The organism is Delftia sp. 60 (genome assembly GCF_002754395.1).
GTDB classification, from domain to species: Bacteria; Pseudomonadota; Gammaproteobacteria; order Burkholderiales; family Burkholderiaceae_C; genus Comamonas; species Comamonas acidovorans.
Genome location: NZ_PEFD01000001.1, coordinates 1,884,510 through 1,996,852, shown reverse-complemented (window position 1 = coordinate 1,996,852; position 112,343 = coordinate 1,884,510). Strand labels below are relative to the sequence as shown.

Below are 112,343 nucleotides of genomic sequence, written 5' to 3'. Positions count from 1 at the left end.
TGGGTCCCAGCGGCAGCATCGGCGGCAGCATCAACGTGGTGACCAAGCGCGCGGGCGATGTGCCGCTGAACCGCCTGACCGCCACCTACATGGGCAAGGCCCAGTTCGGCACCCACCTGGACGTGGGCCGCCGCTTTGGCGAAGACAACCAGTGGGGCGTGCGCGTGAATGGCGTGTGGCGCAACGGCGAAGGCAACATCGACGGCGGCCGCCAGCGCCTGGGCCTGGCCTCGGTGGGCCTGGACTACGAAGGCCAGGGCCTGCGCTGGTCGCTGGACGCGCTGACCACCAGCGGCAAGACCACGGAATTCCGCCCGCAAAGCGCCTTCCTGGCCGGCATCACCCAGGTGCCCGCCGTGCCCGACAGCCGCACCAACTTCAACCCGGGCACGGAGCTGCTGGACAAGGCCAAGACCGTGATCTCGCGCGTGGAATACGACATCAACGCCAACACCTCCGTCTACGGCGGCGTGGGCTACAGCGATGTGTCCAGCGACCAGAGCTTCCCCACGGCCGTGCAGCGCATCGACTCGCTGGGCAACTTCACGGTGCGCAACGGCTTCTACGACGAGTTCAACAAGACCACCTCGGCCGACGTGGGCCTGCGCACGCGCTTCAAGACCGGCGCCATCGGCCACACCGTGGTGGCCGCGGCCAACTACATGGACCGCGAGAGCGGCTACTTCTACCAGCTGACCACCAAAGCCGTCCCCTCCAACATCTACAACCCCTCGCCCCTGCCGGCCATCGACTTCGTGCGCGGCGCGCCCACCAAGAACGCCGAGCTGACGCAGCACAGCCTGGCGCTGGCCGACACCATGGCGCTGTTCAGCGACCGCGTGCTGGTGACCGTGGGCCTGCGCGACCAGACCATCGACCAGAAGAACGCCAGCGGCACCACGCTGTACAAGGCCAGCGCCGTGACGCCGCTGGCCGGCGTGGTGTTCAAGCCGCAGAACAATGTCTCGGTCTACGCCAACTACACGGCGGGCCTGTCGGCAGGCGGCACGGCCGGGCCCAACACGGCCAATGCCGGCCAGGTGTTCGCGCCGCAGAAGTCCAAGCAGTACGAAGTGGGCGTGAAGGTGGACTGGGGCCGCATGACCACGCAGGCCGCGCTCTACCAGATCCAGCGCCCGGGCTCCATGACCGACCCGGTGACCAATGTCTACAGCTTCGGCGGCGAGACGCGCAACCGCGGCCTGGAGCTGACCGCCTACGGCGAGATCCACAAGGGCCTGCGCCTGCTGGCCAGCGCGGCCTTCAACAACGCCAAGCTCTCGCGCACGGCAGGCGGCGTGAACCAGGGCAACGATGCCAACGGCGTGCCCGAGCGCACCTTCAACCTGGGCCTGGACTGGGATACGCCCTGGGTGGAGGGTCTGAGCCTGAACGGTCGCGTGATCCACACCTCGTCCATGTACTACGACGCGGCCAACATCCTGCGCATGCCCGGCTGGACACGCCTGGACCTGGGTGCACGCCTGCGCACCCACGTGGCCGGCAAGCCGGTGGTGCTGCGCGCCAGCCTGGAGAACGTCAGCAACAAGAGCTACTGGGTGACTGCCGCCGGCTACACCACCACGGGCGCGCCGCGCACGCTGATGCTGTCGGCACAAGTGGACTTCTAAGCCCCCGGCCACCGGCAACCGCCCCGCCCCCGGCATGGCGCCGGGGGCGCGGTGATGGCGGGGGCCGCAGGCCCCCTTCTGTCAGAGAAAAAAACACCCCATGCAAAGCCACACGATCAAAACCTGGGCCTGGTTGCACAAATGGAGCAGCCTGGTCTGCACCGTCTTCATGCTGCTGCTGTGCCTGACCGGCCTTCCGCTGATCTTCCACCACGAAATCGGCCACCTGCTGGGCACCGAGGTGGAGGCCCCGCCCATGCCCCAGGGCACGCCCCATGCCAGCCTGGACAAGGTGCTGGAGGTGGCCCGCGCCCAGCACCCGGACCGCGTGGTGCAGTTCGTCTCCAAGTCCGACGACACCGACGACCTCTGGTTCGTCACCATGACGCCCACGCCGGCGCCCACGGACGATTTCCGCTCCGTGGTGGTCGATGCGCGCACGGCCGAACTGCTGGCCCAGCCGCGCTTCGACCAGGGCTTCATGTGGGTCATGTTCAAGCTGCACGTGGACCTGTTCGCGGGGCTGCCGGGCAAGCTGTTCCTGGGCTTCATGGGGCTGCTGCTGCTGATCGCCATCGTCAGCGGCGTGGTGCTGTACGCGCCCTTCATGCGCAAGCTCGATTTCGGCACCGTGCGCCGCACGCGCCAGCCGCGCCTGAAGTGGCTGGACCTGCACAACCTGCTGGGCATCGTCACCCTGGTGTGGCTGTTCGTGGTGGGCGCCACCGGCATGATCAATACCTGGGCCGACCTGCTGATCAAGTATTGGCAGCATGACCAGCTCAGCAGCGTGCTGGCGCCCTACCAGGGCCAGGACACGGTCCCGGTGGCGGAGCGCGCCTCGCTGCAGCAATCGCTGCAGGCCGCCCAGCAGCAGGTGCCAGGCACCAAGCTGTACTTCATCGCCTTCCCCGGCACCACGTTCTCCAGCCCGCACCACCACACCTTCTTCCTGCGCGGCAACGAGCCCCTGACCTCGCGCCTGTTCCTGCCCGTGCTGGTGGACGCCAAGACCGCCCAGGTCACGGCCGCGCCCGCCCTGCCCTGGTATCTGACGGCGCTGCTGGTGTCCCAGCCGCTGCACTTCGGCGACTACGGCGGGCGGGCCATGCAGATCCTCTGGGCGCTGCTGGACATCGCCAGCATCATCGTGCTGGGCACGGGCCTGTACCTGTGGGTCAAAAAAGGCAAGAGCGTGCCGGCCCCGCAACCCGCGCCGCGCGGCAAGGAGATCACGGCATGAGCGGCGCGCAACACCGGGGCTTTCTCGCCCTCTGGGGCTGGCCCATCGCACTGGGCGTGCTGACGGCCATCGGCCTGGTCTCGGCCCTGTTCAGCGACGGCGGCTTTGGCGACATGCTGGCCGGCGTCTGCCTGGCCATTCCCACGGCGGCGGGAATCTGGCACGGCTGGGTGCGGCGCAGCCCGCCGCAATGACGGCGGGATGGCGCAATGGCGGGCGCGGTGTCAGCCGCGCCGGGGCCGCTGGCCCGCGCCGTCCAGCATTCCCAGCAGGGCCGCGCCCAGTTGCCGCCAGGCATCGGTGGCGCCCGCCCAGTCGCTGGCCAGGCAGGCCTGCTCCAGCGTCTGCGCCAGGCCGCTGGCCTGCTCGTGCCCCAGCAGGCGCAGCACGCTTTTGAGGTTGTGCGCCAGCCGGCGCAGCGCCGCGGCATCACGCGCGGCAAGCAGGTTTTCGCCCAGCGCCACATCGTCGGGCAACTGCGCAAGACAGCTGGCGCGGTAGCTGTGGAACAGGGCGGCATCGCCGCCGAAGTAGCTGGAGACGGCGGCCGGGCCGCCATCCGCCGGCATATCCGCAGGCACATCCGCCTGCATATCCACCTGCATATCCACCGGCACATCCGCACCGGCAGCCTGCACGCTGGCTGGCGCGGGCGAGCCGGCCGGTTGCGCCGCCAGCACCGATTCCACGCAGTCCACCAGTTGCGCCACCGACACGGGCTTGCGCAGCACGCCCCAGACCTGCAGTTGCTCCAGCCGCAGCGCCACGTCGGCCCGCACGCCGGCGCTGAAGACCACGGCGCTGCAGCCTGCCTGCGGAGAGCTGCGCAGCCATTCGATGAGCTCGACCCCGGAGGCGCCGGGCAGCATCAGGTCGGTGATCAGCAGGGCAAAGGGCTGGCTCTGCAGCAGGCTCTGCGCCTGCTCCGCACTCGCGCAGGACACCAGGTTGAGGGGCATGCCCTCCAGCGCCAGCGTGACGAATCGCGCAATCGAGGCATCGTCCTCCACCAGCAGGACCGCAGGATGGGCCGGATTCACGCTGCCTGCCTGCCCAGCAGTTCGCCCAGCGCCTCGGGCAGCTCCTGCACGAGCTGGGGTTTGTGGATCACGCGCGCGCCGCCCAGCGCAAAGGCGTAGGCCTCGCGCTCTGCCGCATCCAGCGAGGTGACCACCAAAAGCTTGCAGCGCGCGAACTGCTCATGCGTGCGCAAGGTGGTGATGAGGGCGGCGCCGTCGATGTCGGGCAGCAGGATGTCCACCAGCAGCACGTCGGGCTGGATCTGCCCGTACAGCGCCATGCCGGTGATCCCGTCGTGCGCCACGTGCAGCTGCACGTCGGGAAAGTGGCGCTGCACCAGCAGGCGCACCAGGTTCTGGAAGTGCACGGAGTCCTCGATCAGCAGCACGCGCGGGCCCGTGCCGGCCTGCGCGGGAGCGGGCGCCGGGGCCGCCGCTGGCGCCCCGGACGTGGTGGCCGCATCGCCCTGCCTGCCGCGCCAGCGCTCCACGGAGGCGCGCGTGATGCGCCGGTGCCCCCGGGGGTTTTCCAGGCCTCCAGATCGCCGCGATCAACCATGAGCTGAACCGACCGCACCGCCATGCCCAGCAGCTTGGCCACCTCAGCGGTCGTGTAGTGCGGAATTTGGCCTGGTGGGGTGCTGTTCTCGGACATGGCAGCAATTTTGCATCAAATACGATTAAAAAATTCAATACAAATTTGATGAATTTGATATTTATGATTGAATCCAACGCAGAACCCTTCAACTGCGTTGCGAAAGGCCCGCCATGAAGAAGATACTGATCGCCGAAGACCAAGCCGACATCCGCAAGCTGTTGCGCATGACGCTGGAGTCCAGCGCATACGAAGTCATGGAGGCGCCGACCGGTGACGAAGCCTGGGCCCTGGCCCAGCGCAGCCAGCCCGATGTCGTGCTGCTGGACATGATGATGCCGGGGACGCTGGACGGCCTGGAGGTGTGCTGCCGCATCAAGACCTCCTACGACCTGCGGCACACGCGGGTGATCCTGCTGACGGCCCGGGGCAGTGCGCAGGACCGCGAGGCGGGCTTCAATGCCGGTGCCGACGAATACCTGCTCAAGCCCTTCAGCCCGAACCGGCTGCTGGAGACCCTGGCCAGTCTTTACAGGAGCGACTGATGACGATGCACACGCAGGCCGCCGCGGGCCGATGGCAGATACCGTCCGGGAACGCCGCGCGCCTGTCCGCGCTGGTGCGGGCCGTTGTGCTGCCCGCTGTGCTGCCCGTTGTACAGGCGCTGCTGCTGGCACTGGTGCCGGTCTGGGTGGCGGTGCTGGCCATGGGGCCTGGCACAGCACGGGCCGGCGAGGTGCTGGACCGCGTGGCCAGCAGCCACACGCTGAAGGTCTGCATCTGGCCCGACTACTACGGCATCACCTACCGTGACGCACGCACGGGCAGGCTCACGGGCATCGACGCGGAGCTCTCGGCAGAGCTGGCCAAGGACCTTGGCGCGCGGCTGCAGCATGTGGACTCGTCCTTCTCGCGGCTGGTGCCCGACCTGCTGGAGTCGCGCTGCGACGTGGCCATGTTCGCCGTCGGCATCCTGCCGCAGCGCCAGCAGCAGCTGCGCTTCACCCAGCCCTACCTGAGCAGCGATATCTACGGCATCACCACCAAGAGCAACCCCGCCGTGCGCAGCTGGGCCGACATCGACCAGCCCGGCGTGCAGGTGGCCGTGCAGCGCGGCACCTTCATGGAGCCGGTCATGCGCGAGTCGCTCAGGCATGCGCACCTGGTGCTGGTGGAGCCGCCGCAAACCCGCGAAAAGGAACTCATGGCCGGGCGCGTGGACGTGTTCATGACCGACTACCCGTACAGCCGCAAGCTGCTGGACAGCTCGGACTGGGTGCAGCTGATCGCGCCGCCCCAGCCCTTCCATGTGCTGCCCTACGGCTATGCGGCCAGCCCTGCCGACGCCCAGTGGCTGGCGCGCCTGAACCAGTTCGTCTCGGACATCAAGCGCGACGGCCGCCTGGCCAGGGCCGCGCGCCACAACGGCCTGACCGCCATCGTCGCGCCCTGAAACTTCCGATGGAGCACCTTCATCATGTCTGAACGAGCTGCCGCGCATCATTTTCTCGGAGCCCGGCGCAGTGCCCACATCAAGGCGCTGGTGCTGACCTTTGCACTGTGCGTGCTCGCCGGACTGGTGCTCTTCGTCTGGAGCCAGCTGCATGCCGATGCGGACCAGAGCAAGTCCCAGGCCTCGCTGCTGGCCCGCGTGCTGGAGGACCAGACGGCCAAGACCTTCGAGAACACCGAAATGGCCCTGGCCAGCCTGGCGCACAACCCGGCCATCGTGGCCGCAGGCAGTGGGCGCGGCACGCGCGAGGCCGCCATGGCCCTGCTGATCGCCCAGTTGCCCTACCTGCGCAGCATGGCGCTGATCGACGACAAGGGCCTCATCCTGGCCAGCACCCAGGCCGGGGAGGCCGGCCAGCAGATCAACACGCAGGATCTGCTGCACGACAAGGCGGCCGTCCTCGTCCCCGGCAAGCCCCAGCTGGGCCGGCTGGTGCCCGGCCGCAGCCTGTCGTCGCTGGCGCCACGGGCGCATCCGACGCCGCGCGGCGTGTCCTTCCTGCCGCAGTTGCTGGCCTTCCACCAGGACAACGGCATGCCCGCCGTGCTGGTGGCCCTGATCAATCCCGACGCCGTGGCCAACTTCTACCAGTCCACGCTGGAGACCCTCAGCTACGAGGCCGTGCTGCTGACCTATGACGGCCGGCCCCTGGCCAGCACCAATGAGGGCACGGGCGTGCAGGCGGCCGCCGCGCTGCAGACGCCGCTGTTCCAGGAATGGCTGCCGCACAGCGAATTCGGCTCCTACATCGGCGCGGGCATGCTGGGGCGCCACCAGATCGTGTCGTTCCGCACCGTGCGCAACTGGCCGCTACTGCTGGTGGTGGAGGAGCCCTACGCGGCCATGGTGGCGCGCTGGCGGGACAACGCCTTTGCCTTCTTCGTGGCCGGCGTGGCCCTGCTGGCCCTGGTGCTGGGACTGAGCTGGTCGGTGCTCAAGACCCGCAGGGTCCAGAAGTCGGCACTGCAGGCCATGGAGCAGGCACAGGCGCGCCTGGCGCGCAGCGAGCATGAGATGGCCGTGCTCATGCGCAGCGTGCAGGAGCTGATCTTTCGCACCGACAGCCAGGGACTGCTGACCTTCGTGAACGCGCGCTGGGAGCAGCTGACCGGCCAGCCCAGCGCCGAGGCCGTGGGCCAGCCGCTGGAGAACATCGTGGACGGCTCGTACCTGGCGCAGATCCAGGCCCTGCTCGATCCACTGGCCCGGCTGGCACCGCGCAACTGCCAGGCCATGTTCCGCCTGCCGGGCAACCGGGAGATGCTCTGCGACATCGCCGTGGTTCCCCTGCTGCGCGACGGCCGGCTGGTGGGCTTTGCCGGCAGCGCCGTGGACGTGACCGCCCGCTGGAAGGCCCAGCAGGAACTGCAGACCCAGCTGGCCTTCCAGCATCTGCTGTTCGAGACCACGCCCCTGCCCATGCTGGTCACCGACGCGGACCAGCGCGTGGCCCTGGTCAACAAGGCCTGGGAGGACTTCTTCGGCCGGGGCCGCTACGCCGTGCTCGGCCACGAGATCAAGGGCCTGCACGCACGCGACGATGCCCTGCTGCAGATGCGCAGCAACCAGGTCGTGATGCGCTCGGGCCAGCGCATGATGGTGGAGGCTCGGCTGCCCCATGTGGACGGCAGCTACCGCGATGTGCAGATCTCCAAGGCAGCCGTCAAGAATGCCCAGGGCCAGATCACCGGCGTGCTCAGCATTTTTGTGGACGTGAGCGAATTCCGCGCAGCCGAGCATGCCACCCGCGAAGCCCGCGACGCGGCCGAAGAGGCCTTCCGCGTGAAATCGGAATTCGTGGCCAACATGAGCCATGAGCTGCGCACCCCGCTGCAGTCCATCATGGGCTTTGCCGAGCTGGGCGGCCTGCGCTCGCGCGGCAATCCCGCCATGGCCGACATGTTCAACGACATCCACGAGGCGGGCATACGCATGCTGGCCCTGGTCAACGACCTGCTGGACGTGGCCAAGCTGGAAAGCGCCGTGGGAACCATCCACGTGGAGCGCACCGACCTCAGGAGCCTGATCCGGCCCGTGGTGCGCGAGCTGGAGCCGCAGCAGCAGCAAAAGCTGATCGACCTGCGGCTGGAGCTCGACGACACGCCGCTGATCGCCAAGGCCGACCCCGTGCGCTTCCAGCAGGTGGTGCGCAATGTGCTGGCCAATGCCATCAAGTTCTCACCCATCGGCGGGCGCATCGATGTGCAGGGCCGCATCGATGAGCAGGGCGATATCTGCATCGCCGTCTCCGACCAGGGGCCGGGCATTCCGCCGCAGGAACTGGACAAGATCTTCCAGCCCTTCGTGCAGTCCAGCAAAACCCGCAACGGCTCGGGCGGCACCGGCCTGGGCCTGGCCATCTGCCGCAAGATCATCGACGCCATGGACGGCACCATCGCCGCCAGCAACCGCTCCGAAGGCGGGTCGCTGTTTCGCATCACCCTGCCCTGCCGCACCGGCGCATCGGAGACGCGGCCGGCGGAATTGCTGTAGCGGAGCCAGACAGGGCAGAGCGCGCGTGGGCACTCGGCAACAAATGAGAAAAAGTCTCATTTAGAATGCCGCAACCCTGCTCCCTGAACCTGCCGGTCGGCACGCCCGGCCTCCATTCCCGTTCGTATGACACGCCATCCGACTCCCGCAGCCTGGCTGGGCCTGGACCTGCGCTGGGCCTACGGCAGCCTGCTGCCCGCCATCTGGCGCAGCACGCGCTGCATCCACCGTGCGCAGGATGTGCTGCATGACGCCTTCGTGCGCTACGCCCTCAGCGGCAGGCATGAAGGCATCGCCCAGCCGCACGCCTATCTGCGCGTGGTGGCGCGTACCGTGCTCGCGGACCAGATGGCGCATGAACGCCGCTTCGTGCCCCTGCCCGACCTGGCAGGCGAGCCGGACTCCACGGCCCCCGGCAGGCGCGCGGACGCCATCGCCGTGCAGGAAGCATTCACCGCGCCTTCCGCCGAGGTGCTGGCCGATCTGCAGCAGCGCCTGGCCGCTGCGCAGCGGGTCATCGAAGGGCTTCCCCCGCGCTGCCGCGAGGTGTTCTGGCTGTGCAAGGTGGAAGGCCATTCCCAGCCCAGGATTGCTGCCACGCTGGGCATCAGCCTGAACATGGTGGAGCGCCACCTGATGCGCGCCCTGCTGGACCTGCGCGCCGCGCGCGAGCTGCTCGCGCCATGACCACGCCGCGCGAAGAGGCCGCGCGCTGGTTCATACGCATGCACCGGGATGCGGGAGCGCAGCCCGGCGCCGCCGACGCCGCCGCCTGGCGCACCTGGATGGACGCCGACCCGCGCCACGCCGCCGAATACGCCGCCTTCGAGGCGCTGTGGCAGGACTTCGACTCCACGCCCCGCACCGAGGCCCTGGCCACGGCCGTGAACACCGCCGCACGCCAGCGCCGCAACACACGCAGCAACACGCGCCGCGCAGCCATCACCCGCGGCGTGCTGGGCGTTGCCGGCCTGGGCACGGCGGGCCTGCTGGCATGGCGCGGCTGGCTTGAATGGCAGGACGCCACCGTGTTCGCCCTGGCCCGCGACAGTGCGATTGGCGAACGCATCGTGCTGAACCTGCCCGACGCCAGCGTGCTGACCCTGGGACCGGCCAGCCGCATCGCCACGCGCTACACGCGCCGCCAGCGCGCCGTGGTGCTGGAGCAGGGCGAGGCCCTGTTCGACGTGGCCAGGGATGCAGACCGCCACTTCACCATCGACGCAGGCCAGGCGCGCATCACCGTGCTGGGCACGCGCTTCACCGTCAACCGGCTGCTGGGCCTGGTGCGGGTGAGCGTGGAGCATGGCACGGTGCGTTTGGCGGTGAAAGGTGCTGACGGAGCACCGTCCTTGCTGCTGCAGGCTGGCGAAGTAGGGGAACTGCCGGACGAAAGCGCCGGTGCCGCCCCCGGTGCCGCACCCGGTGCCGCCCCCGGTGCCGATGGCGCCCACGCCAGCACCCTCCCCCGCCGCGTGCAGCGTGATGCGCGCGACAGCTTCTCGTCCATCGAACGCGGCCTCATCGTCTTCGACAGCGCCGGGCTGGGCGAGATCGCCGCCACGCTGTCGCGCTGGCGCCGCCAGCCCGTGCGTGCGGCCGTAGCCGACGGCACGGGCGGGCCGCGCATCACGGCCGCCGTGCAGCGCGCCGATGTGGAGAGTTTCCTGGACGCGCTGCCGCGCATCGCCGCCGTGCGCGTGCAGGAGCGCGACGGCGCCACCTGGCTGGCCCCGCGCAGCACGGCGCCGGAAAAAATCCGGAAAAACTGAAAAAAAGCGGCCAACACACATCAGGGATCCGGCGGGCTGCCCCGTCATACAGGCGAGCACAACCGATTTCCAGGAGAACGTTCCCGCCATGCCCGCCCGCCCTCTTTCCTCCCGCCCGGCACGCGCCTGCCTGTCCCTGCTCGCCTGCGCGGCGGCACTGGCCTGCACGCCAGCCCTGGCCGCCCCTGCCGACATCGACCTGCCGGCCCAGCCGCTGTCCGACGCCATCAAGGCCCTGGCGCGCGCCACCGGCACCAGCATCGCGGCCGACAGCGCCCTGCTGGCAGGCAAGACCGCGCCCGCCGTCCAGGGCCGCCTGGAGCCGGCCGAGGCACTGCAGCGCCTGCTGGCCGGCAGCGGCCTGCAAGCCTCTGCCCAGCCCCAGGGCGGCTGGCTGCTGCGCCCCGCCCCGGCGCGCCCGCAGACCGCGCTGGACGAAGTGCGGGTGACGGCCACGGCCCTGCGCGACGGCCGCACGGAAGGCACGGGCAGCTACCGGGCGCCCTATGCCAGCGCGGCCACCAAGATCGAGCTGACGGCGCGGGAGACGCCGCAGTCCGTGTCCGTGATCTCGCGCGCGCAGCTCGATGACCAGAACTTCGTGGAGCTCACCGAAGCCGCCAAGGTGGTGCCCGGCATCGTCGTGCGCCGGCAAAGCAGCACGGGCGGGCGCAGCGACATCCTCTCGCGCGGCTACCAGTCCTCCACCTACCAGTTGGACGGTCTCACCGTCAGCGGCAACCCGGCCACCCAGGAAACGCTGGACCTGGCCCTGTTCGACCGGGTCGAGGCCCTGCGCGGGCCGGCCGGGCTGTTCTCGGGCGCGGGCGAGCCCAGCGTCATGCTCAACCTGGTGCGCAAGCGCGCCCTGCCGGACTACCAGGGCCAGGGCGCCATCGGCCTGGGCTCGCGGGGCCGCAAGCGGGCCGAGGTGGATGTCACCGGCCCGCTGTCCGAAGATGGCCGCCTGCGTGGCCGGGTGGTGGCGCTGCACGAGAACTTCGGCAGCCCCGTGATGGCCATGGACGGCCACAAGCAGGCCCTGTACGGCACGGTGGAGCTGGACATCACTTCCCAGAGCACGGTCTCGGTGGGCGCCACCTGGCAGCGCGGCCGGGGCAACTACGACACCGGCCTGCCCGCCCACGCCGACGGCAGGCTGGCCCCCATTCCGCGCGACGTGGCCATTGCCGCCGACTGGGGCCGCGCCGCGCCCGAATCGCTGGCCGGCTTCATCGAGTCGGAGACGCGGCTCGACGGCGGCGGCCTGTTCAAGGTGGCCGCCCGCCGCGTGCTGCGCCAGCAGCGCGACAAGTACATCAACGGCTACTCGGCCGTCTCGGACACCGGCATCAGCCGGTTCACCCAGGCCCAGACCGTGGACCGCGACTACGCCGACACCACGGCCGACATCTACTACAGCACGCCCTGGCAATGGGCCGGGCAGACGCACCATTTCATCGCGGGCGCGGACTACCGCAGCTCCAACATGCACCTGCGCATGCTGCGCGGCGCCATGAACACGCCGGCCGACCTGTTCCACTACGACCCCTCCTCCATCCCCGAGCCCAGCTTCAAGCCCTTCGCCGACGACATCACGCGCACCAGCCTGCGCGGCGTCTACGGCCAGTTGCGCATCAAGCCCACGCAGGCCCTCACCCTGGTGGCGGGCGCGCGCAAGAGCTGGTGGAAGACAGAAACCTCGGATCGGCTGCAGAACACGCGCTCGGGCTACGAGGTCGATGGCCAGTTCACGCCCTTCGGCGCCGTGCTCCTCGATCTGAACGACAGCTGGACGCTCTACGCCAGCCAGTCGCGCATCTTCCAGCCGCAAAGCGGGCGCCTGGCCGGCGGCGGCCAGATCGCCCCGCGCGAGGGCCGGCAGGTGGAGGCCGGCATCAAGGGCAGCCTGCTGGACGGACGCCTGAACGCCACCGCCGCCGTCTACCGCATGCGGGACACCAACCGCGCGCTGGCCGACCCTGGCGATGCCGCCTTCGTCATCCCCGCAGGCAAGGTGCGCTCCGAAGGCTTCGAGGCCGAAGTGGTCGGCTCGCTGTCGCCGCGCTGGGACGTGGCGGCCAGCTACGCCTACATGCGCTCCAAATACCTGCAGGGCACCGTCACGCAGACGGGCACCGACTTCAGCACCATGTCGCCGCGCCACAGCGTGAACCTGTGGGCGCGCTACCGCGTGGCCGGCCCCGTGGCCCAGGGGCTGGAGCTGGGCGCGGGCGTGCGCGCCGTCAGCGAGTTCTACGACACCCTGGGCACCGTGCGCTGGCGCGCGGGCGGCTACGGCGTCTGGTCCGTCTATGCCGCCTACCCGCTCACGCCCAAGGTCAAGCTGGCCGTGAACATCGACAACCTCTTCGACCGCGTCTACTGGGAGCGCGTGGGCACGGCCACGCGCAGCAACTACTACGGCCTGCCGCGCAGCATCATGGTCACGCTGCGCAGCAGTTTCTGAAGGTTCCCAGCCGCGCGCCGAGCCACCCTGTCAGCCCGCCATGCAGCCCAAGCCTCGCGGCAAGGAGGTGGCAACATGGGCGTCACGCGGCACCAGAGCCTCCTGCCCACCTGGGGCTGGCCATCGCCCGGGGCATTTCCATGGTGGCAGACATCTGGTACAGAAGGCTAGGGCGCGGACACCGAGCTCGCCGAGTGCCTGCCTCTGGCACCATAGGCTGGTCCGGACATCGGGCCGCAACCTGAGGCAGGCAGGCCATGCACGATGCGACGGGTGGTATTCATCGGCACATCGCTGCGTGCGGCATTGCCGGTAGCCACCTGGTATCCGGTGATGGCCGTGTGCAGTTCACCGCCGGGCTGGCACGATGGCAAGCCCACGCTGTCACAAAAGCCGGCCACGGTTTCGGGAATAGGCTCTCCGCGCAAGAAGGGCAGATTGGGCCTGGCGGCGAAACGATTGAGCGCCTGCGTGATATCTATCCAGCGATACAGCAACTTGACTTGCTCGATGCGCTCATACGCCTCCTTGTCCAAGGGTGCCAGGCCATCGATGAAATGCTGGGCCAACAGCGTGCCGGAAGCAGCGATGCGGCCCGTGAACTTTTCATCTGCCGGCGTTTCCCCGGGAACGACACTGACACCGCGCAGCCATGCGGCGGCTCCGGGCTCAAGCGCCTCGAATGCTGCATCGACCTGCTCTCTCAGGCCATGGGCATCGGCAAGCCGCGCTGCTCGCGCCAACGGCCAGTTCCAATAGCGCCCTGAACTCACGTCGACCAGGCTGCCGGCCGCCTTTGTCAGCGCCAACTGGACCTCTCGTATGGCCCGCCCTCTACGGCCCTGCGGTGAATTGCGCAAGGTATCCCACGATGCAAGCTCCTTTTCGCTGAACGCGTGCTTTGCCAGAACCGGGAGCATTTCGCGCACGGCTACCGAATAGGGCTCCGGCGGCAGATCGGAATATGCTTCGCCTGTCATCCAGCGCAGGACTTCCGTGCTTGCCGCAACCATTGCTGGCGCAGCTTGCTGGGGAAACTTCCGATCCAGTGCAGTGCAGCGATCCAGCAGCAGTACACGGCGCGCATTGTCGTGGGCCATCAACCAGAGATCTACACCGTACGCCATGTTTTCCCGCATGGCAGCCGAGCCATCCAGGCCATGGGGAACCTGAACGGACAGTGCCTGGGCCTGCGCTGGACTCGCTGCCACCAGGCAAGAAAGCAGCGGCACAATGGCCGCTGCATACAGGGATGCACACGCGGTGTGCAAGCTGCGCATGCCGAATGTGGAGCGCTTTGTATTTTGCATTCCTGCATTCTCGGCCAATTGCACGTGCCCTCCGTCCACATCATCGCTTGGCTTCCTGCGTTGCGGCCTCTTCTTCACGATCCGGTGCGTGGCATACCGATGCCGCTTCACTTGATCATCTGGCAAGCCACTGCCGAATTGAAGCGGATGCTCTTTCCTGAATTGCTGATGTGCAATTCATCGGCCGAGCCCACCATCAAGGTGGTCTTCTTGCTGGTCTCCTTGAAATAGGAAGCCTCTTCCGTGCTCGCGAATTCATTGATCTTGCTCACGCCCAGTTTTTTGGCCATCTGCTTGCCGGATTGCCTTTTCAGATAGACCGAGATCTTTTTCTCGCCATCGGAATCCGTCACATCGGCCGCCAGCACTTCATCGCCGAATCATCGCGCCAGACTGCACACTGCATCACCGCAATTCATCCGCTCCTGCATTGGCTGCAGGGTCAGGCGGGTTTGCCGCTGTCTGCTGCCTCCCCTGGCGCAAGCGCTCCAGTGCAGCCTGCCACATCCCACCGGCCCGGCAGCATCTAGAGTGACGGCACACCGTCGGCACGACGGATTGCCGCACGCACTCAATTCATCGATTTCATCGAACAATTCCTGGAAAATAATTCACTGGAACAGTGCAATACATGCCACTACGCTTGTGGCATGCAAGACCGTTTCCTGATCGAGCGCATCGAGGCGCGGATCCTCGACATTCCCACCATCCGTCCGCACAAGCTGTCGTTCGGCTCCATCAGCCGGCAAAGCCCGGTGATCGTGCAGCTGTGGCTGCGCAATGGCGCCACGGGCTTTGGCGAGGCCGCCACCATCGGCGGCCCGTCGTGGAACGAGGAATCGCCCGAGAGCATCCACCACGCCATCACCAACCACCTGGCGCCCAGCCTGATCGGCCAGGACGGCGCGCGCTTCGAGGCCTGCCTCTCGCGCATGGACCTGGCCTGCAAGGGCAATGCCTTTGCCAAGAGCGCCGTCGAGATCGCGCTGCTGGACGCCGTGGCCCGCAGCCTGCAGTTGCCCGTGTGGCAGTTGCTGGGCGGCAAGCAGCGCGACAGCCTGCCCCTGGCCTGGACGCTGGCCAGCGGCGACATCGAGCGCGACCTGGCCGAGGCCCATCTGCGCCTGGAACAAAAACGCCACCGCATCTTCAAGATGAAGATCGGCGCGCGCACGCCCGAGGCCGACGTGGCCCATGTGAGCGAGATCGCGCGCGGCCTGCAGGGCCGCGCCACGCTGACCGTGGACGTCAACCAGGCCTGGGACGGCGCCACGGCGCGGCGCTTTCTGCCGCAATTGATCGATGCCGGCGTGACCCTGATCGAGCAGCCCGTGGCCGGCTGGAACGTGCCCGCGCTGCGCGAGCTGACGGCCACGCTGCAGGGCGCCCTGGTCATGGCCGACGAGAGCGTGTGCACTCCCTACGACGCCATGCGCCTGGCGCGCGAGCAGGCCAGCCATGTGTTTTCGCTCAAGGTGGCCAAGCACGGCGGCCTGCTGCGCACGCGCAAGGTGGCGGCCATTGCCCAGGCGGCCGACATCGGCTGGTACGGCGGCACCATGCTGGAGACCTCGATCGGCTCGGCCGCCTCGGCCCATGTCTTTGCCACGCTGGGCGGGCAGCACTACAACTGCGAGCTGTTCGGCCCCCAGCTGCTGGTGGACGACATCGTCACCGAGCGCATGGCCATCCGCGACTTCGAGCTGCAACTGCCCGACGGGCCCGGCCTGGGCTTGGAGATCGACCTGCAGCAGCTGGACCGCTTCGACCGCGCGCTGGCCGGCAGCCAGCCGCAGCACTTCGACATGGGGCAGGCCCGGACTGGGGCTGCGACCTGAATTCCTTTCATTCCTCCTGGAGACAAACATGCTTTATCTGGTCCGCATGGACGTGAAGATTCCCCACGACCTGCCCGCCGACGTGGCAGCCGAGATCAAGGCCCGCGAGAAGGCCTATTCCCAGCAGCTGCAGCACGACGGCCGCTGGCCCCACATCTGGCGCGTGGTCGGCGAGTACGCCAACTACAGCGTGTTCGACGTGGCTTCCAACGACGAGCTGCACGAGCTGCTGCAGGGCCTGCCGCTGTTCCCCTACATGGACATCCAGGTCACGCCGCTGGCAAGGCATCCCTCGGCCATCGCCTGAGCACAGCCCAAACCAAGACCAAATTTTTCGGAGACAACTGAAGTGAATGTGAAACGCCGTTTTCTGACCGCCGCAGCCGCAGGCCTGTGCCTGTCCGCCGTGATGCCCGCCGCCCATGCGCAGGCACCCGAGGCCAACTGGCCCAGCAAGCCCATCCGCTGGATCGTGCCCTTCCCGCCGGGCGGCGCCATGGACGCCATTGCGCGCACCCTGGGCGAGAAGGCCGGCCGCACGCTGGGCCAGCCCTTCGTGATCGAGAACCGTCCCGGCGCCGGCGGCAACATCGGCGCCGACTTCGTGGCCAAGCAGCCCGGCGACGGCTACACGCTGATGATCACCTCCATCGGCATGGCCACCAACAAGCCGCTGTACCGCAAGCTCAGCTACGACCCGATCAAGGACTTCGCCCCCGTGGGCGTGCTGGCCGTGGTGCCCAACATCCTGGTCACCAACTCCACCCAGCCCAACGTCAAGAGCGTGGCCGACGTGGTGGCCGCCGCCAAGGCCTCGCCCGGCAAGCTGACCTATGCCTCGGCCGGCAACGGCACCTCCATCCACCTGGCGGGCGAAGTGTTCAACTCACTGGCCGGCGTGGACATCCTGCACATCCCCTACAAGGGATCGGGCCCGGCCGTGTCCGACCTGCTGGGCGGACAGGTCAACTACATGTTCGACTCCATCACCTCGGCGCGCCCGCACATCCAGTCGGGCAAGCTGCGCGCCCTGGCCGTGACCACGGCCAAGCGCTCGTCCAGCATGCCCGACGTGCCCACCATGGAAGAGGCCGGCATCAAGGGCTACGAGGTCTCGCCCTGGTTCGCCGTCTTCATGCCCGCCAGCACGCCGCCGGCCATCGTCAAGAAGCTCAACCAGGTCTTCGTGGCCGAGATGAAGCAGCCCGACGTGCTCGAACGCTTCAAGGCCATTGGCGCCGAGGTCGTGGGCTCCACGCCCGAGGAAGCGGCCAAGCACCTGCAGGCCGAGTCCGTGCGCTGGACCAAGGTGATCACGGAGCGCAACATCAGCATGGACTGAGCGCTTCTCTTTTCCAGGACATCCCATAAAACCACGAGGAGACAAACATGTCCGAACTGTCCCAGGACCAGCTGCTGAATCTGGTCAACAGCAAGCAGATCGCCCCTGGCAGCGACCGCGTGCGGGCGCTGACCCAGCGCATCGTCAGCGATCTGTTCCACACCATCGACGAGATGGATGTCACGCCCGACGAGTTCTGGGCCGCCGTGGACTGGCTGGGCCGCCTTGGGAGCAGCGGCCAGCTGGGCCTGATCACGGCAGGTCTGGGCTTCGACCGGCTGCTGGACATCCGCAGCGACGAGGCCGATGCGCGTGCCGGCCGTGCGGGCGGCACGCCGCGCGCCATCGAAGGCCCGCTGTTCGTGGCCGGCGCACCGCTGTCGCAAGCGGAGGCGCGCCTGGACGAGGGCGAGCCCCAGGGCGAGGTCTTCGTGATGGAAGGACGGGTGCTGGATCTTGACGGCCGGCCTTTGCCGCATGCGCTCATCGATGTCTGGCATGCCAATGTCCAGGGCGGCTACTCGCACTTCTTCCCGGGCATGAAGCCCTACGAGCTGCGCCGCCGCATAGAAACCGACGACCAGGGCCGCTACCGCTTTCGCAGCTATGTGCCGCCCGGCTACTCCATACCGCCGAACAGCCCCACCTCGGAACTGTTCGACGCGCTGGGACGCCACGGCCATCGTCCCGCCCACATCCACTTTCTCGTGGTTGCACCCGGCATGCGCACGCTGACCACCCAGGTCAACCTGCCCGGCGATACCTACCTGGACGACGACTTCGCCTTCGCCACGCGTGACGGCCTGATCGTCGAGCTGGAGCGCGGCGTGGCGCCGGCCGGCTATGAGTCGCTGGGCGTGAACGCGCCTTTCGTCCGCACGCGCTTCGACTTTGTGCTGCAGCCCGCAGTCAGCGAAGGCGAGTCCTTGCCGCTGACACGCATGGAGCGTGTGCGCGCCTGAGGCTCCGCCACCTTCCGGGGCCTTCCGGGGCCTTCCGGCCTGCCATTTTTTCGATTCTTCCGTTCCACAGCAGGCCGCCCCTTGGAGTGCGGCCTGCTTCACCGTACCCGCTTCCCGCACCATGACCAGCCTGCATCGCATCGCCGCAACCCTGCTGACCGCCACCGTGGCCCTCGTGCCCGCCCTGGGACACGCCCAGGCTCCGGCAGCCTTTCCTTCCAAGCCGGTGAACATCGTCGTGCCCTACGCGGCCGGCGGCCCCGTGGACAACCTGGCACGCGCGCTGGCCACGCGCCTGAACAAGGTCTGGTCCCAACCCGTGGTCATCCTCAACCGCACAGGCGCCAACGAGATCATCGGGGCCGAGTACGTGGCCAAGAGCGCACCCGACGGCTACACGCTGTTCGCCGCGACCGAAGCGTCGCTGACCATGAACCCGCACCTGTACAGGAAGCTGCCCTACAACCCGCAAAAGGACTTCGCCCCCATCTCCCGCCTGATCAGCGTGCCCATGGTCTTCTTCGTGCCCCAGAGCTCCAAGGCCGGCACGCTGCAGGAGTTCATCGCTCAGGCACGCCAGGCAGGCAAGACCAAACCGCTGACCTATGGCTCATCGGGCGCGGGCGGCATCGTGCACCTGCCGCTGGCCATGTTCGCCAAGCAGGAAGGGCTGGAGATGGTGCACGTGCCCTACAAGGGCGCTGCACCGCTGATCCCCGAAGTCATCGCCGGCCAGATCGACGCAGCGGTGCTGGGCGTGTCGGTGATCGAGCAGCACATCAAGTCGGGCAAGCTCAAGGCCCTGGCAGTGTCCTCGGAGACACGCAGCATCGCCCTGCCGGATGTGCCCACCTTCAAGGAAGCCGGCGTGCGCGACATCCAGGCTGTCTTCAACATCGGCCTGCTGGCACCGGCTGGAACGCCGGCGCCCCTGGTGGAGAAGATCGCCGCCGATGTGCGCCGCGTGCTGCTGGAGCCCGAATTCCGCAAGACCCAGGTGGACGCGTTCTCCTACGTGGCCGTGGCCTCCAGCCCCGCCGAATACCGCGACTTCCTGGCGCGCGACTACCAGGTGCAGGGCGAGCGCGTGCGCACCTCGGGCGCCTCGCTGGATTGAACCGGACGGAGTCCGTTCAGCTCTGGACTGCGGTGCGCTTGGCAACCACGTGCACCGCAGCCGCAGGCCTGCGCCCCCAGTTCATCAGCGCCGTGCCGGCCACGGCCATGCCGCCGCCCAGAACGATGCTGGCATCGATGCTCTCGCCCAGCCACAGCGCCGACAGCGCCACGCCGATCACGGGCACCAGGGTGATGTAGCCAGAGGCCGCACCCGCACCCAGCGCCTTGACGCCGTCGAAGTACCAGGCATAGGCAAGCGCCGTGGCGCCGAAGGCCAGGAAGGCCAGCGCGCCCCAGGCAGTGCCGTTGCCAAGCACGGCAGCCTGCAGGCCGGCCGGCCCTTCCACCACCAGACTGGCCACCAGCAGCATGGCCGCGCCCATGGTCGAGGTCACGGCCGTGGCCGACAGCGCATCGACACCCGTGAGCAGCCAGCGGCCGATCAGGGTGTAGGTCACCCAGCACACCACGCAGCCCAGGATCAGCAGCTCGCCCGCGCCCACCGATCCCTGCAGCAGCGCCAGCGGCTGGCCATGCGAGATCACCACCACGGCGCCGCAGGCCGCCAGCGCCATGCCCAGGACAATGGTGCGGTTGAGCCGCTCGCCGAACAGCCAGACCGCCAGCGCCAGCGTGAGCACCGGGTTGAGCGTGATCACCAGGGCCGCCTTGCCGGCCGGCACATGCTGCAGCCCCATGAGGAAAAAGGCCGCATAGCCGAACACGCCCGTGGCGCCAGCGGCCGCCATGCCCAGCCAGCGCTTGGCGCTCCAGTGCCTGAGACCGGCCATGCCACCGGCCCAGTACAGCCAGGGCAGCAGCACGGCGGCGGCCAGCAGGAAGCGCAGGCTGGCGGCTGCCAGCGGCGGCATGTTCTGTGCCACCACGCGGCCCGCAGGCCAGGAAGCGCCCCACAGCAGGGCCATGCCGACAAGCCGCAGGTGGGGACCGAAGAAGCGTTGAAAATTCATGGCGCGTACTATGTGCTCATATCGATTCATAGACAAATGAGCGAATGCTCATGACCTGGACACCGTGATCCCATGACCTTCACCCAGCTCGAAGTGTTCGCGGCGCTGGCCCGCGCCGGCAGTTTCTCGCGCGCAGCCGCGCTGCTGGGCATTACCCAGAGCGCCGTCAGCCATGCCCTGCGCGCGCTGGAAGGCGAGCTGCAGGTGCAGTTGGTGCGGCGCGAAGGCCCCCACTCCCCGCTGACCGACGCAGGCACGCGGCTGCTGCAGCGCGCCAACGACATCCTCCAGCAAAAGGAGGCCTTGCGGCAGGAGGCCGATGCCGAACGCGGCATGGCGCGCGGCACGCTGCGCGTGGCCTCGTTCGGCGCCACCTCTTCGCTGCGTCTGCTGCCACCGCTGATCACCGAATACCGCCGCCGCCAGCCCGCCGTGCTGGTGCAGATCGACGAGCAAAACGACGACACCGTGGTCAAGTGGCTGCTGGAGCGGCGGGTGGAGATCGGCTTCGTCGTGCTGCCCGATGAGCGCTTCGAGACCGTGCCCCTGGTGGAAGACGAACTGGTGGCGCTGCTGCCCGCATCGCACCGGCTGGCGGCCCAGCGCAGCATCCGCGCAGCCGATCTGCAGGGCGAGGCCTTTGTACGCACCTCGGCCGGGTCGGGCGCGCACATCGACCGCTTCCTGGCCGAGGCAGGCGCCCAGCCTGCGGCCATCTACCACTTCGAGCAGATGTCCTCCATGCAGGGCTTCGTGGCCCAGGGTCACGCCATTGCGATTGCCGCACGCCTGGCCGTGCCCGAGCAGGCGCCTGAAGGCATGGTCTACCGCAGCCTCGCGCCCCGCCAGCGCCGCGTCACCGGCCTGGCCGTACGCAGCATGGAACGGCTGTCGCCGGCCGCTGCCGGCTTTGTGGAGCTGGCGCGGGAGATGGCGAAGAAGAAGCAGTTTGGCTAAGCCTGCGCCGCCGACGGCAAGGTCAGCGGATGCAGCACCAGCGCCTCGCGCACGATGGGCTTGAGCGCCTGGGCCTCGTCGGGGCTGGCCAGCACGCGGGCCAGTTCGGCGCGCATGCGGGGCTCCCAGAATTTGCGGATGTGTTCGGCAATGCCCTGCAGGGCCTCTTCGCGCTCGGGCATGGCCTCGAAGAACTCGCCGATGCGGTTGGCCATGCGGACCAGGTTGGCGCTGTCCATCACTTGCCTCCCGCCACGGCCATGCTGCCTGCCTGCGCGGCTTGCAACAGGCCGATCTGCTCTTCGTGCATGCGCGCAAAGCCGCGCTGCCAGTCGGACGGCTGGGCGTGCTGGGGGACCGGCAGCACCTGCACGGCCGTGACCTTGTATTCGGGGCAGTTGGTGGCCCAGTCGGAGCTGTCGGTGGTGATGACGTTGGCGCCCGATTCGGGAAAGTGGAAGGTGGTGTAGACCACGCCGGGCTGTATGCGCTCGGTGACGGTGGCGCGCAGCACGGTCTCGCCCGCGCGGCTGGCGATGCCGACCCAGTCGCCGTCGCGTATGCCGCGGTCCTCGGCGTCATGCGGATGGATTTCCAGCCGGTCCTCGCTGTGCCAGTGGCTGTTGTGCGTGCGCCGGGTCTGGGCGCCCACGTTGTACTGCGACAGGATGCGCCCCGTGGTCAGCAGCAGCGGAAAGCGCTGGGTGACCTTCTCGTCGGTGGCCACGTACTGGGTGATGATGAAGCGGCCCTTGCCGCGCACGAAGCGGTCCCTGTGCATGATGGAAGTGCCGGCCTCTTCGGTGCTGTCATTGCAGGGCCATTGCACGCTGCCCAGCCGGTCGATCTTGTCGTAGTTCACGCCCGCGAAGCTGGGCGTGAGCGCGGCGATCTCGGCCATGATTTCGCTCGGGTGCGTGTAGTGCATGGCGTAGCCCAGCGCATTGGCCAGGAGCTGGGTGACCTCCCAATCGGCATAGCCGGCCAGCGGCGCCATGACCTTGCGCACGCGCGAGATGCGGCGCTCGGCATTGGTGAAGGTGCCGTCCTTTTCGAGGAAGGATGCACCCGGCAGGAAGACATGGGCGTACTTGGCGGTTTCGTTGAGGAAGATGTCCTGCACCACCACGCATTCCATGGCCGAGAGCGCGGCCGTCACATGCTGGGTGTTGGGGTCGGACTGCACGATGTCCTCGCCCTCGCAGTACAGGCCCATGAAGCTGCCGGCCAGGGCCGCCTCGAACATGTTGGGAATGCGCAGGCCGGGCTCGGGACTGAGCGCCACGCCCCAGGCCCCCTCGAACTCGGCGCGCACCGTGCTGTCCGAGATGTGGCGGTAGCCGGGCAGCTCATGCGGGAAGGAACCCATGTCGCAGGAGCCCTGCACATTGTTCTGGCCACGCAGCGGGTTCACGCCCACGCCTTCACGGCCCACGTTGCCCGTGGCCATGGCCAGGTTGGCAATGCCCATGACCATGGTCGAGCCCTGCGCATGCTCGGTCACGCCCAGGCCGTAGTAGATGGCCGCGTTGACGGGAGTGCCCGCCGCGTGGTCCTCGGCACCCAGCGCATACAGGCGCGCGGCGCCGCGCACGAGTTCGGGAGCGACCCCGGTGACCTCGGCCATGGCCTCGGGCGAGTTCTCGGGCCGGGCCACGAATTCCTTCCACTGCGCGAAGGACTTGGCATCGCAGCGCTCGGCGATGTAGTCCTCGGCCAGCCAGCCTTCGGTGACGATGACATGGGCCAGCGAGGTGATCATGGCCACGTTGGTGCCGGGCCGCAGTTGCAGGTGGTAGTCGGCGCGGATGTGGGGCGACTTGACGAGCTCGATCTCGCGTGGGTCGATGACGATGAGCTTGGCGCCCGCACGCCGGCCGTCGCCGCGCAGGCGCTTTTTCATGCGCGAGCCGAACACCGGGTGCGCGGCCGTGGGATTGGCGCCGATGACCATGACCACGTCCGTGTGCTCGATGGACTTGAAGGTCTGCGTGCCGGCCGAGGTGCCATAGGTCTGGCCCAGGCCATAGCCCGTGGGCGAATGGCACACGCGCGCGCAGGTATCGACGTTGTTGTTGCCGAAGGCCGTGCGCACCAGCTTTTGCACCAGGTAGGCCTCTTCGTTGGTGCAGCGCGAGGAGGTGATGCCGCCAATCGAGTCCTTGCCGTGCTTCGCCTGGATGCGGCGGAACTCGCTGGCCGTGTGGGCAATGGCCTCTTCCCAGCTGACCTCGCGCCAGGGGTCGGTGATCTTCGCGCGGACCATGGGCCGGGTGATGCGGTCCTTGTGCGTGGCATAGCCCCAGGCAAAGCGGCCCTTGACGCAGGCATGGCCCTCGTTGGCCTGGCCGTCCTTCCAGGGCACCATGCGCACGACCTGCTCGCCCTTCATCTCGGCCTTGAAGCCGCAGCCCACGCCGCAGTAGGCGCAGGTGGTGATGGCGCTGTGCCCGGCCTGGCCCAGCTCGGTCACGGTCTTTTCCTGCAGCGTGGCCGTGGGGCAGGCCTGCACGCAGGCGCCGCAGCTGACGCAGTCGCTGTCCATGAAGCTGCCGCCCTGCCCCGCCGTGACGCGCGAATCGAACCCCCGGCCCGAGATGGTCAGCGCAAAGGTGCCCTGCGTCTCCTCGCAGGCGCGCACGCAGCGGTTGCAGACGATGCACTTGCTGGGGTCGTAGCTGAAGTACGGGTTGGAGACATCGACCTCGGCGCGCGCCTGGCCCTTGAAATGGTTGGCGCCGTCGAAGCCGTAGCGCACCTCGCGCAGGCCCACCGTGCCGGCCATGTCCTGCAGTTCGCAGTCGCCGTTGGCGCTGCAGGTCAGGCAGTCCAGCGGATGGTCGGAAATGTACAGCTCCATCACGCCGCGGCGCAGCTCCTGCAGTTGCGGGCTTTGCGTGCGCACCTTCATGCCGGGCTCGGCCGGCGTGGTGCACGAGGCCGGAAAGCCCTTGCGTCCCTCGATCTGCACCAGGCACAGGCGGCAGGAGCCGAAGGGCTCCAGGCTGTCGGTGGCGCACAGCTTGGGCACGCTGACGCCGCCTTCCATGGCAGCGCGCATCAGCGAGGTGCCCTCGGGAACGCAGACCTCGCGGCCGTCGATTTCCAGGGTGATCAGGCGTTCGGACGGGCTGGCGGGCGTGCCCCAGTCGGCTTGCTTCAAATGGTCGAGCATGGTGTTCTCCGTTCAGGCAGCCGCTGCGGCCGTGATGGACTCGATGCCGAAGTCCTGGGGGTAGTGGTTCAGCGCCGAGCGCACGGGATACGGCGTCATCCCGCCCATGGCGCACATGGAGCCATGCTGCATGGTGTCGCACAGGCTTTCCAGCAGGGCCACTTGGCCGGCGTGGGCGGCAGGGTCGGTGCCGGCGCGCACGATGCGGTCGATGACCTCCACGCCGCGCGTGGAGCCGATGCGGCAGGGCGTGCACTTGCCGCAGGACTCGATGGCGCAGAACTCCATGGCGTAGCGCGCCAGCTGCGCCATGTCGGCCGTGTCGTCGTGCACGACGATGCCGCCGTGCCCCACCACGTTGCCCTTGGCGGCATAGGCCTCGTAGTCCAGTGGCGCATCCCAGTCGGCCGGCGCCACATAGCTGCCCAGCGGGCCGCCCACCTGCACGGCCTTGATGGCGCGGCCGGTGGCCGTGCCGCCGCCGAAGTCTTCCATCAGTTCGCGCAGGCTCAGGCCGAAGGCCTTTTCCACCAGCCCTCCGCGCGCAATGTTGCCGGCCAGCTGGAACGGCAGCGTGCCTCGCGAGCGGCCCATGCCAAAGCCCTGGTAGAAAGCCGCGCCGCGCGCCAGGATCAGCGGCACCGTGGCCAGCGTGATCACGTTGTTGATCACCGTGGGCCGGCTCCACAGCCCCTCGATGGCCGGCAGCGGCGGCTTGGCGCGCACGATGCCGCGCCGGCCCTCGATGCTCTCCAGCATGGCCGTTTCCTCGCCGCAGACATAGCTGCCCGCGCCCTTGCGCACCTCCATGTGGAAGGCCCGTCCGCTGCCGGCCACGTCGCGGCCCAGCCAGCCTGCGGCCTCGGCGCGCGCAATGGCTTCGCGCAGGGTGGCGATGGCATGCGGATACTCGCTGCGCACATAGACCAGGCCCTGCGTGGCGCCCACGGCCAGGCCCGCGATGGCCATGCCTTCGATCAGCGTGTAGGGATCGCCCTCCATCAGCAGCCGGTCGGCGAAGGTGCCCGAGTCGCCCTCGTCGGCATTGCAGGCAATGTACTTTTGCGGCCCCGCTGCGGCGGCCACGGTCTTCCACTTGATGCCGGCCGGAAACGCCGCACCGCCACGGCCGCGCAGGCCCGAATCCAGCACCTCCTGCACGATGGCCGCGGGCTCCATGCGCGCCGCGCGCTCCAGCCCCTGCCAGCCGCCATGGGCTGCGTAGTCGGACAGGTTCAGCGGGTCGATGACGCCCACGCGCGCAAAGGTCAGGCGCTCCTGGCGCGCCAGGTAGGCAATGGCCTCGGTCAGTCCATGGCACAGCGCATGGCTGCCGCCCTGCAGCATTCCGGCATCGATCAGGCCCGGCACCGCATCGGCCGTGACCGGGCCGTAGGCCACGCGGCCTTCGGGCGTCTCGACCTCCACCAGGGTCTCCAGCCACAGCAGGCCGCGCGAGCCGTTGCGCACGATCTGCACCTGAAGGCCGCGCGCCGCGCACTCGCGCTGCAGGGCGCCGGCCACGGCGTCAGCGCCCACGGCCAGCGCGGCGGCATCGCGGGGCACATAGACGCGCACGCCGGGGCCTGCCCCTGCTCCTGCCTCTGCCCCTGCCCCTGCATGCGCAGGCTGGGCCGCCGGCTCGCCGGCCTGCTTCGGCTGGCGGCATTGCGCGATGAGTGCATCCAGTCCGTTGGCCGAGACATGCGCATGGGGCTGGCCATCGAGCATCACGGCAGGCGATGACGCGCACAGGCCCAGGCAGTAGACCGGCTCCAGCGTGACGGCGCCATCGGCACTGGTTGCATGCCCATGCCCGTGCCCACTCGATCCGCAGCCCAGCGCATGGCCTGCGTGGGCCAGCAGCGCGTCCGCACCGCGCGACTGGCAGGCCTCGGCGCGGCAGACCTGCAGCACATGGCGGCCCGCTGGCGTGCTGCGGAAATGGGGGTAGTAGGAGATGACGCCATGCACCTCGGCACGCGAGAGGTTCAGCGCATCGGCAATGCGCGGCACGGCGGCTTCGGGGATATGGTCCAGCATGTCCTGCACGGCGTGCAGCAACTCGATCAGGGGGCCGGGGCGCCGGGCGTGGACGGCAATGGCGTGCTCGACGGCCTCGCGCTCATGGGCGCCGAGTGCGCTGCCGGCAACAGCGGCATTGAGGACGGCGATGGGAATGATCTTCCCTTGTGTGGCTGGCATGGGTGTCCCTGCTGGCTTTCGTTGTGGGGAGCGGCGCGGTCCGGTCCGCTGGCGCTTTGTCTCTCATGCCATTTCAAGGCCTGCCGGGCAAGCCGTCAAATTCAAACGGATGATTGCGCCATTCAATCGGCAAATGAGCCGCCGGGCAGTGCTGCGCCTGCTGCCCCAGGTCTTGCGGATGCCGCAGCCAGCGCGGGTTTGCGCCACTTGGCAAATGCGCCCGGCTTGTCGCAAATCACACGGTATTTGGTGTGAATTTTGATAAGCTCACACGCACCATGAACCACCCGCCATCAGCCATGACGCCACAGGATGGCTATCATTTTTCAGACCAGATCGGCCACCTGCTGCGGCGTGTCTATCAGCGCCACACTGCACTCTTCCAGCAATACATTCCCGACTCGCAGCTCACGGCTGCGCAATTCGTGGTGCTGTGCTCCGTGCGCGACAACAGCGGCAGCTCGCTGGCAGACATCGTCAAGGCCACCGTGATCGACCAGGCCACCATCCGCGGCGTGGTGGACCGGCTCAAGCAGCGCGAACTGGTGCAGGTGGACCATGACCGCATCGACCGCCGCAAGGTCGTCATCAACCTCACCGAGGCCGGCCAGGACCTGGTGCGCGACATGGAGCCCTTCGCCAAGCAGATCACCGAAAGCACCTACGGCAAGCTCAATCCGGCCGAGCGGCTGGCGCTGGATTTTTTGCTCAAGAAGATGCTGGAAGGTGGCGAGGCGGATTGAAGAGCCCCTGTTTTCATGAGGATGGCTGCCAGGCGATCTCAAAGGGCTTGGGCCCTCGCCGTCAAAGCCCCATCAACCCAGGCAGTGCCTTTGCGCACGACCTGTAGCAAAGAAAAAACAGATTCTCACGCCCATCTTCCGGATAGAGATACCCAGCGCCTGCTGCATTGATGCTCCACCCATAGACCACGCCATTGCGCCGCAGCTTCCCACTGAAGGCGCAAGGCAGAATGATCGATTCATAGTGGAAGGTGGAGAAGGAAACCTCGGTTGCCGTGGAGAAATAACGGATGACATCCTTGGGCCGCAGCGCAATTTTCTCGCAGCCCATGGTTTGCCCTTCTCCGACCGAACGATGGATCGAGCCGAGCAAAACCACTGATTCTTCCTGGTTGGCCATCGCCTTTCGGGGAGCGACCAGCACTGAAAGGCAGAGCACAGCCAGGATTGCCGTGGCGACCAGGCCATGCCTGCGATAGCTGCCATTCAATGACATGAGAACAAGGATCCGCTGAAAATATGGCGCAGCGAATTGCTTGCGCCAGGAGCAGTCATTGTGTCGCATGGACCGGTTGCGCTCACAGGAGCTTCAGTCCATGGGTGTTCTCCAGCAAATCGGACAATCCGCACGCCCTGCCTTCGAAAAAGGCCTGATCCCCATTTGGGGACCCCATGAAAAAAGGCCTGCTTGCGCAGGCCTTTTTCAGTCGAAGTTCTTTCTCGGCGTCAATCCAGCGCCCGGTTGCGCGATTCCACATCCACGGCCCAGATCGACAGGGCGCCGCCCACCAGCATGGCGGACAGCACGGCCAGGGCCAGGGTGAAGTGGGTGGCCATGATGGGCGCAATGATGGCCGGGGCGAACAGGCCGCCGAAGCGCGCCACGGCGCCGGCCATGCCCATGCCGCTGGCACGCAGGTCGGTGGGGTAGACCTCGGGGGTGAACGCATACAGCGCGCCCCAGGTGCCCAGCAGCGAGAAGCTCATCAGCAGGGTGGAGCCGATGACCACGAAGGGCGACGAGCCCAGGCTGTAGAACATGCAGCCGACGGCGCTGAGCAGCAAAAAACCGATCAGCGTGGGCTTGCGGCCCCAGCGCTCCACGCCATAGGCCGACAGCGCAAAGCCGGGCAGTTGCACCAGGGCCAGCACCACCAGGAAGACCTGGCCGCGCATGAAGGCGAAGCCTTCGCTGCTGAGCTTGACGGGCAGGTAGACGAAGACACCGTAGTAGGCGATGGAGATCAGCGCCCAGGCCAGGAACAGCGAGAGGCTGCGGCGGCGCAGGTCGCCGTTGAACAGCGCGAGGATGGATTTGCGCTCCTGCTTTTCAGGCTGCAGGGCGGGGATTTCCGCCGTGGTGCCGTTGACCTTGGCCACCCGCTGCAGCACCTTGCGGGCCTCCTCGGACTTGCCGTTGCGGTTGAGGAACATGGGCGACTCGGGGATGTAGAAGCGCAGCACCACGCCGATCAGCGCCGGCAGTCCGGTCACGAAGAAGATCACGCGCCAGGCATCGTCGCCCCAGGACACGGCCACCAGCGCCAGGATGGCCAGGAAGATGGTGCCCACGGCCCAGAACGATTCCAGCAGCACCAGCCAGCGGCCGCGGCGGTCGCTGGGCAGGAACTCGGCCATCATGGTGTAGTCCACGGGCAGCGTGCCGCCCACGCCGATGCCGGTGATGAAGCGCAGCACCAGCAGCCAGGCGAACTCGGGCGCAAAGGCCGAGGCCACGCCCGCAAAGGCATCGATCACCACGGCCATCATCAGCACCGGGCGGCGCCCGATGCGGTCGGCCAGGCGGCCGAAGACGAAGGCGCCGATCAGCATGCCGATGAAGAAGAAGGTGCCGGTCTGCAACGCCTCGGGCACGGTCTTGCCGAAGGTCTTGGCAATGGACGGCGCGCTGAAGCCGATGGACAGCACCTGCATGGCATCGGCCAGCCAGACCAGCCCGAAGATGACGAACAGCCGATATTGGAACTTGCCGACACCCGCTGTCTGGATGCCTTTTTCCACCGAAATGTATGTAGATGACATGCAGGGACTCCTTTTCTAGCCATCGCAATTGTTGAATCTGTCTTTTCCCAGGCAAGGCCGTTCAGCTTGTGTTGCCGTCTCCTGCCGTGCCTTCCACCCTTCACACATCCGGAGCGAACCGCTCCCTCGGCGCCATCTCCATGGCCCGATGAAAAATTTCCGGATGTCGGTCTCTGCATCCGGGCGATGGGCGCATTGCGGACAGGCTGCACATCGACAGCGCCGTCCGTTGTTGCCCATCACCCGTCCCCAGCATCAGATGTCAGGACCCAGGCCCTGGAGAGATTCCAGGGCAAGGTGTCCATATCCGCGGCATCGCCCCTGCCGCCGCCCATTGCTGCCCATTGCCGCCCTCAGTGCGCATGCGCCTGTGCCTGCATGCGCAGCCGGTTAATCGTCTTCGTGTCGTCTGGCCAAGCTTTTTCCTCCGGTGCAAATCGTTCGCGCAAATATCCGAGCAGGTCCGCGATCTGCCTGTCGTCCAGGCTGTCCCCGAAGCCGGGCATGTAGCCCAGCGCATCGTCGGCCGGCGCCTGTATGCCGTTCAGGATCACCTGGACCAGGTTGTCGGGGCTGGCCGCATGCAGGTTGGTGTTCAGGGCCAGCTGCGGCTTGACGCCGAACAATGTGGGACCGCTGCCCGCCTCATGGCAGACGGCGCAGGCGTTCTGGTAGATGCGCTCGCCATTGGCGTGGCGGTCCAGCGCCCTGGCAGGTGGGGCCGCAGGCGCCACCGCCTGCACGGCGGCCGGCGCCGGTGGCGGCATGGCCGGGGCGGCCTGTGGGGCCTGGCCCGGCAGTTCCATCAGATAGGTGGCCATGGCGCGCACATCGGCTTCGGGCAACTGGGCCAGGCCGTGGATGACGGGCGCCATGGGGCCGGCTGCCACGCCATGGCGGGCCGAGAAGCCGGTGCGCAGGTACTGGTACAGCTCTTCGCGGCTCCAGGGCAGCTTGCCGCCGGCCAGTTGATTGAGCGCGGGCGCCGTCCAGCCTTCGGCCTCGCCGCCGCCCAGGTAGTGGATGCCGGTCTTTTCGGCACCCAGCGCATTGCGCGGCGAGTGGCAGGCCGCGCAGTGGCCCGCGCCTTCGACCAGGTAGGCGCCCCGGTTCCATTCGGCGCTGCGCGCAGGGTCGGCCTTGAAGGGCGTGGCGTCGTGGAACAGCAGGTTCCAGCCCGCCATGGCCGGGCGCAGGTTGTAGGGGAAGGCCAGCTGCGTCTCGGGCGCCTTGGCCTTCACGGCGGGCTGGGACATCAGGTAGCCGTAGAGGGCCTGCAGATCGCCATCGCTGAGCTTGGCGAAGGCCGTGTACGGGAAGGCCGGATACAGCTGGCGCCCATCCTGGTGGATGCCGTGGCGCATGGCACGCTCGAAGGCCGCGTAGGACCAGCGGCCGATGCCGGTTTCGTTGTCGGGCGTGATGTTGGTGGAGTAGATGGTGCCGAACGGCGTCTCCAGCCCGAAGCCGCCGGCATTGGCCGCGCCGCCCGGGGCCGTGTGGCAGACCACGCAGTCGCCCGCAGCCGCCACCAGGCGGCCGCGCTCCAGGGCCTGCGGCGAGTACAGGGAAACGTCGGGCCCGTCGGTCAGCGGCAGGGCCGGCTTCAGCGGCCAGGCCATGGCCGCCATGCCGGCAAGGCCTGCGGCGCCTGCGGCCAGCCAGCCCCAGCCACGGCCGGGCCGCGCCGCACCGGGCCTGCCCGCCCCCTCGCCCGCCAGCGCCAGGCGCAGTTGCTCTGGCTGGAAGGGCACTTCGCGCAGGCGCACGCCTGTCGCATGGTGAATGGCGTTGGCAATGGCGGCGGCGGCGGGCAGCGTGGCCACGCCATCCAGCGCCAGATCGCCCTGGCGGATGACCGCGACATCGCCGGGCGCATGCTGCGCCAGGTCGGAGCCGGGCTTGGCGATCACATCGAAAGAAGCAGCGGAAGCTGTGGACCCTGCCCAGTCGTCAAAAGCGGGGGCCGCGCCCAGCAGCCGGCGCGCATCGGCCAGCAATTGCGGGTCCTGCTGGACGATCTCGGGCCGCGTGCTGGCGGCCTGCGCCGCTTGCAGGCTGCGGCTGTCATGGCCGGCCACGACGCGGGTTACTTCGATCTCGCCCGTTTGCGGGTGCACGGCCACCTCGGCCACCCAGGCGCTCCAGGCATGGAGGTCGGCGCCCTGCGCGTCCAGGGTCTGCAGCTGGGCGGTGGCAAAGCCCCGGCCCAGCAGGCGGCCGTCGGCACCCTGGTGGGATGGTGCCTGCTGCGATGCCTGCGCACGCTCGGCCACCTGCCGGGCCAGATCGCGCACCGGGCCTTCGGGCAGGTGCTGCAGCCGCCATTGCAGCGGATCACGGCCCTGGTCCAGCGCCTGCTCATGCCAGTGGCTTTCGCGGGCAAAGACCTGGGCGGCATTCAGATCATCGACGCCGGCATGCCGCAGGCTGGCGGCCAGCCTGCGTTCATGCACTTCGCCGGCATCGAGCACGGTGGCCAGGGCCGCGGCGCGCGCCAGCTCGGGCTGGCTCAACAGGCGCGCCATGCTGGGGCGCACGGCCCAGGGCGTGTCGGACAGCAGCAGGTCTGGCTGCGGCGATGCATTGCCCGGCTGAGGCTGCACCACCGTGTCGGCTTCAAGCCCTTGCGAAGGCCGCGCATCCACGCGCAGCACCAGCTCCCGGCTGTCTGCGCTGCCCGCAGCAGTCCAGGCCTCGCAGGCCACGCTGACAGGCCGGCCCACGGCCTGGGACAGCAGGGCCGCATCGGCCGCTGCGTCCATGAGATCCAGCACATGCGGGGTGCCGGCCGCCGTGGCCGGCAGGCTGAACAGCCGCAGCGCGGACTCGGGGCATTGCAGCAATGCGGCCAGTTCACGGCCGATCATCTGCCGCACGTCGGCGTCGCAGGGCGGCAGCCAGACGCTGGCATGGCCGTCCAGGCACCACACGGCTGCGCGTGCGGCACCCTCGCAAGACACGGGCGCCACCATGCGCCAGACATAGCGGCCGGCATCGGGCAGGTCGGCCTTGTCAGCCTTGTCGGCTCTGTCGGCAGCACGGGGCGCGCTGGCGGCCCTGGCTTCCTGCCGGTCGTCCCAGGCAGGGGCCAGGCTGGCAGCGGCCTGCCGGGCATGGACAGGCGCCACGGCCACCACGCCCAGAAAATGCCCGCGCTGCACCGCAGCCACCACGCCGGCCATGGCCTGGGCGTCCTGCAGCCGTGCATGCAGGGGCACGCTGCCCCGGTAGCGCAGACCGTCCCAGGCCGCAACGGGCGGGCGCAGCGCCAGGCCGTGCAGCAGGTCGGAAGGCAGGGCGGGAGTGTTGCCGGCCGGGCTCATGGCTGGACCTCGCCCGCGCTGGAAGATGGAAAACCGGAGGGTGCCTGCAGCGCGGCGCGTTGCGCACGCAGCTGCACGGCGCGCAGGGCGGCCTGCATGATTTCCACATGCGTGCCGCAGCGGCACAGGTTGTGGTGCAACTCGTTGCGCAGCTCCTGCTCGGTGGGATTGGGGTTGCGGCGCAGCAGGGCCTCCACGGTCATGATCATGCCGTTGAGGCAGTAGCCGCACTGGGCCGCCTGGCAGTCGATGAAGGCCTGCTGCGTGGGGCCGGGGCACTGGCGCGAGCCCAGGCCTTCCAGCGTGGTGACCTCGCGGCCCACGGCCGCCCGCACGGGGATCACGCAGGAACGCGCGGCCACGCCATCGATCAGCACCGTGCAGGCGCCGCATTCGCCCAGGCCGCAGCCGTACTTGGGCCCGTTCAGCTCCAGGTCATTGCGCAGCACATGCAGCAGCGCCGTCCCGGGCGCTGCCGGCACCTCGCATGCGCGTGCATTGACCTGCAGGCGGATGGGGCTGGGGTACTGCTTGGATGGACTGGGGTTCCCATGGGACGAGGCTCTTGCAACTTGGCTGCGGTTCAGGATGTCGGCGTTCTGCGGCCGGACAGGAGGGGGGGATTCCCTCCCCTCCCCTCGTCCGGCAAGGCAGCGAGTATCAGGCCGCTGCCTTGACCTTGGGCTCGACCAGGGGCACGTTGAACACGTCGTAGCCGAAGCACCAGGACGGATCTTCGTTGGTGCGCAGCCAGGTGTTGTCGTGCGAGATGCGCTGCACCTTGCTGGCGCGCTCGGCACGGTTGGCTTCGTACAGGGCGAAGGCCAGCTCATGGTTGTGCGCGCCGACTTCCTTGAGGCAGCGCGCCAGCATGGCGCCGTCCTCGATGGCCATGGCCGCACCCTGGGCCATGTGGGGCTTCATGGGATGGCAGGCATCGCCCAGGAGCACCAGGCGGCCACGGCTCCACAGCGGCAGCGGATCGCGCTCGAGCAGCGACCACTTGGTCACTTCCACGGTGGCGTCGATCAGTGCCTGCACGGTGGGATGCCAGCCCGAGAAGGCCTCGCGCATCTCTTCCTTGCTGCTTTCCAGCCAGCGGTCGTTGAGATCCCACTTCTCGACGGGCACGCCGGTCACGTAGTACAGCTCGTCGGCCTTGCCGGTGACGAAGTAGGTCATCATGTGGCGGTCATCGCTCCACCACTTCACGCAGGCGTCGAAGGGCAGCATGCCGGCCTTGACCTCGGGCGTGGGGAACACGGCGCGGTGGGCCAGGTAGCCCGCGTACTTGGGCAGTTCCGGGCCCAGGAGTTCCTCGCGGATGCGGGAGTTCACGCCGTCGGCGCCGATGACGATGTCCGCCTCCTCGGTCGTGCCGTCCGCAAAGTGCATGACCACCACGTTGCCGCGGTCCTCCACCTTGGTCAGGAACTTGCCGTAGGCCATCACGCTGTCGGGCAGGGCCTCGACCAGCAGCGCATGGAAGTCGCCACGGTGCACGGTCAGGTAGCTGGCGCCGTATTCCTTGACGGCGTAGTCGCCCAGCGGAATCTGGGCCAGCACGTCGCCCGTCTGCCAGTGGCGGCTGTACCAGTAGTCGGGATGCGAGCCCTGCTCGTTGAGCGCGTCCTCGATGCCGATGCGGCGCAGGATCTTCATCACATTGGGCCCGACGTGGATGCCGGCTCCCAGGCGCGAGAAGCTGGGCGCCTGCTCATAGACGCGGACATTGAAGCCTTCCTGGAGCAGCAGCTTGGCAGCTGCAGCCCCGCCGAGACCGGCGCCGACAACGGCGATTCGAGGGGATTGAGACACAGTTTTCTCCTTGCAGGAATGTTGAAAGCCAGACGGGGCAACCGTTGCTTCGGCGCGTCCTTGCAGGGTGTAGAGCAGGAAGCGTGCCAGGCAACAAAACACTTAATTCAGGTGTATGCGCTTGAATTTTTCAAATCGACGCATGCACCATAGGGCGGCAGAATAAATTGAAGTTCGCCATTTTTGGTGCAATTTCTGCACCAAATCAGTACAAACCCCGAGAAAATTCTCATTTGCAAGGCGGCACGTCTTTTGCAAGAATAAAGCGTACACACTCAGTTGATTCTGATCAGAAACCCTCGAAACTTCGCAAAGGCAAGTCCATGACCAAAACGTTCCGCATCGGCCAGATCGTCCCCAGCTCCAACACCACCATGGAGACCGAAGTGCCGGCCATGCTGCAGGCCCACTCCACGCTGCGCCCGCAGGACCGCTTCACCTTCCACTCCAGCCGCATGCGCATGAAGAAGGTCCAGAAGGAGGAGCTGGCCGCGATGGACGCCGAAAGCGACCGCTGCGCGCTGGAGCTGAGCGACGCGCGCGTGGACGTGCTGGGCTATGCCTGCCTGGTGGCCATCATGGCCATGGGCAAGGGCTACCACCGCGTCTCGCAGCAGCGCCTGACCGAGCGCACGGCCAGCAATGGCGCCACCGCCCCGGTGATCACCAGCGCCGGCGCGCTGGTGGAAGCGCTCAAGGTCATGGGCGCCAAGAAGATCGCCCTGGTGGCGCCCTACATGATTCCGCTGACCCAGCTGGTCATGGACTACGTGGCCGCCGAAGGCTTCGAGATCGTGGACTGGCGCGCGCTGGAGATCCCCGACAACCTGGACGTGGGCCGCCACGACCCCGCCAAACTGCCCGGCATCGTGGCCGGCATGAACTACGCCGACGCCGACGTGATCGTGCTGTCGGCCTGCGTGCAGATGCCCTCGCTGCCGGCCGTGGCCCAGGTCGAGGCCCAGACCGGCAAGCCCGTGCTGACCGCCTCCATCGCCACCACCTATGCCATCCTCAAGGAACTGGGGCTGGACCCCGTGGTGCCGGGCGCGGGCGCGCTGCTGTCGGGCGCCTATCCCTACGACACCGGCACCAGCGCAGCCAAGGCCTGAGGAACACACGCATGACCAGCCACTCCAACTCCCCCACCCCCAGCACATTCCGCTACGGCGGCAACGTCCACGCCAACGGCATCCGCCAGCACTACCTGCGCTACGGCGGCGCCGAGGGCGAACGCGCGCAGCGCGACGCCGTCATCCTGATCCCCGGCATCACCAGCCCGGCCGTGACCTGGGGCTTCGTGGCCGAGCACCTGGGCCGCCAGTTCGACACCTATGTTCTGGACGTGCGCGGGCGCGGCCTGTCGTCCTCGGGCCCGGGCCTGGACTACAGCCTCGATGCCCAGGCCGCCGACGTGGCCGCCTTCGCCCAGGCACTGGGCCTGCAGCGCTGGGCGCTGGTCGGCCACTCCATGGGCGGACGCATCGCCGTGCGCGCCGCACGCAGCCAGCCGGTGGGGCTCACGCGCCTGGTCATCGTCGATCCGCCGGTCTCCGGCCCCGGCCGCCGCGCCTACCCGGCCGCCCTGCCCTGGTATGTGGACTCCATCCGCCAGGCCACGCTGGGCATGGATGCCGAGGCCATGCGCGCCTTCTGCCCCACCTGGACCGAAGAGCAGCGCCAGCTGCGCGCCCAGTGGCTGCACACCTGCCACGAGCCGGCCATCGTGCAGAGCTTCGAGGACTTCGGCCGTGACGACATCCATGCCGACCTGCCCCGCATCCAGCACCCGCTGCTGCTGGTCACGGCCGAGCGCGGCGACGTGGTGCGCAGCGAGGACGTGGCCGAGTGGCAAGGCCTGGCACCCCAGACCGAGCATGTGCGCGTGCCCAATGCCGGCCACATGATTCCCTGGGACAACGAGGCCGGCTTCTATTCGGCCCTGGGCGATTTCCTCGGCGCGCGGGTGGACTGAATGTCCAACCGCAGCCCACTCCCATCCATCGCGACACCAAGGAGCCGACCATGTCCGTCAGCGATATCGATCTGATCCACGCCTGGAAGCAGGTGCTCACGCTGTCCCGGCTCGAAGCCGGCCAGACCGTCACCGTGCTCACGGGCGCCGACACGCACCCGCAGACGCTGCGCTGCGCCATTGCCGCCTCCAGCGAAATGGGTGCACGCGTCAACCGCCTGGACCTGCCGCCCGTCAACGCCGAAAAATCGCTGAGCCGCGACTCGCTGGCCTACCTGGGCACGACGCCGCTGACCGGCAACCCCGCCGCCATCGCCGCGCTCAAGGCCAGCGACCTGGTGCTGGACCTGATGACCCTGCTGTTCTCGCCCGAGCAGCACGAGATCCTGCAGACCGGCACCAAGATCCTGCTGGCCGTCGAGCCGCCCGAGGTGCTGTGCCGCCTGGTGCCCACCGAGGGCGACCGCGCGCGCGTGCAGGCAGCATCCAAGCTGATCGAGGCCGCCGGGCAGATGCACATCACCTCGGCCGCGGGCACCGACCTGCGCTGCCGCCTGGGCAGCTTCCCGGCCATCTGCGAATACGGCTTCGTGGACCAGCCCGGCCGCTGGGACCACTGGCCCAGCGGCTTCGTGCTGACCTGGCCCGACGAGGGCGAGAGCAACGGCCGCGTGGTGCTGGACCGGGGCGACATCCTGCTGCCCATGAAGGACTACGTGACCGAGCCCATCGAACTCGTCATCGAAAAGGGCTACGTCACGCGCATCAGCGGCGGCCTGCAGGCCGACATCCTCAAGGAGTACATGGCCTCCTACGAGGACCCCGAGGCCTACGCCGTCTCCCACATCGGCTGGGGGCTGCAGCCGCGCGCCCACTGGTCCATGCTGGCCCACTACAACAAGGAAACCCACATCGGCATGGACGCCCGCGCCTTCGAGGGCAACTTCCTGTGGTCCATGGGCCCCAACAACGAGGCCGGGGGCAGCCGCACCACGGCCTGCCACATCGACATCCCCATGCGCCACTGCTCGGTGGCGCTGGACGGCAAGCCCACGGTCATTGACGGCGTGGTGCAGGACGAGGAAGGACTGGCGCGCGCCGCCAAAAGGTCCAAGCAAGGAAAGGACATCGCATGACCACGACAACCACCGGCCAGGCCCCCGGCGCGCAGAGCGTTCCCACCGAGGGCGTGCAGGGCGACATCTCTGCCTACGCGCGCCAGGGCTTCGGCACGCCGCTGCCGCTCAAGGCCCCGTTCGGCCTGCTCATCATCGACTTCGTCAACGGCTTTGCCGACCCGGCCGTCTTCGGCGGCGGCAACATCCCCGCAGCCATCGCGCAGACGCAGCACCTGCTGGCCCATGCGCGCGAGCGCGGCTGGCCCGTGGCGCACAGCCGCATCGTGTTCTCGGACGACGATGCCGACCACAACATCTTCTGCCTGAAGGTGCCCGGCATGCTGACCCTGAAGGAAGACAGCCCCAACAGCGCCATCGTGCCCCAGCTGGCCCCGGCCGCTGGCGAATACGTGGTGCGCAAGAGCACGCCCTCGGCCTTCTTCGGCACCATGCTCGCACCCTGGCTGGCACAGCGCGGCGTGCAGACCCTGCTGGTGGCCGGCTGCGTGACCAGCGGCTGCGTACGCGCCAGCGTGGTCGATGCCATGCAGTCGGGCTTTCGCCCGCTGGTGGTGGCCGACTGCTGCGGCGACCGCGCCCTGGGCCCGCACGAGGCCAACCTGTTCGACATGGCCCAGAAGTACGCGGCGGTGATGCCGCTGGGCCAGGCCATCGCCGACACCGACGCCCTCGCCGCAGGTTGATCCCACCGCGCCAACGCGCCTATGGGGCCGGCCCTGCGCAGCCGGCCCCGGAGTGCATAACATGCACAGGGCACGCCTGAAGGCGTGCCCGCGAAGAACACCGCCCCATGAACCTGCCCCAGCCCCAAGCCCTGCACGCACAGCTGCTCACGCGCGCCGACACCCTGCTCGTGGTGCGCCAGCCCGTGGCGCCGCCGCGCCCTGCGCCCGGCCAGCCCGGCACGGCCACCGACTATGTGCAGTCCACGCCAGAGGTCTTCGTGGCCGTGCTGGCCGACGAAGCCGCGCCCCAGGGCTGGCGCGCCCTGGCCTTCAACGGCCATGTGGACCTGGGCACGGGCATACGCACGGCGCTGGCGCAGATCGTGGCGGAAGAGCTCGAAGTGCCTCTGGAGCGCCTGGACATGGTGCTGGGCCACACGGCCGCCGCGCCCAACCAGGGCCCGACCATTGCCAGCGCCAGCATCCAGATCTCGGCCGTGCCGCTGCGCCGCGCCGCCGCCCAGGCGCGCGAGCAGCTGCTGGCACTGGCCGCGCAGCAATGGAGCGTGGCGGCGGACCGGCTCCAGGCGCGCGAAGGCCTGGTGCGCTTTGCCGATGGCAGCGATGCCCGCGAACTCCGCTATGGCGATCTGCTGCGCGGCCAGCAACTGCAGCTGACGCTGGCCCCGCCCGATCAGGAAGTGAAGCTCAAGCCCGCCAGCGAATACCGGCTGGTCGGCCGTGGCGCGGCGCGCGTGGACATCCCCGCCAAGGCCACGGGCGAGCTGAGCTTTGTGCACGATGTGCGCGTGCCCGGCATGCGCCATGGCCGCGTCATCCGCCCTCCGCACCCGGGCCGCGACGGTGGCGATTTCATCGGCCGCTGCCTGGTGGCCGTGGAGCGCGACTCCGTGGCCCACCTGCCCGGCAACGTGCAGGTGGTCACCGAAGGTGATTTCGTCGGCGTGGTCGCCGACCGCGAGGAACAGGCCATTGCCGCCATGCGCGCGCTGCGCGTGCAATGGCAGGCCGTGCCGCCAGCGCCTGACTTATCCGATCTGGCTGCGGCGATACGCGCCAATCCCGCCCAGCACCGCTCGCTGGTGGACCAGGGCACTGTGGACGATGCCTTCGCGGGCGTCGGCACGGGTGCGGCCACCGAACTGCGCCGCAGCTACGTCTGGCCCTACCAGATGCATGCCTCCATCGGCCCGTCCTGCGCCGTGGCCGATTTCAGCGAGGGCCGTCTCAAGCTCTGGGCAGGCACGCAGAACCCCCACATGCTGCGCACCGACCTGGACCGCCTGCTGCAACTGGGCGAGGACCGCATCGAGATCGTGCGCCTGGAGGCGGCCGGCTGCTACGGCCGCAACTGCGCCGACGATGTCTGCGCCGACGCCGCCCTGCTGTCCATGGCCGTGGGTACGCCCGTGCGCGTGCAGCTCACGCGCGAGCAGGAACACCAGTGGGAGCCCAAGGGCACGGCCCAGCTCATGGACGTGAGCGCGGCCATCGATGCCCGGGGCGAACTGCTGGCCTACGACTTTGCCGTGCGCTACCCCTCCAACGACGCGCCGCTGCTGGCCCTGCTGCTCACCGGCCGCATCCCGGGCGAGCCGCGCACGCTGGAGATGGGCGACCGTACCGCCGTGCCGCCCTACCGCTATGCCAGCCAGCGCATCACCTGCCATGACATGGCGCCCATCGTGCGCTCGTCCTGGCTGCGCGGCGTCTCGGCCCTGCCCAATTCCTTTGCCCACGATTGCATGATCGACGAGCTGGCCCATGCGGCCGGCGCCGACCCCGTGGACTACCGTGTTCGCCACCTCGATGACCCGCGCGCCATCGAGCTGATCGAGGCCACGGCTCGCCACGCCGGCTGGCAGCGGAATCACACAGGAAGCCGGGGCCGCCCCGGCGCCGACGGCCTGCTGCACGGGCGCGGCGTGGCCTATGCGCGCTACATCCACAGCCGCTTTCCCGGCTTCGGCGCGGCCTGGGCCGCCTGGGTCATCGACATCGACGTGGACCCCGCCAGCGGCCGCATCACCGTGCGGCGCCTGGTCGTGGGCCAGGACACGGGAATGATGGTCAACCCCGACGGCGTGCGCCACCAGATCCACGGCAACGTCATCCAGACCCTGAGCCGCAGCCTGATGGAGAAGGTCGCCTTCAATGCGCAAGGTGTGGCCAGCCGCGAATGGGGCAGCTACCCCATCATCGGCTTCCGCGACCTGCCCCCCATCGAAGTGGTGCTGATGCCGCGCCAGGACGAGCCCCCCATGGGCGCAGGCGAATCGGCCTCGGTCCCCGGCCCGGCCGCCCTGGCCAATGCGCTGTTCGACGCCACCGGCCGGCGCTTCTACGCCGCGCCCTTCACGCCCGACGTGGTGCGCGCCGCACTGAATGCCGCGCCGAACGCCACGCCAGAGACTGCGCTGGCAGGCCAGCGGACCCAGCCGGCCTAAACCGTCCAGGCCTTCACAGGCCCGCCAGTTTCCTGGCGTCATCCAGGTCCGGGTGGTCGAACGCCAGGGCAAACTCATCGAGCTCCTGCGCGGTCATTCCAACCTCCGCAGACAGGCCCAGCACGCGCCACTGCAACACGGCCTCGACAACTTGGCGCACGATCGCCAGCGACTGGTCGCGGCTCAGTGAAAATTGCGAGGCTTGGCCCATCAACTGCGCCATGCTGGTGATAGGGCCTGTGTCTTCGCTCAACCATGTCTTGGACTCACGGTTCTTTTCCGGCATGGGATTGATGTCGAATGCCGGGGAAAGCTGCCATTGGTTGTCCCCTACATAGAGGAACCCCAGGTTTTGCAGATGGTCATCGACATTGGTGATGAGGTGATGGAACACCAGGCGCCGCCATAGTTGCCGCGCGTCATCCACGTAGTTCGCGCTCAGCCCTTTCATCTGCGCGAGCACCTCGGTGTACGCGTGTTCATGCTGCCGACTCGCCTGCAGCAGTGTGGCGCCGGATATGTAGGGAATGCGCGTATCCCCGGGCCCACGGTCGAAACGGCGGATGACTGCCACAGGTGTGCCATGCACGGCAACCACATGGGCTTGTGCAGCATCAATGCCGGCCAGGCGTGCCAGTTTCAACGCCAGGACTTCGGCACGCGTCACATTGCGATCGTCCTGAACGCTGGGGAATTTCCCCAACGCCAAATGCCCCTTTTCATCAAGGATGCTGCACTTCGGGCGCATGCCTCCCAGCGAGGTCGCCTTGCCCCGCAGGTAGGCCAGATCCTGGGCCGACTCCCTGCCGAGCTCCACGGCCCTCGAGGAGGCGAGCATTTTCTCCAGTTCCAGCAACGGAGGCGTCGCAGTCTGCCCTGCGCGTACGGACTCCAGATAGACGCCTTGCGCACTGCGCAACCTCAGGGCGCCCATCCGGCTGAAGTCATCGACGGCGCAAAGGTAGTCGAGTTCGGTCAGTGCCCCAAGAGCCGGGTCCTTCTCGCGCCGCTTGGCATGCGCACGGGCAATGACACGCCGCCCCCAGGCATCCGGCTCCGTGTCTCCCAGCGCAAGGAAGAACAAGGAGTCCTCCCGGGTCTCTGGTTTGCGCGTCTGGTAGATCGGCGTGAGCGCGAGATCGGGGGAGACGTTGAACGCATCCTTGTGACCCAGCCAGTCCTGGAAGTAGGCGAACTGGGTGAACATGCGCATGCCGTTGCGCACGAATACCAGCCTGCCCACGGCCGTGCCCGCCTTGCCCAGGCACACGTCCAGTTCCGACTTCATGTTGTGGACCATTGCAGCGGAGCGCGTCACCATGTCGCATTCGCCCTTCAGAACGCCTTGGGTGCCTTGCGGCGTTTGCTGTAGATGCGCGCAGGCAGTTGCGCATCCATCAGTGCCAGTCCGACGGAGTCGGTCGGGGTGTCCAGGAGCAGGCGCAATTTCTCCAACTCACCGAAGACCTGCAGGGCACTTGCCAGATAGGAAAGCGCAATTCCGGGGTGGCCATCTTCCAGGCGGCGCACGGTGCTGACCGAAACGCCCATGCGGGATGCCAGATCGGCCTGCGACAGCCCCCGCCGCCGCCGCGCCAGTTCAATGCTCTGGCCCAGTGCCTTGATGGCCCGATCAACGGGAAGATTGGTTGCAGTTGCCATCAAAATATTCTCATACGAGTGCTTGCAGCATGCAAGCGCTCTGATATGAATGATATTACGGCCTTTGAACGATGCCCACCTGTGCCGGAAGAAACCCAACCGACAGCACTCCCGGTCGCTGCTTCCAGCGAAGGGCGCTAGGGCCTGTTCACACTAATGCGGGGTCGCGAAGCTGCCTGCCAGCCCGCCAATCAAGGCGCGCGACGCCGTGCGTGTGCTCACACGCACAAGGAGCGCAACGCTGAGTGGCGGGCTGGCAGGCAGCTTCCCTTCGGGTTGCCCGGCTGCGGGGCCGTCTGCGGCGTTGCACGCGCTTGCAAGGCACGGGCCTTGCTGCGCACGTGCGCCTTGCATACGACCCCGCAGCCGGGCAACGCGATCCTCGCATTAGTGTGAACAGGCCCTAACCCGCCAGCGCCCCCGCATGCCGCAGGCACTGCGCACGCCAATCGGCGTCGTCCTGCAGTTGCAGCGCCGCCTGCAGAGCGCGCGTGGGCGCCACGCCCTGCTGGGCCATGAAGCCTATGGGGGTGACCAGTTCGGGCGAGCGCAGTGGCCGCGCCACCAGGCCCGGCATGTGGCGCACCGTGGCCACCATGGCGCCGGGCAGCACGGTGGTCATGCCATCCGTTCCTTGCGCCACGGCCATCACCAGGGTCAGCACGGAGTTGGTTTCCATGGCGGGCTGCACGGCCATGTCCACGGCGGCGAAGGCCTCGTCGATCACCGTGCGGTTGTGCATGTCGGGGGTGAGCAGGCACAGCGGCATGCCGGCCACTTCGCGCCAGGCGATGTCGGCGCCAAAGGCAAAGGGCCGGCCCTCGCCCTGCCCATCGCGGCACTCGCGGCACAGCAGGTAGTAATGCTCCTCGTACTGGGGCCAGGACTGCAGGCGCGGGCCGCGCGGCGGCATGCGCGCGCTGTAGCCCAGGGCCAGGTCCAGCGACAGGTCTTCGAGCCCGCTCTCGATCTCGGCCGAGCTCATGGACAGCACCACGGGCGTGATGCCCGGATGGTGCTCGCGCAGCAGGGCCGCAAAGCGCGTGAGCATGGGCATGGCCGTGGGCACGGCCGCCATGCGCAGCTGCCCGCGCAGCGCGCCGGCGGCGGCGCTCAGTTCCTGGCGCAGGCCTTCCTCGGCCCGCAGCATGGCCAGGGCCGTGGCCAGCACCTGATCGCCCTCGGGCGTGAAGCCCGCGAACGAGCGGCCCCGGCGCACGATGACCGTGCCGAACTCCTCCTCCAGCGCGCGCAGCGCATTGGACAGCGCCGGCTGGGTGATGTGGCATGCCAGCGCCGCGCGGCCGAAATGGCGGTGCTCGTTGAGCGCCGCCAGATACCGCATCGAGGTCAGCAGGTTCATGCCGGCAGCGCCAGAAGGGTCAGGTTCCCTGGCTCACCGTGATGGTGGGGAACTTGCTCGTGAAATCGCGTGCCTTGAGCGCCACCTTCACGGCCAGGTCGCGCGCCACCTTCTTGTAGATCTGCGCGGCCTCGCTGTCGGGCTCGGCCACCACGGTGGGCTTGCCGCTGTCGGCCTGCAGGCGGATCTGCAGCGACAGGGGCAGGGCGCCCAGGTAGTCGATGCCGTACTCGGCCGCCATCTGCTTGCCGCCCTCGGCGCCGAAGATGTGCTCTACATGGCCGCAGTTGGTGCAGACGTGGGCCGCCATGTTCTCCACCAGGCCCAGGATGGGCACGCCCACCTTCTCGAACATCTTCACGCCCTTCTTGGCGTCGATCAGCGCGATGTCCTGCGGCGTGGTGACGACCACGGCGCCCGTCATGGGCACGCGCTGGGCCAGCGTCAGCTGGATGTCGCCGGTGCCGGGCGGCATGTCCACCAGCAGGTAGTCCAGATCCTTCCAGTTGGTCTGGCGCAGCATCTGCTCCAGCGCCTGCGTGGCCATGGGGCCGCGCCAGATCATGGCCTGGTCGTTGTTGACCAGGAAACCGATGGACATGACCTGCACGCCATGGCTTTCCATGGGCTCCATGGTCTTGCCGTCAGGGCTTTCGGGGCGGCCCGAGATACCCATCATCATGGGCTGGCTGGGGCCGTAGATGTCGGCGTCCAGGATGCCCACGCGCGCGCCCTCGGCGGCCAGCGCCAGCGCCAGGTTGGCCGTGGTCGTGCTCTTGCCCACGCCGCCCTTGCCGGACGAGATGGCGATGATGTTCTTGACGCCCGGCAGCAACTGCACGCCGCGCTGCACCGCATGCGCGGCGACCTTGGATGTGATGTTGACCGAGACATTGCCCACGCCCTCGACGGTCTTGGCCGCCGCGACGAACTGGCCGCGCAGCGCCGGCACCAGGCTTTGCGCCGGATAGCCCATCTCCACGTCGAAGGCCACGTCGGCCCCCGTGACCTGCAGGTTGCGCAGGGCGCGGGTGCTCACATAGTCCTTGCCGGTGTGGGGGTCGAGCACGCTGGAGAGCGCGGCCAAGAGCGCTTGTTCTGTGACTGCCATTGCTTTGATTACTCCTAGAGCCGGATAGTCTATCCAAGGCACCATCCCCTCGCTCACGCGAGACAATGCGGGCCTTGCTGCCTTTGTGGCCCCTGTTCCCGCCTTTTTCCGCGAAAGATCCGCCCCGTGAAATTCAAGATGGCCCACAACTCCCTGTTCGCGATCCTGCTGCGCTCGCGCTGGTGGATCAGCATCGCGCTGGCCGCGCTGGTGACCCTGGTGTCCACGGCGCTGCTGCCCAAGGACATCGCGCCGTTCGCCGCCATCACCGCCCTGCCCTTCTTCGGCATAGGCTGCGTTGCCGCCTGGCGCCAGCTGCGCGCGCCCAGCCCCGCCAAGGTGGAGCAGGCCCTGGAGATCGCCGCCCAGCAAAGCTGGCGCGAGTTCGCCGATCGGCTCGATCGCGCCTGGCAGGCCGAGGGCTACACCGTGACCCGCCTGTCCGACAAGGATGGCGCCGACTTCGTGCTGGAACGCGAAGGCCGCACCACCGTGGCCAGCGCCAAGCGCTGGAAGGCCGGCGTGCACGGCATGGAGCCGCTGCGCGCCCTGCTGGCCGCAGGCCAGGCGCGCGATGCGACCACGGTCTGCTACCTGTCGCTGCAGCCGCCGGCCGAGAATGCGGCCGCCTGGGCCAAGCAGCAGGGCATCGCCCTGATCTCCGGCAAGGACCTGGGCTCCCTGCTGGCCAAGGCCTGATCCCTTCGGGGTCATCCCCTGATCTGATGACGGCCGGCGCGCGGCACACTCCAGGCATGCCCGATGCCGCGCCCTCACCCGACTCCAGTCTCCCTCCCCCCAGCACCGGACTGCTGCTCAGCGGCGGCGGCGCCCGCGCCGCCTACCAGGCCGGCGTGCTGGAGGCCATTGCCGAGATACGCCGCGCCTGCGGCCAGCAGCATGGCCCCAATCCCTTTCCCATCCTGGTCGGCACCTCGGCCGGCGCCATCAACGCGGCGGCCCTGGCCTGCGGCAGCGACCATTTCGACCGGGCCGTGCGCCGCATGTCGCGCATCTGGCGCAACCTGCGGCCCGAGGACATCTACCTGTCCGACTCGCTGAGCGTGCTGCGCAGCGGCGCACGCTGGCTGACCCTGCTGTCCCTGGGCTGGGCCCTGGCGCGCTGGGGCCGCATGCGCCCGCGTTCGCTGCTGGACAACCAGCCGCTGGGCCGGCTGCTGTCGCGCGGCCTGGTTCCGCTGGAACGCCTGCCGCAATTGATCGCGGACGGCCACCTGCGTGCGCTGGCGGTGTCCGCCTCCAGCTACACCACCAGCGAGCATGTGACCTTCTGCCAGGCGCAGGACCAGCTCCAGCCCTGGGTGCGCAACCAGCGCAAGGCCGCCGCCGCCCAGATCACGCACGCGCACCTGCTGGCCTCCTCGGCCATTCCCTTCATCTTTCCGGCCACGCCGCTGCCGCTGGACGGCGCCACCGAATACTTCGGCGACGGCTCCATGCGCCAGACCGCGCCGCTGGCGCCCGCCATCCACCTGGGCGCCGAGCGCATCCTCGTCGTGGGTGCGGGCCGGCGCACCGAGCCGCCGGCCAGGCCGCCGCCAGAAGGCGCAAGCTACCCGTCGCTGGCCCACATCGCGGGCCACACGCTGTCGAGCATCTTCCTGGACGCCCTGTCCCTGGACGTGGAGCGCGCCGAGCGCATCAACCAGACGCTGGCCCTGATCCCCCCCGCCGACCGCGAACGCAGCCGGCTGCGCCCCCTGCAGTTGCTGGTCATCTCGCCGTCCGAGCGCATAGACGCCATCGCCGCGCGCCACGTGGGCCAGTTGCCCCTGCCCATGCGCACCCTGCTGGGCGCCCTGGGCGTGCGCCAGGACGCCAGTGACCCGCGCGGCGCCGCCCTGGCCAGCTACCTGCTGTTCGAGCGCAGCTTCACCCGCGAACTCATGGCCCTGGGCCGGCGCGACGCGCTGGCGCGGCGCAGCGACATAGAGCAGTTCCTGGGCTGGCAGCGGCCGCTGGTCGCCAACTGACGGCCTGCAGCCAACAGGCCTAGCGCAGCGAAGGCCCGCAACAACTCCCTCGTATGTCGGCCTGCACGGAAAAGCCATCGCCGCCCCACAACCGCCCAGCCCTTCTAGAATGTCAGGTTCCCCCGAGAAAGCCGCCATCCATGACCGCACGCAAACTCTTCGTCACCACCGCCCTGCCGTACGCCAACGGCAACTTCCACATCGGCCACATCATGGAATACATCCAGGCCGACACCTGGGTGCGTGCGCAGCGAATGCAGGGCAACGCGGTCAACTTCGTGGGCGCCGATGACGCCCACGGCGCGCCCATCATGATTGCGGCCGAGAAGGCCGGCAAGACGCCCCAGCAGTTCGTGGCCGACATCGCCGCAGGCCGCAAGCAGTACCTGGACGGCTTCCACATCGCCTTCGACAACTGGCACAACACCGACGCGCCCGAAAACCATGTGCTGGCCCAGCAGATCTACAGGGACCTGAAGGCTGCCGGTTTCATCGAGACGCGCACCATCGAGCAGTTCTTCGACACCGAGAAGAACATGTTCCTGCCCGACCGCTTCATCAAGGGCGAATGCCCGCGCTGCCACGCCAAGGACCAGTACGGCGACAACTGCGAGGTCTGCAGCGCCGTCTACGCGCCCACCGACCTGATCAATCCCTACTCGGCGCTGTCCGGCGCCAAGCCCGTGCTCAAGAGCTCGGAGCATTTCTTCTTCAAGCTGTCGGACCCGCGCTGCGTGGAGTTCCTGACCGAGTGGACCCAGGACGGCCAGCATGTGCAGCCCGAGGTGGCCAACAAGATCAAGGAATGGTTCGGCGTGCGCACCAACCCGGACGGCACGACCAGCGAGGGCCTGGGCGACTGGGACATCTCGCGCGACGCGCCCTACTTCGGCATCGAGATCCCTGATGCGCCGGGCAAGTACTTCTACGTCTGGCTGGACGCGCCCGTGGGCTATCTGGCCTCGCTCAAGAACCTGCTGGACCGCCGTGGCGAGGACTACGAGGCCTACATGGCCGACCCCACGCTGGAGCAGTACCACTTCATCGGCAAGGACATCATCACCTTCCACACGCTGTTCTGGCCCGCCATGCTCAAGTTCAGCGGCCGCAAGACGCCCACCAAGATCTGCGTGCACGGCTTCATGACCGTGAACAACGGCGAGAAGATGAGCAAGAGCCGCGGCACCGGCCTGGACCCGCTCAAGTACCTGGGCCTGCAGATGAACCCCGAGTGGCTGCGCTACTACCTGGGCGCCAAGCTCAACGGCAAGAATGAAGACATCGACTTCAACCCCGATGACTTCATGGCCCGCGTCAACTCCGACCTGATCGGCAAGTACGTGAACATTGCCTCGCGCGCGGCCGGCTTCATCGCCAAGCGCTTCGACGGCAAGCTGGGTACGGTCAGCGAAGACGGCCAGGCCCTGCTGGCCCAGCTGCGCGGCCAGAGCGAGGCCGTTGTCCAGGCCTTCGAGAACCGCGACACGGCCCGCGCCGTGCGCGAAATCATGCAGCTGTGCGACCGCGTCAACGAATACGTGGATGCCAACAAGCCCTGGGAGCTGGCCAAGCAGGAAGGCATGGACGCCCGCCTGCAGGACGTATGCACCACCTGCATCGAGGCCTTCCGCCTGCTGACCATCTACCTGAAGCCCATCCTGCCGGCCGTGGCCGAACAGGTGGAAGGCTTCCTGAACGTGGCGCCGCTGCAGTTCGCCGACGCACAGAACCTGCTGGGCGCCGGCCATGCCATCGGCCTGTACAAGCACCTGATGCAGCGCGTGGACGTCAAGCAGCTGGAGGCCCTGTTCGAGGCCCCCGAGCCCGTGGTCGAGAAGGTCCTGCCCGGCGGCGAGGAGATTGCCGAAACCATCGGCATCGACGACTTCGCCAAGGTGGACCTGCGCATTGCCAAGATCGTGGAATGCAAGCCCGTGGAAGGCTCGACCAAGCTGCTGCAGCTCACGCTGGACGTGGGCGAAGGCAAGACACGCAACGTGTTCTCCGGCATCTCCAGCATGTACCAGCCCGAGCAGCTGCAGGGCAAGCTCACCGTGATGGTGGCCAACCTGGCACCGCGCAAGATGAAGTTCGGCATCTCCGAAGGCATGGTGCTGGCCGCCAGCCACGCCGATGAGAAGGCCAACCCCGGCATCTACGTGCTGGAGCCCTTCCCCGGTGCCACACCCGGCATGCGTATACATTGAAATGCCCCTGAGTCGCTTCGCGCCTTCCCCCTGAAGGGGGCATACGGGCACCCGGCGACACCCTCGGTGCGGGGCGGCCCTTCCTCGGCGTCCCTGACTTAGGCTCTGCCGGTTTCAAAGATTGCGCACAGTGTGTTGGACGACAATCATGAAGTCTGCAAAGTCCCGCAAGCCCTCACGGTCCCCGGCCCTGGGGGCTTTTCTTTGCCTGTGCGCCAGCGCCCTGCTGCCCGGCTGCACCGTGGTGGCCGTGACGGCCACGGCGGTCAGCGTCACGGCCTCGGCCGTGGGGCTGGCCGCGGATGCGGCCGTGGGCACGGTCAAGATCGTCGGCAAGGGAGTGGGCAAGGCCGTCGATGCGATGAGCGATGACGGGGCAGCCGCAGACAACAGCGGCATCACGGTCCGCTACCGCACGCCCGATGGGCAGCCTCTGACGCCCTGAGGCTACTGCCCGGCGTAGCGCCCGGGCCGGTGGCTCACGGCCAGGAACACGCCCATGATCACGGCCGCCAGCACCGACCAGGCCACGCGCTCGAAGGGCACGACCCACAGCGCCAGCAGCACCACGCAGCAGTCGATGGCCATCTGCACCTTGCCGGCGCGGATGCCGTAGCGGTCCTGCAGGTAGAGCGAGGCAATGGTGGCGCCGCCCAGGCTGGAGCGGTGGCGCGCCAGGAACAGCAGGCCCGAGCCCATGAGCAGGCCGCCCGCAATGGCGGCAAAGGCCGGGTGCAGGTAGTCGATGTGGATGAGGCGCGGCCCCATTTCGGTGATCAGCGACAGCGCGCCCACGCAGATGAAGGTCTTGACCGTGAAGGTGCGGCCCACGCGCGTCCAGGCAAACCAGTAGAACGGAATGTTGATCCCGAAGAAGACCAGGCCGAACGGCCAGCCCGTGGCGTAGTGCAGCACGAAGGCCAGGCCCGCCGTGCTTCCCGTCAAAAGCCCCGCCTGGGCGAACATCATCATGGCGATGCCCACGAACAGGGTTCCGGTGAAGAGGGCCTGGACATCCTCGAAGAGGCCATGGCGCAGCGAAGCGGTGGCCGGGACAGGCGCAGCGGGCGCGGCAGCGGGTAGGGAAGGCGTGGACATTGTCGGGGTGATGACAGATCTATCGTCGCAAAGGCCCCGGTTCGGGGCCTTCACCGTACCCATGGGGTGTCATAGGTACAAACCCGGATTCTAGAGACTGTTGCCCCGGCGCGCTGTGGCGTGCAGGGTACAGCGCATCGCAGGATGCTTGCAGGAACTTGCAAGGGCCTGCTGTCAGGCGCCGCCGTGCAGTTTCTCGCGGCCGGCGCTGCGCAGCACGCGGCCGTCGGGGCCGAAGGTCACGGTGAACTCCATGTCGCGCGTGGGGGGATCGATGTAGTTCCAGTCCCAGTCGGTTTCCTGCTTGAGCTGGTAGGGCGTGATCTTGGCGGGCTTGCCCAGCATGCGGCGCACCTGCTCCTCGTCCATGCCGGGGCGGATTTTCTCGAAGTTGTGCGGCGCCAGCACCTGGCGCAGCGCGCTCATGCGGCCATCGGTGCCGATGGTGATCATGTAGTTGCGGCTGCCGGCGGGCTGGCGGTTGTACTCGAAGGTGCGCGAGCCGTCGGGCTCGGTCCAGATGCGTTCGGGCTCGCCAAAGCGGGCGCGGACGTCGGCCTCGGTGGACAGGCCTTCTTCGAGTTCCTTGATGTTTTGGGGATCGCAGCCGGGCAGCGAGAGCATGCCCATCACGGCGACGGCAACCCCCAGAAGACGGGAGACTAGGTTCATCGGCGGTGTCCCGGTAAAATCACGCGATTCAAGAGGTTATCAGACTATGTCATTCTTTCGCCGCCCCGACTATCGCTCCGACGCCACCAACTTCATCAACGACCTGAAGAAGCAAAAGCCCGAGCTGCCCAGCCAGCAACTGGCCGGCCGCTCGCTGCTGTGGGACAAGGACGTGAACCACGAAGTCTGGGAAGACCTGCGCGCCGGCCGCGTGGACCAGAAGCCCTACGTCTACCAGACGAACTCCTGATTGCCCATGCGATGAAAAATCAGCCTGTTCCCACCGTGCACCCTGCGCATGCGGCATTCGCCCAGGCAGCAAGGCATGGCCGAGGCTGAATCCGCGCTGGCGCCTGCGGGCGCCTCCGCCACATCCCCCCCTCCTGGCGACGGCACCCCGGTCGTGATCGACCAGGTGGCTTTGGCGCGCCTGTACGGCGAGCCGCTGTTCGCCCTGCCGCAGGATCTGTACATCCCGCCCGATGCGCTGGAGGTCTTCCTCGAAGCCTTCGAAGGGCCGCTGGACCTGTTGCTGTACCTGATCCGCAAGCAGAACTTCAACATCCTCGACATTCCCATGCTGGACGTGACGCGCCAGTACATGCGCTATGTCGACGAGATCCGCAGCCGCAACCTCGAACTGGCGGCCGAGTACCTGCTGATGGCGGCCATGCTCATCGAGATCAAGTCGCGCATGCTGCTGCCGCCCAAGAAGCAGGAAGGCGGCGAAGAGGCCGAGGACCCGCGCGCCGAGCTGGTGCGCCGGCTGCTCGAGTACGAGCAGATCAAGCTCGCTGCCCACCAGCTCGGCCAGGTGCCGCACTACGGGCGTGACTTCCTCCGGGCCCAGATCCACATCGAGCAGAACCTGCAGCCGCGCTTTCCCGATGTGGACGTGGCCGAGCTGCAATCGGCCTGGCGCGACATTCTCAAGCGCGCCAAGCTCGTGCAAAGCCACAAGATCACGCGCGAGGAACTCTCGGTGCGCGAGTACATGAGCCAGGTGCTCAAGGCCCTGCAGGGCCGGCGCTTCGTCGAGTTCGAGACCCTGTTCCAGCCCGAGAAAGGCTCGACCGTGCTGGTCGTCACCTTCATCGCCCTGCTGGAGCTGGCCAAGGAAACGCTGATCGAGATCACCCAGGCCGAAGCCTTTGCGCCCATCTACGTGCGCCTGGCCTATACGCCCGTCTAGCGGGCACGGACACAGGCACGCGCACACCGACAGGCCGGCTCCACCGGCCTCCATGCACCATGACTTACAGCGTCAAAGAAATCTTCTACACCCTGCAGGGCGAGGGCGGCCAGGCCGGCACGCCGGCCATCTTCTGCCGATTTGCAGGCTGCAACCTCTGGACCGGCCGTGAGCAGGACCGCGCCAGCGCCATCTGCCAGTTCTGCGACACCGACTTCGTGGGCACCGACGGCACGCTGGGCGGCAAGTTCGCCACGGCCGACGCCCTGGCCGAACGCATCCTGTCCCAATGGCCGGCCGGCGACAGCCAGCACCGCATGGTGGTGCTGACCGGGGGAGAGCCCCTGCTGCAGGTGGACGAGCCCCTGATCGCCGCCCTGCATGCGCGCGGCTTTCGCATTTCCGTGGAAAGCAACGGCACCGTGGCCGCGCCCGAGGGCATCGACTGGCTGTGCATCAGCCCCAAGGCCGGCGCCGACTGGGTGCAGCGCAGCGGCCAGGAGCTCAAGCTGGTCTGGCCGCAGCCCGGCTTCGATCTGCAGGCCATCGAGGCCGGCACCCGTTTCGACCGCTATTTCCTGCAGCCCATGGACAACGTCCTGCAGGCCGACAACACGGCCGCCTGCATAGCGCAATGCCTGCAGCGCCCGGCCTGGCGCCTGAGCCTGCAGACCCACAAGCTCACCGGCATCCGCTGATTTTTGCCATGCAGTTCACCGTACACCAGCGCTTTTTCTTCGATGCCGCCCACACGCTGGAGCGCGCCATCGAAACCGAGAGCAGCCGCCGCATCCACGGCCACACCTACTATGCCGAAGTCAGCGTCACCGGCCCGCGCAATCCGGACAACGGCATGGTGATCGACCTGGGCTACCTGCGCTCGCGCCTGAAGACCCTGGGCGACGCGCTGGACCACCGCTTTCTCGACGAAATCCCCGGCCTGGGCAAGCCCACGCTGGAAAACCTGTGCCTGTTCATTGCCGATTCTCTGGCCGACCTGCAGCCCGCCCCCAGCCGCATCCGCGTATGGCGCGACAGCATCGGCGATGGCTGCGTGCTCGACCTGAACTGAAGCCAGGCCCCGCAGCAGCGCCGCTGCCGTTGAACAACTTCACGGCCTTCATGGGATTTCTCCTTCGCATATAGACTTGGTGGCTTTTTTTGCCAGCCCAGGCCCCATCAAGACCGCGCAAAGCGCCCCTCGAGAGACAAAACATGTTCCGCACCCTGCTCAAATCCAAGATCCACCGCGTCAAGACCACGCAATGCGAGCTGCACTATGAAGGCTCCTGCGCCATCGACGAGGACCTGCTGGACGCCGCCAACATCGTCGAGAACGAGCAGGTGCACATCTGGAACATCGACAACGGCGAACGCTTCGTCACCTATGCCATCAAGGGCCAGCGCGGCAGCGGCATGATCTCGGTCAACGGCTCGGCCGCGCGCCGCGCTGCCGTGGGCGACCTGCTGATCATTGCCTCCTTCGCCCAGGTGCATGAGACCGACGTGGCCACGCACCAGCCGCAGCTGGTCTTCGTGGACGATGCCAACCGCCAGGTCGAACTGCGCCACCACGTTCCCACGCAGCAGCTGTGAGCTGCGCTGCGGTGTGACAATCGCGCGATGACTCAATCGCTTGCCGCCCGCAGCCTTGCGGCTGTGTGGCACCCCTGCACCCAGATGAAGCGGCACGAGGCCGCGCCCCCCATCGCCATCGCGCGCGCACAGGGGCCCTGGCTCCACGACACCGAAGGGCGCCGCTACCTGGATGGCGTCAGCTCCTGGTGGGTCAACCTCTTCGGCCACAGCCATCCGCACATCCAGGCCGCGCTCACCGACCAGCTCGCCAGGCTTGACCATGTGATGCTGGCCGGCTTCACGCACGCGCCCGTGGTGGAGCTGTCCGAACGGCTGGCCACGCTCACCGGCCTGGGCCATGCCTTCTACGGCAGCGACGGCGCATCGGCCACCGAGATCGCCCTCAAGATGAGCGCCCATTACTGGCGCAACCTGGGCCGCCCCGCCAAGAGCCGCTTTGCCGGGCTGGCCGGCGGCTACCACGGCGAAACCGTGGGCGCGCTGGCCGTGACCGATATTCCCCTCTTCCGCGAAGCCTATGCGCCCCTGGTGCGCCTGGCCGACACCGTGCCCAGCCCCGATGCACGCGGCGCGCAAGGCGGCGAAAGCCCGGTCGATGTGGCTCGGCGCGCCGCCGAAGGCCTGCGCCAGTGGCTGGAGCAGCACCACGAGACGACGGCCGCCCTCATCGTCGAGCCGCTGGTGCAGTGCGCGGCCGGCATGGCCATGCACGACCCCGAATACCTGCGCCTGGCGCGCGCCCTGTGCGACCGCTACGAGGTGCACCTGGTGGTGGACGAGATCGCCGTGGGCTTCGGCCGCACGGGCAGCATGTTCGCCCACCAGCAGGCCGGCATACGGCCGGATTTCATCTGCCTGTCCAAGGGCCTGACGGGCGGCACGCTGGCCCTGTCGGCCGTGCTGACCACCGAGACCGTCTACGCCGCCTTCTACGACGATTCCGTGGCGCGCGGCTTCCTGCACTCGCACTCGTACACCGGCAACCCGCTGGCCTGCCGTGCGGCCCTGGCCACGCTGGAGCTGTTCGAGCAGACCGATGCCATCAACGCCAACCTCGCGCTGGCGCAAAGGCTGGACGGCGCCTTCACCCGTTTGAACCAGCACGCCCGCGTGCGCCACGCACGGCGCCAGGGAATGATCTGGGCCTGGGATGTGCAGACCTCGCTGCCCGACTTCTCGCGCCGCTACAGCGCAGCCGCACTGGAGCGCGGGCTGCTGCTGCGCCCGATCAGCAACACCCTCTACGCCATGCCGCCCTATTTGCTGGACGAAGAGGCCGTGCAGCACCTGGCCGCCAGCGCGCTGGCCGCCCTTGAAGACACCCTGGCCCAGGAGAACCATTCGTGAACGCCCACCGCACCATTGGCTGCTTTGTCACCGGCACCGACACGGGCGTGGGCAAGACCCTGGCCTCCTGCGGGCTGCTGCATGCGCTGGCCCGCCACCATGCCCGCGTGGTGGGCATGAAGGCCGTGGCCGCAGGCGCCGAGCCCGACGGCCAGGGCGGCTGGGCCAACGAGGACACGCTGGCGCTGCGCGCCGCCTCCACCCTGGCCGTGCCGCCCGAACTGGACAACCCCGTGCTGCTGCCCGATCCCATGTCGCCGCACATCGCCGCGCAGCGCGCGGGCCGCTCCATAGAGATCGCGCACATCGTGGACAGCTACCGGCGCCTGGCCGAACAGGCCGACGCCGTGGTGGTGGAAGGCGCGGGCGGCTTTCTCGTGCCGCTGTCCGACCAGCTCTCGGGCGCCGACCTGGCCTGCGCGCTGGACCTGCCCGTGGTCATGGTCGTGGGCCTGCGGCTGGGCTGCCTGAACCACGCTGCCCTCACGGCCGAGGCCATCCGCGCGCGCGGACTGCGCCTGGCCGGCTGGATTGCCAGCCGCGTGGACCCCGCCATGCTGGTGCCCGAGGAAAACATGGCCTGGCTGCGCCAGCATCTGGACCGGCAACTGCAGGCGCCGCTGCTGGCCGACATCCCCTTCCAGCAGCACCCCGACCCGCGCGCCACCACCTACACCCTGCCGGAGCAATGGAAATGAGCGGCTCCTGGCTGGACGACATCCCCGCGCGCATCGCCGAACTCGACGCAGCCCACCTGCGCCGGCGCCGCCGCGCCACGGCGCCGCTGCAGGGAGCCGCCAGCGGCGCCCACATGGAGGTGGACGGCCACCCCATGCTGGCCTTTTGCAGCAACGACTACCTGGGCCTGGCCGGCCACCCCACCCTGGTGCGCGCCGCCTGCGCGGGCGCCCAGGCCTTTGGCGTGGGCTCGGGCGGCTCGCCCCTGGTCAGCGGCCACAGCACGGCCAACGCCGCGCTGGAGGAGCAGCTGGCGCACTTCGTGCAACTGCCGCGTGCGCTCTACTTCTATGCGGGCTACGCCACCAATGCCGGCATCGTGCCGGCCCTGGTGGGCGCGGGCGATGCCCTGTTCTCCGATGCGCTCAACCACGCCTGCCTGATCGACGGCGCCCGCCTGTCGCGCGCCCAGGTCCACCGCTATGCCCATGCCGACCTGACCGATCTGGCCGCGCAATTGGCCGCCAGCACGGCCCGCCGCAAGCTGGTCATCAGCGATGCCGTGTTCAGCATGGACGGCAATGTGGCCGACATCCGGGGACTGCTGGCGCTGTGCGAGCAGTACGACGCACTGCTGCTGCTCGACGACGCGCATGGCTTCGGCGTGCTGGGCCCCCAGGGCCGGGGCAGCCTGGCCGAGGCGGGACTGACGGGCGCAAACGCCTCGCCCCGCGTGCTCTACATGGCCACCCTGGGCAAGGCCGCTGGCGTGGCCGGTGCCTTTGTCGCGGGCAGCGACATGCTGGTCGAATGGCTGCTGCAAAAGACGCGCAGCTACATCTTCGCCACAGCCGCGCCGCCCATGCTGGCCAGCGCGCTGCAGGCCAGCGTGGCCCTGATCGAGGCCGAGGACGAGCGCCGCGAGGCCCTGGCCGAACGCATTGCCGAGCTGCGCGCCGGCCTCACGCCGCTGCTGGCGCGCACGGGCTGGCAGCTGCTGCCTTCGCGCACCGCCGTGCAGGCCCTGGTCATAGGCTCCAACGCCACGGCCCTGGCCGTGATGGAGGGCCTGCGCGAGCGCGGCCTGTGGGTGCCCGCCATCCGCCCGCCCACCGTGCCCGAAGGCACGGCGCGGCTGCGCATCGCGCTGTCGGCCTCCCACACGCGCATCGACGTGCAGCTGCTGCTGACGGCGCTGGACGAGGTCTCGCGCCTGGCCCCACCCCTGCCCTGAATCCCTCTTCACCACCGGAACGGAGACATCCATGCCCCATCTCTACGTCGAATACACCGACAACCTCGCCGGCCTGCCCGGCCAGCAACTGCTGACCGAACTCAACGCCTTCGTCTGCGGCCACCCCAGCATCCTGGACGAGGCCGACGTCAAGGCCCGCCTGCTGCCGGTCAGCCAGTTCGAGATCGGCTCGGCACCGGCCAACCGCGGCTTCGTCCATGTGCAGCTGCGCCTGCTGGCAGGCCGTACCGACACGGCCAAGAAGGAACTGTCCGAAGGCATTGCCGCGGTGCTGCGCCGCCTCACGCCCCAGCCGGCCGGCATGATGGTCCAGCTCAGCGTGGAAATCGCCGACATGGACAAGCCCAGCTACTACAAGGGTCGCCTGTAAGGCAGGCGCCGGGCCTTGTCCGCCGTGAGCACCCGCGCACGCTGCGCGCAATGCCTGCGCCCTGAGCGCACCTGCCTGTGCCCCCTGGTGCAGCCGGTGCCGCATGCGGTGCAGCTGCTGGTGCTCCAGCATCCCGAGGAAGAACTGCAGGCCAAGGGCACGGGCCGGCTGCTGCACCTGTGCCTGCCCGCCAGCCGCCTGGCGGTGGGCGAGGCCTTCGAGCCAGCGCAGTTGCAGGCACTGCTGCACGCGCCCTGGCAGGCGGGCGACGCCCCGCGGCAGGCCGTACTGCTCTATCCGGAAACACCGCACGGCGACCAGTTGGGCCTGGCCAGGCAAGCGCCCTGGCCGCAGCCCGCGCCATGCCCCGAGGACCTGCGCCTGGTGGTGCTGGACGCCACCTGGCGCAAGAGCCGCAAGATGCTCTACCTCAACCCCGGCCTGCAGGCCCTGCCGCGCCTGGCACTGCAGGGCGACCTGCCCGCCTCGCGCTACGGCGCCCTGCGCAAGGCCCATGCGCCGGGCCAGCTGTCCACGCTGGAGGCAGCGGCCTGCGCGCTGCAACGGCTGGCGCCTGCCGGCCCGTCGCTGCAGCCGCTGCGCGATGCGTTCGAGGGGCTGCTGTCCCTGCATGCCCTGCACAGGCCCGAATGAAAAAACGCCTCGGGGAGCGAGGCGTTTTTCATGGCGGCCGGCCGTGCTTCAGTTTTCCGGCGTGATCTTGGCGAACTTGACCAGTTCGGCGTACTTGCCCATGTCGGTACGGATGATCTGGGCCAGGTTTTCGTCGCCCGTGGGGGCAATGATGCCCGCCCCTTCCAGGCGCGCGCGCATCGCCGGATCGGCCAGGCCCGCCTTCAAGGCCTTCTGCAGGCTGGCCACCACCTCGGCAGGCAGGTCCTTGGGCCCCACCAGCCCGAACCAGCCGCTCAGCGCGTAGCCCTTGAGCGCCGCGTTCTCGCCCAGTGCGGGCACGTCCTTCATCATGGCGATGCGGTGCGCCGTGGTCACGCCCAGGGCCTTGATCTTGCCGCTCTGGATGAACGGAGCCGCCACCGAGGGAGAGACGATGGCGAAATCCAGGTTGCCGCCGGCCAGGTCGCTGGTCATCGCGGCCGAGCCCTTGTAGGGCACATGGACGATGTCCACCCCGGCAATCTTCTTGATCAGCTCGCCCGAGAAATGCGGCGTGGACCCGATGCCCGGGCTGCCGTAGCTGTACTTGCCGGGATGGGCCTTGGCCAGGGCGATGAACTCGTCGATGGTCCTGGCCGGCATCTTGGTGCCGGCCACCCACAGGTTGGGCAGCACGCCGGTCAGCGCGATGCTGGTCAGGTCCGTGGCCGGGTCGTACTTCTGCGCGGCGTTGACGAACTTCGTGCCCGCCAATTCGTTGCTGGAGCCTGCGAGCAGGGTATAGCCATCGGCCTTGGCACCGACCACGCGCTGCGCGGCCACCACGCCGGCGGCACCGGGCACGTTGTCGACCACGACGGTCGCATTGAGGTGCTTGGCCAGGATGTCACCCACCACGCGCCCCACCAGGTCGACCGAGCCACCTGCCGCGTAGCCGACGACGACGCGAATGGGCTTGTTGGGATAGGTGGTCTGGGCGCACAGCGGGCCCGCCGCCAGGACAGCCGCGGCGCTGATCAGCGCGCGGCGGGAAATACGGAATTCATGCATGGATCGATCTCAAGGGAGACAGGTATCAGCCAACAATCAAAATGATATTGCTCAACAATATTCATCGATTGTCTGACATTGCCTTGTGGAATCCATCCCTGAAAACCATGAGTTCGACCCCGGCCTGCAGTTCAGCGCAGAACTGCCGGCAGCCAGCCGCGCAGGCTGTTGACGAAGGCCCAGCCCTGCACGCGCGGCAGATCGTCCAGCCGCACCGGGTGCTCCACCACGCGGCCCTCGTCCAGCGCCACCGCGCGGCCCACGCCGGGCAGCAGGCCGCTGGACAGCGGCGGAGTCACCCAGCGGCCCGCCAGCAGCACGGCGATGTTGCCGCGCGTGCCCTCGGTGATCTCGCCGTCCTCGTTGTGGAGCACGGTGTCGAACACCGAGGCATCGGTGGGCTGCAGGCTGTCGTAGTGCGCGCGGCGCGAGGTCTTGAAACGCACCCAGTCGCCATGCGCCACCGCATTGGCGATGGGCCGGTCGGCCAGCGCCAGCCGAACAGGCGTGGCCGAAGGCGGCAGCGGCGCCGCCTGGGTCTGTATCCGCCCCGTGGCATCCAGCGCCAGGCGCACGCGCCAGTGGCCGCTGGCGTGCGCCTGGCGCAGCTGCTGCAATGCCTGCTCCAGCACGGCATCCGTGCAGGGACGGCCGAAATGCCGCGCCGCGTCCTGCATGCGCGTCACATGGCGCTGCAGGTGGATGAAACCGCCATCCCGCAGGGCCAGGGTTTCCAGAATGTCGAAATCCAAGTCCGTATCCGCCATGGCTGCACGCCCTTTCACACCTTGTCCAGAAAAGCCCTCTTGTGGCGCCATTCCTGCCATTCGGCAGGCGCCTCGGCGCCCGAGGTGATGCCGCTGCCGATGCCGCAGCGCAGTTCCGTGCCACGCGCCACCACCGTGCGTATGGGCACATTGAAGGTGGCGTGCACGCGCCCCGCTGCGATGCCGGGCCGCACCACGCCCACGGCGCCGCAGTACACGCCGCGCGGACCCGGTTCCAGCTCGTGGATGAGCCGCATGGCCTGGCGCTTGGGCGCACCCGTGATGGAGCCGCAGGGAAACAGCGCCGCAAACACGTCCGCCAGGCCGGTGCCGGGCCGCGTGCGCGCCTGCACGTCGGACGTCATCTGCCACACGGTGGGCAGGGGTTCGGCATGGAACAGGCGCGGCACCTGGACGCTGAAAGGCTCGGCAATGCGCGAGACATCGTTGCGCAGCAGGTCCACGATCATCACGTTCTCGGCCCGCTCCTTGGGCGAGGACCGCATGGCCTGGACATTCGCCTCGTCCTGTGCAGGCGTGGCGCCACGGGGCGCCGTGCCCTTCATGGGGCGCGTGAGGATGCGCTCGCCATCCCAGTCGAAGAACAGCTCGGGCGAGACGGACAGCACCTGCTCGTCGCCGCTGTCCATGCAGGCCACGTAGCCGCCGGGCTGGGCACGGCGCAGCGCGGCGAACAGCGATGGAATGTCGCCCAGCAGCCGGCCCATGAACTGGGCCGTGTAATTGATCTGATAGCAGTCACCGGCCGCAATCGCCTCGTGGATGCGCGCAATGGCGGCATCGAAATCGGCGCGCTCCAGGCCGGGCTGCCATTGCACCTGAGATTGCACCTGAGATTGCGCCTGAGGGCCGGCATCGACTGCATCCGCGTCTTCAGGCCAGGGCCGGGGGCCGTCGAAGACGGCAAACCAGGCCAGCGGCTCGCCTTGCGGCGTGGCATGCAAGGCGCCCGCGTAGGCCGCGTCAAACGCCGCCGCCGCCTCGTAGCGCACCCAGCCCAGGCACCACAGGCCGGCCTGGGCGGCCTGCTGCACGGCGTCAAGCACACCGCGCACCTGCTCGGGCGCATGGGCGGCCAGGCTGCGCAGCGGCGGCCCGAAGCCATGGCGCAGCCGGGCGGCCGAACCGTCATGGGGGTTGGGAAAATCGATCAGAAACTTCACAAAACGGCCGTCAACGCATGCTGTACTTGCATCAGCAGCTTCGCTATCGATAGCAGCCACTGACACGGGGCCGCCCAGTGTAGAGCGAGGGAAACAAAAAAGCGCCCCGAAGGGCGCCAAACCAAGCGTCCCGAAAGGACGCTTTCCACCAACAGGCCCGGCACCATGCCGGACCCATATCCATTCACATCACTTCTGCGTGACGGTGTGCTGGCCTTCCAGGCGGGCCACGGCCTCACGGTAGGCGGGGCCGCTGCGCAGTTGCTGGTAGCGGGCCAGGCCGCGCTGGTATTCGGCCGAGTTGTAGCTGATGTCGCGGTCTGCCGAAGGCGAGGGCAGGTAGGTCATGCCCGCCTGGTGCCACATTTCGAGGTCGGCCAGCACTTCGGCGCGGCTCAGGCCTGCGGTGGCGGAGGACGAGGGGGAAACGGCTTCTTGGGCCATTGCAGTGCCGGCGAGGCCCAGGGTCAGGGCGGCCAGTGCAGCGGAGAGGGTACGCATGTCAGATCCTTTCAAAAGGCCGCTCGGCATTCATTTCCTCACGGCATGGACGTACTATGCGGCGCTGCAGCATTCTTCGTCTGTGCGTTTTCTCACGTGTTTTCGCATCCGGCCCGGGCGGCCCGCTGCCTTTTCACCCGTGCTCCCCTCGACAGAAGGCGAATTCACGCGTTCCTGAAACAGTGTTTTTCGCGGCTTGAAACAGCCGCGGCAGACAAGGCTCAGCGCGCTTCCTCGAGCAGCACGCGCAGGCCTTCGACATGGCAGATGCGCAGGTTGCGGCCTTCACGCCGCAGCAGGCCCAGGCGCACCAGGCGCGACATCTCGCGCGCCACTTCCTCGCGGCTGGAGCCCAGCATCAGGGCCAGGTCGGTCTGCCGGGGTGCGGGCGCCAGCAGGGCCTGCCCCTGGTCGATGCCCGCGCGCTCGGCACGTTCCAGCAACTGGGTATGCAGGCGGCTGCGCACCGACAGCGTTCCCAGATCCACCATGCGGCGCGCCAGCGCCACGGCCAGATCGCTGAGCCGGCCGATGAAGGCGCGCAGGACCTGGGGCTCGTTCATGAGCAGGGCTTCCACATCCTCATGGGCCAGCGAGGCAATCAGGCTGGGGACGCCTGCCTCGACCACCAGGGGCATGGCCGTGCAACCCACCTGCTGCTGCGGCAGGCCGCCGAAGAACACGCCCTGGGCAATCTCGCCCAGTGTGAGCCCGCGCCCGTTGGGGGCATAGCTGCTGACGCGCAAGCCGCCCTGCACGAGCATGTAGAGACGCTGATCGGTGTACGCGCCCTCCAGCGTCTGGTGCAGCGCCAGATGCTGCCAGCGGCACTGCGCGGCCAGTTCGGCCAGTCGCTCGTCGGTCAGGCTTTGCAGCACATGGACCTGGCGCAGGCCCTGCCAGGCCACGGCGGGAAGAAGCGGAGATGTCTGTAAGGAACCGGACATGGTGCAACACCGTTGAAGCGCATCCGCAGGGCCTGTGCGGGCCCTGTCGTCCGTCGCGGGAAGTACAGCATAGCGGGATCGCATAGACTCGTCGCGCGCCGGGAATCGCACCGTCCGGCTCCCCGGATGGCCGCACCGCGCAGCACAGAAAAAAGGGAGGGCTTCATGGAATCGAGCATCGAATCGGCACGACTACCCGCGCGCCCGCAGGCCACCGTGGCGGCCTGGGCGCAATCCGTGGAACAGGCGATCGCCAGCCAGCAATGGCATGGCGCGTGGCGTGCACTCATAGACGCCGCCCTGCCGGCCGAAACCGCCGTGCAGCAGAGCCTGCTGACTGCGCTGGATGCCTGGGATGGCCTTGCGGCCGATTCCGGCGCAGAGCCACGCCGCGCGCTGGTGCAGCAGGCCTTCGATGCCCTGCATGCCGCCCATGCCCCGGGCCAGGCGCTGCAGGCCGATTCCGCACCTCACCGCGCGCACCGTGCGCACCGCGCGTACCGTGTACAGGGACGGCAACTGGTCAAGCGCTACCGGCGCGGCGGCTTTGCGCTGGGGCCGGTGGATGTGGCCGTGGAGCCCGGCACCATCCTGGGACTGGTGGGCGAGAACGGCAACGGCAAGACCACCTTGCTGCGCCTGCTGGCCGCCGATCTGGCGCCCGACGCAGGGCAGCTGGACTGGGGCGTTCCCGCCACCGATGCCTACCTGCTGCGCACCCAGCTCGCCTATATCCCCCAGCGCCCGGCCGTCTGGGGCGGGCGCCTGATGGACCATCTGCAATTCGCCGCGCGCAGCCATGGCGCCGTGGGCCCACGCAACATCTGCCTGGTACAGCTGGTCATCGCGCAGCTGGGGCTGCGCGCCTTCCGGGGCCACCAGTGGAAACAGCTGTCCTCGGGCTACAGGATGCGCTTCGAGCTGGCGCGCGCCCTGCTCTGCCGGCCGCGCGTGCTGCTGCTGGACGAGCCGCTGGCCAATCTGGACATCAACGCCCAGCAGACCCTGCTGACCGATCTGCAGTCGCTGGCGCGCTCGCCCTGGCAACCCATGGCCCTGGTGCTGAGTTCACAGCAGCTGTACGAGGTGGAAAAGGTGGCCGACCAGGTGCTGTTCCTGGAGCAAGGCCAGCCGCGCAGCGTCCAGCAGAGCTTTGCCGCCATGCAAGGCTGCGCCATCGAGTTCGAGACCGGCTGGGCCATGGCGCAACTGAAACCCTGGCTGGACCGGCTGCCATCCCATACGCACCAGCTCAGCGGCCAGACCCACATCGTGAGCTTTCACGTGCCGTTCACGGCAGCGCAGTTCCTGACACAGGCCGTGCAGGCACAGATGCCCGTGCGCTATTTCCGCGACATCACCGCATCCACCCGCCGCCTGTTCGTGAGGGACTGAGCCATGCCACGTTTTTCCGATATGACGAACCGCTGGGACCAATGGGTGCTGATGCGCTGCCCCCTGCTGTGGCAGCTGCGCCTGCACTGGTATCTGCCGCTGGCGCTGCTGTGGTGCGTGCTGGTGCTCGGCGTTTGGATGCAATGGATGGCCGAACCCGCGCGCTGGATGGGCTCCCTGCCCGGCGTTGCGTCCACGGCACAGCAAACGCCCGAGCAATTGGCACTGGACATCGGCTCCGTCGTGGCCTGGATCGTGGCAATCGGCCTGGCGCTGTGGTGGTTGCTGCGCGTGCGCATCCACAACCGCTGGCGCGAACACGCCCCCGTGGGCCGCTGGGGCCTGTGGTGGGAGTACCTGTGGGGAGCCTTGTTCCTATCGCTATTGTTCGCGCCTGCGATCGCCTTTTCGCCCATCTATGAAATGCGGATTCAGCGCCAATGGTCGGATACGGATGTCAGTGCACAGATACAGACTGTCGAGCAAGTCGCAGCCCTGGAGGCGCTTGTCGCGCCACGCCAGGCGGCCATGCTCGTGGAATGGATACGTGTGCTGCGCGAGGAAGAGGTCGATCCGGCGAAGTACCCGAGCATCCAGGCCCTGGTCTGGTTGATGCGCGGAGACCAGGCCGCGATTGCCGCGACGCTGGAGCGCTACGGCCAGCCATTGCAGGCCAGAGGCTATGTGCGCCAGTCTGCCAGCTCCGCCCAGGACCAGGCTGAGCACCTGCTGGCCAGCTACCGCAGCGCGCTGCAATCCCCCTGGCCGAGGAATGGCGCGCCTACCTGGCCGCGAACCCGCAGCCAGGGAATGGCGAGAAGACATCCAGGGCACAGGATTCCGACTGCCAACCGATCCTGGGGCGAAACAGTCCCTCGGATCTGGAGCCGGATCCGCGCAAATGCTTTGATGTCTATCTGTCCCAGAGCAACCGCAAGTGGCTCATCCCGCTGGAGAGGTTCGACATTCGGTGGAGCACGCTGCAGCATGTGCAATGGAAGCACGCGCGCTACGGCCTCGCCCTGCCTACCTACCAGGAAAGCCATCTGCGGCGCGCTGACAGGTCCCGCGACGACGAATGGCCAAGGATGTCCCAGTTGCTGGCGGCCGCCAGCGCTGGCTTTTTCCTCGCCTTGGCCCTGGTGCTGGTGCGCCTGATGCCTGCCATGCAGCTGGTGGCCTGGGGCGCATGCCTGGTCCTGACCTTGCTTGGCAGCGTGCTGGCCGGGATGCTGGGAATCACCAGCCTCTATGTGCTGGGGCTGTTTCCAGCCGCGCTGATATCGGTCGCCTGGCTGCGCATCCGTGTGCTCAAGCGCCCCTGGGCCGGCGCGGTCCTGCTGGCCCTGGGCATGTCGCTGGCCCTGATATGGCTCGCCGCCGCCTGGTATGAGTGGTCCAGACTGCTGTTGCCCCAACCCACCGGCAGCGCAGGCCCTTGGACGGATACCCAGCACTGGCTGGACCTGCTGATGGGCGCGCCTGCCGTGGCAGCCAGCACGGCCATGCTCGTGGCCCTGCTGTCTCCGCTGTGGCGCCGATGGCGTGGCCTGCCCGAAAGGTGACGGAAAAGCAAAGGACAGCTCAGGGACAGGTGCCCCCCGCGCGCATCGCATAGACTCGCGGCAATTCCATCCCCCTCCGAGCGCCCCATGACCCAAGCACCCGTCACCGCCGGCACGCCCTACGGCACCATCCCTCCCGCCTCGCCGCTGCCCCAGCGCCGCCCCGTGAGCCTTCCGCGCCTGGCGCAGATGCGCGAGGCTGGCGAGAAGATCACCATGGTCACAGCCTATGACGCCACCTTCGCGGCCGTGGCCGACGCGGCCGGCGTGGAGTGCATTTTGGTGGGCGATTCGCTGGGCATGGTCTGCCAGGGCCTGCACAGCACCGTGGGCGTGTCGCTGCAGGACATGTGCTACCACACGGCCAGCGTGGCGCGCGGCCTGCACCGCGTGCAGGGCACGGCCTGGCTGATCGCCGACATGCCCTATGGCAGCTACGCCGAAAGCCGCGAGCAGGCCATGCGCAGCGCCTGCGAGCTGATGCAGGCCGGCGCCCATATGGTCAAGCTCGAAGGCGGCGGCTGGACCGCGCCCACCGTGCAGTTCCTGGTCGAGCGCGGCGTGCCCGTCTGCGCCCACCTGGGCCTGACGCCGCAGACCGTGCATGCGCTGGGCGGCTACCGCGTCCAGGGCAAGAGCGACGAGGGCGCGGCCACGCTGCGCCGCCATGCGCTGGAGCTGCAGGATGCAGGCGCCTCCATGCTGGTGCTGGAGATGGTGCCGGCACAGCTGTCGCGCGAACTCACGGCCGAGCTGCCGCACTGCCACACCATCGGCATCGGCGCGGGCAGCGGCACGGCCGGCCAGGTCCTGGTGCTGCACGACATGCTGGGCGTGAACCTGGGCAAGATGGCCCGCTTCGTGCACAACTTCATGGCGGATGCGGGCAGCGTCAAGGGCGCCTTCGAGGCCTATGTGCATGCCGTGAAGAACGGCAGCTTCCCCGACGACAGCAAGCACGCCTGGTAGTCCGGCAGGCTGCACGATCCGTTTTTCCGCTTCCCGCTTCCCCGTTTTCCCGTTCCCCGGTTTTCCCATGCAAATCGTCCACTCCATCGCCGACCTGCGCGCCATCCTGTCGAGCAAGGGCCGCCCCGCCTTCGTGCCCACCATGGGCAATCTGCACGACGGCCACCTGTCCCTGGTGCGCGCCGCGCGCCAGCACGGCGACATTGCCGTGGCCAGCATCTTCGTGAACCGCCTGCAGTTCCTGCCGCACGAGGATTTCGACAGCTATCCGCGCACCTGGGAGGCCGACTGCGCCAAGCTGGAGGCCGAAGGCTGCGACCTGCTGTTCGCCCCGCGCGAAGCCGATCTCTACCCCGAGCCGCAGACCTTCAAGATCCAGCCCGACGCGCAGCTGGCCGACATCCTCGAAGGCCATTTCCGCCCCGGCTTCTTCACGGGCGTGTGCACCGTGGTGATGAAGCTGTTCTCGGCCGTATTCTTCGCCAGCGGCGGCGGAACGGCCGTGTTCGGCAAAAAGGACTACCAGCAGTTGATGGTGATCCGCCGCATGGTCGAGCAGTTCGCCCTGCCCGTGAACATCGTGGCCGGAGACACTGCGCGCGCCGACGACGGCCTGGCGCTGAGTTCGCGCAACGGCTACCTGAGCGACGACGAGCGGCAGCAGGCCATGGCGCTGTCGCTGGCGCTCAAGCAACTGGCCGATGCCGCGCGTGCGGGCCAGGCGCCGCTGGCGGAACTGGAAGCCTGGGCCATGCAATCCCTGGCCGCCCAGGGCTGGGAGCCCGACTACCTGACCGTGCGCCTGCGCCGTGACCTGCAGCCCCCCGCCGAGGGCGCGCAACTGGCCGGTGCACCACTGGTGGCCCTGGGCGCTGCGCGCCTGGGCAAGACGCGCCTGATCGACAACCTGGAATTCTGATCCAGCGCAAAACCCTGGCGGCCATGGCGGTCCAAGCTGGATGCCATGGCCAAGAAATTCCCCATCCACCCCGCCCATCCCGAGCGCACCTGCTGGGGATGTGACCGCTACTGCGCCCGCGACGAGCTGGCCTGCGGCAACGGATCGGACCGCACACAGCACCCGGTGGAGATCTTTGGCGACGACTGGATGGAGTGGGGCCTGCCGCCCGAGCCGGCGGCAGACAACGCAGCCAGCCTGAAGGACGCGGCGCGCTGAAGTCGCCCACCCCACTTCAAGCGACCGCGGCCACCTCGGCGGCGAGCGCGTCCACCAGCCACTGCACCTCGGCCACGGCCGGCCGGTGCAGCGGCAGCAGCGCATGGACCTGGAAGGGAATGGAAAACGCCAGCGGCCGCACCACCAGCTGCGGCCCGGCGCAGACTCGCGCCGTCAGCGGATTGACGATGGCCACGCCCAGGCCATGCTGGACCATGGCGCAGACCGCCACGGCGCTGTGGGTCTCCAGGTGCAGCTGGCGCTGCACGCCGGCCTGCTCGAACACGGCATCGATCTGCTGGCGATAGGGGTCGTCGCGCGCCAGGCTGATGAAGCCCTCCCCCGCAAAGTCGCCCGCCTCCAGCACCGGGCGGGCCGCCAGCGCATGCCCTGCCGGCAGCACGGCCACCTCGTCCATGGCGGGCAAAGCCAGAGCACGCGTGCCGGGCGGCGCCTCGGCCAGTTCGGCCAGGCCCAGGTCGTAGCGCTGGGCGGCCATCCACTCCTGCAGCAGCGGCGCCTCCTGCGTGGCCACGCTGACGGCCACGGGGCCATGCTCCGCATGCAGCCGCGCCAGCGCTGCGGGCAGCAGCGCATGGCTGAGCGCGGGCAGGCACAGCACGTTGATGCGCGCCTGGTGCGGACGCCCCAGGGCCAGCGCATGCTCCACCACCCGATCCAGCCCCTGCCAGCTGCGCTGCACCTCGGCCCACAGCGACAGGGCGCGTGCCGTGGGCCGCAGCCGGCCCTGAGCGCGCTCGAACAGCGCATAGCCCAGCAGGCTTTCCAGGCGCGCCAGTTCGCGGCTGACGGTGGGCTGGGAGCTGTACAGCATCTGCGCCGCGCCCGTGGCGCTGCCGCTGAGCATGAGCGCGCGAAACACCTCCAGGTGGCGGTGGGAGATGCGGGGTTCGGGAGACGTGTGCGGCAGCGCGGGGTCTTGCATGGCCAAAGCATATCCAAATCAAATAGACACCATAAGAACAAGCATTGGACTGAATGACCGCCATCCGCCATCATGCGCTGCAGTTCCCCTGAAAGAGACACCATGTCCAATCCCTTCTCGCCCGCCCAGCTCTGGGCCCTGGCCGACCAGCACGGCACGCCGCTGTGGGTCTATGACGCCGCCACCATCCGCGCGCGCATCGCCCAGCTCAAGGCCTTCGACACCATCCGCTTTGCGCAGAAGGCCTGCTCCAACATCCACATCCTGCGGCTGATGCGCGAGCAGGGCGTGAAGGTGGACGCCGTCTCACGCGGCGAAATCCTGCGCGCGCTGGCCGCCGGCTACGCGGCCGGCCATGGCGACGACCTGCACAGCGACATCGTGTTCACCGCCGACGTGATGGACGAGGCCACGCTGGCCTGCGTGGCCGAGCACAAGGTGCCCGTGAACGCCGGCTCCATCGACATGCTGCACCAGCTGGCCCAGGCCTCGCCCGGCCATCCCGTGTGGCTGCGCATCAACCCCGGCTTCGGCCACGGCCACAGCAACAAGACCAACACGGGCGGCGAGCACAGCAAGCACGGCATCTGGCACAGCGACCTGCTGGCGGCGCTGCAGGCCATACGCGACGGCGGCCTGAAGCTGGCCGGCCTGCACATGCACATCGGCTCGGGCGTGGACTACGGCCACCTGCAGCAGGTCTGCGGCGCCATGGTCGAGCTGGTGCGCGCCACCCGCCAGGCAGGCCATGACCTGCAGGCCATCTCGGCCGGCGGCGGCCTGTCCATTCCCTACCGCGATGGCGACGCCACCATCGACACCGCCCACTACCACGGCCTGTGGGATGCGGCACGCAAGGACGCCGAGGCCATCGTGGGCCACGCGCTGGGCCTGGAGATCGAACCGGGCCGCTTCCTGGTGGCCGAGTCGGGCGTGCTGCTGGGCCAGGTGCGCGCCACCAAGAACGCGGGCAGCAACCATTTCGTGCTGGTCGACACGGGCTTCAACGAGCTGATGCGCCCTTCCATGTACGGCAGCTGGCACGGCATGGAAGTGCTGCGCCGCGACGGCCAGGCCATGCCCCTGCGCGATGCCGTGGTCGCCGGCCCGCTGTGCGAATCGGGCGACGTGTTCACCCAGGGCGACGGCGGCGTGGTGCTGCCGCGCGCGCTGGCAGGCGCCTCGGTGGGCGACCTGCTGGTCATCCATGACACGGGCGCCTATGGCAGCTCCATGTCCAGCAACTACAACACGCGTCCGCTGGCCGCCGAGGTGCTGGTCGATGGCGACAGCGCGCGCCTCATCCGCCGCCGCCAGACGGTGGAGGAACTGCTGGGTCTGGAGCTGGGCCTGTAACTGGGCCTGTAACTGGGCCTGTAACTGGGCATGTAGCGCGCCAGGCGCCAGGATTTCTGACGCAAAAAAGCCCCGGGGCCTTCCAGCTCCGGGGCTTTTTCATCGCCGGGCCGCCCCAAGATGAAAAGCGGCCCCCTCGGGGGCAGTGGACCTTGCGCAGCAAGGGAAGCGTGTGGGCCATTTTTCATGGACACCGAAGAATCACTCGCCGCGCGGATCGCGCGCCATCAGGTGCTGCACGGCCTCGGCGGCCTGCAGCCGGCCGTCCAGCAGCTCGACCACGGTTTCGGTGATCGGCATCTCCACATTCAACAGCCGCGCGCGTGCCAGCACGGTGCGTGCGCTGTACACGCCCTCGGCCACATGGCCCAGCGAGGCCACGGCCTGCTCCAGCGTGCGGCCCTGGGCCAGCAGCAGGCCCACCTTGCGGTTGCGCGACAGGTCGCCCGTGGCCGTCAGCACCAGATCGCCCAGGCCGGACAGGCCCATGAAGGTCTCGGTGCGCGCGCCCAGGGCCAGGCCCAGTCGCGTCATCTCGGCCAGGCCGCGCGTGATCAGCGCGGCGCGGGCGTTCAGGCCCAGCTGCAGGCCGTCGCACAGGCCGGTGGCAATGGCCAGCACGTTCTTCACGGCGCCGCCCACTTCCACGCCCACGATGTCGGCGTTGGCATAGACGCGCATGGCGCCGCCGTGGAAGGCGGCCACCAGGGCGTCATTGACCTGGGCATGGCGGCTGGCCGCCACCAGGGCCGTGGGCTGGTGGCGTGCCACCTCGGCCGCAAAGCTGGGGCCGCTGAGCACGCCGCACAGCAGATCGGGCGCCACCTCGGCGCAGACCTCGTGCGCCATCAGTCCATGGGCGGCGGCCGAAGCGCCTGCGGGCACGGCCTCGAAGCCCTTGCACAGCCAGGCCACGGGTGCGGGCACATGCTGCAGCCGGCCCAGCCATTCGCGCAGGGCAGCCATGGGCGTGCCGATCACGATCAGGTCGGCGGCCGCCAGATGGCCGTCGATCTCGCCATGCACCACCTGCAGCGCGGCAGGCAGTGCCACGCCCGGCAGGTAGCGTGCGTTCTCGCCGCTGCCGTGCATGGCCTGCGCCTGGGCGGCGTCGCGCGCCCAAAGGGTCACGACACGCCCGTCACCGCGCGAGGCCGCGCTCATCGCCAGCGCCGTGCCCCAGGCGCCTGCGCCAATCACCACAATGTTCATATCTGCTCGACGTTGAAGAAGCGACGTTGATGAAAAAAGAGGCCCTCGGGCCTCTTTTCTTGTACCACAGCGACGCGACGCGCCTGGGCGCAAATCACATCGTCCGGGAATGGACCGGCTTACTGCGGCAGCGAGTTGCCGTCCGCCTGGGCGGCTGCCTGCTGCTGCTCGTACATGGCCTGGAAGTTGATCTCGGCCAGGTGCACGGGCGGGAAGCCGGCGCGCGTGACCACGTCAGCCACGTTGCCGCGCAGGTAGGGATAGATGATCTGGGGGCAGGCAATGCCGATCACGCCACCCATCTGGTCTTCGGGCACGTTGCGGATCTCGAAGATGCCGGCCTGCTTGGCCTCGACCAGGAAAACGGTCTTGTCCTGGATCTTGGTCTGCACGGTGGCGGTCACGGCCACTTCGTAGATGCCTTCGGCCACGGGAGTCGCCTCGACGCCAAGCTGGATGTCCACGCTGGGCTGCTCCTGCTCCAGCAGGATGGCGGGCGAATTGGGCTGCTCCAGCGACAGGTCCTTGAGGTAGACGCGCTGGATCTGGAAGACGGGAGTGTCCTGTTCGGCCATGGAATCAGTCTTTCTGGGCAAAAAACCCTGGTGCGGTGACCAGGGCATCAAAAAAATCACCAACAAAATGCCCGCTGCCAAGAGCTTGCGCAGCGGGCACCTGGGCCTGCATTATGCAGTGCCCGTGTTTCAGCTTTGCAGCATGGGCACCAGGCCACCGTCGGCATCCAGCGCCATCAGGTCGTCGCAGCCGCCCACATGGTGGTCGCCGATGAAGATCTGGGGCACCGTGCGGCGGCCCGTGCTCTGCATCATCACGTCGCGCGCGGCCGGATCGGTGTCGATGCGGATCTCTTCGATCTGCTCCACGCCCTTGGACTTGAGGATCTGCTTGGCCCGGATGCAATAGGGGCAGACAGCGGTGGTGTACATCTTCACGGCTTGCATGTGCGTCTTTCTTCGAGTTTGCGGCGTGCCGCCGGCTGGCGCCCGGGGCGCGGAGCAGCGGCTTCCATCGCCGTCAGATGGGGGCGTCTCAGGCCTTTTCAACCGGCATGCCGGCATCACGCCAGGCCTTCAGGCCACCGGCCAGGGCCTGGGCCTTTTCGTAGCCCAGCTTCTTCGCAATGCCTTCGGCACGGGAGGCGCGGTTGCCCTTGGTGCAGATCAGCACCAGCGGCAGCGCCTTGTTCTTCACGGTGGTGGGCAGCTTTTCCTCGAACTGGCTCAGCGGCACATTCCTGGCGCCGTTGGCATGGGCGGCCGCGTACTCTTCGGGCTCGCAGACATCGATGACCACGGCCTTTTGGCGGTTGATCAGTTGCACGGCCTGCGCCGCCGTCAGCGAGCCGCCGCCTGCGCCGCGCACCAGGGGCAGCAGCAGCATCACGCCGGAAGCCAGCGCGATCAGGATCAAATACCAGTTATCGATGATGAATTTCACGTCATTCCTTGGGTTGGCAAACCTGTCAATTCTAGAATGCTGGCTTTTGCCCCCGCGACAGCCCAGCTTTGTCGCATCGAGAGACTTAGAAAGCCGCCATGTACAAGCTCGTGCTGATCCGCCACGGTGAATCCACCTGGAACCTCGAAAACCGCTTCACCGGCTGGACCGATGTGGACCTGACCGCCACCGGCGTCGAACAGGCCAAGAACGCCGGCCGCCTGCTCAAGGCCGAGGGCTATGACTTCGACCTGGCCTACACCAGCGTGCTCAAGCGCGCCACGCGCACGCTGTGGCACACGCTGGACGAAATGGACCGCACCTGGCTGCCCGTGCAGCACAGCTGGCGCCTGAACGAGCGCCACTACGGCGGCCTGCAGGGCCTGAACAAGGCGGACATGGCCAAGCAATACGGCGACGCCCAGGTGCTGGTGTGGCGCCGCAGCTACGACACGCCCCCGCCGGCCCTGGAGCCGCAAGACCCGCGCAGCGAGCGCAGCGACGTGCGCTACGCCCAGCTGGACCCCAGCCAGGTGCCGCTGACCGAATGCCTGAAGGACACGGTGGCCCGCGTGCTGCCGTTCTGGAACGAGTCCATCGCGCCCGCCATCCTGTCCGGCAAGCGCGTCGTGGTCGCGGCCCACGGCAACTCCATCCGCGCGCTGATCAAGTACCTGGACGGCATCTCGGATGACGCCATCGTCGGCGTCAACGTGCCCAATGGCATTCCGCTGGTCTATGAGCTGGATGCCGATCTCAAGCCCATTCGCCACTATTACCTGGGCGATGCGGAAGCTGCCGCCAAGGCTGCAGCCGCCGTGGCCGCACAGGGCAAGGCCTGAGCCGGGCCCGCTTGAGGTGAGCGCCTGCTGCGGAAATTGCGCTTGCTGCGCCGTTTTTAGGGAACCACGCGGGCGCTTGCCTTTCCAAGCGGGTGTATATTGACGCGGTTAAAGGGGTGATATGGGCCAGAAAATCAAAATTGCCGGCTGGGTTTCCGTAGGCGTAATCGCCGGAGCACTGACCACGGTTTCCTTGCAGACCGTGGCCCGCGGTGCCATGACCCCGCTGCCGCTGGAGGAAATCCAGCAGCTGTCCGCCGTCTTCGGCCTGATCAAGACCGACTATGTCGAGTCGGTCGATGACAAGAAGCTGATCACCGATGCCATCTCCGGCATGGTGTCCAGCCTCGATCCGCATTCGCAGTACTTCGACAAGAAGTCCTACAAGGAATTCCGCGAGGGCACCTCGGGCCGCTTCGTCGGCGTGGGCATCGAGATCACGCAGGAAGACGGCCTGATCAAGGTCGTCTCGCCCATCGAAGGCTCCCCCGCCTTCCGCGCCGGCCTCAAGACCGGCGACCTGATCACCAAGATCGACGACACGGCCGTCAAGGGCCTGTCGCTCAACGACGCCGTCAAGCGCATGCGCGGCGAGCCCAACACCAAGGTGCAGCTGACCATCCTGCGCAAGGATGAAAGCCGCAGCTTTCCCGTGACCATCACGCGCGAGGAAATCAAGACGCAGTCCGTCAAGGGCAAGGTGATCGAGCCCGGCTACGGCTGGATCCGCCTGAGCCAGTTCCAGGAACGCACGGTGGACGACTTCGTGCGCAAGGTCGAGGAACTGTACAAGCAGGACCCCAACATGAAGGGCCTGGTGCTGGACCTGCGCAACGACCCGGGCGGCCTGCTGGACGCTGCCGTCGCCATCTCGGCCGCCTTCCTGCCGCCGGATGTGACCGTGGTCTCCACCAACGGCCAACTGGCCGAGAGCAAGGAAACCTACAAGGCATCGCCCAGCTTCTATGCCCGCCGCGGCATGGGAGACCCGCTGCAGCGCCTGCCCGCCTCGCTCAAGAAGCTGCCGCTGGTGGTGCTGGTCAATGAAGGCTCGGCCTCGGCCAGCGAGATCGTGGCCGGCGCACTGCAGGACCACAAGCGCGCCATCATCATGGGCAGCCAGACCTTCGGCAAGGGCTCCGTGCAGACCGTGCGCCCCCTGGGCCCCGATACGGGCCTGAAGCTGACCACGGCGCGCTACTACACGCCCAGCGGCAAGTCCATCCAGGCCAAGGGCATCGTGCCCGACGTGATGGTGGATGAGACGCCCGAAGGTGACCTGTTCGCCGCCCTGCGCATGCGCGAGGCCGACCTGGAAAAGCACCTGTCCAGCGGACAGGGTGCCGAGGTCAAGGACGAGGTGCGCGAGAAGGCCCGCGAGGAAGCCCGCAAGCGCCTGGAAGAGGAAGCCAAGAAGCCGCCGGCCGAGCGCCGCCTGCCCGAGTTCGGCACCGAAAAGGACTTCCAGCTGCAGCAGGCTCTCAACCGCCTCAAGGGCCAGCCCGTCATGGTCAGCAAGACCCTGACCGAGCGCGAGCCCGAGAAGAAGGAAAACTGACAGCGCGGCGCGGACCGGGTCCGCGCCTGCACCAAGCCGGGCCTTGCGCCCGGCTTTTTCACGTCTGGAGACGCGAATGAACGACGATCAACTGCTGCGCTACTCGCGCCACATCCTTCTCGACGAAATCGGCATCGAAGGCCAGGAGCGCATCCTGGCAGCGCATGTGCTCATCATCGGCGCAGGCGGCCTGGGCGCGCCCGCCGCGCTGTACCTGGGCTCGGCCGGCATAGGCCGCATCACCCTGGTGGACGACGATGCGGTGGACATGACCAACCTGCAGCGCCAGATCGCCCACACCACGGACCGCGTGGGCCAGCCCAAGGTGGAATCCATACGCACGGCCGTGCATGCCATCAACCCCGGCATCCGCATCGACTGCCGCCAGCAGCGCGCCGACGACGCGCTGCTCGACGAGCTCGTGCCCCAGGCCAGCCTGGTGCTGGACTGCACGGACAACTACCGCACGCGCCACATGATCAACGCGGCCTGCGTGCGGCACAAGGTGCCCCTGGTGGCGGGGGCGGCCATCCGGCTGGACGGCCAGCTCATGGTCATGGACCCGCGCGACGAGAACTGCGCCTGCTATGCCTGCGTGTTCCCGCCCGATGCGCAGTTCGAGGAAGTGCAGTGCTCGACCATGGGCGTCTTCGCGCCCGTGGTAGGCGTCATGGGCACGCTGCAGGCGGCGGAAGCCCTCAAGCTGATCGCGGGATTTGGCACGCCTGCAACAAACCGCCTGACCATGTTCGACAGCCGCAGCCTGGATTGGAGTAGCATGCAAACCACTCGTGTACCGGAATGTCCCGTTTGCGGTAACAAGGCGTAGGAATCGGCTGACCCCCACGCCGATCCCTCACTGGCACAATCGCCCGCTGTCGCGCAGGACAATGAAGGCCGGGCTCCACCGGACTCCGATTGCCATCCGCGTCCCTATTGGATACAGCCGTGAAATTGCGCACCTATCTTGTTGAAGACAACCCTACGATCCGCGAGAACCTGATCGCCACGCTCGAAGAACTGGCCGATGTCGAGGCCGTGGGCATCGCTGAGACGGAGAGCGCGGGGACGGACTGGCTTCAGCAGAACCCCGACGCATGGGATCTCGCCATCGTCGACCTGTTCCTGCGCCAGGGCAGCGGCCTGGGTGTGCTCACCGCCTGCCGCGAGCGCCAGCCGCACCAGAAGATCGTGGTGCTCAGCAACTACGCCACACCAGACATCCGCAGCCGCTGTGCCCAGCTCGGCGTGGATGCCGTCTTCGACAAGTCCAATGAAATCGACGCACTCATGGACTATTGCATGAATATCGATGCGGCGTCACTCAACCAACTCAAAACAGCCTGAACCCAAAGCACTGCATTTGATTTTTCACCAAAGAAAAAGGCTGCACGACTTGATAATCGTGCAGCCCGTATTTTCTATTGACTGAAAATCAATCGATCAGCCTGTTCTTCAGTGCGTAATACGTCAGATCGCTGTTGGAAGACAATCCCATTTTCTCCATGAGTCGCGTGCGATAGGTGCTGACCGTCTTAACGCTCAGTGAAAGCGACTTTGCAATATCACCTGCGGTTTCGCCACGCGCGAGCTTGAGGAAGACCTGGAACTCACGCTCTGACAGCTGTTCATGCGCTGGCGCGTCATCCTTGCGGTTGAGCTGCTGGGCCAGCAGGTCGGCCACGGCCGGCGTCAGGTAGCGGCGGCCCAGGGCCACGGTGCGGATCGCTTCGGCAATCTCCTGGGGATCGCATTCCTTGTTCAGGTAGCCGCTGGCGCCCTGGCGGATCAGGTTGATCGCGTAGTGCTCCTCGGGATAGCCGCTCAGGATCAGGATGCCCATGTCCGGCGCCTTGGCGCGCAGCATGGCCAGCGCGTCGATACCGCTTTGCCCCGGCATGGACAGGTCCATCAACAGCACGTCGATCTCGTGGGCACGCACCAGATCGATGGCCTCGCGGCCATTGGCGGCCTCACCGACTACACGCAGGTCCACGTGTTCCGAGAGAAACTGACGCAGGCCCGAGCGCACAATTGCATGGTCGTCCACAATGCCAATTCTGATCATGAATACCTCTTTTTCGGGGGACCAGCGGGATCGCTGGTCGTGCAAACAATATATGGTAACGGCCGGCGCAGGAACTGCCCCGGCAGCCGATAACACGAATTATGCAGAATATCGGCGAAGATCTTGTAGGTGAGAGGATGCTTATGCGTTGGATAAATTTCCGAAGAATTGCGATCAGCCTGGCATTCGCCATCGTCGCGGCCGTGCTGCTGGTGAGCATTAACGAGGCCAGCTACAAGCGCTCCACCAAGGCGCTGGAGGCCATGACCCAGACCCAAAACACCCGCTCGGAGATCAGCCAGCTGCTGCGGCTGATGCTGGATGCGGAGACCGGCCTGCGCGGCTACCTGCTCACGGGCGAGGAGCGCTACCTGGAGCCCTACAGCAAGGCGATCACGGCCATCAACTACAACATGGACGAGCTGCGCCAGATCTTCATCTACGACCCGCAGGAGCTGGCGATCTTCACGCCGCTGGCGCGCCAGGTCGAACGCAAGATGAGCGAGATGGAACTCAGCCTGCGCCTGTACCGCCAGGGCAACGAGGAGGCCTGGCGCTTCGTCATGTTCACCGACGTGGGCATGGAGAACATGGACGCCATCCGCGACTACACGGGCAAGCTGCTGTCAGGCATAGACCAGCGCTCGGCCAAGAACCTGCAGGACATCGAGCACACGCTGTCGCTGTCACGCATAGGCATCGCCACGGTCACGGCCCTGGGCGTGCTGGGCTTTTTCATGTACCTGCGCCAGGCCCACGCGCTGCAGCAGGCCCACCAGCGCGAGCAGGAGATCCAGCGCGACGAGCGCAACCGCCTCGAAGCCCTGGTGCGCGAGCGCACGGCCACGCTGACGGAGCTGGCCAACCACTTGCAGCAGGTGCGCGAGGACGAGCGCGGACACCTGGCGCGCGAACTGCACGACGAGCTGGGCTCGCTGCTGACGGCGGCCAAGCTCGACGTGGCGCGCCTCAAATCCAAGATCGACCTCAGCGCGCCGGACGTGGGCGAACGCGTCAGCCATCTGGTGGAGACGCTCAACAGCGGCATCGCCCTCAAGCGCCGCATCATCGAGGACCTGCGCCCCTCTTCCCTGTCCAACCTGGGCCTGACGACGGCGCTGGAAATCCTGGCGCGTGAGTTCGGCGAGCGCAGCGGCATCGAAGTCACGGCCAACCTGGAGCAGGTGGAGCTGCCGGAATCCACCCAGCTCACGGTCTACCGCATCGTCCAGGAGTCGCTGACCAACATCGGCAAATATGCCAAGGCCAGCCATGTCCTGGTCTCCGTGCACAACTATCCGACCTATGTGACGGTGCAGATCCAGGACGACGGCGAAGGCTTCGAGACCTCGGCCATGCGCCCCAACTCCCACGGGCTGGCCGGCATGCGCCACCGCGTGGAGGCCGCAGGCGGCCGTCTGACCGTCTCGTCCGAACTGGGCAAGGGCACGGCAATCTCCGCCGTCATCCCGCTGGCGCCGATCTCCACGGACAAAAGCGCCGGTACGGTCGCCACCGCCTGAAGCGGCAGCACCCGCCATGCAAAAGCCCCTGCGCGCCCACGCGCCAGGGGCTTTTTTCATCGCCGGGCCGCCCCAAGATGAAAAGCATCCCCCTCGGGGGGCAGCGGACCTTGCGCAGCAAGGGTAGCGTGGGGGCCATTTTCCATGCGCGCTCCTGAATGGCTGCAGCCAGCGGCGGCTACAAGCCCTGTGCAGCCGGAGCATTCCTACATCACCCCCCCGCCTAACCCTGACGCCATGCCACGCCGGCCACCGTCAGATACACCTTTGGCGGCTCAGTACAGTCGAACCCATGCAAACAGCACTTGGCCCATCCGCCCCGTGCCGTTTCTTGGAAACGAACAACCCAAGGAGTTTTACATGCTGCACTACGCCATCGTGTTCTTCGTCATCGCCCTGGTAGCCGCCATATTCGGTTTTGGTGGTATTGCGGCAGGTGCTGTAGGCATCGCCAAGATCCTGTTCTATATTTTCGTGATCATGGCTGTCGTCACCTTTGTGATGAGCCTGATCAAGAAGTAGCGGCGGCGCCGCCTTCAGCCCCCTGCCAGCCCAAGCCCGCTTACCGCGGGCAGCCAGCCCGGCAGCCCGACCGCCTTTCGCATTCATGCCAGTTTTGAGGAGATAGAACCAATGAGCCAAGCCGAGAAAGCCGTGAACAAAGCCGCCGATACCGCCAAGGACGTTGCCCAGGATGTCGCGGATGCCGCCAAGGAAGCCGTCAACACCACACGCCGCACTGCAGCGAATGCGCTGGACAAGGCCGAGGAAGGTGTCCAGTCCATCGAGCGTGAACTGAACCCCGTCATCGATGACCTCGCAGCACGTGCCCAGGAACTGGCCACACGCGGCATCAACTTCTGTGCCGACAGCTCCGACCGCGCCCGCCGCCAGTTGCAATCGGCCACGGAAGCCACCACGCGCTACGTCATCGAGCAGCCTGGCCGCTCCATCCTGCTGGCTGCGGCCACGGGCGCTGCCCTGGCCACCGCGTTCTTCATGAGTTCCCGCTCGCGCAAGTGAGCTGCCGCCGAGTCCCCTGAGTTCCCTCGAGTACCGTTACTCTCAATCTTCTTGTCCAGGAAAGAACTGATCATGCAAAAGTACACCCGTGCCATCGCTTTCGCTCTCGTCGCCGGTGCCACCGTGCTCGGTACCACCGCCTGCTCCGTGGCCCGCGACCAGCAGTCCGTGGGTTCGTATGTGGATGACGCCGGCATCACCACGGCCGTGAAGGCCAAGATGGCAGAGGACAAGAGTGTCTCGGCCACTTCCATCAGCGTCGAGACCCTGAACGGCACGGTGCAGCTGTCGGGCTTTGCCAAGTCCGAATCGGAAAAGGCGCGCGCCGCCGAGATCGCCCGCACCACCAAGAACGTGCGTGAAGTGCGCAACAGCATCGTGGTTCGTCCCTGATGCAGGCCCCTGCGGGGGCTGATCCAAGTACAAGGCCGGAGACTTCCGGCCTTTTTTCATCCAGGGCTCCAAATGCCGCACGGTCCGCCGCGAGGATTGCCGACCATTGCAGCCGACGGCAGGTACGACCCCTTTCCACCGTGCGCCGGACATACGGCGTAAAGTGACCGACATGCGAGTCTTCAACTGCGATGCCTGTGGCCACCCGGTCTTCTTCGACAGCGTTCAATGCGTGCACTGCGGCGCCACCCTGGCCTTCCTGCCCGAGCGACTGCATGTGGCCTGCCTGCGCCCGGTTTCCGGCACGCGGGACAGCGTGCTGTGGGAGAGCCTGTCCTCGCTGACGAGCGGCAAGCCGCCAGGCCGGCTCTACAAGATGTGCAGCCACCGGGGTCCCGTGGGACAGTGCAACTTCGCCCTGCCCGCAGACGATCCCCATGCGCTGTGCGAGTCCTGCCGCCAGACACGCTGGCTGCCCGATCTGTCAGACCCGTCCAATGCGCTGCGCTGGACCCGGATCGAGGCCGCCAAGCGCCAGCTGTTCTACACGCTGGCCCGCCTGGGCCTGGGTCCCCGGCCTGGAGAGGACGGGCCGCGCTTCGAGCTGCTGGCCGACCTGCCGGGGCAGGCGCCCGTGATGACCGGCCATGCCAACGGCACCATCACGCTGAACGTGGTGGAGGCCGACGATGCCGAGCGTGCCCGGCGCCGCCAGGCCCTGCACGAGCCCTACCGGACACTGGTGGGCCATCTGCGCCATGAATCCGGCCACTTCTTCTGGGACAGGCTGGTGGTGGGCGCAGGCCGTATCGAGGAATTCCGCCGCCTGTTCGGCGACGAGCGCCAGGACTATGGCCAGGCCCTGCAGAACTACTATGCGCGCGACCCGATGGATGAGCAGTGGCGCGACAACTTCGTCAGCGCCTATGCCACCTCCCACCCGTGGGAAGACTGGGCCGAAAGCTGGGCCCATTACCTGCACATGGTGGATCTGCTGGAGACTGCGGCCAGCTATGGCACCTGCATCACCATGCCTGGAGGCTCAGGGACAAGTACAGGCTCGGGCACGCAGCCGGCGCTGTGCGTGCAGGACCCTTTCGCGGTCCATGCACAGCCGGACTTCGGCACCATGCTGGACCAGTGGGTGCCGCTGACGCTGCTGACCAACAGCCTCAACCGCAGCCTGGGCCATGGCGATGCCTATCCGTTCGCCCTTTCGGCCGGGGCCAGGCGCAAGCTGGAATTCGTGCACGCCGCCGTGAATGCGAGCGCCACGCGGCAGGCTGCCTTCTAAGAAGGAACTGCGAGAGGGTCCTGGCCGCCCTTGCCGGGCCTCAGGACAGCCAGGCGGTCAGGGCATCAGGAAGCGGGATCAAGTCGTGCGATCAGGTGGTGCGATCACGACCCACGATTGGCCTGCACCTTCTGCAGAAGGCGGGTACGCACGCTGGGAGAGACGAACTTGTCGATCTCGCCATCCAGCGTGGCGATCTCGCGCACGAAGGTGCTGCTGATGAACTGGTAGCGGTCGCTGGGCGTGAGGAAGACGGTCTCCACCTCGGGCATCAGCGTGCGGTTCATGCCGGCGAGCTGGAACTCGTAGTCGAAGTCGGTGACCGCACGCAGGCCGCGCACCATGGCCTTGCCGCCGCGCTCGACCACGAAGTCGCGCAGCAGGCCATGAAAGCTCTCGACCTGGACATGGGGATAGATGGACACGGCCTCGCGCACCATCTGCATGCGCTCCTCAAGATTGAACATGGTCTTCTTGTGGTGGCCCGCCGCCACGGCGACGATGACGTGGCTGAACAGCTGGGTCGCGCGGCGCACCACGTCTTCGTGACCCAGCGTGATCGGATCGAAAGTTCCGGGATAGACGGCAATCACGTCGTGGCTCATGGCGGTCGCTTTCATTGGCTGCGCGTGCCCTGTCCGGCACGGATGGCGCATTATGCATTGCGCTGCAGCATGGCCGGTCGGCTGTGCGACAGCCGCGCTCCTGCCAGGGAACGCGGCCGCCACAGCGCCCTTTACTCGTCCTGCGGTGCCTTGCGCAGCAGATGGGCGTGAACGGCGCCCGCCTTCAGATGGCGAAACAGCTGCAGGCCACCGGCCTCGGCCAGTTGCTCCTCGGTCCAGGCCTGGGGCGCCTCCAGATAGACATAGCCCGTGGCGGACACCGCCTGCGCGGCGGCCTTCAGCGCAGGCTCGAACAGATCGGCATGGTCGAAGGGCGGATCGATCAGCACCAGGTCCAGCGTGCCCGGCGCCACCTGGCGCAGGCAGCCGATGCCATCGCCGCGCAGCACGCGCACGGACTGGGCGTCCAGGCGCTCGCGCAGGCGCTGCAACTGCTGGACCAGGGTGGCGTCCTGCTCGTTCATCAGCACATTGGTCGCGCCGCGCGATGCGGCCTCGAAGCCCAGCGCGCCCGTGCCCGCGAAGGCATCCAGGCAATGCCACCCCGTCAGATCCTGGCCCAGCCAGTTGAACAGGGTCTCGCGCACGCGATCCGGCGTGGGCCGCAGGCCCGGGTGCTGCGCCACGGGCAGCCGCGTGCGGCGCCATTGGCCGCCGATGATGCGGACCTCGCCTGCGCCCACCGGCGCCGGCCGTCCGGCTTTCGCCTTGGCGGCAGCAGGCGCTGCGGCAGCTGCCTTGGGTGCTGCGGCCTCGGCCGTGGCCTTTTCCAGCCAGCGCTTGCCGGCAGGGGTATGAATTTTGATGCTGTTGCGGCTCATTGTTTGCCTCCCACGACGACGGTCACCATGCGCTCGGGCTGCAGCATGCGCTGCATGGCCTCGCGCACATCACGCACGGTGAGCGCCTGCACGCGCTCGGTCCAGTGCTCCAGGTAGTCCAGCGGCAAGCCGTTCCAGGCGATGTTGGACACATTGCCCAGCAGCTTGCGGTTGCTGTCGATGCGCAGCGCAAAGCCGCCGATCAGGTTGTCCTTTGCGGCCTTGAGCTCCTTCTCGGTCGGGCCTTCGGCCACGAAGCGGCGCAGCGTGTCCTGCGACACCTTCAGGGCCTCGGCTGCCTGGTCGGGGCGCGTCTGCAGGGCGATCGTGAAGGCGCCTGCGTCCAGACCCGGCGAGAAATCGCTGTAGACGCTGTAGCTCAGGCCGCGCTTTTCGCGCACTTCCTCGGTCAGCCGCGAGGTGAAGCCGCCGCCACCCAGGATGTGATTGCCCACCAGCACGGCCATGAAGTCCGGGCTGTTGCGTGCAATGCCGGGCTGGGCGATCAGCACCTGCGCCTGGGCCGAGGCGAAGGGGATGTCCTCGTTGACTGGCGCCTTGAGCGCCTGCACCTTGGGCACGTCAGGCAGGGGCGCGCAGGCACTGGCGTCCTGGCCCTGCGCCGCCTGCAGCGGAGCCAGCAGTTGCTGCACCAGCTGGTCCGCCTGCTCGCGGCTGACGGCACCGACGATGCTGACCTTGGCGCGGCAGGCCGCGATCAGGCGACGGTGGAAGGACTGCATGTCGGACAGGTCGATGTGCGCGAGGCTCTCGCCCGTGGCGCGTGCGCCGTAGGGATGCGTGCCGAACACGCCCTGGCTCAGGGCCTTGCCGGCCACCGTGCCGGGACGCGTGTCCGATTCCTTGATGGCCGCAGTCCAGCGCTCACGCTCGCGCAGCCACACGTCCTGCGGCCAGCTGGGGTTGGCGATCTGGCGCGCCGCCAGCGCCACGGCGCGCTGCAGCAGCGCAGGCTCGGTCAGGGAGCGCAGCCCGTAGCTGAAGCTGTCGCGGCCCGCCTGGGCGCCAAAGCTGGCGCCCAGATCGGCCCAGGCCTGGCCCAGGCCGTTCTCGTCCAGCGCAGGCGCATCGCCCTGGGCGGTCACGCCCTTGGAGGCCATCAGCGCCACGGCGCTGGCCAGGCCGACCTGGTTGGCGGGATCGCGCCGGCTGCCGGCATCGAAGTCCATCTGCACATCGACCATGGGAATGCCCGGGCTGTCCACCAGCCAGACCTGCGCCCCGCTGGGCTGGGTCCAGTGCTGGATGGGCAGCAGCGCCCATGCGGACGTGGCACCAAAGCCCAGGCCCACGCCTGCCAGCACCGTGCTGGCCACCATTTTTTTCATGTTCTTCATCTTCACTCCAGCGTGCTTCGGGGGCATCAATGCAGGGGTCCGCCGATGCCGGCACCCGCATCGGGGCGACGGGGCTTGCCGCCTTCGGGCAGCGGTTGCGGCACCAGGGTGCCCACCGTGAGCTGGTCATCGCCAAAGTACTTGGCAGCCACACGCTTGACGTCATCGGGCGTGATGGTGCGCAGCTGGGTCAGCAGTTGGTCTTCCGCATCCAGCGGCATGCCCTGTATCCAGTAATTGCCCAGGCTCTGGGCCTGGCCCATGACCGAATCGCGCTCGTAGACATTGGAGGCCATCCACTGCGTCTTCACGCGCTCCAGCTCGGCGGGCTCCACGCCATCCTTGGCGACCTTGGCCACTTCGGCGCGCAACGCGGCCTCGACCTCGGCGGCAGTCTTGCCCGTGGCGGGCACGCCCGTCAGCATGAACAGGCCGGGGCCACGGCCCATGAGGGACATGGAGCTGCCCGCGCCGTCGGCCACGCGGCCTTCGCCCTGCACCAGGGCGCGCTCCAGGCGGGCGCCGTCATAGCCGTCCAGCACGGCCGACAGAACCAGCAGCGCCAGCGCATCCCGGTCGTCGGCCTGCAGATCGCTGACGCGCGTCAGCGAGGGCGCGCGGAAGGCCAGGGCCACCAGGGCCTGCTCGGCCGGCTGCTTGACCTCGATGCGGCGGATGCCGATCTGCGCGGGCTCGGTGCGCGGCTTGCGCACCGGCAGGGCGCGTGCGGGAATGCTGCCGTAGTACTTCTCGGCCCAGGCGCGGACCTTGGCCACGTCCACATCGCCGGCAATGACGATGGTGGCATTGCCGGGCACATACCAGCGGCCGTGGAAGTCGCGCACGTCGCCGGGCGTCAGCGCGTCCAGGTCGCTCATCCAGCCGATCACGGGGCGGTGGTAGGGCGAGGCCACGAAGGTCGCCGCCATCAGCTGCTCCATGAGCACGGCGCGCGGCTGGTCCTCGGTGCGCATGCGGCGCTCTTCCTTGATGACCTCGATCTCTTTCTTGAACTCGCTGTCGGGCCAGTGGTTGTTGGCGAAGCGGTCGGATTCGAGCTTCATCACGTCTTCCAGGCGGCTGGACGGAATCTGCTGGTAGTAGCCCGTGTAGTCGCGGCTGGTGAAGGCGTTTTCCTGGCCGCCCAGCGCGGCCACGCGGCGCGAGAACTCGCCGGGAGCCACCTTGCGCGATCCCTTGAACATCATGTGCTCGAGCGCGTGGGCCACGCCCGAGGTGCCATCGACCTCGTCCACGGAGCCCACGCGCACCCAGACCATGTGCACGGCCGTGGGCGCGCGCCGGTCGGGCTGCACGATGAGCTGCATGCCGTTCTTCAAGGTGAATTGCTGTGCCGAAGTGGCGGTGCGCGTGCCGCCGGCGGCCTGGCTGGCCACCGTCTGCAGCAGCGATGAAGGGATGGAAGAGGATGCATCCGGGGCTGCCAAAGCAGCCCCGGTGCCCATGCAGGCCATTAAGCCCAGGAGGGTGAGTGCATGTTTCATAGAATGCTGTGATTCTAAGAACCTGCCGATGTTCAGTTTTTTCAAGAAAAAGCCCACCCCCTCCGCCGCCGAGATTTCCCCGACGGACAGCAGCGCCGCGCCTGAAAAGGCCGGCATTCCCGCAACCCCACCGCAGGACAGCCCCCCTGCCCTGCCACCGGCCGCACCAGCAGCCCCGGCCGCCGACACCGGCAGTGCCTGGTGGCGCAAGCCCTTTGGCGGCGGCAAGGGCGATGCCGCGCCCCCCGAGACCCCGCCTGCCCCAGCTGCTGCACCCGCGTCCACCATCGCGCCTGCGGACTTCATTGCCGCGCCCGAGCCCACGGCCAAGCCCGAGGCCGAGGGTGCCAGCCGCCAGAACTGGATGCAGCGCCTCAAGACCGGCCTGCGCAAGACCGGCAGCAGCATTGCCACGGTCTTCACGGGCACGCAGATCAACGATGCGCTGTACGAGGAACTGGAAGACGCCCTGCTGATGGCCGACACCGGCGTCAAGGCCACCGAGCACCTGCTCGCCGACCTGCGCCGCCGCGTCAAGGAGGCCAAGGCCACCGACCCCGCCGCCGTCAAGGCGCTGCTGGCCGATGCCCTGGCCGACCTGCTGCGCCCCCTGCAGAAGCCGCTGGTCATCGGCGAGCACCAGCCCACCGTGATCATGGTGGCTGGCGTCAACGGCGCGGGCAAGACCACCTCCATCGGCAAGCTGACCCGTCACCTGGCCGACGAAGGCCAGAGCGTGCTGCTGGCCGCCGCCGACACCTTCCGCGCCGCCGCGCGCGAGCAGCTTGGCGTCTGGGCCAACCGCAACACGGTGGAGATCGTCAGCCAGGAAGGGGGCGATCCCGCGGCCGTGAGCTTTGACGCCGTCACCGCCGGCCGCGCGCGCAAGAAGGATGTGGTGCTGGTGGACACGGCAGGCCGCCTGCCCACCCAACTGCACCTGATGGAAGAGCTGCGCAAGATCCGCCGCGTGGTCAGCAAGGCCGACGCCACGGCACCGCACGAGGTGCTGCTGGTCATCGACGGCAACACCGGCCAGAACGCGCTGGCCCAGGTGCGCGCCTTCGACGATGCGCTGCAGCTCACGGGCCTGATCGTCACCAAACTCGACGGCACGGCCAAGGGCGGCGTGCTGGCTGCCATTGCCCAGGAACGGCCGATCCCCGTGTACTTCATCGGCGTGGGCGAAAAGGTCGAGGACCTGGAAACCTTCAACGCCCGGGAATTCGCGCAGGCGCTGCTGTCCTGAGGCCACCCGGCACACCACCACCCGAAGGAGCGCGCTGCGCTCCTTTTTTCATGGGCATGCGAGCGCATCGAAGGCGCAGGCATGCAGGCAAGGGTTTTCCCTTGATTCGAATCAAGCCGCAGGTTTTATGCTTTGCATTGATTTATAAGAAGAACGTTGTTTTATACAAGAAACAATCAATGACCTTCAGGCATTTCTTTTGCTTGTACCTGCCTTGCCTTGTTCCCCGGAGTTCCCCATGAAAGCCCCCACCTTGCTCGGCGCTGCCGCCCTGCTGGCCGCAGCCGCATGCCAGAGCGCCCTGGCCCAGGATGCCGCCGCGCAGCAGCAGCTGGCCGCCAAGCCTTTCACCATCGTCGCGCCCTTTCCGCCCGGCGGCCCGGTCGATGCGCTGGCCCGCCTGCTGTCCACGGGATTGGCCGAGCGCTACAAGCAGACCTCGGTGGTGGAGAACAAGCCCGGGGCCAACGGCAATATCGGCATCGACATGGTCAAGCGTGCCGCGCCGGACGGCCATACGCTGCTGGTCGTGCCCCAGGGCAACCTGACCATCAATCCCACGCTGCTGGCCAGGCCCGGCTACAGCGTGGAGGCGGACTTTGCGCCCGTGGCCTCGCTGGCCAAGGCGGCCAATGTGATCGCCGTGCACCCTGGCGTGCCCGCCAAAACGGTGCAGGAGCTGGTGGCCCTGTCCAAGGCCAGGCCGGCCACCATCAGCTATGCCTCGCCCGGCGTGGGCTCCAGCCTGCATCTGGCCGGCGAGCTGTTCAAGCAGCAGACCGGCGCCGACATCCTGCACGTGGCCTACAAGGGCACGGCGCCCGGCCTCAACGATGTGCTGGGCGGCACGGTGCCAATGATCGTGGGCAATGTGCCCGCGCTGCTGCCGCATGTGCAGTCGGGCAAGCTGCGTGCGCTGGCCGTGACCGACCCGGCCCGCAGCAAGTACCTGCCCGAGGTGCCCACGCTGGCCCAGGCGGGCGTGCCAGGCATTGCCATCTCGTCCTGGTACGGCGTGATGGCGCCAAAGAAGACGCCGCCGGCCGTGCTCAGGCAGCTGGAAAAGGATATTAAGGAGATCTTCAACACGCCGGCCGTGGTCAGGCAGCTGGACCTGCAGGGGATCGAGCCCTGGGTGGTCACGGGCAGCGCCTTCGGCGAGCTGATCCGCAAGGAGACAGCGACCTGGGTGCCCGTGATCAAGGCCGCCAACGTCACGCCGCAGTGATGCGGGGCGCGGCGGCCATGTCTGCAGCGTCCGCCACGTCCCGGGTCGAGACCTGGGAGCGCAGCCACTGCGCATAGTCGGCCATGCAGCGCTCGGTGCGCATGGTGATCTGCGGCACGCTGTAGCTGTGCCCGGCGCGCAGCAGCCGGGCCAGGCGCTCCAGCACGTCGGGCAGGGTCTTGCAGACCAGCCGCCACTCGGGCGTGGCGTGCATCTCGCCCTCCCACACATAGTGCGAGGTGATGGCCTCCACCTGCACGCAGGCCGCAGCCTGCTGCTGCACCAGGCTGCGCGCCAGATGGGCGGCCTCCTCGGCGCTGGGGACGGTGGTGGCCACCACGCACAGCGTGGACCAGGACGAGGCGGGGTTCTTGGCGGAAGTCATGGGGGCGTAGTCTACGGTTGCGCGCTGCAGGCCGGTACGGGCCCTTGCGGCGTCAGGCCATCAGCCCCTTTTGCCGTGCCTGCAGCCGCGCCAGGCCCAGCAGCGCATCCGTGAAGGGCGTGTCCACGCCGCACAGCTGGCCCATTTCGCGCACCGCGCCCACCAGGGCGTCGAGTTCCACGGGCTTGCCCGCTTCCACGTCCTGCAGCATGGAGGTCTTGAAGGCGCCCAGCTTGAGCGTGACCGCATGGCGGTCTTCGGGCGATTCGTTGATGGGCAGGCCGATGCGCGTGCCGATTTCCTTGGCCTCCAGCATCACGCGCGTGATCAGGCCGCGCACCAGGTCGTCGCCCAGGATGCGGTCCGAGGTGGCACCCGTCAGCGCGCTGACGGGGTTGACGGTCATGTTGCCCCAGAGCTTGTACCAGGCGTCGCGCTGGATGTTGTCGGAGACCTTGGCCTCGATGCCGCCGCGCTGCAGCAGTTGGGCCAGTGCCGCCAGGCGCGGCGTGGGCGGCTGGCCGGGCCCTGTGGCCAGGGGCTCGCCCAGGATCAGGCTGTTGCCGAAGTGCCGGCGCACCACGCCGGGCGCATCGTTGGAGCAGCTGGCATGGACCACGGAGCCCAGCACCTGGCCCAGCGGGATGGCTTGGGCAATGCGGCCTTCAGGGTCCACGGCTTTCAGCTGCTTGCCGCGCACGCTGGCATCGACACCGCCTTGCAGAAACCACCAGGGCACGCCGTTCATGGCCGTGAGCACCACGGTCTGCGGGCCGATCAGCGGGGCGATGCGCTCGGCCACATCGGGCATGCCCGGCGCCTTGACGGAGATGATGACCAGGTCCTGCACGCCCAGGGCGGCCGGGTCCTGTTCGGCGCGCAGCGCGAAGTGCTCGCGCTGCTCGCCGTGCACCAGGGTCAGGCCCTGGGTGCGCAGGGCCTGCAGTGCAGCGCCGCGCGCCACGGCGCTGAGCTGGCAGCCGGCGCGGGCCAGGGCCGCGCCCATCCAGCCGCCGATGGCACCGGCGCCGAAGATGCAGGCCTTGTCGAATGAAATGCTTGTCTGTTCCATGGTCATGCGCGGGAAGCTCCGGGTTCAAAGATCGAGATAGCTGCTGTCGCGCCGGTTCACGCGGCGCACCAGGTGGTCGAACACATCGCGGGCACCGCCGTGGCTGGCGTTGAAGGTCAGCGAGTCCTCGTTGCAGCGCCGGGCCATGGCGTCGGAGACCATGCGCGGCGCGCCCATGGACAGGGTGGCCATCTGCACGTCGCAGGCGCGCTGCAGCGTCCACAGCACCACGAAGGCCTGGGGCAGGTCGCTGCCCCAGCTGAGCAGGCCATGGTTGCGCAGGATCACGGCCTTGCGGCGGCCGATGCTGGCCAGCAGGCGCGGCCCTTCGTCGGCATGGATGGTGATGCCCTCGAAGTCGTGGTAGGCCACCATGCCGTGCAGCTGGGCGCTGTAGAAGTTGCTTTGCGACAGGCCCTGCTCCAGGCAGGCCACGCCCATGCCCGAGGTGGTGTGCGTGTGCATCACGCAGTGCGCGCCCGGCAGTCCGTCGTGGATGGCCGCATGCACGACGAAGCCGGCCGGATTCACCGGATGCCGCGAGCCGTCCAGCACCTCGCCGCGCACATTGATGCGTACCAGGTTGCTGGCCGTGACCTCTTCGTAGTGCAGGCCGAAGGGGTTGATCAGGAACTGCTTTTCACCGCCCGTCACGCTGTCGGGCAGGCGCACCGTGATGTGGTTGTAGATCAGTTCGTCCCAGCCCAGCATGGCAAAGACGCGGTAGCAGGCGGCCAGTTCGATGCGGGCGGCCCGCTCATCAGGGTGCATGGAGCAATTCATGGTGTGGGTTCTGAGGTGGGTCGTGGGGAAATCAGGCATCCAGCCCCTGGTCCAGCGCCTGGGAAGCACGGCCCAGCTTGTCCAGGATGCGGTCCAGCATGGCGCGCTCATCGGCCGTCAGCGCATTGAGCAGGGCCGCCTGGTAGGGGCGTGCGCGGGACAGCACCTCGTCGAAGAGCGCCTGCCCTGCCTCGCTCAGCTGCAGCAGGTGGCGCCGCGCGTGCTGTGGATCGGCGCGGCGAAGCACCCAGCCCCGGTCGATCAGCGGCTGCAGCGCGCGGCTGATCTGGGCCTTGTCCATCAGGCTCAGGCGCGACAGCGCGCTGGCATGCAGCTCGCCATGGCGCTGGATCTGGCCCATGAGCCGCCACTCGGTCAGCCCCACGGGCGATGCCGGCGCGATGTAGTGGCGCGTCACCTGGGTCTGCAGCGCATTGGACAGTGCGCCCAGGCGGAAGGTGATGAAGTCCTCCAGCGCCAGCGTCTGGCTGCAGACCTGCGTGTCCGGTGCAGGGCCGGTGGCGGCATCGGCGGCAGGGATCGTGGATGTGCGTGGGCGGGGCATTGGGCGGAGGGAACCGGGCGGCGACGGCGATTGCGATTGCGATTGCGATTGCGATTGCGATTGCGATTGCGATGGCCGCATGATCCACCAATGTTGACATATCAACATTGGTGGCAACCCTGAGAGCCCTGGCGGCCTGCAGGCCGCCCGCAGGCGCAGGGTGAAACCCGTGCGCCCGCGCCGCGCTCAACGCTTGAGCAGTTCGTTGGAGGGCAGTGTCTCGTCCAGCAGCTTGCGGGCCGTCTCCACGCCCGCCACGGGCAGCAGCGCCGGGTCCAGCAGGCCCACCTGCACCAGCACGCTGGCCTGGTCCCAGTAGATGTGCTCGTGGTAGAGCTTGTCGCCCCGGAACTTGACCACGGCCAGCAGCGGGATCTCCACGCGCCGCCCCGTGGGCCGCACGCCGGGCAGCATCCACGGGATCTCGGTGGTGTGCGTGAAGCAGAACAGCATCTCGTCCACCACCTGCGAGGCCCCCACGGTGCGTGAAATCGGCGTCAGCGACGTGTCGGGCGGATTGCTGTTGACGAAGTGGTTCGTGTAGAAGGCGTGCAGGTTGCTGAAGCCCACGCCGCCGGTCATGGTGGGGATGTGGTTCACATAGGGCTCGGCCACCATGGTGGCCATGGTGTCGTCCACGTTGCGCGTGGCGAACTCGTACTCGCAGTGCTTGTCCCACAGCGCGGCCAGGTCGAAATGCGGGCCGATGGCGGACTTGAGCGTGGCAATGCTGCGCTCGTGCGCCATCAGGGCCGAGGCGCGGTGGAAGTGATCGCCGCCCTTGCGCGCGAAGGCATGGTCCACGCCTGGATAGACATGCACGGCCACGCCGGGGCGCCCGCCCAGCGCCTGGACGATGCGCTGGCGCGCCTCGGGCGGGCAGAAGGCGTCGAGCTCGGCCACATGCAGGGTGAGCGGGCAGCGGATGCGCTCGGCCTCGTCCAGCGCCGCCTCGATGCCCACACCGTAGTAGCCGACCACCGCATCGGCATCGGTGCGGCAGGCGGCCAGGTAGGCCAGCTTGCCGCCCAGGCAAAAGCCCAGCACGCCGGCCTTGCCGTCCGTGACCTCGGGGCGCTGGCGCAAGGCGTTCAGGCAGGCCTGGATGTCCTGCACGCCCAGGGCCTCGTCGAATCCCTTGTAGAAGCCGAAGGCGCGCTCCCAGTCCGCCGGTGTGTAGCCCAGCTCCACATCGGGCTGCTGGCGCCAGAACAGGTCGGGCACCAGCACCACGTAGCCTTCTTCGGCGTAGTAGTCGGCCACCTCGCGCATGGTGGCGTTGACGCCGAAGATCTCCTGCGCCAGCACCAGGCCGGGGCCGCTGCCCGAGGCCGGCACGGCCAGATAGGCGTTGAAGCTGCCGCTGCCGTCCAGCGCGTTGATGCGCACATGGCGGCTGGCCGGGGGTTCTTTCTGCTGCATGGGGTTGTCTCCGTTTCAAAGGGTGGGGAAAGCTGCGGTGCCGCTTTTTTCATGGCCCGTCATACGCATTCGGGGTGCCGCACCGTCACCTGATAGTAGCCCGCGTGAAAGGCCAGGGGCTCGCCGTCGAAGCGTTCGCAGCGCTCGACCTGGCCGATGAAGATGAGGTGGTCGCCGCCATCGTATTGCCGGACGTTGCGGCAGACGAAGCGGGCCAGCACGCCATCGATCAGGGGCACGCCGGCCGGGCCTTCCGCGCAGTCCAGGCCGCCGAACTTGTCTTGCTGCGGCGTGGAAAAGCGCCGCGACAGAAGGTGCTGGCCCGCAGCCAGCACGTGGATGGCGAAATGGCTGGCGCCCTGGAAATCGCAGACGCTGGGCGCCTGGCGCGCCAGGCTCCACAGCACCAGCGGCGGGTCCAGCGAGACCGAGGAGAACGAGTTGGCCGTCATGCCCACGCGCCGCCCGTCCGGCGCGCGCGTGGTGATGACGGTCACGCCCGTGGTGAACTGGCCGAAGGCCTTGCGCAGCTCGCGCGGATCGAAGGAGCAGGCCGGGGCGGCGGCCGGGGTGTCGCATGTGCTCATGGCGGCCTCTGCGGCTAGGCGGGGACGGCTGCCATGGCGGCGATGGCCGCGCAGCTGTCGATGTAGTGGTCCGCCTCGCCCGCGTCCGCGAACCAGGGGAAGAAGGTGCGCGGGTCATCGAAGCCGTTGGCAAAGGCGCTGGCCAGCGGTGCCAGCGTGCCCGCGCTGGCCAGCAGCTTGAGCACATGGGGTGGCGGTGGCGCCAGCAGCATGTTGGTCCACTGCGTGACCCATTGCGCATAGCCGAACCAGTAGCGGTCGAAGGTCTGCTGCATCCAGGCGGCGTCGAAGGCACCATTGCCGTCGCCATTGCCGTCGCCATGGCCGCGCGCCAGGATGCTGCGCAGATAGGTGTCGGCGCACTTGGCCGCGTTGTTGGAGCCCTGCCCTGTGATGGGGTCGTTGAGCACCACCACGTCGCCCATGCCCAGCACTTTGCGCCCCGACGGCAGCGTGGCCACGGGCTTGCGCACCGTGGGGGCGAAGCGGCCCGCGAGGATACCGTTGTCATCGGTCAGCGCAATGTCGCGGCAGCGCTCGGCCTCCCAGGGCACGAAGGTGTCGAGGATCCAGCGACTGCGCTCCAGGTGCTGCTCCGGTGTCTTCACATCGCCCCAGCAGTCCATGGGGCCGCCGGGCACGCCCTCGAACACCATGATCTCGCAGGGCCCCGTGGTCGTCAGCGCCGGGAACACGAAATACTCGCCCACGCCCGGCAGCAGGTTGAAGGACACGGCGGAGAACGGCTCGCGCGGCTTCATGCCCGTCACATAGGTCAGCGCCAGCGCGCGCTGGGGCTGGTCGAAGCGCGAGCGGTGGGCATCGCGCTCGAACAGCCTCGATATCTCGCCCTTGCCGCTGGCGACCAGGGTCAGGTCATGGCTGCGCGTGCATTCCTCCAGCTCGGCGATGCCCGCGTCCTTGAGCACCAGCTCGCCGCCCTGGCGGCGGAAGTCGTCCATCCATGCGGGGATCTTCAGGCGCTGGTCCACGGACTGCGCGCCCGCGTTCAGACGCGCGGCCCAGTCGATGGCCTTGCCGGCCGCTTTCCCGCCGTGCTGCCCAGGGTGTGGCACGCACAGGCCGATGCCCTCGACCACCGGGCATTCGCGCGACCAGTGGTCCAGGCCCAGGCCACGCTCTATCTGCAGCGCGCTGTCGAACATGCACTGGCTGGACATGACCCGGCCCTGGGCGATGTCCTGCGCCGTGCGGTTGCTCAGTATCGTGACCTGATGGCCCGCGGCCAGCAGGCCCAGGCCCAGTTGCAGGCCCGACTGGCCGGCTCCGACGATGGCGATTTTCTTCATGGCTGTCTCCTTGCGGCTCCGTGTCCGTACTGCGTACTAGTCCATCAATTGGGGAATGGCGGCCACGGCGCGCTCGGGCCCCATGGCGCCGTAGCCGCCGTCCACCGCGTAGTCGGCCCCCGTCACGAAGCTGGCATGGTCCGAGCACAGGAACAGCACCACCTGCGCCACCTCGTGCGGATCGCCCACGCGGCCCAGCAGGTGAAAGGGCGCGGCCACGCGGTCGGTCTTGGCGCGGTCGCCGCCACTGAGCCGGTCCATCACCGCCGACCAGGTCCAGCCCGGGCAGACGCTGTTGACGCGGATGCCATCGGCCGCCAGGTCCATGGCCATGCTGCGCGTGAGCTGCTTCATGGCCGCCTTGCTGGCCGGGTAGAGCCAGCGCCCCGTCTGCGCCGCTTCCGAAGAGATGCTGGTGAAATTCACCACGGCCCCGCCACCGGCGGCCACCATGTGCGGGTGCACGGCCTGCAGCATGGCCACGGCGCTGGCCACGTTCACGTTGAACGAGGCCAGCCAGTCGGCACGCGACGACTGCAGGCCTTCGTCTACATACGAGCAGGCCAGGTTGACCAGGATGTGCACGCCGCCGTGCCGGCTGCATGCCTGCTGAACGCAGGCAGCGACCTGGGCGTCGTCGGTGATGTCGGTGCGCACGAAAAGCGCGCCCTCGCCCAGCGCATCGGCCAGCACCTGGCCGTTGTCGGCATCGATGTCGGCAATGACCACCTTCACGCCGGCCGCGTGCAGCGCACGCACCACGCCGGCGCCTATCAGGGTGGAGCCGCCGGTGACGATGGCGCTTTTGCCTTCGAGTCCCTTGAACATGACGCTTGTTCTCCCGTGTGGATGCCAGGCCGGGCTGGCCTGTGCAGCACACGTTACGGGGGGCCGGGCCGCGCAGGCATCCGGCAAGCGCAGGCGCTGTCCCTGGCGCGCAGAAATTGGCTCCCGGGGAATGGTCCGAATTGTGGGAGCGGGTGGTTTTTGCTACGTTCTGCCCAGCCTATGGAACACGCCATGCACACACCGCTGCCGCTGCAGCGCTACCGGCTTTTCGAGAGCCACGACATGGACGAGGCCCGCGAAAGCGTGGCGCGCGTCTTCTGTCCGCATGGCCTGGGCATGCTGCGCCCGCGCGCCGAGCTGGACGCCTGCCACCACAGCGCGCCGCTTTCCCGCAACGTCAGCCTGAACTATGTGCAGTACGGCCCCGGCGTGCACATCGAGCCCGGCTACCTGCGGGACTTCTTCCTGCTGCAGATTCCCCTGCGCGGCAGTGCCGAGATCCGCTGCGGCGCGCAGCAGGTGGATGCCACGCCGCGCCTGGCCTCCCTGCCCTCGCCGACCGAGCCGCTGTCCATGCGCTGGGCCGACGACAGCCCGCACCTGATCGTGCGCATGGCCCGCCCGGCCCTGGTGGCGCGGCTGGAGGCGCTGCTGCAGGCGCCCGCAGGCCGGCCCCTGGTGTTCGATCTGGGCGTGCCGCTGGACCAGCCGGCGCTGGCACCGCTGGTGCATTTCATCGACTGCCTGCGGCACACGCTGGATGCGGGCAACGCCCTGCAGGCCACGCAGGCACTGGCCCAGCATGCGGAGGAATACCTGCTGACCAGCCTGCTGATGTCGGCCACGCACAGCCACAGCCGCGCACTGGCCGGGGACAGCCGGCGCAGCCTGCTGCCGCGCGGCGTGCGCAAGGCCCAGGAGTACATGCAGGCCCATGCCGACCAGCCCCTGTCGCTGGCCGATGTCTGTCGCGAGGCCGGCTGCAGCGCGCGCACGCTGCAGGCCGCCTTCCGCCAGCACGCAGGCATGGGGCCCATGGATTTCCTGCGCCAGCTGCGGCTGGACCGGGTGCGCGCCGAACTCCAGGCAGCCAAGGGCCCGGGCGTCGCAGCCGGCTCCGGCGTGCGCGACGTGGCGCAGAAATACGGCTTCCTGCACCTGGGCCACTTCGCGGCCCAGTACCGCAGCCGCTTCGGCGAGCTCCCGTCCGAGACGGCGAGCCGCCGCGTGCAGGCCTGAAGACCTGACTTTGCCGGTTCAGCCCCGGCCCACGAAGGGCATCTTGGTCGCCATCACCGTGTGGAACAGCACATTGGCCTCCAGCGGCAGGCTGGCCATGTAGAGCACGGACTGGCCCACCACATCCGCGTCGATCAGCGGCTCCACCGCGATCTCGCCATTGGCCTGGGGCACGCCCTTGGCCATGCGCGATGCCAGCTCGGTCATGGCATTGCCGATATCGATCTGGCCCACGGCGATGTCGTAGGCACGGCCGTCGAGCGCTGCGGTCTTGGTCAGGCCCATGACGGCATGCTTGGTGGCCGTGTAGGCGCTGGAATTGGGGCGCGGCGCATGCGCGGAGATGGAGCCGTTGTTGATGATGCGGCCGCCGCGCGGCGACTGGTCGCGCATGGTGCGGAACGCCTGCTGCAGGCAATAGAACATGCCGTTGAGGTTGACATCGACCACCTCGCGCCACTGCTCGGGCGTCCAGTCCAGGAAGGAGCCGGGCGGATTGCCCCGGCCGGCATTGTTGAACAGCAGATCCACGCGACCGAAGCGCTGCACCGTGCGCGCGAACAGCTGCTCCACGGCAGCCGGGTCGCTGACATCGGTGGCAATGCCCAGCATGCGCTCGCCCGCGCCGTACTTTGCCTGGGCCTCGGCGCAGGTCTCATCCAGCAGCGCCTGGCGGCGGCCCGCCACCACCACCTGGTAGCCAGCGCCCGCCAGGGCCAGCGCCACGGCCTTGCCCACGCCGGTTCCTCCGCCCGTGACCACGGCCGTCTTTGCGTTCTTCATCTCCATTGCTTGTCCATCCTGTAGTGCATGTGTTGCAGCCGCCGCCCGCGCACCGGTGGCGGGCGGCGCCGCTGCATTGTCGGCGACGCGCCGGGCCTGCGGACTGTGCCGCAGGCGACACCATCGCCGCACTGCGAACGAAGCTCAGGCAAAGCGCCAGGCAATGGAGCCCAGCGGCCCGTAGTCCACATGGAAGCTGTCACCGGCCTGGGCCGTGACGGGCCGCGTGAACGAGCCTGCCAGCACCACCTGGCCTGCGTCCAGCTGCTCATCCCATTGCGCGAGCCGGTTGGCCAGCCAGGCCACGCCCGTGGCCGGATGGTTGAGCACGGCGGCCGCCACGCCGGACTCCTCGATCACGCCGTTGCGCTGCAGCAGCGCCGACACCCAGCGCAGGTCCACCGCGTCGGGGCGCACGGGCCGCCCGCCCATGACGATGCCGGCATTGGCCGCGTTGTCGGCGATGGTGTCGCGCACCGTGCGCATGGCCTGGGTATCGCGGTCCTTTTGCTCGATGCGGGCGTCGATGATTTCCACGGCGGGCACCACCCAGTCGGTGGCGGCCAGCACATCGCACAGGGTGACGCCCGGCCCCTTGAGCGTGCGGCCCAGCACGAAGGCCAGCTCCACCTCCACGCGCGGAGCGATGAAGCGCGCAAAGGGAATGTCGCCGCCGGGCTCGAAGAACATGTCGTTCAGCAGGGTGCCGTAGTCCGGCTCGGTGATCTGCACGGCCTGCTGCATGGCACGCGAGGTCAGGCCGATCTTGTGGCCCCTGACCGTGCGGCCCTCGGCGCGCTTGAGCCGCATCCAGGCGCGCGAGATGGCGTAGCCATCCTGCACCGTCATGTCCGGATGGCGGCGGGAAAAGTGCCGGACCTGCACCCGGCTTTTTTCGCTGGCGTGCAGCTCGGCCGCCAGGCTGTCTATGGTGTGTTGCGCAAGCATGGACGGCCCTTCAGCGCGCGGCGGCGCCATCGTCGGCCCAGGCCAGGTAGCTGTCGGACACGCCCTGGCGCTGCATGGCATCCCACTGCGCCACCGAGGGCGTGGGCATCTGGAAGGCATCGCCCACGCGGCCATACCAGCCGGGGTTCTGCAACCGCGCGATCAGCTCCATGGGCGCGGGGTCGAAGTACATGAGCTCGCCATCGACCACGGCCGCGTCCATGACATGGGCGGCCAGCACGTCGGCCAGCACCAGGCTGCGCACGCCGTCGATATCGATGAGCTGGCGCACGCGGCACTCGAATGAAGCAGGGCTGTCCACGATGCGCGGGGCCTTGACGCGCCGTGCATCGCCCAGGACCAGGCCGGCCTGCGCAGACTCGTCCACCTGCGCGCCGAACTCTATGGCCGTCACCGCCATGCGGCGCGCCAGCGGCTCGGACACCAGGTTCACCACGAACTCGCCCGTGGCCGCGATGTTGCGCGCCGTGTCCTTGAGCACGCCCTGGCGCGAGCCTATGCACACGCACAGCAGCGGCGGATCGCCCGACATGGCGTTGAAGAAGGAAAACGGCGCGACGTTGACCGTGCCGTCCCCGTCCACCGAGCTGATCCAGGCGATGGGACGGGGCAGAACCAGGGAGTGAAGGATGTTGCTGCGCTGCTCGCTGTTGAGCGATTGCATTTCAAAGTACATGGGAATCCGTAGGGGAAGGGAAAAAGGGAGGGCGTCGCGTCACTCGTTGCCGGCGCGCGCCGCGTCCTGCTCGGCCTGGGCGATGCCCGGGGCGCGCGCATTGGACTGGTGCAGTTCCACCAGGTTGCCGGCCGGGTCGCGCAGGAACAGCTGCTTGAGGCTGGGCGATGCCACGTTGTCCAGCGTGAAGTAATCGACGCCGCGCGCCTGCAGCTCCTGCTCGGCGCCGAGGATGTCGTCCACGGCCAGCGCGATGTGGTTGGACACGGGGTCCCTGCCCGGGCCCTGCGCATAGCGCGACGGCCCCTCGCTGCCGAGGATGTGCAACTGGCTGCCGTTGGGCAGGTTGATCCAGGAGCCGTAGATGCCGGGGATCTTCCAGCGCGCGGCGTCCTGGGGCAGGTTCAGCACTTCGCGGTAGAAGTCGAGCATGGCGTCGGCCTGGGCGTGGTTGACGCCGAACCCGACATGGTGGAGTTCCAGAACTTTGATGGGCATGGGATGTCCTTGCAGATTTGTGTGCCGCCAAATAATACGCTTAACGTACTATACACAAAGCGTAATATATGAAAGCCGTAAAATCAACCGCCTTTTCTTCTCCCGGCTTCAACCCGCCTTCAACCCGGTTTCACCCGCTTCCATCCACTCCCATGAGTCCGCGCAAGACCGCTGCCGCACCGGCCCCCGATTCCACCCCCCTCGCCAACGCCCCCGAAGCGCTGCGCCCGCACCTGGCCCTGATGGCCGAGACCGCGCAGCCCGGCACCGACACGCCGGCCGCCGGCCTGGGCCTGCTGCTGCTGTGGCTGGCCGACGATGTGGAGCAGCGCGCCAACGCATCGCTGCAGGCGTTCGGCCTGTCCGAGAGCAAGCTCGACGTGCTCATGATCTTCGGCCTGGCCGAGCGCGGGCTGCTGGGCGACACGGTGGTCACGCCGTCCTATATCGCCAGCTACGTCGGCGTGACGCGCTCGTCGGTGACGGGCCTGCTGGACTGGCTGGAAAAGCGCTCGCTGCTGGCGCGCAGCCTCAGCCAGGAAGACCGCCGCAGCTTCGACCTGGCGCTCACCGACCAGGGCCGCGAGGTGCTGGCCCGCGCGCTGCCGGCCTTCTGGCGCATGTGCGAGTCCCTGGTCGACTACCTGGACGAGGACGAGCGTGCCAGCCTGCAGTCCATCCTCTTCAAGGCCTGGACGAGGATGAAGGCGCAGCAGGGCGCTTGATCCTGGGAGCGCGGCAGGCCGCCCTGGCTGCCGCAAGCCTGCGCAGCCGGCACGGTGCCATATTTCGCGCGGGCATAAGCTCAATCTTGCCTGTGCAAAATTTCCTTTGCGATCAATGCCTTGCGCCGCGCATGGCTCGCTATAAGGAAATGTGAATTCCGTCGTGGTGCGCGCCGGGGCCGGGTGTTGCAATGCCTTCAGAGGCCATGCCGGCAGGCGCCATGTGGGCGCCGGCGCCGGGCCTGGCCGAGCTGGAGGAACCACGCCTTGCCCACGCGCAGAAACACATTGCTCTGGTCGCTCGCCGCCACGCTGGCGCTGCCCGGCCTTGCGGCGGCCGCCGCGCTGAAGATAGGCGTCACGCCCGGCTCGCTGGCCGACTCCGTGGAGGTCGCCGCCAAGGAGGCGCGCGCCCAGGGGCTGGACGTGCAGGTCATCGAGTTCACCGACTGGACCACGCCCAACACGGCGCTGGCGGCCGGCGACATCGACCTCAACTACTTCCAGCACCAGGCCTTCCTGGACAACGCCATCCGCGAGCGCGGCTATGCCTTCACCAGCGTGGCCACGGGCCTGCTGCCCAACATCGGCCTGTACTCGCTCAAGACCCAGCGCTTTGCCGACCTGAAGGAGGGAGCGCGCGTGGGCGTGGCAAACGACCCCGTCAACCAGGGGCGCGGCCTGCTGCTGCTGGAGAAGGCCGGCCTGATCCAGCTGCGCGAAGGCAAGGGCCCGCGCGCGGGGCTGGACGACATCGTGTCCAACCCGCGCAGGCTGCGCTTTGTCGAGATCGAAGGGCCGCAGCTGGTGCGCGCGCTGGACGATGTGGACCTGGCCCAGGGCTACCCGGCCCACTTCGTCAACGCCGGGCGGCCGCAGGTGGCCGGCAATGCGCTGCTGTATTCGGGCATTGACGACCTGTACTACGCCATCCGCTTCGTCTCGCGCCAGGACAACGCCCGGGACCCGCGCATTGCGCAGTTCGTGCGCATCTACCAGACCTCGGGCGCCGTGCAGGCGCAGATCCACAAGTCATTCGCCGCCAACGACAGGCTGTACAGCCTGCCGTGGCGCAAGCCGTGACGCGGCCCCTTCTTGCCTTTTTCGAACCTTTTTTCCGGAGATCCCGATGAAGCTTTCCCGTGCCCTGATCGCCCCGCTGGCCGCCCTGGCCCTGTTCTCCGCCCACGCTGCCGACAAGCTGCGCATCGGCGTGGTGCCCGGCGCCTACGCCGACTCGGTGGCCGTGGCTGCCAAGGAGGCCAAGGCCCAGGGCATCGATGTGCAGGTGGTGGAGTTCACCGACTGGACCACGCCCAACGTGGCCGTGGACTCGGGCGACCTGGACATCAACTACTTCCAGCACCAGCCCTTCCTGGACAACGCCATCCAGAAGAACGGCTACAAGCTGGCCAGCGCGGGCACGGGCATCCTGGCCAACGTGGGCCTGTACTCGCTCAAGCACAAGGCCATCGCCCAGGTGCCGCAGGGCGGCAAGGTGGGCATTGCCAACGACCCCGTGAACCAGGGGCGCGGCCTGCTCTTGCTGCAGAAGGTGGGGCTGATCAAGCTCAAGCCCGGCGTGGGCTACCTGGGCAGCCTGGACGACATCGTCGAGAACCCCAAGAAGCTCAGCTTCGTCGAGGTCGAGGGGCCGCAGCTGGTGCGCATCACGGGCGACGTGGACATCGCCCAGGGCTACCCGCACTTCATCGTGGCGGCCAAGGCCTTCGATCCGTCCAGCGGGCTTGCGTATTCGGGCATCGAGGATGCGCGCTTTTCCATCCAGTTCGTGGTCAAGGCCAGCCGCACGCAGGACCCCGTGGTGCAGAAGTTCATCCGCATCTACCAGAACTCCGATGCGGTGAAGGCCGAGGCCCAGCGAGCCTTCTCCAACGACAAGCGCCTGTACAACCTGGCCTGGGTCAAGCCCTGAGCGGCACGGGGAGGACTTCAGCCATGTCAACCAGCATTGCAGCCAGGCAGCCCCTGGCGGACAGGCCGGCCCATGACGCGGGCAGGCGCTCATCGGCAGCGGCCGGCACCACGCGGGAATCCATCCGTGGACCCGGCGCCGTGGCCTTCAGCGGCGTAGCCAAGACCTACCAGTCTTCGGCAGGGCCCGTACAGGCGCTGGACGCGATCAGCCTGGAGATCGCGCCGGGCAGCATCTTCGGCATCATCGGGCGCAGCGGCGCGGGCAAGTCCAGCCTGCTGCGCACCATCAACCGGCTGGAGCAGCCCAGCAGCGGCCAGGTGCGGGTCGATGGCGTGGACATCGGCACGCTGGACGAATCGCAGCTGGTGCAGCTGCGCCGGCGCATCGGCATGATCTTCCAGCACTTCAACCTGCTGTCGGCCAAGACGGTGCATGACAACGTGGCCCTGCCCCTGCAGGTGGCGGGCCTGCCGCGCGCACGCATCAATGCGCGGGTCAATGAGCTGCTGGCCCTGGTGGGCCTGCAGGAGAAGGCTGGCACCTATCCGAGCCGGCTGTCGGGCGGGCAAAAGCAGCGCGTGGGCATTGCCCGCGCCCTGGCCACCGACCCCGAGATCCTGCTGTGCGACGAGGCCACCTCGGCCCTGGACCCAGAGACCACGCAGTCCATCCTGGAGCTGCTGCGCACCATCAACCGCAAGCTGGGCATCACCATCATCCTGATCACGCACGAGATGAGCGTGATCCGCGAGATCGCCGACCGCGTGCTGGTGCTGGAGCAGGGCCGCATCGCCGAGCTGGGCGAGGTCTGGAAGGTCTTCGGCAACCCGCAGCACCCGGCCACGCGCGCCCTGCTGGCACCGCTGCAGCACGGCCTGCCCGACGACCTGCGCCAGCGCCTGCTGAGCACCGCGCCCGCAGGCCGCCACGAACGCATCCTGCAGCTGACCTACCGCGGCGAGGACGGGCTGGAGCCCGACTTCCCGCGCATCGCCCAGGCCCTGGGCGGCCGGGTGCGCCTGCTGCATGGCGGCGTGGACCGCATCCAGGGCCATGCCCAGGGGCAGCTGCTGATCGCGCTGGGCGGCGGCACGGCCGCGCATGACTGGCACACATTGACGCAGGGCCCGGCGGCCATTGCGCATGACATCAAGGATCTCGGATATGTCGCTGAATCTGTCCATTCCCATTGAGCGCTACGGCAACGCGCTGGCCGACACGCTGATGATGGTCGGCGTCTCGGGCGGCATCGCGCTGGCGGCGGGCATTCCGCTGGCGGTGCTGCTCATCGTCACCGCGCCCGGCGGCTTCCTCGCCTCGCCGCGCACGCACCGCGCGCTGGGCAGCGTGATCAACGGCTTCCGTGCCACGCCCTTCATCGTGCTGCTGGTGGCGCTGATCCCGTTCACGCGGCTGGTGACGGGCACCACCATCGGCGTGTGGGCGGCCATCGTGCCGCTGGCCATCAGCGCCACGCCGTTCTTCGCGCGCATCGTCGAGGTCAGCCTGCGCGAGGTCGATCCCGGCCTCATCGAAGCCGCCCAGGCCATGGGCTGCCGCAAGTGGGACATCGTGCGCCACGTCTACCTGCCCGAGGCCCTGCCCGGCATCGTGGGCGGCTTCACCATCACCCTGGTGGCGCTGATCAGCTCCTCGGCCATGGCCGGCGCCGTGGGCGCGGGCGGCCTGGGCGACCTGGCCATCCGCTACGGCTACCAGCGCTTCGACACCCAGGTGATGCTGCTGGTGATTGCCGTGCTGATCGCGCTGGTCACCGTGGTCCAGGTCCTGGGCGACCGCTACGTGCGCCGGCTGCGCAGCCGCTGACGCTGAAAACAGGCACCACGCCTTTCCCTCCGGGGCCGCCGCCTGGCGGCCCTCTCCCCACCGACTCAGCAACGAGGCACGGAATGACCACACCGGATGCCCTGGGCGCAGCCTTGCCCGGCAACACACACCACACCCCGGGCGGGGCGCTGCGGCGCCTGCCCCTGCCGCCCTCCACCCCGCACCGCATCACCAGCGAGGCCGAGGCCCTGCAGGCCGCCCAGGCCCTGGCCGATGAATGGCGCGCGGACGCAGCGGCCCGCGACCACGAGCGGCGCCTGCCCTGGCAGGAAATCGAGCGCCACACGGCCAGCGGGCTGGGCGCCATCACCGTGCCCCGCGCCTACGGCGGCCTGGGCGCTTCCTACGAGACGCTGGCCCAGGTCTTCGTCACGCTGTGCGCGGCCGACCCTTCGCTGGGCCAGATTCCGCAGAACCATTTCGCCGTGCTGCAGAACCTGCGGGACATGGGCAGCGAGCCCCAGAAGCGCCGCTGGTTCGCCGACGTGCTGGCAGGCCACCGCCTGGGCAATGCCGGGCCGGAGCGCAAGGGGCGCGCCGCGCATGTGCTGGAGGCCACGGCGCGCCTGTCGCGCGATGCCGAAGGCGGCCTGCGCGTCAGCGGCACGCGCTTTTACTCCACGGGCTCGGCCTTCGCGCACTGGGTGCCCTTCCGTGCCCAGGCCGAGGAGGGCCGCATCGTGCAGGTCTGGGTGCGGCGCGATGCGCCGGGCGTGACCGTGTTCGACGACTGGGACTCCTTCGGCCAGCGCACCACGGCCAGCGGCAGCGTGCAGCTGGACCAGGTGCAGGTACAGCCCGAGGACGTGGTGCCTGCCTGGCAGTTCGAGGCCACGCCCTCGCTGTCCGGCCCGGTGTCGCAGCTGATCCAGGCCTCCATCGACGCGGGCATTGCCCAGGGCGCGCTGCGCGACGCGGTGGACTTCGTGCGCGACAAGAGCCGGCCCTGGATGGACTCCGGCGTGGCGCGTGCCAGCGACGATCCCCACCTCATCCACGAGGTCGGCCAGCTGCAGATCGAGGTGGACGCGGCCCATGCCGTGCTGCTGGAGGCCGCGCGCACGCTGGATACGCTTGCTGCAGCGGCTGGTGGCGCGGTGGACGAGCAGGCCAGCGCCCAGGCCTCGGTGGCCGTGGCCGAGGCCAAGATCCTCACCACCGAGGCCGCGCTGCAGGCCGGCGAGCACCTGTTCGCGCTGGCCGGCTCCTCGGCCAGCCGCGCTGCCCACCGCCTGGACCGCCACTGGCGCAACGCCCGCGTGCACACGCTGCACGACCCCGTGCGCTGGAAATACCACCTGCTGGGCAACTACCTGCTCAACGGCGCCCTGCCGCGCCGCCACCAGTGGAACTGACCGCCATGACACAGACATCGACCCAAGAGCTGCAGGCCCTGGCCTCCACACCGGGCAGCCAGCCCGCTCCCGCAGCGCCTCCAGCCCGGCCCGCCCACATCATCGGCAGCGAGGCCGAGGCCCTGGAAGCGGCCCGCAGTTTTGCCGCCCTCATCGCCCCCGGCGCGCTGGCGCGCGACCGCGACCGCCTGCTGCCCTGGCAGGAGGTGGAGCAGTTCAGCCAGAGCGGCCTGTGGGGCATCACCATTCCCCGAGAGTACGGCGGCGCGGGCGTGTCCACGGCCACGCTGACGCGGGCCATTGCCCTGATTGCGGCGGCCGATGGCAACTTCGGCCACATTCCGCAGAACCACTACTACTCGCTGGAAGTGCTGCGCGTGGGCGGATCGCCCGCGCAAAAGGCCTTCTTCTATGACCGTGTGCTGCGCGGCGAACGCCTGGGCAATGCGCTGGCCGAGATCGGCCACCGCGACTTCCAGCGCCGCACCCGGCTGCTGCGCGAGAGCGGCGGCTGGTTCGTGCAGGGGCGCAAGTTCTATTGCACGGGCGCCCTGTTCGCGCACTGGATTCCCACCCTGGTCAGCGCGCAGGAAGAGGCGCCGGGGCAAGGCGAGCGCATGTATCTGGTCTTCATCCCGCGCGATGCGGCCGGCGTCACCGTCACCGACGACTGGGACGGCTTCGGCCAGCGCGTGACAGGCAGCGGCTCGGTGCAGTTCGACCGCGTGCGCGTGGAGCCCGAATGGGTGGTGCCCTTCACCAGTTCCTTCGAGCGACCCACCACCATCGGCCCCTTTGCCCAGATCATCCATGCCGCCCTGGACGCGGGCATTGGCCACGGCGCGCTGCAGGCCGCCCTGCCCTTCATCCGCGAGCATGCGCGGCCCTGGGTGGACGCGGGCGTGGCCAGCGCCACGCAGGACCCGCTGCTGCTGCAACAACTGGGCAATGTCCACGTGCGCCTGCGCGCCGCCGATGCCCTGGTGGCCCGCGCGGCCCTGGCCGTGGACGCCGCCCAGCGCGCGCCCACGGACGACAGCGTGGCCGCCGCCTCGGTGGCCGTGGCCCAGGCCAAGGCGCTGAGCACCAGCGCCAGCCTGCTGGCGGGCAGCAAGCTGTTCGAGCTGGCGGGCACGGCCTCCACCCTGGCGGGACAGGGCCTGGACCGCTTCTGGCGCAACGCGCGCACCCACACCCTGCACGACCCCGTGCGCTGGAAATACCACGCCGTGGGCAACTACGTGCTCAACGGCATACGCCCGCCGCGCCATGGCGCGCTCTGACCTTTATCAACGACACAGGAATGCAATGATGACAACGACCTCCCCCACCCTCTGGCCCCGGCTGGCCGCCTTCCTGGGCGCTGCCCTGCTCGCGGGCAGCGCCTTGGCCGCGCCCCTGAAGATCGGCGTGGTGCCAGGCATCTTCGCGGACTCGGTGGAAGCCGCCGCCAAGGAAGCCAAGAAGCAGGGCCTGGACGTGCAGGTGGTGGAATTCACCGACTGGGCCACGCCCAACGTGGCGCTGGACGCAGGCGACATCGACCTCAACTACTACCAGAACAGCAACTACCTGGCCAATGCAGCGCGCAGCAAGGGCTTCAAGTTCACCAGCGTGCAGGCGGGCATCCTGTCCTATCTGGGCCTGTACTCCACGCGCCACAAATCCCTGGCCGATCTGCCCACGGGCGCCAAGGTGGCCATTGCCAGCGACCCCGTCAACGTGGGCCGCGGCCTGCGCCTGCTGCAGCACGCGGGCCTGATCACGCTGCGCCCCGACACCGGGCTGCTGGGCACCCAGGCGGACATCGTCTCCAACCCCAGGAAGCTGCAGTTCGTGGAGATCGAGGGCCCGCAGCTGGCGCGCACCACGCCCGACGTGGACCTGGCCCAGGGCTTTCCGTATTTCATCATCGCCTCCAAGGCCTTCGATGCCAGCAAGGGCCTGGCCTACACCAGCTACGAGGACGACTCCTGGGCCATCCAGTTCGTGGCCCGCAGCGACCGCGCGGCCGACCCGCGCATCGCCCGCTTCCTGGACATCTACAAAAACTCCGACGTGGTGCGCAAGACCATCCACGCCTTCTACCTGAACGACCAGAAGCTCTACCGCCTGGCCTGGTTGAAGAACTGACGCAACGGACTGCAGGACCCGCCCCATGACGCAAGCCAAGCGCCACATCCACGTCAACGCCTTCAACATGAACTGCGTGGGCCACATACACCACGGCCTGTGGACCCATCCGCGCGACCGCTCCACCGAGTACGGCACGCTGGCCTACTGGACCCACATCGCCAGGGTGCTGGAGGAAGGCCTGTTCGACGGCATCTTCATCGCCGATGTGATCGGCTACTACGACGTCTACCAGGGCGGCGTGGACCTGACCCTGCGCGAAGGCATACAGCTGCCCGTCAACAACCCCTGGCTGCTGGTCTCGGCCATGGCGGCGGTGACGCGGCACATCGGTTTCGGCCTCACGGCCACCGTGGGCGCGCACCAGCCCTATACCTTTGCGCGCGACGTGACCACGCTGGACCAGCTGACCAATGGCCGCATCGGCTGGAACATCGTCACCGGCTATGTGGACAGCGGCGCGCGCGGACTGGGCCAGGACGGCCTGGCCGAGCACGACAGCCGCTACGACCGCGCCGACGACTTCCTGGAGCTTTCCTACAAGCTCTGGGAAGGCAGCTGGGAAGAGGGTGCCGTGATCGCCGACAAGGCGCGGCGCATCCACGCCCTGCCCGGCAAGGTACACCCGGTGGTGCACGAGGGGCCGTTCTACCGCGCCAACGCCATCCACATGAGCGCGCCTTCGCCCCAGCGCACGCCCGTGCTGTTCCAGGCCGGCACCTCGCCGCGCGGGCTGCGCTTTGCGGGCCGGCACGCCGAGGGCATCTTCATCGGCGCGCGCACGCCCGAGGCCGCGCGCGAGGCCTCGCGCCAGCTGCGCCAGGCCGCCGTGGACGCGGTCCGGCGTCCCGAGGACATCAAGATCTACGCCGGCGTGGCCGTGGTGCCCGGCCGCACCGAGGCCGAGGCGCGCGAGAAATACGCCGACTACCTGGCCCACGCCAGCGCGGAAAGCGGGCTGGCCCACTTTGCCGCCAGCACCGGCGTGGACTTTGCGCAGTACGGGCTGGACGACCCCATCTCCTTCGGCAACACCAACGCCATCCAGTCGGCGGCCCAGGCCGCGCAGAAGCAGGGCTGGACCACGCGGCGCAAGCTGCTGGAGCAGTTCACGCTGGGCAGCCGCTACGCCACCATCGTGGGCGACCCGGCCCAGGTGGCCGACGAGCTGGAGCGCTGGATCGACGTGGGCGAGATCGACGGCTTCAACCTGACCCGCATCGTCGCGCCCGAGACCTGGGAAGACTTCGCCCGCCTGGTCGTGCCCGAGCTGCAGAACCGGGGCCGCTACCGCACCAGCTACGGCGACGACGCCACGCTGCGCCAGCGCCTGTTCGGCCAGGGCGACCGCCTGCCCGCCAGCCACGCCGCCGCGCGCTGGCGGCGTTGAAGTCCTTAGCCACCCTCCCCCACCGGCCCGTGGCCCGGCCCTGCCTTGCAGGCAGGCCGGGTTGGCGGGCCTTTGAATTTGCAAAGCCATGACCACCACCCTCCCCTGCGCCACCGAGCCTGCGGCCTACGCGGCGCCCGGCCCAACCACAGACGGCCCGGCCGATCCAGACGGGCCCTCGCTGCCATCCCTGCAAGCACGCTTTCGCCCTGTGTTCGACCGCATCGCCCAGGGTGCGGCCGAGCGCGAACGCACGCGCAGCCTGGCCCATGAACCCATCGCCTGGCTGCGTGACAGCGGCTTCACCGCGCTGCGCGTGCCGCGCCGCCTTGGCGGAACCGGCGCCAGCGTGGAGCAGCTGTTTGCGCTGTGGACCGAGCTGGCCGAGGCCGACTCCAACGTCGCCCAGATCCTGCGCCCGCACTTCGGCTTTCTGGACCGCGTGCTCATCGACCGCGATGCCGCCACCCAGGCTCGCTGGCTGCCGCTGGCCGCGCGCGGCGCCGTGTTCGGCAATGCCACCACCGAGGTAGGCACGGGCACCCTGGGCACGCTGCAGACCACCCTGGTGCCCGACACGCAGCCCGGCTGGTGGCGGCTGGACGGGCGCAAGTTCTACAGCACGGGCACGCTGTATGCCGACTGGGTGACCGTGGTGGCGCGCGCGGTGGAGCCGGGCAAGGAAGACCAGACCGTGCACGCCGTCGTGCCCACCTCGGAGGCCGGCGTGCAGCGCTTCGATGACTGGCGCGGCTTTGGCCAGCGCCTGACCGGCTCGGGCACCACCGTGCTCAGCCAGGTGCGCGTGCCCGACGACGCCGTGATCCGCTTCCCGTGCGCCCAGCCCACGCCCCTGGTGGCCTATTTCCAGCTGGCCCACCTGGCCACCCTGGCCGGCATTGCCCGGGCCTTGCAGCGCGATGCCATCGCCTATGTGCAGGCGCGCCGCCGCGTGTTCAGCCACGGCAGCGCCACCCTGCCCAAGGACGATCCGCTGGTGCAGCACATCGTCGGCCAGCTGGCCGGCACGGCCTACATCGCAGGACTTGCCGTGGCCGACGTCGCCGCCGAACTGGGCCGCATCGCGCGCGAGCGCGAGGCCGGGCGCGAGGTGCCGCTGCAGCAACTGCATGCTCTGGAGCTGCGCACGGCCCAGGCCCAGGTGGCCGTGGTCGATCCCGTGCTGCAGGCGGCCGCGCGGCTGTTCGAGGTGGGCGGCTCCAGCGCCCTGTCCGAAGACCTGGCACTGGACCGCCACTGGCGCAATGCGCGCACCCTGGCCTCGCACAACCCCGTGCTGTACAAGGCCCGCTCGGCGGGCGACATCCTGCTCAACGGCGCCGACCCCATCTACTATTGGCACGTGGGCGTGACGGGCGTGACGGGTGTGGCGGCAGTGGTGGGCTGAAGGCCCTTGCGCGGCCGCGCTGCGCAGGGACGGGCGCAGCGGCCGTGCGCATATCGCCAGAACGCATTAGCACATGCCATGCGCCGCAAAATTCCTTTCAGAAACAAGCACTTGCCAAGGCACCCAAACCGATAAGCAAATGCATTAAGTTTCTTTCGCCATACCGGCGTTCGGCCCTGTAATGAAGGCATCCACCCCACCTCATCCGGGCTGGCAGTCTTCGCAAACCGCATGCCGCGCTGCCTCCTGGAACCCACGCCAAGGAGTTTCCATGAGCCGATCGCTGAAGACTGTCATCGTCAATGGCAGCCTGAGCCGCCCCTCCCGTACCCGTGTCCTGCTGGACGCCCTGCATGCCCGCCTGGGCCAGGAGCTGCCGCTGCAGGCACAGGTCATCGACCTGCTGGACCTGCAGCCCCATCTGGGCGCGGCCCTGTCCAAGAACGACCTGCCGCCGGCCACGCTGCAGGCCATCGAAGCCATCGAGCAGGCCGACTTCCTCATCGTCGGCGCGCCGGTCTTCCGCGCCAGCCTGCCGGGCCTGCTCAAGCACCTGTTCGACCTCATCGACCTGGACGCGCTGCAGGGCACGCCCGTGCTGCTGGCCGCCACCGGCGGCAGCCCGCGCCACGCCCTCATCCTGGACCACCAGCTGCGCCCGCTTTTCGGCTTTTTCTCGGCCCTCACCCTGCCCATTGGCGTGTACTCCACGCCCGAGGACATCCAGGATGGCCAGGTGCACAGCGAATCGCTGCGCCAGCGCATCGAGCTGACCGTGCAGCTGTCGGCCCCGGTGCTGCGCGGTGCGCTGCAGCAGCTGGTGCAGGCACAGGCCGAGGCACAGCCGCCCGTTCCCGAAGCCGCCGACCTGGCCCTGGCCGGGCAGCCCGCGTGAGCCAGGCAGAGGCCGTCCCTGCGGACCCGATAGCCACTGCGCAGGATCTGGCGCAGCGCCTTGCCGCCACGGCGGCCCGCCGCGATGCCGCAGGCGGCACGCCCAAGGCCGAGCGCGATGCGCTGCGCGCCAGCGGCCTGCTGGCACTGAGCATTCCGCGCGAGCTGGGCGGCCTGGGCGCGGACTGGGTGCAAACGCTGGAGACGGTGCGCATTCTGGCCACGGCAGACGGCTCGCTGGCCCATGTCTACGGCTTCCAGCACCTGCACCTGGCCACCGTGCAGCTGTTCGGCCAGCCCGCCCAGTGGCAGCCCTGGCTGCTGCAGACGGCACGCCACCGCTGGTTCTGGGGCAATACGCTGAACCCTCTGGACCGCCGCACCACGGCCACGCGCCAGCCCGGCCACTGGGAGTTTTCGGGCAAGAAGAGCTTTACCTCGGGCGCGCTGGACTCGCAGATGCTGGTGGCCTCGGCCATCGATGCCGACAGCGGCCAGCTGCTGATCGGCGTGGTGCCCACGGAGCGCACGGGCATCACCTTGCTGCGCGACTGGGACAACATGGGCCAGCGCCAGACCGACAGCGGCTCGGCCCTGTTCGAGCGCGTGCGCGTGGAGGCGGCCGAACTGCTGCTGGACCCCGGCCCGCTGTCCACGCCCCATGCCGCGCTGCGCCCGCTGCTGGCCCAGCTCATCCTGGCCCATCTGTTCCTGGGCATTGCCCAGGGCGCGCTGGAGCAGGCGCGCGGCTACACGCTGAACGAGGCGCGGCCCTGGTTCAAGTCCCCTGCCGATGCGGCCAGCGCAGACCCCCACATCCAGGCGCTGTATGGCGAGCTGTGGACCGCGCTGGAAGGCGCGCGCCTGCTGACCCTGCAGGCCGCGCAGCGCTTTGACGCTGCCTGGCGCCGTGGCCCGGCGCTGACCGCCCACGAGCGCGGCGAAGTCGCCGTGGCCGTGACGGCCGCCAAGATTGCCACCACGCGCTCGGGGCTGGACCTGTCCAGCCGCATCTTCGAGGCCACGGGCGCGCGCGCCACGCACGCGGCGCTGCGCTTTGACCGCTTCTGGCGCAACCTGCGCACGCAGACGCTGCACGACCCGCTGCACTACAAGCTGCAGGAGCTGGGCGACTGGGTGCTCAACGGAACCCATCCGCAGCCCAGCTTCTACTCGTGACGCCGCGCCATGAACACCCGTCTGCCCACCTGGCCGCCCGGCAAGTCCTCGGCAACACCTGCGCCCGCGCCCGCAGCCTCTGCCGCGCACGATGACGGCGCCGCGCCCGCGCCGTGGATACTGCAAGACCCGGCCTCGCAGGCCCTGCTCAAGACCATGGGACAGGTGGCCGCCAGCGAGGCCGGCGTCCTCATCCTGGGCGACAGCGGCGCCGACAAGGAAATGGTGGCCCGCCACATCCACCGCCTGAGCCCGCGCCGCCACGGCCCCTTTGTCACCGTCAACTGCGGCGCGCTGTCCGAGGCCCTGATCAACGCCGAGCTCTTCGGCCACGAAAGCGGTGCGCTGACGGGTGCCTTCGGCAACCTGCCCGGCCGCTTCGAGGACGCCCACGGCGGCACCC

At 68.2% G+C, this 112,343-nt stretch carries 112 protein-coding genes and 1 pseudogene (2 of these 113 cut by a window edge); 67 read left to right on the top strand and 46 right to left on the bottom strand.

The features are described 5' to 3' along the window. From CLV01_RS09020 to CLV01_RS09010, 3 genes are all read left to right on the top strand, one after another. On the top strand, positions 1-1,631 hold the 3' portion of the coding sequence (locus CLV01_RS09020; protein WP_043796444.1) for a TonB-dependent receptor. Its footprint begins 538 nt before the window's first position; only the last 1,631 of its 2,169 coding nucleotides appear in the window; its start codon lies off the left edge, out of view; the stop codon is at positions 1,629-1,631. Positions 1,632-1,731: 100 nt separating this feature from the next. Further along, a complete protein-coding gene (locus tag CLV01_RS09015; protein WP_034390826.1) occupies positions 1,732-2,874 on the top strand; it encodes a PepSY-associated TM helix domain-containing protein in 1,143 nt (380 codons plus the stop codon). Beyond that, a complete protein-coding gene (locus tag CLV01_RS09010) occupies positions 2,871-3,068 on the top strand; it encodes a hypothetical protein (RefSeq protein WP_034390825.1) in 198 nt (65 codons plus the stop codon). Before CLV01_RS09015 ends, CLV01_RS09010 begins: the two co-directional genes overlap by 4 nt. A 30-nt stretch (positions 3,069-3,098) precedes the next feature. Here CLV01_RS09010 and CLV01_RS09005 read toward each other — a convergent pair whose 3' ends face one another. Then, positions 3,099-3,914, bottom strand: a complete 816-nt coding sequence (locus tag CLV01_RS09005; RefSeq protein ID WP_099734503.1) for a response regulator — start codon at positions 3,912-3,914, stop codon at positions 3,099-3,101. Then, positions 3,911-4,548: pseudogene (locus CLV01_RS09000) on the bottom strand (response regulator). Before CLV01_RS09000 ends, CLV01_RS09005 begins: the two are co-directional and overlap by 4 nt. 113 nt (positions 4,549-4,661) lie before the next feature. Between CLV01_RS09000 and CLV01_RS08995 the strand changes: the two are divergent. The 6 genes from CLV01_RS08995 (at position 4,662) to CLV01_RS08970 (ending at position 12,736) form a co-directional block, all read left to right on the top strand. After that, complete coding sequence (locus tag CLV01_RS08995) at positions 4,662-5,033, top strand: response regulator transcription factor (protein WP_012203798.1); 372 nt, start codon at positions 4,662-4,664, stop codon at positions 5,031-5,033. Next, entirely contained in the window at positions 5,033-5,941 is a 909-nt protein-coding gene (locus tag CLV01_RS08990) for an ABC transporter substrate-binding protein (RefSeq protein ID WP_099734504.1), read from the top strand. The genes CLV01_RS08995 and CLV01_RS08990 overlap by 1 nt, the downstream gene beginning before the upstream one ends. Before the next feature lie 24 nt (positions 5,942-5,965). Then, positions 5,966-8,494 (top strand): sensor histidine kinase, encoded by a 2,529-nt coding sequence (locus tag CLV01_RS08985; protein ID WP_099734505.1) that lies wholly within the window; start codon positions 5,966-5,968, stop codon positions 8,492-8,494. 126 nt (positions 8,495-8,620) lie between these two features. Further along, entirely contained in the window at positions 8,621-9,181 is a 561-nt protein-coding gene (locus tag CLV01_RS08980; protein WP_013803880.1) for an RNA polymerase sigma factor, read from the top strand. Next, positions 9,178-10,266 (top strand): FecR family protein, encoded by a 1,089-nt coding sequence (locus CLV01_RS08975; RefSeq protein ID WP_099734506.1) that lies wholly within the window; start codon positions 9,178-9,180, stop codon positions 10,264-10,266. The genes CLV01_RS08980 and CLV01_RS08975 overlap by 4 nt, the downstream gene beginning before the upstream one ends. 88 nt (positions 10,267-10,354) lie before the next feature. Further along, positions 10,355-12,736 carry a TonB-dependent siderophore receptor gene (locus CLV01_RS08970; RefSeq protein WP_099734507.1) on the top strand — a complete coding sequence of 794 codons (2,382 nt, stop codon included), beginning with the start codon at positions 10,355-10,357 and terminating at the stop codon, positions 12,734-12,736. Positions 12,737-12,903: 167 nt separating this feature from the next. Here the strand turns inward: CLV01_RS08970 and CLV01_RS08965 are convergent, their stop codons facing one another. After that, positions 12,904-14,070 carry a hypothetical protein gene (locus CLV01_RS08965; protein WP_143290086.1) on the bottom strand — a complete coding sequence of 389 codons (1,167 nt, stop codon included), beginning with the start codon at positions 14,068-14,070 and terminating at the stop codon, positions 12,904-12,906. Positions 14,071-14,153: 83 nt separating this feature from the next. Beyond that, positions 14,154-14,414, bottom strand: coding sequence for a hypothetical protein (locus CLV01_RS08960; protein WP_099734508.1), 261 nt, complete (start codon positions 14,412-14,414; stop codon positions 14,154-14,156). Positions 14,415-14,696: 282 nt separating this feature from the next. Between CLV01_RS08960 and CLV01_RS08955 the strand changes: the two genes are divergently transcribed. From CLV01_RS08955 to CLV01_RS08935, 5 genes are all read left to right on the top strand, one after another. Next, positions 14,697-15,884 carry a muconate cycloisomerase family protein gene (locus CLV01_RS08955; RefSeq protein WP_099734509.1) on the top strand — a complete coding sequence of 396 codons (1,188 nt, stop codon included), beginning with the start codon at positions 14,697-14,699 and terminating at the stop codon, positions 15,882-15,884. Between the two features lie 28 nt (positions 15,885-15,912). Then, positions 15,913-16,191, top strand: a complete 279-nt coding sequence (catC, locus tag CLV01_RS08950; RefSeq protein WP_012203794.1) for a muconolactone Delta-isomerase — start codon at positions 15,913-15,915, stop codon at positions 16,189-16,191. 42 nt (positions 16,192-16,233) lie between these two features. Continuing rightward, entirely contained in the window at positions 16,234-17,226 is a 993-nt protein-coding gene (locus CLV01_RS08945; protein ID WP_012203793.1) for a Bug family tripartite tricarboxylate transporter substrate binding protein, read from the top strand. Positions 17,227-17,273: 47 nt separating this feature from the next. Then, entirely contained in the window at positions 17,274-18,188 is a 915-nt protein-coding gene (locus CLV01_RS08940) for a dioxygenase family protein (protein WP_099734510.1), read from the top strand. Positions 18,189-18,309: 121 nt separating this feature from the next. Next, a complete protein-coding gene (locus CLV01_RS08935) occupies positions 18,310-19,305 on the top strand; it encodes a Bug family tripartite tricarboxylate transporter substrate binding protein (protein WP_071954525.1) in 996 nt (331 codons plus the stop codon). Positions 19,306-19,321: 16 nt separating this feature from the next. Here the strand turns inward: CLV01_RS08935 and CLV01_RS08930 are convergent, their stop codons facing one another. Further along, a complete protein-coding gene (locus CLV01_RS08930) occupies positions 19,322-20,278 on the bottom strand; it encodes a DMT family transporter (RefSeq protein ID WP_099734511.1) in 957 nt (318 codons plus the stop codon). A gap of 72 nt (positions 20,279-20,350) precedes the next feature. On the opposite strand from CLV01_RS08930, the gene CLV01_RS08925 reads away from it, so the two are divergent. Next, positions 20,351-21,235: a LysR family transcriptional regulator gene (locus tag CLV01_RS08925; protein ID WP_071954523.1), complete on the top strand. Its 885-nt coding sequence runs from the start codon at positions 20,351-20,353 to the stop codon at positions 21,233-21,235. Here the strand turns inward: CLV01_RS08925 and CLV01_RS08920 are convergent. From CLV01_RS08920 to CLV01_RS08910, 3 genes are read right to left on the bottom strand one after another with little or no spacing between them, the layout of a single operon-like run. Continuing rightward, positions 21,232-21,474 carry a formate dehydrogenase subunit delta gene (locus tag CLV01_RS08920; RefSeq protein WP_099734512.1) on the bottom strand — a complete coding sequence of 81 codons (243 nt, stop codon included), beginning with the start codon at positions 21,472-21,474 and terminating at the stop codon, positions 21,232-21,234. The genes CLV01_RS08925 and CLV01_RS08920 overlap by 4 nt on opposite strands. Continuing rightward, positions 21,474-24,410, bottom strand: coding sequence for a formate dehydrogenase subunit alpha (fdhF, locus tag CLV01_RS08915; RefSeq protein WP_099734513.1), 2,937 nt, complete (start codon positions 24,408-24,410; stop codon positions 21,474-21,476). Before fdhF ends, CLV01_RS08920 begins: the two co-directional genes overlap by 1 nt. Positions 24,411-24,422: 12 nt before the next feature. Beyond that, entirely contained in the window at positions 24,423-26,615 is a 2,193-nt protein-coding gene (locus CLV01_RS08910) for a formate dehydrogenase subunit gamma (RefSeq protein ID WP_099734514.1), read from the bottom strand. A gap of 299 nt (positions 26,616-26,914) precedes the next feature. Between CLV01_RS08910 and CLV01_RS08905 the strand changes: the two genes are divergently transcribed. Continuing rightward, positions 26,915-27,358, top strand: a complete 444-nt coding sequence (locus CLV01_RS08905; protein ID WP_016449026.1) for a MarR family winged helix-turn-helix transcriptional regulator — start codon at positions 26,915-26,917, stop codon at positions 27,356-27,358. 61 nt (positions 27,359-27,419) lie between these two features. On the opposite strand, the gene CLV01_RS08900 is transcribed toward CLV01_RS08905, so the two are convergent. The 5 genes from CLV01_RS08900 to CLV01_RS08880 form a co-directional block, all read right to left on the bottom strand. Beyond that, entirely contained in the window at positions 27,420-27,923 is a 504-nt protein-coding gene (locus CLV01_RS08900; RefSeq protein WP_143290087.1) for a hypothetical protein, read from the bottom strand. Positions 27,924-28,084: 161 nt separating this feature from the next. After that, the gene (locus CLV01_RS08895) at positions 28,085-29,401 is read right to left on the bottom strand and encodes an MFS transporter (protein ID WP_012203781.1); all 1,317 of its coding nucleotides are present in this window, start codon (positions 29,399-29,401) and stop codon (positions 28,085-28,087) included. 353 nt (positions 29,402-29,754) lie between these two features. Then, positions 29,755-32,727: a cytochrome c gene (locus CLV01_RS08890; RefSeq protein WP_099734516.1), complete on the bottom strand. Its 2,973-nt coding sequence runs from the start codon at positions 32,725-32,727 to the stop codon at positions 29,755-29,757. Next, positions 32,724-33,236 carry a (2Fe-2S)-binding protein gene (locus CLV01_RS08885; protein ID WP_099735340.1) on the bottom strand — a complete coding sequence of 171 codons (513 nt, stop codon included), beginning with the start codon at positions 33,234-33,236 and terminating at the stop codon, positions 32,724-32,726. Before CLV01_RS08885 ends, CLV01_RS08890 begins: the two co-directional genes overlap by 4 nt. Positions 33,237-33,387: 151 nt before the next feature. Further along, a complete protein-coding gene (locus tag CLV01_RS08880; RefSeq protein ID WP_012203778.1) occupies positions 33,388-34,545 on the bottom strand; it encodes an FAD-dependent monooxygenase in 1,158 nt (385 codons plus the stop codon). A gap of 323 nt (positions 34,546-34,868) precedes the next feature. Between CLV01_RS08880 and CLV01_RS08875 the strand changes: the two genes are divergently transcribed. From CLV01_RS08875 to CLV01_RS08855, 5 genes are all read left to right on the top strand, one after another. Further along, entirely contained in the window at positions 34,869-35,657 is a 789-nt protein-coding gene (locus tag CLV01_RS08875; RefSeq protein WP_012203777.1) for a maleate cis-trans isomerase family protein, read from the top strand. An 11-nt stretch (positions 35,658-35,668) separates the two neighbouring features. Beyond that, a complete protein-coding gene (locus CLV01_RS08870; protein ID WP_097203308.1) occupies positions 35,669-36,520 on the top strand; it encodes an alpha/beta fold hydrolase in 852 nt (283 codons plus the stop codon). Between the two features lie 50 nt (positions 36,521-36,570). Next, positions 36,571-37,656 (top strand): hypothetical protein, encoded by a 1,086-nt coding sequence (locus CLV01_RS08865; RefSeq protein ID WP_012203775.1) that lies wholly within the window; start codon positions 36,571-36,573, stop codon positions 37,654-37,656. Continuing rightward, positions 37,653-38,342: an N-carbamoylsarcosine amidohydrolase gene (locus CLV01_RS08860; RefSeq protein ID WP_099734517.1), complete on the top strand. Its 690-nt coding sequence runs from the start codon at positions 37,653-37,655 to the stop codon at positions 38,340-38,342. The genes CLV01_RS08865 and CLV01_RS08860 overlap by 4 nt, the downstream gene beginning before the upstream one ends. 107 nt (positions 38,343-38,449) lie before the next feature. Next, positions 38,450-40,792 (top strand): xanthine dehydrogenase family protein molybdopterin-binding subunit, encoded by a 2,343-nt coding sequence (locus CLV01_RS08855; protein ID WP_099734518.1) that lies wholly within the window; start codon positions 38,450-38,452, stop codon positions 40,790-40,792. Positions 40,793-40,805: 13 nt separating this feature from the next. Here CLV01_RS08855 and CLV01_RS08850 read toward each other — a convergent pair whose 3' ends face one another. From CLV01_RS08850 to apbC, 4 genes are all read right to left on the bottom strand, one after another. Continuing rightward, positions 40,806-42,113: a type II toxin-antitoxin system HipA family toxin gene (locus CLV01_RS08850; RefSeq protein WP_099734519.1), complete on the bottom strand. Its 1,308-nt coding sequence runs from the start codon at positions 42,111-42,113 to the stop codon at positions 40,806-40,808. Positions 42,114-42,127: 14 nt separating this feature from the next. Beyond that, positions 42,128-42,454 carry a helix-turn-helix domain-containing protein gene (locus tag CLV01_RS08845; protein ID WP_013803898.1) on the bottom strand — a complete coding sequence of 109 codons (327 nt, stop codon included), beginning with the start codon at positions 42,452-42,454 and terminating at the stop codon, positions 42,128-42,130. 403 nt (positions 42,455-42,857) lie between these two features. Further along, positions 42,858-43,817 (bottom strand): LysR family transcriptional regulator, encoded by a 960-nt coding sequence (locus tag CLV01_RS08840; RefSeq protein WP_099734520.1) that lies wholly within the window; start codon positions 43,815-43,817, stop codon positions 42,858-42,860. Between the two features lie 19 nt (positions 43,818-43,836). After that, on the bottom strand, positions 43,837-44,928 hold the full coding sequence (gene apbC / locus CLV01_RS08835; RefSeq protein ID WP_012203771.1) for an iron-sulfur cluster carrier protein ApbC: 1,092 nt from the start codon (positions 44,926-44,928) through the stop codon (positions 43,837-43,839). Positions 44,929-45,066: 138 nt separating this feature from the next. On the opposite strand from apbC, the gene CLV01_RS08830 reads away from it, so the two are divergent. The 4 genes from CLV01_RS08830 (at position 45,067) to CLV01_RS08815 (ending at position 49,574) form a co-directional block, all read left to right on the top strand. Further along, on the top strand, positions 45,067-45,627 hold the full coding sequence (locus CLV01_RS08830; protein WP_099735195.1) for a restriction endonuclease: 561 nt from the start codon (positions 45,067-45,069) through the stop codon (positions 45,625-45,627). A gap of 56 nt (positions 45,628-45,683) precedes the next feature. Beyond that, complete coding sequence (locus CLV01_RS08825; RefSeq protein WP_013803901.1) at positions 45,684-46,922, top strand: patatin-like phospholipase family protein; 1,239 nt, start codon at positions 45,684-45,686, stop codon at positions 46,920-46,922. A gap of 140 nt (positions 46,923-47,062) precedes the next feature. Beyond that, a complete protein-coding gene (gene metG, locus CLV01_RS08820) occupies positions 47,063-49,129 on the top strand; it encodes a methionine--tRNA ligase (RefSeq protein WP_043781042.1) in 2,067 nt (688 codons plus the stop codon). Between the two features lie 148 nt (positions 49,130-49,277). Next, positions 49,278-49,574 (top strand): hypothetical protein, encoded by a 297-nt coding sequence (locus CLV01_RS08815; protein WP_099734521.1) that lies wholly within the window; start codon positions 49,278-49,280, stop codon positions 49,572-49,574. A gap of 2 nt (positions 49,575-49,576) precedes the next feature. On the opposite strand, the gene CLV01_RS08810 is transcribed toward CLV01_RS08815, so the two are convergent. Beyond that, complete coding sequence (locus CLV01_RS08810; RefSeq protein WP_099734522.1) at positions 49,577-50,227, bottom strand: YitT family protein; 651 nt, start codon at positions 50,225-50,227, stop codon at positions 49,577-49,579. Between the two features lie 174 nt (positions 50,228-50,401). Next, a complete protein-coding gene (gene bamE, locus CLV01_RS08805) occupies positions 50,402-50,899 on the bottom strand; it encodes an outer membrane protein assembly factor BamE domain-containing protein (protein ID WP_012203765.1) in 498 nt (165 codons plus the stop codon). Between the two features lie 46 nt (positions 50,900-50,945). Between bamE and CLV01_RS08800 the strand changes: the two genes are divergently transcribed. The 10 genes from CLV01_RS08800 to CLV01_RS08755 all read left to right on the top strand — a co-directional run bounded on the left by CLV01_RS08800 (position 50,946) and on the right by CLV01_RS08755 (position 57,994). Continuing rightward, positions 50,946-51,149, top strand: coding sequence for a DUF3460 family protein (locus tag CLV01_RS08800; RefSeq protein WP_012203764.1), 204 nt, complete (start codon positions 50,946-50,948; stop codon positions 51,147-51,149). 75 nt (positions 51,150-51,224) lie between these two features. Continuing rightward, on the top strand, positions 51,225-52,091 hold the full coding sequence (locus CLV01_RS08795; protein ID WP_013803906.1) for a segregation and condensation protein A: 867 nt from the start codon (positions 51,225-51,227) through the stop codon (positions 52,089-52,091). 59 nt (positions 52,092-52,150) lie between these two features. Further along, positions 52,151-52,789 carry a 7-carboxy-7-deazaguanine synthase gene (gene queE / locus CLV01_RS08790; RefSeq protein ID WP_034390787.1) on the top strand — a complete coding sequence of 213 codons (639 nt, stop codon included), beginning with the start codon at positions 52,151-52,153 and terminating at the stop codon, positions 52,787-52,789. 8 nt (positions 52,790-52,797) lie between these two features. Then, complete coding sequence (locus CLV01_RS08785) at positions 52,798-53,163, top strand: 6-pyruvoyl trahydropterin synthase family protein (RefSeq protein WP_012203761.1); 366 nt, start codon at positions 52,798-52,800, stop codon at positions 53,161-53,163. Between the two features lie 143 nt (positions 53,164-53,306). Then, positions 53,307-53,687, top strand: a complete 381-nt coding sequence (gene panD, locus CLV01_RS08780) for an aspartate 1-decarboxylase (RefSeq protein ID WP_012203760.1) — start codon at positions 53,307-53,309, stop codon at positions 53,685-53,687. 27 nt (positions 53,688-53,714) lie between these two features. Next, positions 53,715-55,037: an adenosylmethionine--8-amino-7-oxononanoate transaminase gene (gene bioA, locus CLV01_RS08775; RefSeq protein WP_099734523.1), complete on the top strand. Its 1,323-nt coding sequence runs from the start codon at positions 53,715-53,717 to the stop codon at positions 55,035-55,037. Next, the gene (bioD, locus tag CLV01_RS08770; protein WP_099734524.1) at positions 55,034-55,735 is read left to right on the top strand and encodes a dethiobiotin synthase; all 702 of its coding nucleotides are present in this window, start codon (positions 55,034-55,036) and stop codon (positions 55,733-55,735) included. Before bioA ends, bioD begins: the two co-directional genes overlap by 4 nt. After that, positions 55,732-56,949, top strand: coding sequence for an 8-amino-7-oxononanoate synthase (gene bioF, locus CLV01_RS08765; RefSeq protein WP_013803911.1), 1,218 nt, complete (start codon positions 55,732-55,734; stop codon positions 56,947-56,949). The genes bioD and bioF overlap by 4 nt, the downstream gene beginning before the upstream one ends. Before the next feature lie 31 nt (positions 56,950-56,980). Further along, entirely contained in the window at positions 56,981-57,340 is a 360-nt protein-coding gene (locus CLV01_RS08760; RefSeq protein WP_012203756.1) for a 5-carboxymethyl-2-hydroxymuconate Delta-isomerase, read from the top strand. 15 nt (positions 57,341-57,355) lie between these two features. Then, positions 57,356-57,994, top strand: coding sequence for a tRNA-uridine aminocarboxypropyltransferase (locus tag CLV01_RS08755; RefSeq protein ID WP_043824588.1), 639 nt, complete (start codon positions 57,356-57,358; stop codon positions 57,992-57,994). Between the two features lie 48 nt (positions 57,995-58,042). On the opposite strand, the gene CLV01_RS08750 is transcribed toward CLV01_RS08755, so the two are convergent. The 5 genes from CLV01_RS08750 to CLV01_RS08730 all read right to left on the bottom strand — a co-directional run bounded on the left by CLV01_RS08750 (position 58,043) and on the right by CLV01_RS08730 (position 62,425). Further along, entirely contained in the window at positions 58,043-59,026 is a 984-nt protein-coding gene (locus CLV01_RS08750) for a Bug family tripartite tricarboxylate transporter substrate binding protein (RefSeq protein WP_099734525.1), read from the bottom strand. A 131-nt stretch (positions 59,027-59,157) separates the two neighbouring features. Beyond that, a complete protein-coding gene (locus tag CLV01_RS08745; RefSeq protein WP_241150345.1) occupies positions 59,158-59,778 on the bottom strand; it encodes an aminotransferase class IV in 621 nt (206 codons plus the stop codon). 29 nt (positions 59,779-59,807) lie between these two features. Next, positions 59,808-60,977 carry an aminodeoxychorismate synthase component I gene (pabB, locus tag CLV01_RS08740; RefSeq protein ID WP_099734526.1) on the bottom strand — a complete coding sequence of 390 codons (1,170 nt, stop codon included), beginning with the start codon at positions 60,975-60,977 and terminating at the stop codon, positions 59,808-59,810. A 189-nt stretch (positions 60,978-61,166) separates the two neighbouring features. Beyond that, entirely contained in the window at positions 61,167-61,478 is a 312-nt protein-coding gene (locus CLV01_RS08735; protein WP_013803916.1) for a DUF4148 domain-containing protein, read from the bottom strand. 221 nt (positions 61,479-61,699) lie between these two features. Then, positions 61,700-62,425, bottom strand: a complete 726-nt coding sequence (locus CLV01_RS08730; RefSeq protein ID WP_043781030.1) for a Crp/Fnr family transcriptional regulator — start codon at positions 62,423-62,425, stop codon at positions 61,700-61,702. Between the two features lie 165 nt (positions 62,426-62,590). Here CLV01_RS08730 and CLV01_RS08725 point away from each other — a divergent pair, with 165 nt between their 5' ends. The 6 genes from CLV01_RS08725 to CLV01_RS08705 all read left to right on the top strand — a co-directional run bounded on the left by CLV01_RS08725 (position 62,591) and on the right by CLV01_RS08705 (position 67,531). Next, on the top strand, positions 62,591-63,820 hold the full coding sequence (locus tag CLV01_RS08725) for an ATP-binding cassette domain-containing protein (RefSeq protein ID WP_099735196.1): 1,230 nt from the start codon (positions 62,591-62,593) through the stop codon (positions 63,818-63,820). Between the two features lie 3 nt (positions 63,821-63,823). Further along, complete coding sequence (locus CLV01_RS08720) at positions 63,824-64,978, top strand: hypothetical protein (RefSeq protein ID WP_257221239.1); 1,155 nt, start codon at positions 63,824-63,826, stop codon at positions 64,976-64,978. After that, on the top strand, positions 64,909-65,385 hold the full coding sequence (locus CLV01_RS29465) for a hypothetical protein (RefSeq protein ID WP_257221238.1): 477 nt from the start codon (positions 64,909-64,911) through the stop codon (positions 65,383-65,385). The genes CLV01_RS08720 and CLV01_RS29465 overlap by 70 nt, the downstream gene beginning before the upstream one ends. 87 nt (positions 65,386-65,472) lie before the next feature. Next, positions 65,473-66,354 carry a 3-methyl-2-oxobutanoate hydroxymethyltransferase gene (panB, locus tag CLV01_RS08715; protein ID WP_012203749.1) on the top strand — a complete coding sequence of 294 codons (882 nt, stop codon included), beginning with the start codon at positions 65,473-65,475 and terminating at the stop codon, positions 66,352-66,354. A gap of 67 nt (positions 66,355-66,421) precedes the next feature. Next, on the top strand, positions 66,422-67,273 hold the full coding sequence (gene panC / locus CLV01_RS08710) for a pantoate--beta-alanine ligase (protein ID WP_012203748.1): 852 nt from the start codon (positions 66,422-66,424) through the stop codon (positions 67,271-67,273). A 45-nt stretch (positions 67,274-67,318) separates the two neighbouring features. Further along, positions 67,319-67,531: a DUF3079 domain-containing protein gene (locus CLV01_RS08705; protein ID WP_099734528.1), complete on the top strand. Its 213-nt coding sequence runs from the start codon at positions 67,319-67,321 to the stop codon at positions 67,529-67,531. Between the two features lie 16 nt (positions 67,532-67,547). On the opposite strand, the gene CLV01_RS08700 is transcribed toward CLV01_RS08705, so the two are convergent. Further along, positions 67,548-68,477: a LysR family transcriptional regulator gene (locus CLV01_RS08700; RefSeq protein ID WP_099734529.1), complete on the bottom strand. Its 930-nt coding sequence runs from the start codon at positions 68,475-68,477 to the stop codon at positions 67,548-67,550. 102 nt (positions 68,478-68,579) lie between these two features. Between CLV01_RS08700 and lysA the strand changes: the two genes are divergently transcribed. Then, positions 68,580-69,833: a diaminopimelate decarboxylase gene (gene lysA / locus CLV01_RS08695; protein WP_061288232.1), complete on the top strand. Its 1,254-nt coding sequence runs from the start codon at positions 68,580-68,582 to the stop codon at positions 69,831-69,833. 201 nt (positions 69,834-70,034) lie between these two features. On the opposite strand, the gene CLV01_RS08690 is transcribed toward lysA, so the two are convergent. The 4 genes from CLV01_RS08690 to CLV01_RS08675 all read right to left on the bottom strand — a co-directional run bounded on the left by CLV01_RS08690 (position 70,035) and on the right by CLV01_RS08675 (position 72,503). Then, positions 70,035-71,045, bottom strand: coding sequence for an NAD(P)H-dependent glycerol-3-phosphate dehydrogenase (locus tag CLV01_RS08690; protein WP_013803923.1), 1,011 nt, complete (start codon positions 71,043-71,045; stop codon positions 70,035-70,037). Positions 71,046-71,164: 119 nt separating this feature from the next. Further along, a complete protein-coding gene (gene secB / locus CLV01_RS08685; RefSeq protein ID WP_013803924.1) occupies positions 71,165-71,620 on the bottom strand; it encodes a protein-export chaperone SecB in 456 nt (151 codons plus the stop codon). A 129-nt stretch (positions 71,621-71,749) separates the two neighbouring features. Continuing rightward, positions 71,750-72,007, bottom strand: a complete 258-nt coding sequence (grxC, locus tag CLV01_RS08680; RefSeq protein WP_016449064.1) for a glutaredoxin 3 — start codon at positions 72,005-72,007, stop codon at positions 71,750-71,752. Between the two features lie 88 nt (positions 72,008-72,095). After that, a complete protein-coding gene (locus CLV01_RS08675) occupies positions 72,096-72,503 on the bottom strand; it encodes a rhodanese-like domain-containing protein (RefSeq protein WP_097203321.1) in 408 nt (135 codons plus the stop codon). A 98-nt stretch (positions 72,504-72,601) separates the two neighbouring features. On the opposite strand from CLV01_RS08675, the gene gpmA reads away from it, so the two are divergent. The 4 genes from gpmA to CLV01_RS08655 all read left to right on the top strand — a co-directional run bounded on the left by gpmA (position 72,602) and on the right by CLV01_RS08655 (position 76,250). Further along, on the top strand, positions 72,602-73,345 hold the full coding sequence (gpmA, locus tag CLV01_RS08670; protein ID WP_034390756.1) for a 2,3-diphosphoglycerate-dependent phosphoglycerate mutase: 744 nt from the start codon (positions 72,602-72,604) through the stop codon (positions 73,343-73,345). Between the two features lie 121 nt (positions 73,346-73,466). Further along, complete coding sequence (locus CLV01_RS08665) at positions 73,467-74,903, top strand: S41 family peptidase (RefSeq protein ID WP_013803927.1); 1,437 nt, start codon at positions 73,467-73,469, stop codon at positions 74,901-74,903. A gap of 76 nt (positions 74,904-74,979) precedes the next feature. Beyond that, the gene (locus CLV01_RS08660; RefSeq protein ID WP_012203738.1) at positions 74,980-75,732 is read left to right on the top strand and encodes a HesA/MoeB/ThiF family protein; all 753 of its coding nucleotides are present in this window, start codon (positions 74,980-74,982) and stop codon (positions 75,730-75,732) included. Positions 75,733-75,851: 119 nt separating this feature from the next. Beyond that, positions 75,852-76,250: a response regulator gene (locus CLV01_RS08655; RefSeq protein ID WP_013803928.1), complete on the top strand. Its 399-nt coding sequence runs from the start codon at positions 75,852-75,854 to the stop codon at positions 76,248-76,250. 88 nt (positions 76,251-76,338) lie between these two features. On the opposite strand, the gene CLV01_RS08650 is transcribed toward CLV01_RS08655, so the two are convergent. After that, on the bottom strand, positions 76,339-76,971 hold the full coding sequence (locus CLV01_RS08650; RefSeq protein ID WP_012203736.1) for a response regulator: 633 nt from the start codon (positions 76,969-76,971) through the stop codon (positions 76,339-76,341). Between the two features lie 143 nt (positions 76,972-77,114). On the opposite strand from CLV01_RS08650, the gene CLV01_RS08645 reads away from it, so the two are divergent. The 5 genes from CLV01_RS08645 to CLV01_RS08625 all read left to right on the top strand — a co-directional run bounded on the left by CLV01_RS08645 (position 77,115) and on the right by CLV01_RS08625 (position 81,204). Beyond that, the gene (locus tag CLV01_RS08645) at positions 77,115-78,494 is read left to right on the top strand and encodes a sensor histidine kinase (protein ID WP_013803929.1); all 1,380 of its coding nucleotides are present in this window, start codon (positions 77,115-77,117) and stop codon (positions 78,492-78,494) included. 360 nt (positions 78,495-78,854) lie between these two features. Beyond that, positions 78,855-79,016, top strand: a complete 162-nt coding sequence (locus CLV01_RS08640; protein WP_013803930.1) for a DUF1328 domain-containing protein — start codon at positions 78,855-78,857, stop codon at positions 79,014-79,016. 111 nt (positions 79,017-79,127) lie between these two features. Beyond that, a complete protein-coding gene (locus tag CLV01_RS08635; protein ID WP_013803931.1) occupies positions 79,128-79,517 on the top strand; it encodes a hypothetical protein in 390 nt (129 codons plus the stop codon). 72 nt (positions 79,518-79,589) lie between these two features. Then, positions 79,590-79,910, top strand: coding sequence for a BON domain-containing protein (locus CLV01_RS08630; protein ID WP_013803932.1), 321 nt, complete (start codon positions 79,590-79,592; stop codon positions 79,908-79,910). 172 nt (positions 79,911-80,082) lie between these two features. Then, the gene (locus tag CLV01_RS08625; protein ID WP_071957054.1) at positions 80,083-81,204 is read left to right on the top strand and encodes a zinc-binding metallopeptidase family protein; all 1,122 of its coding nucleotides are present in this window, start codon (positions 80,083-80,085) and stop codon (positions 81,202-81,204) included. A 104-nt stretch (positions 81,205-81,308) separates the two neighbouring features. Here the strand turns inward: CLV01_RS08625 and coaD are convergent, their stop codons facing one another. The 4 genes from coaD to CLV01_RS08605 all read right to left on the bottom strand — a co-directional run bounded on the left by coaD (position 81,309) and on the right by CLV01_RS08605 (position 85,514). After that, the gene (gene coaD, locus CLV01_RS08620) at positions 81,309-81,809 is read right to left on the bottom strand and encodes a pantetheine-phosphate adenylyltransferase (protein WP_013803934.1); all 501 of its coding nucleotides are present in this window, start codon (positions 81,807-81,809) and stop codon (positions 81,309-81,311) included. Positions 81,810-81,940: 131 nt separating this feature from the next. Further along, positions 81,941-82,651 carry a 16S rRNA (guanine(966)-N(2))-methyltransferase RsmD gene (rsmD, locus tag CLV01_RS08615; protein WP_012203729.1) on the bottom strand — a complete coding sequence of 237 codons (711 nt, stop codon included), beginning with the start codon at positions 82,649-82,651 and terminating at the stop codon, positions 81,941-81,943. Further along, complete coding sequence (locus CLV01_RS08610; RefSeq protein ID WP_099734530.1) at positions 82,648-84,009, bottom strand: M16 family metallopeptidase; 1,362 nt, start codon at positions 84,007-84,009, stop codon at positions 82,648-82,650. Before CLV01_RS08610 ends, rsmD begins: the two co-directional genes overlap by 4 nt. 26 nt (positions 84,010-84,035) lie before the next feature. Then, positions 84,036-85,514 carry a M16 family metallopeptidase gene (locus tag CLV01_RS08605; RefSeq protein WP_013803936.1) on the bottom strand — a complete coding sequence of 493 codons (1,479 nt, stop codon included), beginning with the start codon at positions 85,512-85,514 and terminating at the stop codon, positions 84,036-84,038. Between the two features lie 28 nt (positions 85,515-85,542). On the opposite strand from CLV01_RS08605, the gene ftsY reads away from it, so the two are divergent. Both ftsY and CLV01_RS08595 read left to right on the top strand, forming a co-directional pair. Beyond that, on the top strand, positions 85,543-86,763 hold the full coding sequence (gene ftsY, locus CLV01_RS08600) for a signal recognition particle-docking protein FtsY (RefSeq protein WP_099734531.1): 1,221 nt from the start codon (positions 85,543-85,545) through the stop codon (positions 86,761-86,763). A 238-nt stretch (positions 86,764-87,001) separates the two neighbouring features. After that, the gene (locus tag CLV01_RS08595; protein WP_099734532.1) at positions 87,002-87,991 is read left to right on the top strand and encodes a Bug family tripartite tricarboxylate transporter substrate binding protein; all 990 of its coding nucleotides are present in this window, start codon (positions 87,002-87,004) and stop codon (positions 87,989-87,991) included. Here the strand turns inward: CLV01_RS08595 and cutA are convergent. The 8 genes from cutA to CLV01_RS08555 form a co-directional block, all read right to left on the bottom strand. Next, positions 87,978-88,376 carry a divalent-cation tolerance protein CutA gene (gene cutA / locus CLV01_RS08590; protein ID WP_099734533.1) on the bottom strand — a complete coding sequence of 133 codons (399 nt, stop codon included), beginning with the start codon at positions 88,374-88,376 and terminating at the stop codon, positions 87,978-87,980. The two genes, CLV01_RS08595 and cutA, sit on opposite strands and share 14 nt — an antisense overlap. A 52-nt stretch (positions 88,377-88,428) precedes the next feature. Continuing rightward, complete coding sequence (locus CLV01_RS08585) at positions 88,429-89,454, bottom strand: 2-dehydropantoate 2-reductase (protein ID WP_099734534.1); 1,026 nt, start codon at positions 89,452-89,454, stop codon at positions 88,429-88,431. An 18-nt stretch (positions 89,455-89,472) separates the two neighbouring features. Further along, positions 89,473-90,231: a class II aldolase/adducin family protein gene (locus tag CLV01_RS08580; protein WP_099734535.1), complete on the bottom strand. Its 759-nt coding sequence runs from the start codon at positions 90,229-90,231 to the stop codon at positions 89,473-89,475. A 31-nt stretch (positions 90,232-90,262) separates the two neighbouring features. Further along, a complete protein-coding gene (locus CLV01_RS08575; protein ID WP_013803942.1) occupies positions 90,263-90,796 on the bottom strand; it encodes a MarR family winged helix-turn-helix transcriptional regulator in 534 nt (177 codons plus the stop codon). Between the two features lie 186 nt (positions 90,797-90,982). After that, positions 90,983-92,218 carry a dienelactone hydrolase family protein gene (locus tag CLV01_RS08570; RefSeq protein WP_016449084.1) on the bottom strand — a complete coding sequence of 412 codons (1,236 nt, stop codon included), beginning with the start codon at positions 92,216-92,218 and terminating at the stop codon, positions 90,983-90,985. Between the two features lie 59 nt (positions 92,219-92,277). Continuing rightward, positions 92,278-92,805 (bottom strand): flavin reductase family protein, encoded by a 528-nt coding sequence (locus CLV01_RS08565; RefSeq protein ID WP_043824614.1) that lies wholly within the window; start codon positions 92,803-92,805, stop codon positions 92,278-92,280. Positions 92,806-92,819: 14 nt separating this feature from the next. Further along, complete coding sequence (locus CLV01_RS08560; RefSeq protein ID WP_099734536.1) at positions 92,820-94,115, bottom strand: styrene monooxygenase/indole monooxygenase family protein; 1,296 nt, start codon at positions 94,113-94,115, stop codon at positions 92,820-92,822. A 36-nt stretch (positions 94,116-94,151) separates the two neighbouring features. Continuing rightward, positions 94,152-94,943 (bottom strand): SDR family oxidoreductase, encoded by a 792-nt coding sequence (locus CLV01_RS08555; protein WP_099734537.1) that lies wholly within the window; start codon positions 94,941-94,943, stop codon positions 94,152-94,154. A 192-nt stretch (positions 94,944-95,135) separates the two neighbouring features. On the opposite strand from CLV01_RS08555, the gene CLV01_RS08550 reads away from it, so the two are divergent. Then, the gene (locus CLV01_RS08550) at positions 95,136-96,143 is read left to right on the top strand and encodes an AraC family transcriptional regulator (RefSeq protein WP_016454133.1); all 1,008 of its coding nucleotides are present in this window, start codon (positions 95,136-95,138) and stop codon (positions 96,141-96,143) included. 18 nt (positions 96,144-96,161) lie between these two features. Here the strand turns inward: CLV01_RS08550 and CLV01_RS08545 are convergent, their stop codons facing one another. From CLV01_RS08545 to CLV01_RS08530, 4 genes are all read right to left on the bottom strand, one after another. After that, on the bottom strand, positions 96,162-96,932 hold the full coding sequence (locus CLV01_RS08545) for an SDR family oxidoreductase (RefSeq protein WP_012203715.1): 771 nt from the start codon (positions 96,930-96,932) through the stop codon (positions 96,162-96,164). A gap of 138 nt (positions 96,933-97,070) precedes the next feature. Continuing rightward, on the bottom strand, positions 97,071-97,874 hold the full coding sequence (gene hpaH, locus CLV01_RS08540) for a 2-oxo-hept-4-ene-1,7-dioate hydratase (RefSeq protein WP_099735197.1): 804 nt from the start codon (positions 97,872-97,874) through the stop codon (positions 97,071-97,073). Between the two features lie 10 nt (positions 97,875-97,884). Beyond that, positions 97,885-98,571 carry a flavin reductase family protein gene (locus tag CLV01_RS08535; protein ID WP_016454131.1) on the bottom strand — a complete coding sequence of 229 codons (687 nt, stop codon included), beginning with the start codon at positions 98,569-98,571 and terminating at the stop codon, positions 97,885-97,887. A 39-nt stretch (positions 98,572-98,610) separates the two neighbouring features. Beyond that, on the bottom strand, positions 98,611-99,069 hold the full coding sequence (locus CLV01_RS08530; protein ID WP_013803950.1) for a VOC family protein: 459 nt from the start codon (positions 99,067-99,069) through the stop codon (positions 98,611-98,613). 152 nt (positions 99,070-99,221) lie between these two features. Here CLV01_RS08530 and CLV01_RS08525 point away from each other — a divergent pair, with 152 nt between their 5' ends. The 13 genes from CLV01_RS08525 to CLV01_RS08465 form a co-directional block, all read left to right on the top strand. After that, entirely contained in the window at positions 99,222-99,794 is a 573-nt protein-coding gene (locus tag CLV01_RS08525) for a MarR family winged helix-turn-helix transcriptional regulator (RefSeq protein ID WP_099734538.1), read from the top strand. A 267-nt stretch (positions 99,795-100,061) separates the two neighbouring features. Then, a complete protein-coding gene (locus tag CLV01_RS08520; RefSeq protein ID WP_016449091.1) occupies positions 100,062-100,877 on the top strand; it encodes a MetQ/NlpA family ABC transporter substrate-binding protein in 816 nt (271 codons plus the stop codon). A gap of 46 nt (positions 100,878-100,923) precedes the next feature. Then, a complete protein-coding gene (locus CLV01_RS08515) occupies positions 100,924-101,730 on the top strand; it encodes a MetQ/NlpA family ABC transporter substrate-binding protein (RefSeq protein ID WP_099734539.1) in 807 nt (268 codons plus the stop codon). Positions 101,731-101,753: 23 nt separating this feature from the next. Further along, positions 101,754-102,926: a methionine ABC transporter ATP-binding protein gene (locus CLV01_RS08510; protein ID WP_099734540.1), complete on the top strand. Its 1,173-nt coding sequence runs from the start codon at positions 101,754-101,756 to the stop codon at positions 102,924-102,926. After that, on the top strand, positions 102,898-103,560 hold the full coding sequence (locus CLV01_RS08505; RefSeq protein ID WP_012203707.1) for a methionine ABC transporter permease: 663 nt from the start codon (positions 102,898-102,900) through the stop codon (positions 103,558-103,560). Before CLV01_RS08510 ends, CLV01_RS08505 begins: the two co-directional genes overlap by 29 nt. Positions 103,561-103,643: 83 nt before the next feature. Next, positions 103,644-104,936 (top strand): SfnB family sulfur acquisition oxidoreductase, encoded by a 1,293-nt coding sequence (locus CLV01_RS08500; protein WP_099734541.1) that lies wholly within the window; start codon positions 103,644-103,646, stop codon positions 104,934-104,936. A gap of 5 nt (positions 104,937-104,941) precedes the next feature. Continuing rightward, a complete protein-coding gene (locus CLV01_RS08495; RefSeq protein WP_063328001.1) occupies positions 104,942-106,219 on the top strand; it encodes an SfnB family sulfur acquisition oxidoreductase in 1,278 nt (425 codons plus the stop codon). Positions 106,220-106,244: 25 nt separating this feature from the next. Further along, positions 106,245-107,069 (top strand): MetQ/NlpA family ABC transporter substrate-binding protein, encoded by an 825-nt coding sequence (locus tag CLV01_RS08490; protein ID WP_012203704.1) that lies wholly within the window; start codon positions 106,245-106,247, stop codon positions 107,067-107,069. A 25-nt stretch (positions 107,070-107,094) separates the two neighbouring features. Then, a complete protein-coding gene (locus tag CLV01_RS08485; RefSeq protein ID WP_099734542.1) occupies positions 107,095-108,459 on the top strand; it encodes an LLM class flavin-dependent oxidoreductase in 1,365 nt (454 codons plus the stop codon). Positions 108,460-108,547: 88 nt separating this feature from the next. Next, complete coding sequence (locus CLV01_RS08480; protein ID WP_099734543.1) at positions 108,548-109,867, top strand: acyl-CoA dehydrogenase family protein; 1,320 nt, start codon at positions 108,548-108,550, stop codon at positions 109,865-109,867. Between the two features lie 271 nt (positions 109,868-110,138). Further along, entirely contained in the window at positions 110,139-110,762 is a 624-nt protein-coding gene (msuE, locus tag CLV01_RS08475) for an FMN reductase (protein WP_099734544.1), read from the top strand. Beyond that, entirely contained in the window at positions 110,759-111,940 is a 1,182-nt protein-coding gene (locus CLV01_RS08470; RefSeq protein ID WP_099734545.1) for an acyl-CoA dehydrogenase family protein, read from the top strand. Before msuE ends, CLV01_RS08470 begins: the two co-directional genes overlap by 4 nt. A gap of 9 nt (positions 111,941-111,949) precedes the next feature. Continuing rightward, positions 111,950-112,343, top strand: partial view of a sigma 54-interacting transcriptional regulator gene (locus CLV01_RS08465; RefSeq protein ID WP_099734546.1) — the start only. Its footprint extends 755 nt past the window's final position; only the first 394 of its 1,149 coding nucleotides appear in the window; the start codon lies at positions 111,950-111,952; its stop codon lies off the right edge, out of view.

Coding starts and splice junctions, on each gene's coding strand:
- CLV01_RS09015 (WP_034390826.1), top strand. CDS start 1,732: ATGCAAAGCCACACGATCAAAACCTGGGCCTGGTTGCACAAATGGAGC.
- CLV01_RS09010 (WP_034390825.1), top strand. CDS start 2,871: ATGAGCGGCGCGCAACACCGGGGCTTTCTCGCCCTCTGGGGCTGGCCC.
- CLV01_RS08995 (WP_012203798.1), top strand. CDS start 4,662: ATGAAGAAGATACTGATCGCCGAAGACCAAGCCGACATCCGCAAGCTG.
- CLV01_RS08990 (WP_099734504.1), top strand. CDS start 5,033: ATGACGATGCACACGCAGGCCGCCGCGGGCCGATGGCAGATACCGTCC.
- CLV01_RS08985 (WP_099734505.1), top strand. CDS start 5,966: ATGTCTGAACGAGCTGCCGCGCATCATTTTCTCGGAGCCCGGCGCAGT.
- CLV01_RS08980 (WP_013803880.1), top strand. CDS start 8,621: ATGACACGCCATCCGACTCCCGCAGCCTGGCTGGGCCTGGACCTGCGC.
- CLV01_RS08975 (WP_099734506.1), top strand. CDS start 9,178: ATGACCACGCCGCGCGAAGAGGCCGCGCGCTGGTTCATACGCATGCAC.
- CLV01_RS08970 (WP_099734507.1), top strand. CDS start 10,355: ATGCCCGCCCGCCCTCTTTCCTCCCGCCCGGCACGCGCCTGCCTGTCC.
- CLV01_RS08955 (WP_099734509.1), top strand. CDS start 14,697: ATGCAAGACCGTTTCCTGATCGAGCGCATCGAGGCGCGGATCCTCGAC.
- catC (WP_012203794.1), top strand. CDS start 15,913: ATGCTTTATCTGGTCCGCATGGACGTGAAGATTCCCCACGACCTGCCC.
- CLV01_RS08940 (WP_099734510.1), top strand. CDS start 17,274: ATGTCCGAACTGTCCCAGGACCAGCTGCTGAATCTGGTCAACAGCAAG.
- CLV01_RS08935 (WP_071954525.1), top strand. CDS start 18,310: ATGACCAGCCTGCATCGCATCGCCGCAACCCTGCTGACCGCCACCGTG.
- CLV01_RS08930 (WP_099734511.1), bottom strand. CDS start 20,278: ATGAATTTTCAACGCTTCTTCGGTCCCCACCTGCGGCTTGTCGGCATG.
- CLV01_RS08925 (WP_071954523.1), top strand. CDS start 20,351: ATGACCTTCACCCAGCTCGAAGTGTTCGCGGCGCTGGCCCGCGCCGGC.
- CLV01_RS08920 (WP_099734512.1), bottom strand. CDS start 21,474: ATGGACAGCGCCAACCTGGTCCGCATGGCCAACCGCATCGGCGAGTTC.
- fdhF (WP_099734513.1), bottom strand. CDS start 24,410: ATGCTCGACCATTTGAAGCAAGCCGACTGGGGCACGCCCGCCAGCCCG.
- CLV01_RS08910 (WP_099734514.1), bottom strand. CDS start 26,615: ATGCCAGCCACACAAGGGAAGATCATTCCCATCGCCGTCCTCAATGCC.
- CLV01_RS08905 (WP_016449026.1), top strand. CDS start 26,915: ATGACGCCACAGGATGGCTATCATTTTTCAGACCAGATCGGCCACCTG.
- CLV01_RS08900 (WP_143290087.1), bottom strand. CDS start 27,923: ATGCGACACAATGACTGCTCCTGGCGCAAGCAATTCGCTGCGCCATAT.
- CLV01_RS08895 (WP_012203781.1), bottom strand. CDS start 29,401: ATGTCATCTACATACATTTCGGTGGAAAAAGGCATCCAGACAGCGGGT.
- CLV01_RS08890 (WP_099734516.1), bottom strand. CDS start 32,727: ATGAGCCCGGCCGGCAACACTCCCGCCCTGCCTTCCGACCTGCTGCAC.
- CLV01_RS08875 (WP_012203777.1), top strand. CDS start 34,869: ATGACCAAAACGTTCCGCATCGGCCAGATCGTCCCCAGCTCCAACACC.
- CLV01_RS08870 (WP_097203308.1), top strand. CDS start 35,669: ATGACCAGCCACTCCAACTCCCCCACCCCCAGCACATTCCGCTACGGC.
- CLV01_RS08865 (WP_012203775.1), top strand. CDS start 36,571: ATGTCCGTCAGCGATATCGATCTGATCCACGCCTGGAAGCAGGTGCTC.
- CLV01_RS08860 (WP_099734517.1), top strand. CDS start 37,653: ATGACCACGACAACCACCGGCCAGGCCCCCGGCGCGCAGAGCGTTCCC.
- CLV01_RS08855 (WP_099734518.1), top strand. CDS start 38,450: ATGAACCTGCCCCAGCCCCAAGCCCTGCACGCACAGCTGCTCACGCGC.
- CLV01_RS08850 (WP_099734519.1), bottom strand. CDS start 42,113: ATGGTGACGCGCTCCGCTGCAATGGTCCACAACATGAAGTCGGAACTG.
- CLV01_RS08845 (WP_013803898.1), bottom strand. CDS start 42,454: ATGGCAACTGCAACCAATCTTCCCGTTGATCGGGCCATCAAGGCACTG.
- CLV01_RS08840 (WP_099734520.1), bottom strand. CDS start 43,817: ATGAACCTGCTGACCTCGATGCGGTATCTGGCGGCGCTCAACGAGCAC.
- apbC (WP_012203771.1), bottom strand. CDS start 44,928: ATGGCAGTCACAGAACAAGCGCTCTTGGCCGCGCTCTCCAGCGTGCTC.
- CLV01_RS08830 (WP_099735195.1), top strand. CDS start 45,067: ATGGCCCACAACTCCCTGTTCGCGATCCTGCTGCGCTCGCGCTGGTGG.
- CLV01_RS08825 (WP_013803901.1), top strand. CDS start 45,684: ATGCCCGATGCCGCGCCCTCACCCGACTCCAGTCTCCCTCCCCCCAGC.
- metG (WP_043781042.1), top strand. CDS start 47,063: ATGACCGCACGCAAACTCTTCGTCACCACCGCCCTGCCGTACGCCAAC.
- CLV01_RS08815 (WP_099734521.1), top strand. CDS start 49,278: ATGAAGTCTGCAAAGTCCCGCAAGCCCTCACGGTCCCCGGCCCTGGGG.
- CLV01_RS08810 (WP_099734522.1), bottom strand. CDS start 50,227: ATGTCCACGCCTTCCCTACCCGCTGCCGCGCCCGCTGCGCCTGTCCCG.
- bamE (WP_012203765.1), bottom strand. CDS start 50,899: ATGAACCTAGTCTCCCGTCTTCTGGGGGTTGCCGTCGCCGTGATGGGC.
- CLV01_RS08800 (WP_012203764.1), top strand. CDS start 50,946: ATGTCATTCTTTCGCCGCCCCGACTATCGCTCCGACGCCACCAACTTC.
- CLV01_RS08795 (WP_013803906.1), top strand. CDS start 51,225: ATGGCCGAGGCTGAATCCGCGCTGGCGCCTGCGGGCGCCTCCGCCACA.
- queE (WP_034390787.1), top strand. CDS start 52,151: ATGACTTACAGCGTCAAAGAAATCTTCTACACCCTGCAGGGCGAGGGC.
- CLV01_RS08785 (WP_012203761.1), top strand. CDS start 52,798: ATGCAGTTCACCGTACACCAGCGCTTTTTCTTCGATGCCGCCCACACG.
- panD (WP_012203760.1), top strand. CDS start 53,307: ATGTTCCGCACCCTGCTCAAATCCAAGATCCACCGCGTCAAGACCACG.
- bioA (WP_099734523.1), top strand. CDS start 53,715: ATGACTCAATCGCTTGCCGCCCGCAGCCTTGCGGCTGTGTGGCACCCC.
- bioF (WP_013803911.1), top strand. CDS start 55,732: ATGAGCGGCTCCTGGCTGGACGACATCCCCGCGCGCATCGCCGAACTC.
- CLV01_RS08760 (WP_012203756.1), top strand. CDS start 56,981: ATGCCCCATCTCTACGTCGAATACACCGACAACCTCGCCGGCCTGCCC.
- CLV01_RS08750 (WP_099734525.1), bottom strand. CDS start 59,026: ATGCATGAATTCCGTATTTCCCGCCGCGCGCTGATCAGCGCCGCGGCT.
- CLV01_RS08735 (WP_013803916.1), bottom strand. CDS start 61,478: ATGCGTACCCTCTCCGCTGCACTGGCCGCCCTGACCCTGGGCCTCGCC.
- CLV01_RS08730 (WP_043781030.1), bottom strand. CDS start 62,425: ATGTCCGGTTCCTTACAGACATCTCCGCTTCTTCCCGCCGTGGCCTGG.
- CLV01_RS08725 (WP_099735196.1), top strand. CDS start 62,591: ATGGAATCGAGCATCGAATCGGCACGACTACCCGCGCGCCCGCAGGCC.
- CLV01_RS08720 (WP_257221239.1), top strand. CDS start 63,824: ATGCCACGTTTTTCCGATATGACGAACCGCTGGGACCAATGGGTGCTG.
- CLV01_RS29465 (WP_257221238.1), top strand. CDS start 64,909: ATGTCCCAGTTGCTGGCGGCCGCCAGCGCTGGCTTTTTCCTCGCCTTG.
- panB (WP_012203749.1), top strand. CDS start 65,473: ATGACCCAAGCACCCGTCACCGCCGGCACGCCCTACGGCACCATCCCT.
- panC (WP_012203748.1), top strand. CDS start 66,422: ATGCAAATCGTCCACTCCATCGCCGACCTGCGCGCCATCCTGTCGAGC.
- CLV01_RS08705 (WP_099734528.1), top strand. CDS start 67,319: ATGGCCAAGAAATTCCCCATCCACCCCGCCCATCCCGAGCGCACCTGC.
- CLV01_RS08700 (WP_099734529.1), bottom strand. CDS start 68,477: ATGCAAGACCCCGCGCTGCCGCACACGTCTCCCGAACCCCGCATCTCC.
- lysA (WP_061288232.1), top strand. CDS start 68,580: ATGTCCAATCCCTTCTCGCCCGCCCAGCTCTGGGCCCTGGCCGACCAG.
- CLV01_RS08690 (WP_013803923.1), bottom strand. CDS start 71,045: ATGAACATTGTGGTGATTGGCGCAGGCGCCTGGGGCACGGCGCTGGCG.
- secB (WP_013803924.1), bottom strand. CDS start 71,620: ATGGCCGAACAGGACACTCCCGTCTTCCAGATCCAGCGCGTCTACCTC.
- grxC (WP_016449064.1), bottom strand. CDS start 72,007: ATGCAAGCCGTGAAGATGTACACCACCGCTGTCTGCCCCTATTGCATC.
- gpmA (WP_034390756.1), top strand. CDS start 72,602: ATGTACAAGCTCGTGCTGATCCGCCACGGTGAATCCACCTGGAACCTC.
- CLV01_RS08665 (WP_013803927.1), top strand. CDS start 73,467: ATGGGCCAGAAAATCAAAATTGCCGGCTGGGTTTCCGTAGGCGTAATC.
- CLV01_RS08660 (WP_012203738.1), top strand. CDS start 74,980: ATGAACGACGATCAACTGCTGCGCTACTCGCGCCACATCCTTCTCGAC.
- CLV01_RS08650 (WP_012203736.1), bottom strand. CDS start 76,971: ATGATCAGAATTGGCATTGTGGACGACCATGCAATTGTGCGCTCGGGC.
- CLV01_RS08645 (WP_013803929.1), top strand. CDS start 77,115: ATGCGTTGGATAAATTTCCGAAGAATTGCGATCAGCCTGGCATTCGCC.
- CLV01_RS08640 (WP_013803930.1), top strand. CDS start 78,855: ATGCTGCACTACGCCATCGTGTTCTTCGTCATCGCCCTGGTAGCCGCC.
- CLV01_RS08635 (WP_013803931.1), top strand. CDS start 79,128: ATGAGCCAAGCCGAGAAAGCCGTGAACAAAGCCGCCGATACCGCCAAG.
- CLV01_RS08630 (WP_013803932.1), top strand. CDS start 79,590: ATGCAAAAGTACACCCGTGCCATCGCTTTCGCTCTCGTCGCCGGTGCC.
- CLV01_RS08625 (WP_071957054.1), top strand. CDS start 80,083: ATGCGAGTCTTCAACTGCGATGCCTGTGGCCACCCGGTCTTCTTCGAC.
- coaD (WP_013803934.1), bottom strand. CDS start 81,809: ATGAGCCACGACGTGATTGCCGTCTATCCCGGAACTTTCGATCCGATC.
- rsmD (WP_012203729.1), bottom strand. CDS start 82,651: ATGAGCCGCAACAGCATCAAAATTCATACCCCTGCCGGCAAGCGCTGG.
- CLV01_RS08610 (WP_099734530.1), bottom strand. CDS start 84,009: ATGAAGAACATGAAAAAAATGGTGGCCAGCACGGTGCTGGCAGGCGTG.
- CLV01_RS08605 (WP_013803936.1), bottom strand. CDS start 85,514: ATGAAACATGCACTCACCCTCCTGGGCTTAATGGCCTGCATGGGCACC.
- ftsY (WP_099734531.1), top strand. CDS start 85,543: ATGTTCAGTTTTTTCAAGAAAAAGCCCACCCCCTCCGCCGCCGAGATT.
- CLV01_RS08595 (WP_099734532.1), top strand. CDS start 87,002: ATGAAAGCCCCCACCTTGCTCGGCGCTGCCGCCCTGCTGGCCGCAGCC.
- cutA (WP_099734533.1), bottom strand. CDS start 88,376: ATGACTTCCGCCAAGAACCCCGCCTCGTCCTGGTCCACGCTGTGCGTG.
- CLV01_RS08585 (WP_099734534.1), bottom strand. CDS start 89,454: ATGACCATGGAACAGACAAGCATTTCATTCGACAAGGCCTGCATCTTC.
- CLV01_RS08580 (WP_099734535.1), bottom strand. CDS start 90,231: ATGAATTGCTCCATGCACCCTGATGAGCGGGCCGCCCGCATCGAACTG.
- CLV01_RS08575 (WP_013803942.1), bottom strand. CDS start 90,796: ATGCCCCGCCCACGCACATCCACGATCCCTGCCGCCGATGCCGCCACC.
- CLV01_RS08570 (WP_016449084.1), bottom strand. CDS start 92,218: ATGCAGCAGAAAGAACCCCCGGCCAGCCGCCATGTGCGCATCAACGCG.
- CLV01_RS08565 (WP_043824614.1), bottom strand. CDS start 92,805: ATGAGCACATGCGACACCCCGGCCGCCGCCCCGGCCTGCTCCTTCGAT.
- CLV01_RS08560 (WP_099734536.1), bottom strand. CDS start 94,115: ATGAAGAAAATCGCCATCGTCGGAGCCGGCCAGTCGGGCCTGCAACTG.
- CLV01_RS08555 (WP_099734537.1), bottom strand. CDS start 94,943: ATGTTCAAGGGACTCGAAGGCAAAAGCGCCATCGTCACCGGCGGCTCC.
- CLV01_RS08550 (WP_016454133.1), top strand. CDS start 95,136: ATGCACACACCGCTGCCGCTGCAGCGCTACCGGCTTTTCGAGAGCCAC.
- CLV01_RS08545 (WP_012203715.1), bottom strand. CDS start 96,932: ATGGAGATGAAGAACGCAAAGACGGCCGTGGTCACGGGCGGAGGAACC.
- hpaH (WP_099735197.1), bottom strand. CDS start 97,874: ATGCTTGCGCAACACACCATAGACAGCCTGGCGGCCGAGCTGCACGCC.
- CLV01_RS08535 (WP_016454131.1), bottom strand. CDS start 98,571: ATGTACTTTGAAATGCAATCGCTCAACAGCGAGCAGCGCAGCAACATC.
- CLV01_RS08530 (WP_013803950.1), bottom strand. CDS start 99,069: ATGCCCATCAAAGTTCTGGAACTCCACCATGTCGGGTTCGGCGTCAAC.
- CLV01_RS08525 (WP_099734538.1), top strand. CDS start 99,222: ATGAGTCCGCGCAAGACCGCTGCCGCACCGGCCCCCGATTCCACCCCC.
- CLV01_RS08515 (WP_099734539.1), top strand. CDS start 100,924: ATGAAGCTTTCCCGTGCCCTGATCGCCCCGCTGGCCGCCCTGGCCCTG.
- CLV01_RS08510 (WP_099734540.1), top strand. CDS start 101,754: ATGTCAACCAGCATTGCAGCCAGGCAGCCCCTGGCGGACAGGCCGGCC.
- CLV01_RS08505 (WP_012203707.1), top strand. CDS start 102,898: ATGTCGCTGAATCTGTCCATTCCCATTGAGCGCTACGGCAACGCGCTG.
- CLV01_RS08500 (WP_099734541.1), top strand. CDS start 103,644: ATGACCACACCGGATGCCCTGGGCGCAGCCTTGCCCGGCAACACACAC.
- CLV01_RS08495 (WP_063328001.1), top strand. CDS start 104,942: ATGACACAGACATCGACCCAAGAGCTGCAGGCCCTGGCCTCCACACCG.
- CLV01_RS08490 (WP_012203704.1), top strand. CDS start 106,245: ATGATGACAACGACCTCCCCCACCCTCTGGCCCCGGCTGGCCGCCTTC.
- CLV01_RS08485 (WP_099734542.1), top strand. CDS start 107,095: ATGACGCAAGCCAAGCGCCACATCCACGTCAACGCCTTCAACATGAAC.
- CLV01_RS08480 (WP_099734543.1), top strand. CDS start 108,548: ATGACCACCACCCTCCCCTGCGCCACCGAGCCTGCGGCCTACGCGGCG.
- msuE (WP_099734544.1), top strand. CDS start 110,139: ATGAGCCGATCGCTGAAGACTGTCATCGTCAATGGCAGCCTGAGCCGC.